The sequence below is a fragment of the Paenibacillus rhizosphaerae genome, from assembly GCF_014192015.1.
Lineage (GTDB): Bacteria > Bacillota > Bacilli > Paenibacillales > Paenibacillaceae > Paenibacillus_AQ > Paenibacillus_AQ rhizosphaerae.
The window spans coordinates 921209-1036551 of the sequence record NZ_JACHXJ010000001.1; the positions used below are offsets into that span (position 1 = coordinate 921209).

A 115343-nucleotide genomic window follows, 5' to 3' on the forward strand; every position below is an offset into this window, starting at 1 on the left:
AATTGAAAGATGCTATCGGAGGTGCTACAAACAATGAACCCAAGCGTATGGCTGAGCATACAACGTGATGCAACACCACGGATGCAGCATGGACTAGAGCAGCTGATCGGCGCACTGAAGGACAGCGGTTATGAGACGAATGTGGCGGATGAGGAATGGAATGCGCTTTCTTATACAAAATCCCCGGACTTGAAAATTTACATCGGTCACCGCGAAGAGTCGGAATTGATCCGGACTTTGGAACAGCAAGAGGTGTTAATCTACCATTCGCATGCACCGGGCAAGGAGGGCTTTTATTTAGCCACGCTGCCAGGGAATTTGATCGTCGTATCCGGAGGAAATGATACGGGCGCCTTATACGGAGCGATGGAGCTCGCCAGCAGGATCCGCTCGGCAGGGAAAGTGCCGAATCTCCTCGCGCATGGGGAAACCCCGGATTTTGTTTTGCGCGGCCCTGTGCTTGGACTGCAGAAGACGGAGATCGAGCCGCCCCGGCGTACATATGAGTATCCGATTACGCCCCAACGGTTCCCTTGGTTTTATGATCGATCGATGTGGATCGACTATTTAGATATGCTGTGCCGGCAGCGCAGCAATGTCGTGTATATCTGGACGGGACACCCTTTCGCTTCCTTGGTCAAAGTCGAAGATTATCCCGAAGCGCTGGAAGTGACGGAAGAAGAGTATCAGCTCAACTCCGAGACGTTCAGCTGGCTGACGCAAGAGGCGGATAGACGCGGCATTTGGGTTGTACTGAATTTCTACAATATACATATCCCGCTGCCGTTTGCCAAAAAACACGGGCTGGAACTTCACCAGCCGAAACCGCTGCCGATTACCGCAGACTATACCCGGAAATCGATCGCGGCATTTGTTCGAACCTATCCAAGCGTCGGGCTGATGCTGTGTCTCGGCGAAGCGCTTCAAGGGAGCGTCTATGGAGCGGAATGGTTTATTGACACCATTCTTGCCGGGGTGAACGAAGGGCTTCACGATCTGAACATGAAGGATTATCCGCCCATCATTCTGCGTGCCCACGCGCTGAAGGCGGAGCCGATCATCGAAAAGGCTGCCCCGCTGTATCCGAATTTGTATACCGAAGCCAAGTACAACGGCGAGTCGTTGACGACCTGGACGCCAAGGGGCGGTTGGGTACAGACTCATCGGAACTTAAGCAGCATGCAGTCGGTGCATATCGTAAATATTCACATCTTGGCGAATCTGGAGCCCTTCCGTTACGGAGCACCTGCTTTCATACAAAAGAGCATGCAGGCAGCGAAGCATCGGCAGAAGGCGAACGGCCTGCATGTGTATCCGTTATTTTACTGGGATTGGCCTTATAGCGGAGACAAGGCGGAGCCGAGGCTGAAGCAGGCGGATCGCGATTGGATATGGTATGCCGCCTGGGCACGCTATGCCTGGAATCCGGACAGGGACCCGGAAACGGAGGCATACTATTGGATCGAGGAATTTGCTGCAAGGTTCGGCTCACGTGAAGCGGGCGCTCTGCTGCTTGAAGCGTACGATGCCTTCGGGGAATGCGCACCGAGGATTCTGCGCCGGTTTGGGATAACGGAAGGAAACAGGCAGACCTTATCGCTCGGCATGAAAATGAGCCAGTTGACCAATCCGGACCGGTATTCCCCTTACAGAGCGCTTTGGGAGGATCACGCGCCGCAAGGCGAAAGGCTGGAAACATATGCTGCGAGAGAAGCAGCCGGAGAGCCGCACATCGGCGAGACGCCGATCGATGTCATCGAATCGGCCGAGATGTTTGCCGATCAGGCCTGGGCCGCCGTGCAGAGGGCCGATTCCCATGTCACGAGCAACAGGGAAGAATACGAACGGATTGTCACAGACGTGGAAGCGATTCGGTATTTGATGAAGTTTTATGGAGCCAAGGTGCGCGCAGCCGTCAAGGTGCTTCGATACAAGCATAAGGTGAACGGCAGCTATCTGGATCATACGGATGTCTTGGCGGAGGCGGTTTCCGATCTTCGCGAAAGCCTGGATTGGTACCGGAAGCTGACAGCGTTGACGGAACGTACCTACCTGTACGCCAACAGCATGCAAACCCCGCATCGCAAAATACCGATTCCTGACGGCAAGAAATTCAAGCATTGGAAAGACTGCCTTCCTGTTTATGAGGAGGAGCTACGATGCTTCGAATCCAACGTAAAACAGCTGCAGTCCGGCAAGCTTCCTGATCACGTTGGCCATGAGCAGAGGTTTGAGCCCTATCGGCAGGCGAAATTTCGTTTAATGACCCAAGGTGCAGAAGGTTATGAGGTAACGAAGGACAGCAGTCTGTTCACGGATGGTGAAGTGTATATCCAGAGCTGCGCGGAAGAGTTGGAAGGCTTGACCGGAATCCGGTTTAGCCGCAGGGATGCCGCGAACCGTGGCATGCCTTTAGAGTTCGAAACGGATATCCCGGTGCGCCTGCTTGTCGGCTATTTCAACTCATCCGATACGCAGTGGCTTCAGGTGCCGACTTTGGATGAAAATACGCATGCGGATGATCGGGGAGGGCTATCGCCTATTTTGCGGAAAGGGATCAAGACTTCGTTCTATCCGAGCGTTAACGTGCATGCGTTCTTGTATGAACCCGGGCGGCATGTGCTGAACCTCGGCAAGGGAGCTTATGCCGTGCTCGGCGTCATTGCCGCCGACCAGCAGATGAAGGAGCGGGACGTAGCACCGTTCAGTGAAAGCTCCCGCTCGTTGGATTGGCTGTATAGCTGAGCGTTAAGCCAGTAACAACGAAATGGAGTTGAATTGTACATGGAAAAGAGCACGTACCGGCTTGGCGTGATCGGCTTGGGGGAAGGAAGAAGTATTCTTTCGGCGGCACAGGCCAGCGGACGCTGGGAGATCGTCAATATGTGCGATATTAATGAAGACATCTGCAAGGAACGGGCGCTTGAATTCGGATTGACCCGTTACACGCTTCAATACGATGAGCTGCTCCATGATCCCGCCATTGACGTGATTGCGATATATACGCCGGATCAATGGCATGGGAGACATATCAAGCAGGCATTCGAGGCAGGCAAGCATGTCATCGTCACGAAGCCGATGCTGAATTCGCTGGAAGGCGTTCATGATGTGCTCGAAGCATCGAAGTCTTCCGGCAAGCATCTGTTTGTTGGACAGAGCAGCCGCTTCTTTGAGCCGATGATTCATCAGCGGAAAGATTATGTTGCCGGGCGGCACGGTGATCTGGAGGCCGTTGAAGCATATTACATTTCGGACGCCAGATGGTTTCTGGAACGCAGCTGGAGCAAGCAATCCGGCTTCAGCTGGATGTACAATTTCATGATTCATGCCGTTGATCTGGCCCTCTGGTATTTGCCGGGGATCGAGGAAGTGTTCGGATACGGGCGTTCAAGCAGCACCAACAGCGAGCATGGTCTCTCCGTACCGGATACGATGAGATTCCTGATGAGAGACCGTGAAGGGCGCATCGCTCAAGTGAGCGGCTCCTATACGACCCCGGCGCTCCGCGGCGTCGATCCGGGAATCAGCTGTACGCTTCGCGGAACAAACGGTACGAGCCGAGCAGTGTACTCCAGGCTGGAGTACTACACCCACTTCCATAAGGAGAAGACGGTAGTTCACTCCTTTGAGGAAAAACGGCCCTATTACTTCCGCTTCGAAGGGGAGAGCCACCATGCCGGCGAGTACCAGAACTACATCGAATATTTTGCCGAATGCCTTGATCAGGGAGAGATCCCGAAGCCGGACCTTCGTGAAGGCATTCGGACGCTGGCGGTCATGGCCGCGATGGAGCGCAGCATGGAGACGGGCCAGCCGGTTCGTGTAGAGGATATCCTGCGGGAGCACTCACTCGCTTGACCGATGCGGGGAACAAAACCCGGGAAGCGATCACTTGATTCCAAGTGGCTGCCTCCCGGTTTTTTTTATGAGGAATACCGGCATCGCAATCCCAAAGAAACTATTATATTCACTACATGTTATCATAAGCCTGTAACATAAATGATTGCAGACAGGTAAATATCAACTGCTAATTACAGTATCCAAGGTATAGAGAGGGGTAAGGCATGGCAAATATCGAGCACCTGCAAACCGTACATGTTCCAGCGTCGATGGTGTATGAAGCTTTGACCACCGCTGAGGGACTGTCGGAAATATGGACCAATGAACTCATTATTAATCATCAAATGGGCTCTATTAACGAATTTCGATTCGGTAGCCATGACATAACTAAGATGAGAATAGAGGAATTGATCCCTAATAAAAAAGTCATATGGAAGTGTATAGATTCAGATCCAGAGTGGATAGGTACGATGATTTCCTTTGATATTGAAGAAAAGAATGGGAAGTCTTTTATTACTTTGCGTCAAATGAACTGGAGAGAAGTAACCTTTTAATAATAATCACCTGGAGTTTTTCCTTTATCTCGGTGTTTTGTTGCGCACTTTGAGATTTGGGGAGGTACTCCTTTTTTCATGCTCTAAAAACATAAGCGCAGTAAGACCTTAGAATGATGAAATTAATTCTACCTTTTATGACTTCCTGCTATCCTTGAACCCATCAAAATACCAAGCCAGAGGCGGCGAAAATAAACAAAGACTCCGAATAAACGGAGTCCGAAGCATCCCTGTTTAGGGATATGGTTGAGAACCACTATGGTTCGGCGTGAATTCTGGCTTTTTTGTCCGCATCGATGATGGTGTGAACCGCGCTTTTCCAGCCCGCATATAAATGGTGTCTGTCAGCTTCATCCATTTGAGGCATAAAAATTTCGTATAAAAGGGAGTTTCCCGCCAAGTCATGAAGGCTGGACCAGAAGCCAACGCATAGTCCACCCAAGTATACCGAACCCATGGCCGACAATTCGGCGCATGCGGATCGGGTCAGCGGACGGTTCAGCAGATCGCTCTGGAATTGCATAAGCCAATCGTTCGCCGAAGCGCCCCCATCCGCCCGGAGTTCCCGGAGGGGTATGCCGGACTTCTCTTCCAGAATGGCCACGGAATCTTTGACCTGGTAGGCAATGCTCTCCAGCGCCGCACGAATAATATGACCGCGTCCCGATGAGCGGCTCATCCCAAGAATGGCCGCCCGTGCGTAAGGTTCCCAATAAGGGGCGCCCAATCCGACAAATGCAGGGACTAAATACACACCCTCCGTCGAGGGGACACTGTCCAGAAGCACCTGCAATTCCTCATACGTGGAGAACAATCCCAAATTGTCGCGAACCCACTTGATGCTGTCTCCTGTCGTACGCAGGACCGATTCCAGCGCATAGGTTACCTTGCCTCCGGCTCCCCAGGCGATGGTTGTGACAAGCCCCTCCTCACAAGGGAGTGCTCGTTCTCCCACATTCATCATCACCGATGTTCCTGTACCGTATGTCGCTTTCGCCATGCCGGGTTCATGGCAGAACTGTCCGAATAAAGCCCCCTGGGAGTCGCCGATCACGCCTGAAATCGGAATTTGTTCACGGAATAATAAAGGTTCCTTCGTAAACCCGAAGAGGGTGTCCGACGGTTTGACAGCCGGCAGCAGGGAAGCGGGGACGCGAAACAGGGAGCAGAGGTCTTCATCCCACTGCAGGGTATGAATGTTGAACAGCGAAGTCCGGCTTGCATTCGTATAGTCCGTTGCGTGGACGGAACCGCCCGTCAGCTTCCAGACCAGCCAGCTGTCGATCGTCCCGGCGAGCAGGCGGCCTTCGGCTGAAAGCTTACGCGCTCCGTCCACATGGTCCAGGATCCACTGCAGCTTCGTTGCCGAGAAATAGGGGTCCAACATCAGACCCGTTTTGTCCGCGACGGTCTGCCCGTTTCCGCCATCATGCAACTGCGTGCATACGTCGGCGGTTCGCTGGCACTGCCAGACGATGGCCGGATAGATGGGTAGGCCAGTGGTTTTGTCCCAGATCAACGCCGTCTCACGCTGATTGGTCAGGGTTAGCACCGCCAATTCAGCCGGATCAATGCCGGCTGCCTCTAAGCAGGAGCGGGCCACGGCAATGACATTGCCGTAGATTTCAAGCGGATCATGCTCGACCCAGCCGGGCTGCGGGTAGTACTGCTTGTGCTCCTTCGAGCTGCGGGCAACGGTGTTCCCTTGACGGTCCACGAGGAGCGCCTTTGTTCCCGAGGTGCTCTGATCGATGGCCAAAATGTATTGCTGCTCATGCATCATGTACTTGCCCTTTGCTTGTGCATGAGCTGATGAGCCAACTCCTGGAGGTGTGCGGCACTAATGCCGTAGTGACGGAATACCTCCGACGTTTTCCCGGCAATGGCGGGCTCGTCAGGGATGCCTACAATGTTCACCGGAACGGGGTGATGCTGCACGACAACCTCGGCGACGGCAGCGCCCAGGCCGCCGTAAATGCTGTGTTCTTCGACCGTGATGATACGTCCGGTTTCCCGGGCGGCTTTCACGATCACTTCTTTGTCCAGCGGCTTGATCGTGTGCATATTCAGGACCCGGGTGGAAATGCTGTCTCCGGCGAGGCGGTCTGCAGCGTCCAGGGCGACGCGAACGGTCTCGCCGGTCGCAATGATCGTCACATCCGTCCCCTCCCGCATCGTAACGGCTTTACCGATTTCAAAGGGATAATCATCGGATGGATAGACGTCTTCGACCGGGTTCCTGCCAATGCGGACATAAGCGCCGCCATCATATCGGACGAGCGCTTCGGTCATTTTCTTAGTCTCGTGCCGGTCGGCCGGCATCATGACGACGAGCCCCGGAATGGCCCGGGCAACGGCGATATCCTGCACGGAGTGATGCGACATGCCGAGCGCCCCATAGCTTACGCCGCCGCTAATCCCAATAAGCTTTACGTTCGTATTGGAGTAAGCGACGTCGACTTTGATCTGTTCGATGCTGCGCATGCTTAAAAAGCAGGCAGGGGAAGTGACGAAAGGCTTTTTCCCGCTGTGGGCAAGTCCTGCCGACATGCCTACGATATTCTGCTCCGCAATACCCACCTCAACGAATTGCTCGGGATAGGCGTTAGCGAAGGGGGCCATCGCCGCGGACCCGCGCGAATCGCTTGCCAGCACCATAATGTCCCGGTCTGTTTTGGCCAGTTCCAGCAGCGTTTCGCAAATGACCTGCCGGTTTGGAATCGAATTCATGCTAGATCACCTGTCCTTCACGTGAAAGTTCTGCGATCTGGGCTTCCAGCTCAGAGAACGCGAGCTTCAGCTGCTCATCATCGGGGACATGATGGTGCCAGGCAGCGACGTTTTCGGCAAAGGAAACCCCCTTGCCCTTAACGGTGTTCGCTATGACCAGGGTCGGCTTTCCAATGACGACTGGAGCGGAATGAAACGCTTCCACCAATGCGTCCATGTCGTTGCCGTCGATAGAGACGACATGCCAGCCGAAAGCCCGCCATTTCTCATCGAGCGGATCCAGCCCCATCACTTCCTCCGTGGTGCCGCTGATCTGGAGGCGATTGCGATCGACGATCCCGATCAAGTTATCCAGCTTATAATGAGCGCCGGCCATCGCGGCTTCCCAGTTGGAGCCTTCCGCTTGCTCGCCGTCACCCATCAGGCAGAAAACGCGGTACGGCAGACCGTCGCGCTTCGCGGCCAGCGCCATGCCTGCAGAGATCGGCAGGCCATGGCCGAGCGCGCCGGTGTTCATCTCCACTCCCGGCACCTTGTTGTTGGGATGCCCGATGAGACGCGTTCCGAACTGGCTGTACGTTTTCAGTTCTTCTTTCGGAAAAAAGCCTTTGTCCGCAAGGATGCACCACAGCGATTCAACGGAATGGCCTTTACTTGCGATAAACCGGTCCCGCAGCTCCCATTTCGGATTCGCCGCATCAACGTTCATGACGTCGTAATATAATGCCGTTAAAATGTCGGTATTGCTGAGCGATCCGCCGGTATGCCCGGTTTTGGCACGGTGAATGATGGTGAGAAGATCCATGCGGATATGGGCTGCCTTGATCTTTAACGCTCTCGTGTCCATAATGAATCCTCCTTAGGCATGGGTGCTTGCTGATGTCTTGCGGACTAAATCCGAGCCGCGCAGCCAGCTTTGAATTTCCTGCTCTGTAGGATCCACGGGATCGGCCGTAAGACCTGGAATATAATTGCAGGCTTCATAGATGGCAGGGATGACATTCGCATGTATGCCAACCGAATGATGCACGTAAGGGCCTTTCACGAGCTTTTCTTCCCAAAGCGGCCAGTCATTCACTTCGACCCAGACGTAGGAACCCCGTGTATATGGACCTTGAATTCCTTTGGCACGGCCTAAAAAAATCGAATAGTCTCCATGGTCCCCGTCAAATCGTGCGATGCTCATGCTGCCGCCGCGGATTTCGCCTTCATGGGTTCCGGGAGCATGGTCATCGAAGAGGAAGTGCTTGCGCAGCCGGGGCTTTTGCTCCACGCTTAACGACACCGGGAAATTGCCGCAATGGAACAGCAGCTCGCCGTTGTCGTTCTCGGGGTGCCTGACGGTAATGTCGGCGAAGAAGGTCGGATGCTCATTCATCGCGGCGGCCTGCACTATGATTGAGGTGATCGCCCCATGGATATCGGTCTCGCACGTAACCGGAATTTGTTCGTCCGTCAGAATCGCATTGGCGAGACACGGCATGATCGACATCGCTTCCTGCAATGAGGACCAGCATTGAATCGCGATGGCGCTGCTATGGGTTTCTTGGGCGTAAGATTTCATGGCGACCTTAAGTGCGGCGATCCTGCGGATATCCCCTTCGGTGACTTCGCTGACATCGAGCTTTTCCTTGATGTAATCGATCACTTCCAGCAGCTCACTGCTGCCGCTGGACTCGATCTTCTTCGACCGCGACTGGATGTCGACGAGCGTAATCGGGTGGATTTCGATGCCGAAGCGTTCCAGCAGTTCGCCTTCATTACAGATCATCGTCCAGAACGAAGCGGGGCGGGGACCGATTTGAAGAATGCGGAGGCTTTTAAACTGGCGTACCACATTCGCAGCTGCGATGAAATTGGTAAATCCGCGCTCGAAGACGGGATCGTTCACCCAGCTGTTTGTGACATAGGTAAAGGGAACGCCGAAACGGCGGAGCACCTTACCGGTGGCAAAAATGCCGCATTGCGTATCACGCAGGCGCATCCCGTCTTCCAGCGGCGCTTCGTCACGGGGACCCCAGAGAAGAACGGGCTTGCCGAGCGCCTTGCCGACGCGTGCCACGGTATCCTCCGTTCCGAAGTTGCAGTGGGGAAAGAAGACGGCATCGACCTCTTCCTCCTTGAAACGCTGCGTAATGAGATCGGCGTTCATATGATCGTCATACAGCAAGCCTTCAGGATTCAATCCCTCTAGGTCGACGATATCGATATCCATACCGAAGCTTTCAATTTGCTTCCGGATCTGCACCTTATACTTAAAGGCGTCTTCTGCGCTGAAAGTAAACCGCCGGGTAGGCGCATAACCGAGTTTTAACTTCTTCATTATTGATTCTCCTTTAGCAATATTATCTTGCGTAGTTTAGTTAAATCGAAAATAGTTTAGTTAGTTTAGTTAAGGAAATATGTAGAAATAAACCGCTTACAGCCATGATAGCACCGGTAATCAGGTCGGTCAATCCATAATATGACATTATTTAGTTATAAATCACTTAACATAAAATAAATTTAGTTAAAAATTTAGTTAACTATTGAAGTGAATCTAAAATCGTAGTACACTTCAGTTAACTAAACAGATATCCAAGAAATGGAGAGCAACCTTGTATGAAGATGGAGGACATTGCCAGAATGGCCAATGTTTCCAAGGCAGCCGTTTCATTAGCGTTTAACGGAAAGCCTGGCATTGGACAGGAGACGCGCGACCGTATTCTGCAAATCGCTGCGGAAGCGGGATATACGCCGAAGATTAGAGCAGCAGGCGCCAGGAAAGAGGAAGATGAGCAGGGAGATGGAACGAATTACGGATCCGGCGCAGCGGGGCCAAGCTCTTCTCTCGTTTTTCTCGTCGTGACGAATTCCGGAATCGTACTGGAGGAGTATTATCAGCAGCCCTTTTTCCAGGAGCTGATCCAATACATTGAAGAACGGTGCAGACAGAAGGGCTACCGGCTGTTCTTCTCCAAAGTGGATATGGAATCTTTTGAAGAAGAGATACATAGAGACGGAGGGGCCAGCCGTCATCAAGGCGTCATCGTGCTCGGCACGAATCTGTCCCGCAAGCAGATTCATTACATTCACCAGCATTTTACGAACGTTGTCGTGCTGGATACATGCTACGAAGAAATGCCGGTGCAATTCGTAGGCATTAACAATATGATGGGTGCCTATCAAGCGGGAACCTTTTTGTGCGAATCAGGGCATACGTCGATCGGCTATATTGCTTCGAGTGTGCGAATTCATAATTTCGAAGAACGGGAGCGCGGTTTTCTCAGTGCGCTTGCCGAATACGATTTTCAAGTTGCCCCTGAGCACCGGTTATCCGTCGCGCCGACGATTCTGACGTCGCAGGAAGCTTTGAAGCAGCAGCTGTCGAGTATTCTTGAAAGCGGAAAATCCTTGCCCACCGCCTGGTTTTGCGAATGCGATTATATCGCCATCAGTGCCATCAAGACGATGTCGGAGCTTGGTATCCGCGTCCCGGAAGATACGTCGATCATCGGCTTCGACAATATTAAGGAATCGGTCATCGTTTCGCCGGAATTAACGACGATTCACGTAGATAAGGAGCGTATGGCTTTCCTTGCCGTGGATATGCTGTCCGATTGGATGGAACAGGAATTAAGCGTCAAAACGAAGATCAAAGTGGATACGACATTTGTAGAACGTAAATCTTGTATTGGCAGAGCTAAACAACAGACTTAACAACGACCTCTAAGATGCCTTGGCTGAAATGATTGCAGGGCATCTTTCTCTTTATCAAGCACAAGCTAAAAAGAGGTGATTGGATGATCAGAGTGACGGAAAGCAGGAAACCCGCCAAATGGGAGGACTTATCCATCCTTGAGCAGAACCGCGAACGGCCACGAGCGGATATGGGATTGTTCGACACAATTGAGAGCGCTTACCAAGGGGATCGGGCGGGTTCTTCTTATGTGCAGGTGTTAAACGGCATATGGGATTTTCACTATGCGGAATCGCCTTCGGCCATACCGGAAGGCTATCAGCAGCCGGGTTATACCTTATCGGAGGATTGGCACTCCATTCCGGTTCCATCGAGTTGGCAGCTCCATGGCTTTGGCCGGCCGCAGTACAGCAGCTGTCCTTATCCTTTTCCTGTGGATCCGCCGCATGTGCCGAAGCTGAATCCGACGGGCTGCTACCGGACGGAGTTTCAGGTACGGGACGAGTGGAAGGAACGCGAAATTTACATTGTGTTTGAAGGAGTCGATTCGGCTTTTGAACTCTGGGTGAACGGACAGTCTGCCGGTTATAGTGAAGGAAGCCATTATACATCTGAATTCTGCATTACCCGTTTCCTTACCCCCGGCGGCAACTTGTTAGCGGTGCAGGTCTATCAATGGTCCAAGGGAAGTTATTTGGAAACGCAGGATAAATGGCGTCTAAGCGGTATTTTCCGTGACGTGTATCTGATCGCGGAGTCCGCGGCGGGCGTTAGGGACGTCAGGATTCGTACGAATTTATCGGAGGATTATGCGTCCGGAGAGCTGGAAATCGATATCGAAGTCGTCAACCGGAGACATCAGGCATGTGCTCCTTTTCAGCTGGACATCTCGCTTTTCAATGAACGCATGGAATGTATAGTGGAAAAGGCGAACCGTGCGACGCTCCAGCCCGGTCCGCTGGAAGATGTCAGGTTCAGCATGGTTGAAACCGTGCAGGCGCCGAGACTGTGGTCAGCGGAAGACCCGCAGCTGTATACGCTCTTGATCACTGTACGGGATCAGGAAACATCCGCTGTGCAGGAGGTTCGAAGGCTGGAGGTCGGCTTCCGCGATATTGTGATTGCCGACGGGCAAATGTTCGTGAACGGCAAACCGGTCGTCATCAAAGGCGTAAACCGTAACGAGTTCCATGCAGAACGCGGTGCTGTCATCACGATGGAGGACATGGAGGAGGATATCGTCCTCATGAAACGGCATAATCTGAACACGGTGCGGCTCTCCCATTATCCCAATGACCGGCGCTGGCTGGATTTGTGCGACCGCTACGGCATGTTCGTCATTGATGAAGCGGATTTGGAGACGCATGGATTTGCCTTAACCGGTGAGCGAGTGAACCAAGAGATTCCCGGGTTTGCGCGCGGTGCTGCAGAAAGTTATTTATCCGACCATCCGGATTGGACTCCTCTGTATATTGACCGCGCAAAACGCATGGTTGAACGGGACAAAAACCACCCCTGCATTATAGTCTGGTCACTCGGCAACGAATCGGGTTACGGACACAATCACGATGCTATGGCGGCCTGGATTCGTTCCGCGGACTCAACACGGCCGATCCATTATGAGCGGGCTTACGATGCGGAAACGGTGGATATCGTGAGCACGATGTACCCATCGGTCGATATGCTGAAGCAGGAAGGCAAGAAACAGGATGCCCGGCCGTATTTAATGATTGAATATGGTCATGCGATGGGAAATTCGGCCGGGAATCTTCGGGAGTACTGGAACACCATTGATAAATATCCCCGTTTGCTCGGCGGGCTGATCTGGGAATGGCGAGATCTGGCGATATTGCAGCGCAATGAACAAGGCGAAGCTTGGTATGCCTACGGCGGCGATTTCGGTGATGAGCCGCACAGCGGTTCATTCTGCATCGACGGGCTGCTGTTTCCCGACAACACGCCAAAAGCATCGCTCTTGGAATATAAAAAGGTGCTTGAACCCGTCAGGGTCAGCTATAGCGAAGCGGGTGAAGCGCTGATTATTGAAAATCGTTACAGTTTTTTATCGCTCTCGCATTTGCTGGGTACGTGGAAACTGTATCGCAATGGAGAAGCGATGCTGGCCGGAGAGCTGCCTGCACTGGATACGCTCCCGGGTGAGCGTTCCGAGCTGAAGCTTCCATTCAGCAGGAAGGTATGGGCTATAGAAGGCGAATACTGGCTTCATGTCAGCTTTACGCTGCGTCATTCGGCACCGTGGGCGGAAGCGGGCTATGAACTGGCTTGGGCAGACCTGCCGCTGCTGCTTGGCGTGACGCAAGAACCTCAATTCATGCATCCCGATGCGCTAGCGGCGGCAGTTTCCGTTATGGAGCCTGTCCATCAGCTTATGGTGGAGGAGACCCGCAGGGCCATTCATATAAAAGGAGACGATTGGAAGGCTGTTCTTGATAAGGATTCAGGAAAGCTGACGAGCTGGGATTATCAAGGCATGCCTCTGCTGGTGGAAGGACCGGCAATCAATCTGTGGCGGGCACCGCTCGATAATGATGTCCATTTGGCTAAGGCTTGGCGGGCGGCAGGCTATGACCGACTTCATACCGATGTCCGGGGATTGTCCGTCATGCCGGACGATGGGCGGGGGCGAACCGTGCAGATTGAGATGGTGATCGGCGCCAGGGGGGCCTTACCGGTACTCCGTTCAAATTTGACCTATCTTTTTACAAGCGGCGGCGCTCTGCAGCTGACTCTATCCATCGAACCGCTGCGCGAGCTGCCGCCCATGCCCAGATTGGGAATCCGGCTCGGCATTCCGCGCCGCATCCACAACGTATTCTGGTTTGGCCGCGGTCCGCATGAATGCTACCCAGACCGCAAAGAAAGCGGAAAGCTCGGCATTCATGGCGGGCTCGTCGAAGAGCAGTTCGTTCCTTATATCAAGCCGCAGGAGAACGGAAACAAGGCGGATGTGCGCTGGGGCAGGTACAGCGACGATCAGGGCAGCGGCATGATGATTACAGGATCCGGTCTGTTCCATATGAGCGCCCATTATTATTCGGTCGAGGAGCTGACGCGCAAGAAGCACGTTCATCAATTGTCACCGTTGGACCATATTGAGCTCAAGCTGGACGCAGCCCAGAGCGGAATCGGCAATCACAGCTGCGGCTATGCGCCAACGCTCAAGCAATACCTGCTGCCGGCAGAAAAACAGACTTTTTCGTTTCTATTGCAGCCTTTCAGAGCACGCTGAAAGACGCTCAGCAAAGGATGCCGAACAAAACTGTAATTGGGGGAGAACACCATGTCAGCCGGGTTTCAAACATGCGGTGATCCAGCCGCATCCGGAAGGCAGGGTCACATCAGTACAAGCAAGCTATGACAGTCTGTACGGCCGCCATGAAGTGCATTGGGAGGTAACGGAGTCCGGAGGATTCCAGCTGCAGGTGAAGGTTCCGGCGAATACGACCGCAACGGTGCATGTACCGGGACACCATGCCGTTTCCGATGCGTCGCTAACGGCGTCTTACACGTCTGACCGGCAGACGGTTTCTTTTCAGGTAGGATCGGGAACGTGGGTCTTTACTTCACAGCTGGCGCGCGTGCCCATGCTTCCGAAGTAAGTTTTGTTCGAAACAGATTCAGGAAGTAACGCTCACAAAACTAGGCCCATACTTCCGAAGTAAGTTTTGTTCGAAACAGATTCAGGAAGTAACGCTCACAAAACTAGGCCCATGCTTCCGAAGTAAGTTTTGTTTGAAACGGATTCAGGAAGTAACGCTCACAAAACTTTTAGGAGATGACGAAATGGAGAAGGGTGTAATTCCGGATACACTGTTGCTGGAGGAGAGGGCGGCGCACGCGATCAACGCCATCATCGGCATGGCTGATCATGACTTTGGCCATATTCCGTTCTTTGCCGCAGACCTGATGGCGGAGCCTGCCAAAATGACCCATGGCGACTGGGACTACGGCTCATCCCACGGGCGTATGGTGGATGCTTTGGTGCTGGCACGGCATATGAGCGGTTCAACGGAGGGCAAGGAGACCGAGGAGAAATACCGCAGCAATTTATTGTCTTTTTTTAAAGAGGACGGTCTGAGCTACCGTCAGTTGAATCCCGTTCATCGATGGGAGACGAACGCCAATTTGATCGATCAGCGCGCTGTTATTCTGGCGTTAACCTCTTGGTATATGGAGAGCGGCGATTTGAAAGTGAAGGAGCATGCGGATCGTCATGTCGCCGCCTTGAAGAGAATTGCTATTAAGGAGCGGGACATTTGGTACTATCCGGCTTCGGAATATAAGGAAAGCGGCTGGCCGTCAGCCAATGCCGCGCAGCTTCGGCTGGCCCCGGATCCCGCCTCCTTTAGCGGGCGACTTATTATGCCGCTGCTCAAATATCATGAGGTTACCGGCAATAAGGATGCGTTTGAGCTGTGCGAATTTTTCACAGCGCTGATTATGGAGCGCAGCGGCGTATTTAATGAGGACGGCAGCTTTAATACTTCCCTTGCTTATCGCAGCGGACATTTCCATACGCGCATCGGTACGCTGGACGCGATCGCCCGTTTCGGGGTGTATACGGGAAATGCGGCGATGATTGCCTGGGTGAAAAAAAGCTACGACTGGGCGCTGACGATCGGCACTTCTTTCGGCTGGACGCCGGGGGATATGCATGAGCAGGCGTACGAGCATGAAACCTGCTCGCTCGTAGACCTGATCTCGACGGGTATTACGCTCGCCCAGAGCGGATATGTCGAGTATTGGGGAGTGGTGGAACGCTTCATCCGAAACCATCTGGCCGAGTCGCAGCTGCTGGACCTGGGATGGGTGAAGCAGAGCGACGACCGCTCGAAGGATGTCCACGCGCGCGCAACGTATTACAAGGTAGCAGAGCGTACAAGAGGCTCTTTTGCGGGATACTCCGCACCAAATGATTTCGTGTGTGACGTCATCGAAGGCCGCGGGCACACAAATGATTTGCAACTTTGCTGCTTGGGCTCGGGGACCCGCGGCCTGTTTATGGGCTGGAGCAACACTGTCACGGAAAAAAACGGCACCGTCAGCGTCAATTTTCTGCTGAACCGGGGCTCCAAATGGCTGGACGTCCACAGTTATCTTCCGCATGAAGGGAAGCTTGTGCTGAAGGTGCACCAAGATATTTCCCGCTTGCGGGTCCGCATTCCCGAATGGGCTGGGTTCACGAAGATAAGGTACCGCCGTGACCGACCTGGCTCCGTCGTCGAAGGCCACGGCAAAGAACCCAGCCGCTGGGTAAACCGTTGCTTCCTGCAGTTGGATGAAGCTTTTACGGGCGAGACGATCACCATCACTTTTCCGCTAAGCTTCCGCACAACCGTTGAAACCGCGGTGGGACAACAATTCATCACGGAGTGGCGGGGTGATGATGTGATCCATATTACGCCTCAAGGGAAAAACAAGCCGTTATATTCGACACGCAGTGTATTTGATACGGCGCCGATGAGGGAAGGCAGTTTGCGGATACCGGAAAAAGACTTCATATGGTAAAAATGTTCGACAAGGCTGCCATGGCGGTGCTGCTTTCTGAATAAAGGGGTGATTTGAAGACTGAAGGATTCATGGCTGCCTCATTCTAAACGGCAAGGGAGAGTTGGCATAATGACCAAAACGGTAGTGGCCGTATACACGGGCCAGGGGCTTGCGGAACCGCTCAAGGCTGTATTCCAGGAAATGCTTCCGGATTGCCGCCTCGTTAACATTATTGACGACAGTCTGATCGGCGATGTCGTAAAGGCGGGTCAGGTACCGCCAGGCGTTGTGAAGCGTCTAGTGCAGTACTACCGCCACGGGGAGGAACTAGGTGCCGACGTTATTTTGAATACATGCTCTTCCGTTGGCGAGGTGGCGGATGACGCGCGCGGGATGATCGGCATTCCGATCGTGAAGATCGATGAAAGGATGGCCGAGAAGGCAGTGGAGGGCTTCCACCGCATTGCTGTGGTGGCGACGCTGCCGACAACGCTTTCGCCGACCATGCGCTTGATCGCCAAGAAAGCTGAGGAAGCGGGCAAAGCGATTGAAGTCGTAAACGGGCTGGCGGAAGGGGCTTTTGATGCGCTTGGATCCGGCCGGCCGGAAGAGCACGACGAAATCCTGCTGCGTACGGCGCTTCGCGTGGCCGGGCAAGCCGATGCCATCGTCCTGGCCCAAGGTTCTATGGCACGAATGGAGCAGAGATTGCGGGATGCGACGGGAAAAGAAGTATTTTCCTCTCCGCGCTTTGGTGTGCAGCAGGTGAAGGAGCTGCTTGAGAAGCGGTAAAATGCATGACATGCAAAAAATTCGAAAGGGACGCTGGATATGGACAGGTTAAAGCTAAGCGACGTCATTAAGGCATATGATTACGCGTTTGATCCTTCCGTAACATCACGGCTCAGGAAGGCCATTGTGAATCATCCCGGTACCATCATTGTGCTGGATGATGATCCAACCGGCGTGCAGACGATTCACGGTGTCACCGTCGTGACAGGCTGGGATCCGGAGCATATTTACCGCGGATTTCTTACGGAAGAGAAGCTGTTTTTCATCCTGACCAATTCCCGCGGCTTTACTGCGGAGGAGACGCGGGCCGTTCATCGCGAGGCGGTTCACAACATTATTCGTGTATCCCGGGAACTGAACCGACCTTTCATTCTTGTGAGCCGCAGCGATTCAACTCTGCGGGGCCACTACCCTTTGGAAACCGAAACGCTGCGTGAGGTCATCGAATCGGAGACGGGCACGAAGATCGACGGAGAAATTATTTTTCCTTTCTTTAAAGAAGGCGGGCGATATACCGTTCAAAATACGCACTATGTGGAGAATCATGGATTTCTGACCCCGAGCGGGGAGACGGAATTCGCGCAGGACAAAACGTTTGGCTATCATTCTTCCGATTTGTGCGCCTGGGTGGAAGAGAAGACTTCCGGTCAATTTTGTGCACGGGACGTCACCGCCATCTCGCTTCAAGAACTGCGAGCTTATGATATATCCGGCATTGCCGAGAAGCTCATTTCGGTCCGCGGCTTTCATAAAGTGATCGTTAATGCACTCGATTACGGTGACGCTGAGGTTTTCTGTTTGGCGCTATATGAAGCGTTGGAACAGGGCAAACATTTTTTGTTCCGGACCGCGGCCAGCTTCGTTCGCGTTTTCGGGGGGATTCAGGAGCGGCCGCTTCTAAAAGCGAAGGAATTGTTTCAAACCTCAAAGCTGAATGAAGCGCAATCCGCAGCTGCGGTTGCCGGCGGACTCATTGTTGCGGGCTCGCATACCTCCCTCACGACGGGACAGCTTCAGCAGCTGGAGCGCCGCCGGAATGTCGCCGTGGTTGAACTGAACCAGCATTTTGCCGCTGAGCCGGAAGAGGTGTGGCGGCGTGAAATATCGCGTGCCTCGGAACAGACCGTGGAGCGGCTGAAGGAAAGTTGCACCGTCGTGCTGCGCACGAGGCGCGAGCGGTTTGATATCGATAACGGCAGTAAGGAAGATGAGCTTCGCATTGCCGTACGCATCTCGGCTGCGCTGACGGAGGTCGTAAGTCAATTGACCGTTCGTCCACGTTATATCGTGGCCAAAGGGGGGATCACCTCGAGCGATATTGGCACGAAAGCATTAGGGGTGACCGTGGCGGTGGTCGCCGGCCAGATCAAACCGGGCATCCCCGTATGGATTTGCGGGGAAGAGAGCAAGTATCCACAGCTTCCCTATATTATTTTTCCGGGGAATGTGGGTGAAGAGACGACGCTGCTTGATATTGTGGAGGAGCTGACTGTATGAGAAAAGTGATCATCTCTGTAGCGCCTACTCCGGCGCTGTCCGCTTCGATTGATCCGGCGAGCCTGGCGGAAGAGGTTATTGCAGCCGGCCGTGCAGGCGCAGCAATGGTGCATATGCATGTGCGGGACCAGAACGGCAAATTAACCGACGAAATGGATGTATACAAGGATACCGTGGAGCGTATTACGAAAGAAAGCGACATTGTAATTCAGGCTTCGACCGGCGGCCTGTCTGACCTGACGATTCAGCAGCGCTGTGCGCCGCTGAGCTACGATAAGGTGGAAACGATCTCATTAAACGTAGGTTCGGTCAACCTGGGGGAAGCGGTATACAGGAATCCGATCGGCGACGTGCGTTATTGCGTCGAGCAAATGATGAAGTATAGGAAAGTACCGGAAATTGAAATTTTTGAGCTCGGCATGATTCATACCGTACTGGAGCTGGATCGGCACTATTCCCTGCCGAAGCCGCTCATGTTCGATCTGGTGCTGGGACATCCGGGCGGCGCGCCTGCGACGATAGACGCCTTAATTGCCGTGCGGAGCCTTGTGCCTCGTGATGCATTATGGGGCATCACGCATGCCAACCGGACAGATTACTGCATCATTTCCGCGGCGATTGCGATGGGCGCAAGTCTTGTGCGGATCGGTTTTGAAGACAGCGATTATCTGAACTGCGACCGTAGAGCAGCGAATAACGCGGAGCTGGTATCCAAGGTTGCGGATATCGTTCATGCCATGGAGCTGGAGGTAGCAAGTCCGAAGGATGCAAGGCAAATCCTTGGCGTCGTGGAGCGGAACATGGATTAAACGGACCTGGCCACTACAGTGTACGGCCAAGTGCTTGCATAGCCCGCATTCATCCCTGGTCTGTTTTTGAATGGCGATTCAGGGGGATATCTGAAAGCGGTTCATCCAGCGGCTGGAGAGGGACAAAGGAGGAGACAATGCACTCGTTCGTTCCTTAGCTGCAGTTCATTTGTTATGCACACGTGTGCGGAACTGCTGTCCATGATCTTTCGCATGCGATCGATGCTGGAGTTAATATTCGAAGGGAGTGGCGAGCTTGGACATCCGCAGCTACTTGACGCCTTACAAATGGAAAGAGCCGGTCCTTATAGGCTCAGGCGAGAAAGACGCATTTGATTATCATGCCGTAGACTGTCCTTTTGTGTTTGAGCATCAGAATCGCTTCTATATGATGTACGTCGGATTTGACGGGCGGGGCTACCAAACAGCACTTGCCGTTAGCAGCGACCTGCTTCGCTGGGAGCATCTGTCAACCATTTTGGGCCGGGAGGAAGGTTCCGGCTGGGACTCCAGAAATGTCGCCGGTACATGGATCATGCGGGAGAACGAAATGCAGGGGCCTGCCAAGCTGAAAAAATGGAACGGAAAGTATTGGCTTGCCTATCACTCGTACCCGGGGGAGGGATACGAGGAAGGCTCGGCCTGTATCGGCCTTGCCTGGACGGAGGATGAAAACCTGCTTCATTGGAACCGCTTTGAACGGCCCATTTTATCACCCGAAGATGGCGAAGCGTGGGAACGAGGCGGACTGTATAAGGAATGCCTGCTTGAGCATGAAGGAACGTTCTATCTTTTTTATAATGCAAAGAACAAGAACCATGGCCGCTGGATCGAACAGACCGGGCTCGCTACGTCCAAGGATTTAATGCATTGGGAGAGACATCCGCATAATCCGGTGATCCAGGTAACGCCCGGGGCATGGGACTGCGGTTTTGCCAGCGATCCTTGCGTGCTGCGTAACGGAAATGAGTGGGTCATGTTCTACTTCGGTTACAACTACAAGAAAGCGCAGGAAGGAATTGCGCTCTCCTCTGATCTGCGTCATTGGAACAAGCATCCAGAGCCGATTATTCCCGTCGGCGGAGAAGGCGAGCTGGATGAGACCTTTGCCCATAAGCCGTCCGTCATTTCGCATAACGGGATCCTGTACCATTTTTATACGGCAAGCCGAACACCGAAGGAAGGCGATCGTACCTGCAACGTCTTTCCGGAATTCCGAACCATCACGGTTGCCACATCAAGGCCGCTTCCGCGGTAACGCCAGTCGGATAGGGGGACTTAAGAGATGACACAAATCACAGTGGATGCCATGTGGACGGAAGGACGAACCTGTCCGCTGGGAATCGATTCCGATACACCTCGTCTTAGCTGGTCATACGGCGCATCGGAGCGGCGTTCGCTGAGGCAGAAAGCCTACAGGATCGTCGTTGCATCGTGCCAGCAGCGGTTGGCGGACGGCTGCTTTGACATGTGGGACAGCGGCGTGGTGACGAGCAGGAGGCATACCGACATTCCATATAACGGGAAAGCGCTGCTGCCCAGACAGCTGCTGTTTTGGCGTGTAACGGTGTGGGATGAACAAGGAAATGCTGCCGTCAGCGACATTGCATGGTGGGAGACAGGATTACGGTCGCCGGAAAATTGGTCGGGAACGTGGATCGGTGATCCCCAAGCTGCAGAAATAGGGCGGGCGCTGCCGCAGTTCCGCCGATCATTCATCGTTTGGGGCGCCGTGCGCCAAGCCAGAGCCTATATTTGCGGCTTGGGACATTATGAACTCCGGCTCAATGGCTACAAAGTCGGTGCTAGAGAGCTTGATCCGGGCTGGACGGACTACGACAGTACCATCCTTTATACGGTATACGATATTACGCATGAGCTGCAGCAGGGGGAGAATGCCGTTGGCGTCTTGCTGGGGAATGGATTTTATCACGTAACGGGCGGCAGGTATACCAAATTTAAAGACTCGTTCGGAACGCCGAAATGCCTTGTCAACCTGATCATCGATTATTCGAACGGCACTAGTGAAACGATCTGCACGGACGAATCGTGGAGCGTCTCCGGCAGTCCCCTGCTATTTTCTTGCATTTATGGGGGAGAGGATTACGATGCGAGACGAGAGCAGCCCGGTTGGGACCGCCCTTATTTTCAGCCTGGCGGGAATTGGACTGCCGCCGCAAGCGTCGAGGCTTCCGCGGGCATATTGACGGCGCAGACCGCCCAGGCGCTCACTGTGAAGAAACACTTTGAGGTTTCGAAAATGACCGAACCCAAGCCGGGAATCTTTGTCCTGGATCTCGGTCAGAATTTCTCGGGATGGCCGGAAATTTCGGTATCGGGTCGGGCGGGAGCGGTCATCACCTTGACGCCTTCCGAGCTGTTAACCGCAGATGGCTTGGCGGATCAGCGCTGGACGGGTTCACCCTACCAATGGCGCTACGTGTTGAAAGGGGAGGGGCTTGAAACGTGGCGGCCCAGATTTACATATTATGGCTTCCGCTATGTACAGGTCGAAGGAGCCGTACCTCAGGAAGACGCATCAAGCGGTGAAGGCATTCCCGTGCTGCACAGCTTGCAAGGACAAATGATATATCCCGACATTCCGGACGCCGGCGGGTTCCGCTGCTCCAATAAACTGCTAAACCGCATTCATGAGATTATAGGTTGGGCGATGCGGAGCAACACAAAAAGCGTGTTCACCGATTGCCCGCATCGCGAGAAGCTTGGCTGGCTGGAACAAATTCACCTGATGGGCCCGTCGCTGATGTTCAACTATGACGTCGAAGCGCTGCTGTGCAAGGTGATGGAGGATATGGCGGATGCGCAGCAGCCGAACGGCATGATCCCGACGACGGCTCCAGAGTATGTCGTTTTCGAGAAACCCTGGGAGATGTTTCGCGATGCGGCCGCATGGGGCGGCGCGTATATTTTGGCGGGATGGGAGCTGCTGCAGCGCTACGGAAATGATGGGGTGCTGAAGCGGCATTACGAAGGGATGAAGAGGTATGTCGATTACCTGGCAAGCCGAGCAGACGGCTGTATTCTTCGGCACGGGCTGGGAGATTGGTACGACATCGGGCCGAAGGGTCCCGGCTTCGCGCAAAATACGCCGGTGGCACTCGTCGAAACGGCGATTTACTACGAATTGAGTGTTGTGATGGGGAAAATAGCGGGAGTACTGGGAAGACCTGAAGATGCCTGCATGTATGATGAGCGGAGCCGTCAGATTCAGGCCGCCTTTAATGCAGAGTTTTTAAATGACGAGACCGGAACGTATGCAAATGGAAGCGATGCCGCTCTGGCCATGGCTCTGGCCATTGGACTTGCGCCGGAAGATAAGCGGGGTCAGGTGCTGGAACGGCTTATCGACGGTATCGCCGCCCGCGGATACCAAACCACCGCCGGTGATGTCGGGCACCGGTACGTGCTGCTGGCTTTGGCGCGGGCGGGTCGGTCGGATCTCATATTCCGCATGACGCAACATACGGAAACGCCAGGCTACGGATATCAGGTCGTGAGTGGAGCAACTTCGTTAACGGAAGCCTGGGACGGACCGGCCGTCGGCAAATCCCAGAACCATTTCATGCTGGGGCATGTAGAGGAATGGCTGTACAGCCACCTGGCCGGGCTGGATTACAGGTATGATCCGGAACGGCAGCATTATGTCTTAATGGTGCAGCCGAATGTGGTAGGCGGAGTGGATTGGGCGGAGGCATGGTGCGGCCTCCGATCCGGGCGGGCCGCTGTTCATTGGACGAGGAGCGAGGGCGGTTGTTTAACCGTTCAGGTTCATGTCCCGGTAAACACGGAAGCGTACATCTATATTCCGGCTGATGATTTAGAACAACTTACGGAACATAATCTCCCGATTTCCGGTATGCGGGATCCGGAATTGATGTGTTATGAGAACGGAATCGCTGTCTTTCATACAGGCTCTGGTACGTATGCATTCACAAGTAAGCATGAAAGTGATTCATTACCAAGAAATAGGCTTTAGCCCGGTCATTTCAAGTAAAGGTCGTGAACAATGTGAATGACAAATCTGTTATGAAATGGAATGCATCCGGCGAAAAGAAGAAGCGATCGAAAGGAATACTGCGCAGACTTGCCGGCCAATGGCAAGTGCAATCGATGATCCTGCCGGGAATTCTCTTTATTGTTGTATTCAGCTACATCCCGATGTATGGGATTACGATCGCATTTAAAGAGTTTGATATTTTCCAAGGGATCTCGGGCAGTCCTTGGGTGGGCTTCAAACAGTTTAGATTGTTTTTTGAATCTCCCGACTTCGTCATGATCATGAAAAATACGCTGGTGATTGCGGTGCTGAAGCTGATCTTCATCTTTCCGGCTCCGATTATTCTTGCGCTGATGCTCAATGAAGTCCGGCTTGCAGCATTCAAGAGAATCGTTCAGACGTTAACGTACCTGCCGCATTTCATTTCCTGGGTTATCGTATCCGGCCTCTTATTTTCGATCTTGGCGGTTGAAAGTGGGAGCCTCAATATCGCACTGCAGAAGCTGAACTTGATCGAGCAGCCGACGAATTGGCTGTCGGTGCCCAAATATTTCTATTCCATATTAATCTCCGCCGGGATATGGAAAGAGATTGGCTTCAGCTCCATTGTCTACCTGGCGGCCATCACAGGTATCAATCCGCACCTATATGAAGCGGCCGCGATGGATGGTGCAGGCAGATTCAAACAAATGGTTTTGGTTACGCTGCCAAGCATAGCGCCTGTAGTGACGATCTTCCTTATTCTGCATATCGGTAATCTACTGAATGCAGGATTCGAAGACATATTAGCCATCACGAACAGCGGAAAAAATACCATTCTGCGTGATGTGTCGGAAGTCATTGATACCTATGTCTACAATTTTGGCGTCAATCAGCAGCGGTATTCATTCGCTACGGCTGCGGGGTTGTTTAAATCTATCATTAATGTGCTGCTTCTGTGGGGTGCCAACTCTATCGCAAGAAGAATGTCAGGGTCTTCATTGTGGTGACCCAGTTATAGCGCGGGAGGTAGGAACATGAAGCTTAGCCTCGAAGATCGGTTTCTGCAGATCTTTGTCTATACCGTACTTATCATACTTGCACTGGTATCCCTGTATCCATTTTGGAATGCGCTGGTCATCTCACTGAATTCCGGAATAGATACATCATTGGGCGGTCTGACGCTGTGGCCCAGGCAATTGACGTTCGATAATTACAAGGTGATCCTGAGCGATCCGCGATTTTTTAAAGCTTTAGGGATCTCCGCGTTAAGAACCGTTAGCGGGACGGCTGCTTCTATTTTCTTCACGGCGATGCTCGCATATGGTTTATCCCGCAGAGATACCGTCGGGCGAAAATATTACATGGTCATCGCGATATTTACGATGTATTTCAGCGGTGGACTCATTCCAACCTATTTATGGCTCAGAGAGCTCGGGCTGTTCAACAACTTTTGGGTATTGTTCGTTCCATGGACCATTAGCGTATGGAATATGATCGTCTTCCGCACGTTTTTCCAGGAGCTGCCGAAAGAACTGGAGGAATCAGCCATGCTCGACGGGTGTAATCATTACGGTCTATTTTTTCGCATCATCGTTCGTCTATCCGGTCCCGTCATCGCTACACTGTCTTTGTTCCAAGCGGTGTTCTTCTGGAATGAATGGTTCTCGTCCGGTATCTACATCAACAATGCCAATCTGCTACCGGTACAGAACTATTTGATGAATATGATTAACTCCAATTCGGCTCAGGAAATGATCAGCCAACTTGGCGCAGCCGGCGGCGTGGGAGATATGATCTCAAGCACAATTACTCCGAAATCACTGCAAATGACAGCTCTGATGGTCGTAAGCCTGCCAATTATTCTGGTATATCCTTTTGTGCAGAAGTTTTTTGTGAAAGGTGTAATGGTCGGATCACTTAAAGAGTAGGCCGATCACAAACGATGAATGGGGGATTATCCATGAGGGGAAGAAGAAAGCATTTCACAGTGATTTCAGTCATGACAGCGTTAAGCCTGGCACTGTCTGCATGCGGCGGCGATTCATCGGCGACCAAGTCAAGCGGAGACAATCAAACCAGTGGAGAGACTGCCTTATTCGGAGAACAACCGCTTGAATTCAGCTTTTATTCCAACTATGATTTTGCCTCTCCTATCGGTTATGGAAATGATGTATCCACGAAGTGGCTGAAAGAGAACAAGAAACTAAACCTGGTTGAAATCGGTTCTAACGGCAATGCGAGTCAGAAATTCGGCACGATGGTTGCTTCTAACGACCTCCCGGATGTCATCATGTTGGATCGGGGTTCGACGGATTATACCACGATGCAGAAGAATGGGATGCTTGTACCGCTCGACGACTATTATAAGAAATATCCCGTCCTTCAGAAGCTCATTGATCCAGAGACGTTTAACATGCTGAAGGCGGAGGACGGTCACATATATGTCATTCCGAACTGGTTCGATAGCGCCCAAAATCAATATAAGAACGTGAACACGGGTTGGACCGTAAATCAGGAAATATATGCCGACCTTGGAAAACCGGAGCTAAAAACATTTGATGATTTGTACAGCTACCTGAAACAAGTGAAGGAGAAATTTCCGAACGTCGTGCCGCTTGAGCCGGGCATTGCCATGAATGGGGTTAATATGCTTTACAAACTGATTTATGCCGGAAACGGCGGTAATCGAACCATATGGAATATTGGGGACGTTCCGACGTTCCCGAATACCGAAACGCATACGCTAGAGTCGATTTTTAACGATCCTGCCTACTTGGATGCGTTTAAGTATATGAGCCAACTCACCCGAGAAGGCTTAGTGTCACCTGATATGTTTACGCAAAAGCAGGAGCAGGTGCAAGAAAAGCTGAACTCCGGCCGCATCGCGGTGACAGCGATCTCCAATATTACAGGACTAGGAAACACGGCGAATGATATACTTCGGGCCAAGGACCCTAATGCCGGCTATGATTTCATTCCGTTCCTGTACAAGAGTGGTATTGATCCAACAACGGTGAATCCGCACACCTATGGCACTTTAGGCTGGAACGTCGTCGTTATTACCAAAAAAGCGAAGCAGCCTGAGCAAATTTTCCAGTTCTACGATTGGTGGGCAAGTGAAGAAGGGCAGCGTATCAATGCGTTCGGCCCGCCAGGACTGCTGTACGATAAGGTGGATGAGAATGGAGCGCCCATCGACAATGAAAAGGCAAAGACGATCAAGCCGGAAGAAAAAGCGAATTTAAAAATAGGGTTGTTTAACCCGCTTGGCTCACCCTTATATTACAAAATCACCCACTTCAAGAATGCCCAAGATCCTGATCATCAAAATTGGGGGATGGCAGCCAGCGAGTATTTCGCCAAATTTGCCAAGCTCAATACGGATCAATTCAATAATATGAAACTTGATCCGAAATCAGATGCCGGGATCAAAGAACAGCAAATCAAGCAAATCTGGCAGGAGGCAAACGCCAAAATGATATTTGCCAAAAATGACGAGGAGCTTGAAGCGGTATATAAAAAATTGCAAGCTGACGTGATGAAGGCGGGTTATGAAGACATTTTGGCGGAGAAAACCAAACTTTGGCAGAGTAATCTTGCGCAAATGAAACCATAGAACAAAAACCTGAGGGATGGAGGAATGACGATGCCGCGAGCATGGCCCAAAATTTTGTACGGCGGGGACTATAATCCGGAGCAATGGCCGAGAGAAATATGGGAAGAGGATATGCGCTTATTCAAACTTGCGGGCATAGACATCGCCACGGTCAATGTGTTTTCATGGGCGCTGAATCAGCCCAACGAAACGACGTATTCCTTGGATTGGCTGGATGACGTCATGAATCTGCTTCATGCGAATGGGATATACGCTTGCCTCGCCACGGGGACCGCCGCCCATCCGGCATGGATGGCCCGCCAATACCCCGACGTACGGTCGGTGACTGCGGACGGACGGAAAATGAAATATGGGCGCAGGCATAATTCATGCCCGAATAGCCCTACGTATCGGAAATATTCTCAGGCCATGGCCGGAAAGCTGGCGGAACGGTATCAAGACCATCCAGCGCTGCTGCTGTGGCATGTGAACAATGAATATGGCTGGCGGTGTTACTGCGATAATTGCGAATCCGCCTTCCGGGAATGGCTCAAAGCGCGCTACGGCACCCTGGAGGAGTTGAACAAGGCTTGGTACACCTCCTTTTGGAGCCATACGTTCTACGACTGGGATGAGATCGTGCTGCCTAACCTGCTCAGTGAGCATTTGAATCGAAGTCAACCGGATCAAACGGCATTTCAAGGCATATCGCTGGATTACGACCGGTTTAACTCCGACAGCATATTAGAGTGCTATAAGCTTGAGCGGGATGCAATTAAGGCGGTTATTCCGGATGCCGTGGTGACGACCAATTTCCAGAGCAATGGCACGTATAAGCCGCTGGATTATTTCAAATGGGCCAAAGAGCTGGATGTCATCGCATTGGACAGCTATCCCGCCAATGATATGCCGATGAGCCAAATTGCGATGCGCCACGATCTGATGCGCGGGCTGAAGCAGGGGCAGCCGTATCTATTGATGGAACAGAGTCCAAGTCAGTTGAATTGGAAACCTGTCAATCCGTTGAAGCGGCCGGGTGTAATGCGCTTATGGAGCTATCAGGCTGTAGCCCGCGGGGCAGAAAGCGTGATGTTCTTCCAGCTGCGGCGCTCCCGCGGAGCGTTTGAGAAGTTTCATGGCGCGGTCATTGATCATGCAGGCCACGAGCATACGCGCGTTTTCCGTGAATGCACGGAACTGGGAAAGGAATTGCAGATGCTGGGGGACACGCTGATTGGGGCGGAGACGGTAGCGCGTGTCGCCATTTTGTTTGATTGGGATAACTGGTGGGCGCTGGAGCATTCCAGCGGGCCCAGCCAGCAATTGAAATACTTGCCGCAAATCCAAAAATACTATGACGCCTTCTATCATCGCAATGTCCCGGTGGATATGATCGGGATCGAGGAGGATCTTGGCAAATACGATATCGTCATCGCGCCTGTCTTCTATATGGTGAAAGAGGGGATCGCCGAGAAGCTGGAAAACTACGTGGCGGGCGGAGGAACGTTCGTCACTACATTTTTTAGCGGCATCGTCAATGAAAGCGATCTGGTCACCTTGGGCGGTTACCCGGGTGAGCTGCGGAAACTGCTCGGCATCTGGGTGGAGGAAATCGACGCACTATTCCCGGGGCAGTTCAACAGCATGCAGCTGCGGACAAACGCCGCCGGCTTCGAAGGAAGCTATGCCTGCGGCATGCTGTGCGATCTGCTTCACCCGGAAACGGCGGAGGTTGCGGCCACGTATGGAAGTGATTTCTATCGAGGCATGCCGGCATTGACGCGGAATGCATTCGGCAGGGGAGAAGCTTGGTATATCGCAGCGGATCCGGAGGATGATTTCCTGGCGGCATTTTTCGGGCAACTGTCCAAAAGAAAAAACATTCTACCTGTTATGGAGACGCCGCCAGGGGTTGAGGCTGCCGTTCGCATAAAGAATGGACAGCGGTATACATTTCTGTTAAATCATAACGAGGCATCGTCGACGATCCATTTGGGGCAGGAACAACGACTAGATTTGCTAACAGGAAGGCCTGTCACCGGCGATTGGATGCTGCCTGCCCATGGCGTGTCTATCTTGAAGCAAATACCATGATGCGTATAAGGAGTGAAGTGCCTTGTCGAAAGATCGCAGCATGACGATGTGGTACCGTAAGCCGGCCAAGGAGTGGGTAGAAGCCCTTCCCGTAGGTAACGGCCGTTTGGGCGGAATGGTGTTCGGAGGCACGGAGCAGGAGCGAATCCAATTGAATGAAGATACGCTCTGGTCAGGGCATCCTTACGACCCAGCGAATCATAAAGCTTTACCCCATCTGGAAAAAGTCCGTCAGCTCAACTTTGAAGGCCGTTATGCCGAGGCGCAGGAACAGATTGAAGAGCATATGCTTGGTCCTTGGTCGGAATCCTATCAAGCGATGGGAGACCTGTATCTTCGAATGGAGAACGCAGGTGACGTTACGGATTATCGGCGGGAGCTGAACCTGAAGCGGGCTGTGTGCCGCACCTCCTTTGTCATGAACGGCGTTCGTTATGTCCGTGAAGTGTTTGTCTCGGCGGCGGATCAGGTGATGGTCATCCATCTGTCGGCAGACCAGCCGGGTACAGTATCTGTAGAAGCATCACTGGACAGCCTGCTGGAGCATCAGGTCCAGCAGACTGCACCTGATTGTCTTGTTCTTCAAGGGCGCAGTCCAAGTCATGTCGAGCCGCTGCATGCGAAGTCGATTAATCCCGTGGTGTATGAAGAAGGAAAAGGCATGCGCTTTGAAATCCGGCTGCTTGCCATGGCGGACCAGGGCCATGTGAAACGGGGCGAACATGGTTTGCAAGTGGAGCGCGCGAACGCAGTGACGTTTCTGTTAACGGCAGCAACGAGCTACAACGGCGTTGAACGGGACCCGTTTCTGGACGGCAGCAATCCAACGGAGAAATGCAAGGAGTGGCTGAACAAGGCAACCGCCTATTCCTATCAGCAGCTGATCCAGCGTCATACATCCGATTACAGGGAACTGTTCGATCGGGTTGAACTGGTCCTCGGCGTGCCCGGATTATCGGACCTTCCCACCGATGAACGGATCGAGGCCCTTCGCGACGGACGTGAGGATGCGCAGTTAGCGGTGCTGTTTTTCCAATATGGGCGTTATCTGCTGATCTCCAGCTCAAGACCGGGAACGCAGCCTGCCAACCTCCAAGGAATATGGAATGACCGGATGAGGCCGCCGTGGGCAGGCAATTATACGGTGAACATTAACCTGCAAATGAATTACTGGCTTGCTGAGAGCTGTAATTTGGCGGAATGCCATGCGCCTCTTTTTGACTTGCTGGAGGATCTGCGCGTGGCGGGACGGGAAACGGCAAAAATCCATTACGGTGCGAGCGGCTGGGTGTGCCATCACGCCGTTGATCTGTGGAGGCTGTCGACGCCTTCGGGCGGCCCGTCCAAAGGTCCGGCAAGCTGGGCTTTCTGGCCGATGGCGGGACCGTGGCTGTGCCAGCACCTATGGGAGCATTACCGTTTTGGAGGCGATAGGGCATTTCTGGAGGAAAAGGCTTACCCCATCATGAAGGAAGCGGCGCTCTTCCTATTGGATTGGCTGGTGAAGGACCCGGAGGGATATCTGGTAACGAATCCATCCACATCGCCTGAGAACACGTTTATCGGATCCGATGGCAAAAAGTCGGCCGTCAGCATCGCTTCGACCCTGGACAATACGCTCATTTGGGAGCTGTTCACGAACTGCATAGAGGCGTCAGCCGATCTAAAGACCGATATGGAGTTCAGGCAAGAGCTTCTTGCCGCCAGAGACCGGCTGCGTCCGCTCCGGATTGGCCGGTATGGCCAGCTTCAAGAATGGTTTGAGGACTTCGAGGAGGCGGAACCCGGACACCGCCATACGGTGCATTTATACGCCTTGCACCCCGGAGACCAAATTGATCCGTATGTTACACCTGAATTGGCTGAAGCTTGCCGGGTCACGTTGGAGCGGCGGCGGCAGCATGAACAGGAGGATGCCATCGGTTGGTGCTTTGCATGGCGAATCAACCAATTTGCGAGGCTGGGTAACGCGGACATGGCACATCATTATTTAATCAAGCTCTTACAAAATCCGTTCCCCAACCTGTTCAATGCGCACCGCCATCCCAAGCTATTGTTCTACCCGCTGACGGTAGAAGCGAATTTCGGGGCAACGGCGGGAATCGCGGAGCTGCTGCTGCAGAGCCAGGCGGGAGAGCTGCGGCTTCTACCGGCGCTGCCGAAGGAATGGACGGAGGGAAGCATTCGAGGATTGCGCGCAAGGGGCGGTTTTACGGTAGATCTGGCATGGAAGGAAGGTAAGCTGTCCGAAGCCCGCATTCACTCATTGAACGGTCATTTCTGCCGGCTGCGCTCGGAGCAGCCTATCCAAATATCCGCTAGGGCCGAAAGGATCCAGGCAGAAATGATTGAACCTTACGTATATGGTTTCCGGACGGGCACGAATCAATCTTATACCGTTACGATGGCCGACTCCTAGAATCTAAGGCATGTTTTGCCTTTCGGCGGAATGGTTAGACTCTTTATAGATGGGCCGCGGCCGTTTCATTAGCATCAGCTGCACCCGGAGATGAAGGTAATGACTACTATGCAGAAAGAAGGGCTTTTCAATGAACGAATCTCTCAAATCCGTAACCGACTGGCTGAACGCACATAAACGGCAGACCGTTATGATCCGCAAACAGGAGCTAGAGGACACCGATCAGACACGAATCATGCTGGAGGATGTGGAGTACAAGCCGAGCACACCGACGATGGACGAATATATCGAAGGGGATTCGCTGATCCTGCACGGCAGCGGAGCCGTGGTGAACGAGCAGGGGGATATCCCGCTTCCTCGGAGTACGTATCAGATTTATGTTGACGGATTGAAGCATGCGGATGTGCAGGATCAGCAGCTTTCCATGGAAACCGAACGGGCAAAATATGAAATTTTCATACAATCGTGAAAAATTTCAATAAGTATCTTTGCATATTCCATTGAATGTGGTAAAGTAAAAACTGACCTTATGACTGAAATTGAAAATTAGTCAGTTTTTGCGGATACGCGTTTAGATGGGAGGAGAACATCATAGGATCGGTCGACCGGAAGAAACAGGTGCTGGGCGCGGCTGCCCAGTCCTTTTCCTTGTTCGGGTACAAGGCGACGACGATGGAGCAGGTAGCGAAGATCGCTAATGTGGGAAAAGGAACGATTTACACGTTTTTCGATACGAAGGAACAGCTGTTCGACGAAATTCTGCACGGCGTGATCTCCGAAATGAAAACGATCATTGAGCGGGAAGTAGATCACCGGAAGCCGTTTTTCGACAATCTGTTCCGGGTTCTGGATTCCCTTCTGGAATTCCGGGGGGAGCATGAGCTGCTGATCAAGCTCTCGCAGGAGGTCAGAGACTTCGGGACTCCACAGTCCCAAGAAGCGATGAGCCGGGTGGAGGGAGTTATCCTCGGCTATATGGAGAAGGAAGTCCGGTTCGCGGTGGAGCAGCACGAAATTCGCGAATGCGATCCGTCCGTCGTCGCTTTCCTCATGCTGAAAATGTACGTCGCCCTGACTTCCGAATGGAACAAACAGCATCAAGAAACGTTAACAAAGGCGGAAATCAGACAGCACTTCCGGCTGTTTCTGGAAGAAGGGTTGTCTGTAAAATAACCGGGCATGCGTTGCGTTATATCCCTTTATAAGAGCAGGGACCGCTGCGGCTCTTTTCAGGCGCCACGGCGAAGTACCCGAGTACGTCTCGGATCAATGGCCCCACATTGTGGGGTTCTTTTGTCCGAAGTATTTCCGTATGCGCAAAACTGACCAATTGAAGAAATCAGTCAATGATACTCGGGAGTGTCTGAGTCATACTAAATAACGTAAAGGGGGGAGCCCGGGAACATGAAATCGATAGCCGTGTTTTTTAAAGATTTGGCGGCAGCCGTAAAAAATCCGAAAGTGCTTATTCCGGTCATTGCCGTCATGTTTATTCCGATTTTGTACAGCGGCGTTTATTTGGCGGCCTTTTGGGACCCCTACGGTCATCTGGACCAACTGCCTGTAGCGGTGGTCAACAAGGATAAGGGCGCCGAATTCAAAGGCAAGCAGCTCCATATCGGAGACGACTTGGTGGACGAACTGAAGAAAGGCAAAGACTTCGACTGGGAATTCGTCAGTGAGAAGGAAGCCGAGCAGGGAATCAAGGATAACCGCTATTATATGAAAATTACGATTCCTGAGAATTTTTCCAGCAAAGCGACGACGCTGATGGATGAAAATCCGCAGCCGGCCAGCATCGAATACGAGCCGAACGGAGACTACAACTTCGTCGCCTCCCAGATCGGCAATACGGCTGTGAAGGATATCAAATCCAAGGTATCCGCCAAGGTAACGGAATCGTATACCGACAGCCTGCTGGACAATTTTACGGAGGTATCGGACGGTTTGGCCGAAGCCGGTGAAGGCGCGGGCAAGCTGCACAACGGCACCAACGATTTGGATGAAGGAGCCGTCAAGCTGAAGGAAAACCTCGGCAAGCTGGCCGCAGGTACGCTGGAAGCGAAGGACGGCATGGCTCCGCTGGCCAAAGGGGCCGGCGACCTGACCAAAGGCGTCGGCGACCTGGAAGGCGGCGCGAAGCAGCTTGCCGGCGGGCTCAGTCAGCTGAGCAGCGCACAGGGTCAGCTGACCGCAGGGGCTGTATCGGCCCAGAAGGGCGGCGAGCAGCTGTATCAAGGGCTGCAGTCCTCGCTCAAGGGCGCCCAAGACCTGAATGCCGGTCTGAAGAGCGCCAATGAGGGCGCAGCCGGCCTGGAATCCGGCCTGAAGGCGTCGGAGAAAGGAAGCGCCGACCTGGCAAGCGGCCTTGAATCTTCCGCCGGCGGCGCCCAGAAAGTAGCCGACGGCGCCAAAGGCGTGGCCGACGGCCTGCAGCAGCTGGCCAAAGCGAGCCCTGAGCTCGCGGCAAACCCTGAGCTGCAGAAGCTGCTCGCGGCCAGCCAGGCGGTGGCCGATGGCAGCGCCCAGCTCGTGCAGGGCCAGCAGCAGCTGCTCAGCGGGGCAAACTCGCTGCATGAGGGCCAGAAGAAGCTGGCCAGCGGCGCCGAACAGCTGCATGCGGGCACGCAGCAGCTCAGCGAGGGCAGCGGTCAGCTCGTTCAAGGCCAGCAGCAGCTCGTGGCCGGCGCATCCAAGCTGAATGCCGGCCAGCAGCAGCTTACGGCCGGCCTGCAAACGTTCGGCCAGAAGCTCTCCGAAGCGGCTGGCGGCAGCCAGAGCCTGGTGGGCGGAGCTCAGCAGCTCCTGACGGGATCCAGCCAGCTGCAGGGCGGCGTGAACAAGCTCGCCAGCGGGCTCGGAACGCTTGCCGACGGTTCGCAGCAGCTGAATAACGGCGCAGGCGATCTGAAGAGCGGCATCAGCAAGCTGGAGGACGGGTCGAAGGAGCTGCAGACGAAGCTGACGGACGCAGCGGACAAAACCTCCGAGCTTAAGAAGACCGATGCGCTTGTGGAAATGTTCGCTTCGCCGGTCGAAACGAAGGAAATCGACGACCGGAAGGTGCCGAACTACGGCACAGGCCTGACGCCATACTTCATGTCGCTCGGCCTGTTCGTCGGAGCGCTCATTTCGACGCTCGTCATTTCGCTCAAAGGAACGACGGTTCCCGGCGCGTCCGGCTTCAGCCGTTTTGTCAGCCGCTCGTTGTCCTTCGCGGGCATGAGCTTGTTCCAGTCCGTGGTCGCGGCAGCGATCATTTTGTACGGACTGGGGCTGGAGGTCAGAAGCGTACCGCTCTTCTTCCTCTTCTCCTTTATAACGAGCTTGACGTTTATGTTTATCGTCCAGGCGTTCGTCACCTGGCTGGATATGCCGGGACGCTTCCTGATCATCATCCTACTGATTCTGCAGCTGGCAACCAGCGCCGGAACGTTCCCGCTGGAGCTGATCCCGGATTGGCTGAAGCCGCTGAACCCTTGGCTTCCGATGTCCCACAGCGTGCTCGGATACAAGGCGATCATCGCCAGCGGCGATTTCGATCTCGTGTGGAAGCAGGCAGGCATATTGGGTATCGACGCCGTGATTTTCCTTGCTCTGACCCTTGTCTATTTCCTGATCAAGGGCCGCAAGGCGAAAGAAGTGCCTGCAGAGCCGCAAACGGCCTAAGGGCTCTCACGATAACAATCCATTCACAGGAGTTCCGGTTTTTCCCATCGAAGGGCCGGAACTCCTTTTCGCCTTATCACGCATAAGATGATACGGGCAGATTTCGGACATTGACGATATTGGGTATAATAAGAAGATACAGACAGGAATGAGGGTAGATAAAAAGATGATAATTCTGAAGACGAAAGACCAGATCAAGTACATGAAAGAAGCGGGCGAAATTTTGGCTGCCTGCCACCGTGAGATCCGCAAGATGATTGCTCCCGGCATCACCACTATAGAGATTGACCGTTTCGCAGAACAATTCATCCGCAAGCATGGGGCTACGCCTGAGCAGAAAGGGTACAATGGCTTTCCTTACGCGACCTGCACTTCGGTAAACGACGTGATCTGCCACGGCTTTCCGGGCAAAACGGTGCTGAAGGACGGGGATATCATTACCGTGGATATGGTGGTCAACCTGAAAGGCTGGCTGGCCGACTCCGCATGGTCCTATCCGGTCGGGAACGTTTCCGAGCAGGCTCAGCGCCTGCTGGATGTGACGCATGAATCTTTGTATAAAGGAATCGAGAAGGCGGTTATCGGCAACCGGATCGGCGACATCTCGCATGCGATCCAGGTCTATGCGGAAGGCGAAGACTTCTCGGTCGTACGCGATTTCATCGGCCACGGCATCGGGGAGGAAATGCACGAAGCGCCGCAGGTTCCCCACTACGGACCGGCGAATGTGGGGCCGCGGCTGAAGGAAGGCATGGTGATTACGATTGAACCGATGCTGAATACCGGCACCTACCGGAGCAAAATGGACAGTGACGGCTGGACCGCCAGAACGCTGGACGGCGGACTGTCGGCGCAGTACGAGCACACCCTCGCGATTACGGCGAACGGTCCGGAAATTTTGACGGCACAGTAACCGGATTCCCCGGGCTGCACTGTGAAATACAAAAAGAGAAGCATCATAAGGATGCTTCTCTTTTTTCATGTTGGAGCGCAAGCTACCTCAAATACACCGCAACGCAGATGATGATAGCCAAGACCACGGTCACCACGTACATGGAAGTCAGCTTGGATAAATTCTTCTTCGTCCGATGCTCGTATTCGGGGTTGCGTTTTTTATTTTCTGCGGAAAAACCGACCCAGAACGTCCCGACAGCAGCCAGCAGGGCGATGCCGATCACGACGATGTAAATCCACATATACAATCACCTTCCTTGATCCCTGGCTGTGCATGACAGGAACGCATTCTTTGCTTCATCATACCATGCGCCTGTGGATCAGTGAACCCTTTGCTTGTACTTTCCGGAGTTCACCATCGTAATGGTGACATCCACGTTTTTCAGCATATCCTCGGTCAAAATAAAATCGGACTGCTTGCTGAGCTCCCGCCATTTGCCGGGGTATTTCCGGTACAGCTTGTCCTCCAGCATCAGCACATCGGATTTCAGGGCAACGCCTTTTTTGTAGCTGTCGATGACTTCCTTCTTGACCAGTTCGGCGGCCATTTTCTCCAGCGTCGACTCCGGTGTATCCTTGATGAGCAGATCTATATAGGATTTAAGTCCGATCCGGATATTGAAGTGTATTTTATCGTTCTCCAATTTGGGTTCAACGACAAAATGCGGCTTCATCAGAATTAGACTGGCTACGGGGGATCCGCCGGCAGGGATGTTGATGGGGGACTGTTCAAGCTGCTGCTGAATCCAGCGGGTTCCCCTCAGATCATCCTCCGAGAGCCATCCGCGGAGCTCCCGGTTGTCAAAGAAATAAGCTCCGCTCACCCGGAGCATCGGGTGGTCCTTTTTATCTTCATACCAATCCTTAATGTCGATCGTCAACGATGGAAGAATCGCTGTCCCGCTTGGTTCTCTCAGCTGGGCCAAAATTTTGAACTCGTAAATGGGCAGGATGAACGAACGCTGCGTATAAATCTGCTGCGGAGATTCCAATACGCTTTCCAGCGGAGAAAAGTTCAGGATGGACTTCTCCGTCAAAATGTCTTGAATTGGATTTTTCGTCCCGTACAACAACACGTTGTAGCGGATCTCCCGGTACCGGTTCAGCATGTCAAACACCTGGTCCATGCCATGCTTGAGCAGCCGCTCGGAACAAACGACCGCCTTCATATGGCCCCAAAATACACGGCGCTGGGCCGTCGAGTAGACGGACGTCAGCGATTCGGTCACGGTATTCCCTTCCCCCGTACCGATCCAGATCGGCACGACTTTACCGACCTGGGCATTTTGGGATTGAGCAACATTCGAGAAGTTCAGCACCTGAATGTAGCTTTTATATTGTCCATCCTCATAATCCAGCCCGATCGCCGTTACATAGGCCATACTCTGAATATCCTTGGAGTTCCAGCAGCCCGGCAGGAGAAGCGTTAACGCACAGCATGCAAGAAATAGCGCCAATCGTTTCATGTCGGGGACTCCCCTTGATGATCCGGATCCTTTGGATTCAGGAAGGAGGTGCGGCTTTTGACTTTATCCCACGGCAGCCGAATGACCGAGTTGATAAAATCCTTGAACCGGAAAGGAGAAACCGGCGCAAGATAGGACTCTCCGAACGTCCGGAGCCGGGATACATAGATCAGCAGCAGAATCAGGCCGAGAATGAGGCCGTACATGCCCAGAAACGAGGCGATCAGGAACAAGGTGAACCGGATAACGCTAATGACCGAGGTTAAGCTTTGGTTCACCAGGGTCGCGCCGGTGACGGTCGTAATGGCGCCCACGACGACGGATGACGGCGAGACCAGCCCGGCACGGATGGCGGCATCGCCGATGATAAGACCGCCGATGACGGTCAAGGTCTGGCCGATTGTGGTGGGCAGCCGGATGCCGGCCTCGCGGAAGATCTCGAACAGCAAGAGCAGCAGAAACAGCTCCATCTGGGCGGAAAAGGGCAGGCCTAGACGGGTCACCGAAATTGTCGCCAACATCCGGTATGGGATCTGGTCCTGGTGAAACGCGGTCAAGGCCACCCAGAATCCCGGCAGAGCCACAGACAAGACGAGACTGAGCACGCGAATCAGCCGCACGAAGGAGACATAAATGTAGTTAAAGTGGATGTCTTCCGGCGACTTCATGAGCAGGGACAGCGAGCCGGGTCCCGTAAGAACCATCGGGTTGCCGTCTACGATGATGACAAATCTCCCGTTGATCAACGAGCTGACCGCGTAATCCGGCCGGCCCGTAAAATCGATCAGCGGAAGCAGGGAATACTTCGAGTCGGACAGCAATTCCTCAAGCTGGCTCGCCGTATACAATCCGTCCATGTCGATCTTGGACATCCGCTTTTTGACTTCTTCCAGCAGCTTCGGTGAGATGATGTCATCAATGTAAAGAAGCGATACGCGCGTCCGTGTACGTCTGCCCATAATAAACGTCTCATTGCAGAGCGTGGTGCTGCGGAGCCGCTTGCGGATGAGCGCGACGTTTGTGCTGATATCTTCGGTGAAACCGTCTTTCGGGCCTTTGACGGAAATTTCAGTTGTAGACTCTTCCGGCGTCCGCTTGGGCATGTTGCTGATGTCCATCGTATACAGCTCGTTGGTATGCGGGAGGAACAGGACGACACTCCCCTGAAAGACCGCTTCTTCCACGGCGCTGCTGGGGGCGTTATGCTTTAACATGCTCAGCGGCAGCTTTCCGGCAAGCAGTTCGCCTTTTTTGGATGGGAGGCCGTCTTTCTCATACATGTCGTAGAGCTCCGGCAGAATGACTTTGCCGATCAGCGACGACTCGCATAGACCATCGGCAAATACCAATACAATTTCCGAATAAGGATTGGATTTGCTGAGCCGATGCATCTGGACTTTAATATCGGCGCTTTTGGCAAATAAATCGTTCAGCTTACTGAAGTTCCAGAGCGTTGGTTCATCCGACGGGTTGTCATCAGGATGGTCTGCTTCGGATTGGTTATCACCCGACTTGCCGTTTCCAGATGTTTCGCCATTGGTATTTTCATCGCTGCGTTTATCTTTCCTATGCCCGGAACCCTCATGATCCTTCTCCTGGTTGTTTTCTTCGTCGTCGGCCAGCGGGGCGCTATTTTCCTGTCCCGATTCTTCTGAAGACGGATCATCCGATGAATTGTTGCGCCGTGTACTTTGATCCCCGCTTTTTTCGCGATCCTGGTCACGTTTATCGCCATGCGAATGACCTTCTGATTTCTGGTCATCCGCAGGTCCATTCCTCCCTTGAGGTAAGCTATGTCTATTGTCAGTATCCGTCATGTCGTACGCTCCCTCCTTTTCTCCGGAATGAAGGACATGCCAACGCACAGCAGGGAATACGCAATTCCCAAGATCAGCGATGCCGGAAAATAAATCCGGTACATCATGTTGTAAAAGTCCTGCTGGCTGTACGGAAACATGCAAAGCACGATGTAACTGAACGTAAGGGCGAGGATAAATCGGTTCCGTATCGTTTGACTGGAGAAAGGCATAATGTCCGCAAGCAAAAACAAGGATAGGCTAACCCGTACGGTTGACCCGGCAAGCCACTGATACACCGATAAAAAATCCACATGCTCCACATAATCGCCGATTTTGACAAGCCGCCACTGCTCATAAGGGGACGTGGCCTGCTTGGCCGCTTCAAACGGCCCAAACTCCGTGATGGCTCCTATAACGGGGCCGAGCGTAATCCACACCATCAGCACCGCAAATACGATCATATGCCAGGGTTTCACATTCGACCGGATCCGGTGCTGCATCGTGATGATGACGATCAGTTCGATGAACGCACCTCCCGCATACAGCATGCCATGAACAGGTGGCACCCACCCGTGCTCCATCAGGGGGAACAGCAATTTGTAATTTTTGTGCGCCGTATTGGCAACCGAGACGAAAATCCCCAGGAAGACGACAATAGGCAGCAGGACGCCTGCTCCGATGGCCATGGAGCGCATACCCGTCTTTGCCATGTACAGGCAAACAAGCGCCAGTACGGTGACGAGCACCAGCTTCGGCGTGGCCGGCAAATAATTGGTGATCGTCCAGGTGGAGGTATGAAGCAGCGTAAGGCCTCCTATTAAATATAAATACAGGCATATCGGGGCCATAAGGACCCAGGAAATCCATGGTTTGGTCCGATCAGCAAACCAGGGCTGCAGCTTGCGGTTTCCCGATCTCTTCATAAACAAGACGAGCAGCAGCGACCAGGGCACGTAAAAGACCGCCGCCATGATGACGGAAACCCAGGCATCTCTGCCGGAAGCGTCCAGGATCATAGGGTTGACGACGACGTGACTGGCCAGCCCGTTCATCAGCATAAGAATCATGCAGACTTGGGAAAAACTCATTCGATTGACAGAACCCATCGCGCTTATCACTCTATTCCGGTTAGGCTTTGGTTAAGATTAAGGGTAGTATGGTTAAGAACGGTGGATTTTATGTATTTACATCGATATTTTCAAAAGATGGTGTTGGGAGATGCAGACGAAAAAGGCCCGTGCCGACGCCGGCACGGGCCTATTCCAACATTTTATTCCTTTCGCAGCAGTGCTTCGCCTGCAATGCCCGGATTCGTCATTTGGTAAGGATCAAGGATGATGTTCAGTTCTTCTTCCGTCAGCACGTTATACAGCAGGCACAGCTCCCGAACCGACTTGCCGGTCGTGATCGCTTCGCGCGCAATGCGGGAGACAACTTCGTAACCAAGATGCGGATTGAGCGCCGTAATGATGCCGACGCTGTTCTCGACATATTCCCGGCATCGCTCCACATTGGCCTGAATGCCCTCGATACAGTGTTCCCGAAACACCCGGAAGCCCTGATTCATAATTTCCAGCGATTGCAGCAAATTGTAGACGAGGACCGGCTCCATGACGTTCAGCTCCAGCTGGCCGGCTTCGGATGCCAGACAGATCGTATGGTCGTTACCGATCACCTGGAACGCGATTTGGTTGATGACCTCGCACATGACCGGATTGACTTTCCCCGGCATAATGGAGGAACCCGGCTGGCGGGAAGGAAGGGACAGCTCCCCAAGCCCGGCGCGGGGACCCGAAGCCATCAGCCGGATATCGTTGGCGACTTTGGACATGTTCATCATGCAAATTTTCAAGGCGGCGGACACCTCGGTGTAGGCGTCGGTATTCTGGGTGGCATCGACAAGATGATCCGCTGCTTGGACCGGAAAACCGCTGAGCTCCGCCAGAATTTCGGCCACGCGCTTGATGTAGGTCAAATCGGCATTGAGCCCCGTACCGACCGCCGTGGCGCCCATGTTGATGTGGAGCAGATTGTTTTTGGTGGCCTTGACCCGCTCAATGTCACGGCCCAGCACGCGGGCATATGCCTGGAATTCCTGTCCGAGACGGATCGGGACAGCATCCTGCAGATGGGTTCTCCCCATCTTGATCACCGCGTCAAATTCATTGGCTTTGTCGATGAAGGCCTGTTGCAGATCGGTCATGGTGGCAACCAGCTTGTCAATCATGGTCAGCGTCGCCAGATGGACGGCAGTCGGAAACGAATCGTTGGTCGATTGGGCCATGTTGACATGGTTGTTCGGGCTGATGTCGGCGTAGCTTCCTTTTTCCTTGCCCATCAATTCCAAGGCTCGGTTTGCAATCACTTCGTTCGTATTCATATTTATCGATGTACCGGCGCCGCCCTGAATCGGATCCACGATAAATTGGTCGAGCCACTCACCGCCAATGATCTCATCTGCGGCTTGTACAATGGCCTCACCTTTGGCTGGAAGCAGCCGTTTGATTTCCATATTGGCCATCGCTGCCGCCTTTTTGACCATGGCCATGGACCGGATCAGCTCAGGATGCAGATGTTGACCGGTAATCGGAAAGTTCTCCTTTGCGCGCAGAGTTTGAATGCCGTAGTATGCGTGGTTAGGAACTTCTTTGGTGCCAAGAAAATCTTTTTCCAATCTCATGAAAATCAATCCTCCGGGTATCTGTACTGGATAAGTCATAGAGCCGCATGTAAACGCTGTGATATGTCTGACTCGCTACCATTATACGCTGGTTGTCTCGAAATTTGCTAGTTTATTGTCAACGAGGGGTGTAAAGATCATTCATTTGTCCACTGAAAACGGACGGTACGAACCTGGGTACCGTGAATGACTGACTTCTGAAGACATACGTTTGAACTTTGTACTGGCGGTAAGGCTTACATAGAGGGATCTTTAAATACTTCGCACTACATGTCATAAAAAAAGGAGGCATACTATGATCATCGTCTGGCAGTCGGCGGTCGTAGCGCTGGCAGGTATCCTGCTGCTGCGGATCAGCGGACGCAAGTCCATTTCCCAGATGACGGTTCCCCAGGTCACCATTTTGTTGATCGTCGGGACCGTGCTTGGCTCGCAGGTTTCCGGGAAAGGGCTGGGGTGGACGCTCCTGGCTTCAGCAGTCATGATTGTGGTGCTCATGCTGAACGAATGGCTCGCAGTCAAATGGAACCGTGCCGAGAAGGTACTCAAGGGCGGGGCAGTTCCGGTCATTGAAAATGGAAAGATGCTGACCTCCAATATGAAACGGCTGCGGCTGACCGTGGACGACCTTGAAAAGAGGCTGCGATTGCTTGGAATCTCCCGGATTGAAGACGTCCGAACAGGAACCGTTGAAAACAACGGGGAGTTAGGATATGAGCTGATGCCCTGGGCCAAACCCGTAACGATGGGGGAACTGGAAAAGATTCTGAAAGCCAATTTCCCGCAGATGCATGTTCCCGAGTCTCCGGAGGAACGGAACATTTTCAGAGAAGTCATTGACAATGCCGACCAACCGATGACACAGGATCGTCTTCATTAACATGCCCGGAGGATGGCCGTTTATATGAATCAGATTGAAGAAAAGGGAATACAAGCCAAGAAGCCTGGATATGCGAACAAGCATATCCAGGCTTTTTTAATTGACTCATGATCCGGTTAAACGGAATGAGGAACCTTTACGTCAGGATTTACGTCGGCTTCATAATCGACGCCATCTGTCTCAAAGCCGAACAGCTGGAAGAACTCGCGGCGGTACCCATGAAGATCGGTCAAATCATAAATGTTGTCCGATGTGATGTTGTTCCAGATGTCAGCGACTTCGGCCTGCACATCTTCACGAAGCTCCCAGTCGTCGATGCGGATTCTGCCGACTTCATCAACGGGCGTTTCGCCATCGGTATACAGCCGGTCGGTGAACAGACGGTAAGTCTGCTCGATGCATCCTTCGTGGATACCTTTTTCTTTCATGACCTTGTACAATGCGGAGATGTACAGCGGCACGACCGGGATCGCCGAACTGGATTGGGTCACAAGCCCCTTGCTGACAACGACATAAGCGTGTCCGTTTTTGGTAGACAGCTGGTCGTTCAGCTTCAGCGCCGTGGCTTCCAGGTGATCCTTAGCTTTGCCAATGGAGCCTTCCCGGTACACGGCCTGGGTGATGTCCGAACCGATATAGGAGAAGGAAATCGTGACGGCTCCTTCGGCGAGCACACCGCCCTGCTCGAGGGCATCGATCCACAGCTGCCAGTCGTCCCCGCCCATGACGGCAACCGTTCCGCGGACATCTTCTTCCGTAGCGGGTTCAATGGTTACTTCGCTGATTTCGCCGGTGTGGAAGTTGACGGTTTTATTCGTATAGGGCTTACCCAGCGGTTTAAGGGTGGAATTGTACACTTCGCCGGTAACCGGATCGGTTCTCCGGGCGGATGCCACACTGTAAACTACCAGGTCGACCTGACCGAGTTCGGAACGGATCAATTCCACCGTTTTCTCCTTCGTTTCTGTTGAGAAGGCATCTCCGGTCACACTGAAAGATTTAAGCCCGGCTTTTTCAGCCGCTTCTTCAAACGCAGCGGAATTGTACCAGCCAGCGGAAGCCGTCCGTTTCTCGGAACCGCTGCTTGGGCGGTATACGCCTACGGTATTCGCTCCGGCCCCGAATGCAGCCGTGATGCGTGCCGCCAATCCGTAGCCGGTCGATGCGCCGATCACAAGTGCGTTTTTCGGTCCCTGAACGGCCGGTTTGGATTTGACGTAATCGATTTGGGACTGGACCTGCGCCGCGCATCCGACAGGATGTGCCGTCGTGCAGATAAAGCCGCGGGTTCTTGGTTTGATGATCATGTGAATGATTATCCTCTCTTTTTAAAGTAAAGTATCGTTTGTTTTGTTTGGAGTCAGGTTTATGTATCCCATACAACAGCCATGAGGAAACTCCTTTAATGATATTATATCTAAAAACCGAAATACAAGAGTTTAAGTGGTGAAAGGCAGAAGCGGAGAAATTCCGGGACGTCCATTCATTTGACAATGAGAATCATTATCAAGTAAGATGAAGACAGTCCGGACATCACGGAGCCGACATGAGGCGATGATTCCACAGGAGTACAGCAATCATATTCACTGACGGGAGGAACCACCTATGTTTATTCAATTGAGAACGATGGCCGTGCAAAAAGGGTACAGCGAGCAGGTTGCCGCCAGATTCACCAAGGACGGCCCGATGGACGAGATGAACGGATTGATCGACAGAACGGTCATGATCAATACCAGAGGAAGAGAGCAGGACGAAGTGGTGGTCATGATCCGCTGGGAGTCGCAGGAAGACTGGAAAAATTGGGAGAAAAGCGACGCACATCTTCAAGGTCATCGCGACAAGAAGGGCCAGGAGCCGCCAGCCTATATGATCAGCACAACCGTCAAAATGTATGAAGTGCAGGCCGTGAAGCCGGGCAGGGCTTCTTCCGGCACGCATTAACATCGCGCACAAGAAAAACCGCCTCAAAGGGCGGTTTTTTGTGGCCTTCACGTATTTTATACGGCGTCCTCTCCGGCTGGCTCTGTAGAAGCTGCACGATCTCTGCGCCCATAAATCCGGTACAGAACGATCCCGAACAGGGTTCCCGCCAGCGACATGCCGGATATCGTCAGAAACAGCGTCCTCCCGCCGAATGCCTCATACAACGCACCGCCTGCAAAGGAAGCGATAATTCCGGAAACCCCGAAGAACAGCAGCGCGAGCACCGTCTGCCCGGTTGCCCGCCATTCGACCGGTACGATGCGGTACAGGTACTGAATCGCGGCGGAATAAAATACCGGAAAGGTGAGCAGCTGCAGAAGCTGCAGATAGGCGAGGATATGCGGGTTCTCGATCCACGCCGAAGCGAAAAAGCGCACGAAGTAAAACAATCCCGACAAGGCGATCAGCATCAGCTCGCTGCCTTTCCGAAGCCACCAGAAGCTCAAGGCGAACACGATGATCTCGCTTCCTGCTGCCAGAAACCAGGCTTGTCCCACCAGGCTGGCTGTCCCGCCCAGCTCCTTGATGTAAACCCCCAAATAAGTATCGTTCATCCTCGCGGGGATAGAACTGATAAAGATCAGAATGAGAAAGAGCAGGGTCTCTTTGCTGCTGAGAAAATGCTTCAGGCTGGAAAGGGTGACCGGTTTGCCCGACACCGGAGCGTCAGGCATGAACAGCGTAATGACAAAGCTGACCAGCCCGATTGCCGCAAACAAATACGCCAGGCTGTGCGCGCCGTACGAAGTCATGAAATAGCCTGCGAACAATGACATCACTGCATAACCAAGCGCCCCGTAGGTGCGAAGCGAGCCGTAGCTGATCCCCGCCGATTCGGCAACGCGAAAGTTCAGACTTTCCGTCAGCGGGTCGACAGGCATCAGAAAAAAGTAGGTGAGCATCGCAAACAGGATGATCAGGCTGTACACGCCGGTATGGTACAGGACAAAGCCTGTAATGATGGCGCAAACAAGAAGGAGCAGCAGCACTTTACGGATCGTTCTGGTCCGGTCGCTGATCATTCCCCAGAGAGGCTGGGCCACAATCGTAATAAAGCCGCCCGTCCCGACGATAAAACCGATCTGGGAAGGTGATAGTCCCTGTTCATCAAAATAAACGGGGAGAAACGGAATGAAGATGGCCAGCAGGGCAAAAAACAGGAAATTAAACGCTTTAACAGGAGCGGAAGTTCTCATCGGTACAATAGATCCCTCACGTCGTTTCGGAAATTGGTTGAATCGCGTTAGGACATTGTACCATGAATCTACCTTTTTCTAAATCACCGATTTGTCACGGAAAGGGCCTCCGTAATATGGTAGACTAGAGTTATAGACTTCAACTACAGCGGGGGAAATCATGATCAAATTGGTATCTTGGAACGTGAACGGGCTTAGAGCCTGTGTCAATAAAGGTTTTATCGAATACGTAAAGCAAGTGGACGCAGACATCTTCTGCGTGCAGGAGACGAAGCTTCAGGAAGGGCAGATCTGCCTGGACGGCATGGACGAGTATCATCAATACTGGAACTACGCCGAGAAGAAAGGTTATTCCGGCACGGCTGTCTTTACCAAGCAGAAGCCGTTGACCGTGTACTCCGGACTGGAAGAGGACGGGGAGCCGGAGGGGAGAATCCTTACGCTCGAGTACGAAGGGTTTTATTTGGTTAACGTTTATACTCCCAATGCGCGCCGTGATCTATCGAGACTCGATCTCCGGCTGGAATGGGAGGACCGGTTCAGAAGCTATATTCAGGAGCTGGATGCGCGGAAGCCTGTCGTCATTTGCGGGGATCTGAACGTTGCCCATCAGGAAATCGACCTGAAGAATCCGAAATCAAACCGTGAAAACTCCGGCTTTACCCCTCAGGAACGCGGCAAAATGACGGAGCTGCTGAATGCGGGTCTGATCGATACGTTCAGACATTTTTACCCCGGGCAGGAAGGCGCGTATACCTGGTGGTCCTACATGCCAAAAATCCGTGAGCGGAACGTGGGCTGGCGGATTGACTATTTTCTCGTATCGGAGCGGCTTGCCCCATCCCTGATCGATGCCCAGATCGATCATCTGGTCCTGGGGAGCGACCACTGCCCGGTCAAGCTGCTGATGGACGAAACGAAGCTGTAAATGTGGACCCTCTCCATGTCATCCGTCGTCCCTTTGCTCATAGCGGCAATCAGCTTATCACGCAATTGCACAGGTGAGTAAGGGCATGATCACATATTTGATTACCATCCACAAAGCATACGTTGTTGACAATCCGGTCAAACGTATGCTAATTTTATTTCTATAAATTTAGAAATACGAAATCAGGAAGGAGGAGCGGGATATGAACGAAGATGTGGAGTCCAAGCAAGCCGTTAAAATATACAAGGCGCTGGGCGAACCGACGCGTTTGAAAGTGGCGATGATCCTGTCCCGGGAAGGTGAAGCCTGCTGTTCCACGCTCGGGAGCAAGCTGGAAACCGTAGCCGACTCCACGCTGTCCCACCATCTGAAGCAGCTGGCAGAGAGCGGTCTGCTGGATTCGCGGAAAGAAGGCACCTTTATTTTCTACTGCCTGAACCGTGAGGTTGCGCAAAAATATGCACCGTTTTTGTTAAACTAATTTTTTTTGCCCATTATTTCTATGATTGTAGAAATATAAAAATATTATTCAAAGGAGTTTGATTGCATTTATGACCAGAACATGGAAGATTTACATTTTGGCTATCATCAGCTTTTTGGTGGGCACATCGGAATACATCGTTTCCGGTATTTTGGATAAAATTGCGGATACGATGGGCATTTCACTCGTTGCCGCGGGACAGCTGATTACCGTATTCTCGCTGACGTACGCGATCGCCACGCCAGTTCTCATGGCCTTGACGGCGAGATGGGACCGCCGCAGGCTGATGATCACGGCCCTTGGCGTTTTCGTTGCCGCCAACATCTTATCGTTTGTGCTGCCCGGATATGAACTGCTACTGGCGTCACGCGTGCTGATGGCGCTTGGAGCGGGAATGGTCGTCGTCACGGCGCTTAGCATCGCGGCCAAAATTGCGCCTGAAGGCAAGCAGGCAGGCTCTTTAGCGACCGTCATCATGGGCTTTACGGCTTCGCTCATCATCGGCGTGCCGCTCGGAAGAATGGTCGCGGCTGCTTTTGGCTGGAAAGCGGTATTTATCGGGATTGCTCTGCTCGGAATTGTCGCGATGCTTATCATTTCGGTGACTATCCCGCGGATTCAGGGAGACGCGCATGTGCCTCTTCGTCAGCAGTTTTCCCTTCTGAAGAACCCGAAGGTTGCGCTGGGCCTGTCCATCAGTTTCTTCTGGCTGGGCGGCTATTCGGTGGCTTACACGTATTTGTCCCCTTATCTGCTTCAAATTACCGGATTGCAGGAGAGCCTGCTGAGCACGGCATTGTTAGCTTTTGGCATCGCCAGCCTGGTTGGATCAAAGCTGGGAGGTTTCAGTGCCGATAAAAAAGGGGTGACCTTCACCCTGTTGAGCGGGATGACCCTTCACGTGATATCCCTGATACTGCTCAGTCTGGCTGGCCACTCGGTGTTTGCCGTGTTCGCCATCCTGATCCTGTGGTCATTTGCCGCATGGTCGACAGGTCCGGCACAGCAGTACAATCTGGTCACGATCAAGCCGGAATCCTCCGGCGTCATGCTGGGGCTCAACCAATCGATGATGCAGCTGTCCATGGCGGCCGGCGCCGGCATCGGCGGCGTGGTCGTCTCGGGCGTCTCGCTGTCGGCGGTCACATGGATCGGGGCCGTGGGCGTACTGATCGCGATGCTGGCGCTGCTCGGCTTGAATCAGCTGTCCGCACGGCGAAAGGTTGCGGCGGCGGAATAACGGAGCGGCTCGTCCACTCCCAAGGAGCAAGAAGCTGCGTATTATTCTAAAAAAGGAAAGCGGCCAGTCCTCTTTAGGGACTGACCGCTTTTGTTATGCTCAAACCCATTTGCCTCCGCGGAACACCGGCTCCACCGTGCCGTCCGGCAGTTCACCGTCGATGTTCAGCTGTTCTGAACCGATCATGAAATCGACGTGCGTCAGGCTGACGTTGCCGCCTTTGGCAAGCAGCTCCTCTTTGCTCATCTTGGTTCCGCCCTCAATATTGACCGGATAGCAGCTCCCGAGCGCGAAATGGCAGGAGGCATTTTCGTCCACGCCGGTATTGTAGAAGACACGGTTCATGAGCGAAATCGGCGAGTCATGCGGCACCAGCGCCATTTCGCCGAGATAGGACGCGCCTTCATCGGTTTCCAGCAGCGACGTCAGATGCTCGCGGCCTGAAACAGCGTCGTACTCCGTCACTTTTCCGTCTTTGAAGGTTAGCTTGATGCCTTCCACCAGCCGGCCGTTCAGGTTGAGTGGAAGCGTGCTGGACACCGTGCCGTTAACCCCAGTCCGCAGCGGCATCGTGTAGATTTCCTCCGTCGGCATGTTCGCCACAAAATACACGCCGTCCTCCTTCAAATCCCCGCCGCCGAGCCACAAATGCCCCTCAGGCATCTCGACCCGCAGGTCCGTGCCTGGTGCACGGTAGTGCAGGCTCTTATACCGTTTGTCGTTCATGTACTGCTGCCGTTTTTTCAGCTCACCGATATGATCCTGCCAAGCCGCGACGGGATCGCCGCTGTCGACGCGGTTCATGCGGAATACGGCTTCCCACATAGCCGGGACGCGTTCTTCTTCCGGCAGATCGGCATAAACCTTGTTCGCCCAGGCACGGGTCGGCGCTTTGATCAGCGACCAGCTGACCTTGTTGCTGCGTACGTAGGCCTGATACTTCTCGCGGGCCACCGCCGCCGCTTTTACGGCCGTCGATACTTTGGAAGAATCGATGCCGCGGAACAGCTCAGGGTCGGGCACTTTGATGTGCAGTACCGCACCGCCGCCTTCGGCGAGCTGCTCCATCATGTCGGCCTGCCACTTCGGATAATAAGCGAAAGAATCGTCAGGCGCTTGTTCATAGCGAATTCGGGTAATCTTTTCGTCATCCCAATCGACCTGAACGTATTTGGCGCCCGCCTCATAGGCCTTGGACACGATCTGCCGCGTGAATTCTACGGTTTCCAGCGGTGACTGCACAAGCAGCACCTGACCGGGCTGGATGTTCACCCCGACCTTGATTACCAGTTCGGCGTATTTCTCCAGCATTTGTTCAAAATGATCCATGATTCAGGTTCCTCCATCGTATGTGAAATGGCATCCTGCCGAGAAAAGAATGTCTGTCTACCAGTGTATCGCGATCCATTTCCATGATGCAAGCTTACCGCGACTTCCAACCGCTTTCGGAAAACTTTTTTGTATGCCTGCCGGAGTTTAGGTTTTTTTAAGTTTCGGCTGATATCGTGTTTGTCATATGAAGGAAGGGAGAATGGACATGAACAAAGCGGTAAAAAATGTGCTGATCATTTGCGGATGTGTCATCGTGATCGGCGCAGGGGGAACTTATTTTTATCAAAAAAACGCCAGCGCGACCAAAACGGAAACGGCGACCATTACATATGCCGTCGAGAGGGGCGACCTGTCCAAAACGGTAACATCCTCAGGCAATGTGGAGGCACCCGAATCGGTGAATTTAAGCTTCAGCGGAAACTCCAAAGTGACCAAGGTCGGCGTGAGCGTCGGGGAAGCGGTGAAAAAGGGGCAGCTGCTTGCGACGATGGATGCAACGGCACTGCAAAACGAGCTGCTGTCGGCCCAGGCCAAGTATGACAGCGCAGTCGCGAAGCTGGACAGCATCCAGGCTGGAACGGACTCCGCCACGTTGAGCGAACAACAAGCCCAGGTGTCCAAGGCGAAGTCCGACCTGGAGAACGCCAAGACGGCGCTTGCGAATGCCAAAAAGGCGGCCGATACAACGTACCTGCAGGCGCAGGTGGACAAGGCCAAGGCTGCGGTCATCAGCACGCAGGCCAAGCTGGACGAGGCGAAGAAGGGGACGGACCAGTCCCAGATTTTATTCGCCCAGGTCGCGGCGGATAATGCCCAGAATGCCTATAAACAAGCGGTATCGCAGCAGAACAATCTGGATCAGCTGAAAGAAGCGGTCAGCAGTGCCGAATCCCAGGTAGACAGCGCGTCCCATGCTTACGACCAGGCCACTTCACAGCTGGCCAAGCTGCAGGAGGGGCCGGCCGAAAGCGACGTGGCCAGTGCCAAGGCCGATGTGGCGATGGCACTCGCTGCCTTGAACGATGCCAAGGCCGACGCTGCCGGCGCCAAAATGTATGCACCGTACGACGGAATCATTTCCGCCGTGAACGCCAAAGTCGGGGAGACGGTTGCCGGCGACGCTGCTTCGGCCATCTCCATGTACTCTACCGGTGGAAGCTTCCGGATTTCGGCCTCCATCGACGATACCGATATCACTGATGTGAAGGTCGGCCAGGACGTATATATTACATTTGACGCGCTCACGGGCGTAACGCTGAAAGGCAAAGTCGTGTCCAAGGCGGTGCTCGGGGAAGCGCAGACCAGCGGTGTCGTGACGTTTCCGGTCGGCATTGAAATCACGGCGGGCCAAGATAACGCAGACAAGCTGATTCCAGGTATCAGCGCAACGATTGCCATTATTACCGACGGTAAAAAGAATGTCTTGAAAGTGCCTGATGCGGCGATCAAATCGTTTGGCGGGCGGAAAATCGTCATGGTTGACAAAGGCGGCAAAGAAGAGCAGGTGGAAATTACGACCGGGCTTGATGACGGGGCCAATTCCGAAGTGCTGACCGGATTGTCCGAGGGCGATAAGGTGACCATTACGATGACGACGACAAAGACGAGCACCGGAACGAGCCAGGGAACCATGGGCGGCTTTGGCGGCATGGGCGGCTTCGGAGGCATGAACGGAGGCGGCGAGATGCGGCAGTTCAACCGTGGCAGCGGAGCCGGGGGAACACGAGGCAACGGCGGAGGCGGTGCACGCAGCGGCGGAATGGGAGGTGGCGGACAGTGATCACTTTTGATCAAGTGAAGAAGGTCTATGCATTGGGTGAAAATGAGGTGCAGGCGCTGAAGGGGGTCACCCTTCAAATCGATGAGCGGGAGTTTGTCTCGATTATGGGACCGTCAGGCTCAGGAAAATCGACTATGATGAACGTGATCGGGTGCCTGGATAAACCGACTTCCGGCAAGTACGTGCTGGACGGCATCGACATTGGCTCAGCATCGGCCAAGCAGCTGTCGGAGGTGCGCAACCGGAAGATCGGCTTCGTTTTCCAAAACTTTAACCTGCTCAAACGAACCTCGGCGATCGAAAACGTCGAGCTTCCGATGCTGTATGCGGGTAAAAATAAAAAGGAGCGGCGTGAGAAGGCCGAGTACTGCCTGGAGCTGGTCGGCCTGGAAACGCGGATGCATCACAGGCCGAATGAGCTCTCCGGGGGACAGCAGCAGCGCGTGGCCATCGCCCGCGCCTTGAGTAACGACCCGGCCATTATATTGGCGGACGAGCCGACAGGCAACCTGGATACGGCGTCATCCGAGGAAATCATGGGCATATTCCGCAGATTGAACGAACAGGGGCATACGATCGTCATCGTCACCCACGAACCGGACATCGCCGCCCATACGAAACGGGTCATTTGGTTCCGCGATGGCCTCATCGAGACGGACCGGCTGAATACGGAGCGTGAGCGGGTATGAATGTGGGGGAACTGCTGCGTATTTCAATCCGAAGCCTACGGTCCAATATGCTGCGGTCCTTCCTGACGATGCTGGGAATCATCATCGGGGTGGCGACCGTGATTGCCATGATTTCCATCGGGCAGGGGACCAGCAAGCAGGTGACGAGCCAAATCCAGAGCCTGGGTTCCAATCTGATTACGGTTACTGCAGGCTCGGGGTCGTCAACCGGCGCAGCGGCAGGAGGCAGCCAAGGCGGAAGCACGGGGAGACTGAATATTTCGGACGTTGACCCGATATCCAAAATCGATACCGTAAAGTATGTTGCGCCGGTCACGCAGGTGAGTGCGCAGCTCCTGAACGGCTCGAACACAGCTTCCACCACGACTATTGGCTCGACGCCGAGCTATGCCGACATCAAGTCATGGGAGACGGACATCGGACGTTTCTTTACGGAGGATGAAGTCAATGACCGGGCGAAGGTCGTGGTCCTTGGTGCGACGACGGCGGAAACGCTATTTGGTGAAGCGGGCTTCGATGCGGTCGGCAGCATGATCAAAATCAACAATATCCCATTTCGGGTCATCGGTGTGCTCAAAGCCAAGGGATCTTCGGGAACGGTTGACCAGGACGACACGGTTATTGCGCCGATCACAACGGTTCAGTCCCGGTTTCAGACCGGGAGCTCCCGGAGCAGCGTCCGGCAAATTTTGGTCGAAGCCAAATCCACCGACGTGATCAACAGCACCATGGCGCTGATCCAGTATACGATGCGTCAAAGCCATAAACTCGGCGGGGCCGACGATGATTTCAGGGTTCAAAGCCAGGAGGATGTCATTCCTCCGCCGAAAGTGTCACCCAAACGCTGACCCTGTTTCTTGGCGGCGTGGCGGCGATATCTTTGCTGGTCGGCGGGATCGGCATCATGAACATTATGCTGGTGTCCGTTACGGAACGGACGCGGGAGATCGGTATCCGGAAGGCGATCGGGGCCAAGGAAGGGACGATTCTCTCGCAGTTTCTCTTTGAGTCGGTTACCTTGGCTATCCTGGGTGGCGTAATCGGCGTCATCCTTGGCTTCGGCGGCTCCAAGTTCGTCGGCAGGCTGATGGACGTGACCACTGCGGTGTCCATGAACTCCGTTCTGCTTGCGGTCGGGTTTTCAGCCTGCATCGGCATCGTATTCGGCGTATTCCCGGCCAGACAGGCCGCCAAGCTGGATCCGATCGAGGCGCTGCGGTACGAATAGGATTCCGTTTGCGATGGGCGTGTTTATCTATAACGGATATTGGCCGTTTGAAACATCGTGTAGCAAGAGAAAAAAAGGGCATTACACCGAATCATGTTCGGCGGAATGCCCTCTTTCCTTTTCTGCAGCCATTCACGGATCAATGATACCGAGAATGGCTTTATTTGAGTGTGCCTGGAATATCGGGTTCAACGGCTACCGGGTTTATCCCAGCTGTTTTTCCGCCGCATCCACCGTGTGCTTCAGCAGCATGGCGATGGTTACCGGGCCGACACCCGCAGGCACGGGAGTAATGGCGCTCGCTTTTTTCAGACACGCCTCATAATCGACGTCCCCGATATTTCCTTCATTGTAGCCCGCGTCCAGGATGACGGCTCCGTCCTGAACCCAATCCCCCTGAATGAATTTGGGTTTGCCTACTGCGGCAACGACGATCTCTGCCCGGGACACGATATCACCCAGGCCTTTCGTTCTGGAATGGCAGATCGTGACCGTGGCATTGCGGTTGAGGAGCATCAGTGAGACGGGCTTGCCGAGAATCGGGCTTCGGCCGACGACAACGGCGTGCTTGCCTTCTACAGGAATCCGGTAGTAATCCAGGATGGCGATGATGGCCGCCGGGGTGCAGGAAGGATAGGCCGCAAAGCCGAAAGCGTTCTGGGCGAATCCCAGCGTGGTGACGCCGTCGACGTCTTTTTCAATAGCGATCGCGTCGAAAGCAGCTCTTTCATCAATCTGATGGGGTACCGGATGCTGCAGCAGAATCCCATGAACGTTCGGGTCGGCGTTAAGCTTTTGGATTTCACGGATGAGCTCCTCGGTGGTCGTTCCCGCATCCAGCGTGATTTTGAGCGATTCCATCCCCAGCCGTCTGCAGGCATTGCCTTTCATGCGCACGTAAGTGGCCGAGGCCGGGTCGTCGCCTACCAAAATCGTCGCCAGGCAGGGGGTAATTCCTTGCTCGGACAGCCGTTTCACCCTGTTGGCCAGTTCGTCCTTAATATCCTGCGCCACGCGCGCCCCGTCCAAAATCAGCGTTTGTTCTGTCATGTCTGCATCTCCTTTAAATGATAATAAGGTTCAGAAAAACATAAAGAGGCAAGGGGAAATTCCCCTTACCTCTGCCCAGGCGTACGGCTGTTTATATCCATGTGCTCCCTCATGGTTCATCCCATGTTTCCGCCAGTTGCACACAGTCCATCTATGTAGAATGATACCTTATTGCGCTTACGGGCACAATGGGGAGTTTTAAAGAATGATGCGGATGCTTCTTATGTGCTGCCGTTTCTTTTAAACACGATGTAATCCATCTTAGCCTCGACGAGAACCATTAACTGCTGCGCCATATAGGACGCCGTGTATTTAAAATTAACCTCTGCCCAGTGCATAATTACGCCTACCGTGGCCGACATCCGGTAGCTCAGCATAATTTCGTAGTCGACCGGCGGATCGGTGGGTTCCATCTCGATATGCATATCCTTGCGCATCGACTCCCTGAGTCTGTCGTACATGTCCATCGCCAGCTTGCCGCGTTCGACCCGCGATAAGGCCAGGAACACATCTTTATGCTGTTCGATATGCTCAAACAAACGCAGCCCCGAGGGGTAAGTCATGGAGGCTTCAATTTGCTCCAGGCCCACATAAGGCTCGACGAGCAATTCAGCGATGCCTTGCAGAAACTCGTCGTGGATTTCCTTGAGCAGGTCTTCCTTGCTGACAAAATGTTTGTAAAAGGTACCCCGGTTGTAGTCTGCACGGGCCGCGATGTCCATAATAGTAACCGAATCGAAGCCTTTATCGAGAATTAAGGAAACGAGTGCGGATTTGAGCGCCTGCCGGGTTCTTCTGGCTCTGCGGTCAAGAACTTGTTCGTCTGTCAAATGCAATCTGCCTCCAGCTTGTCGTTTCTTCATATTATAGCGCAAGTGGGATCGCTGCCAAAATGCAGAAAGTCGTCAACAAAATGAAGGCCAGTGTTCAAGATCATCATCGTTCGGGGACAGATCTGGGCAATCTGTTGGATAGGTGACATTGTTTTAAACTTTGATTATTGTGTAAACAATTAGTTGGGGTGTAACCTGTAGATGTAGCAATTATGAGGGATTGAAGCCCGTACAGCATTTATAAACTATGTTGCAAAGGAAGCGATTTCAGTCATGAGTCAAACAGAAGTTAAAACTGCAGTCATTACCGGCGCTGCCGGCGGAATCGGAAAAGAGCTGGCACGGCGTTTGGCCGAGCGCAAGCTGAATCTCGTTCTGGTCGATTTGAAAGAAGATGCGGTCAAGAACGTCGTAGAGGAGCTTGGCCTGGACGATACCAATTCGCTGGCGATCGCTGCCGACGTATCCAAAGAGCAGGATGTGCAGAATTATGTGAACCGTGCTATTGAAAAATTCGGCACCATCGATTACTTTGCGAACAATGCGGGGATCGAGGGCCCTACCGGTCTGATCGAAGAGCAATCCGTAGAAGCGTTTGATATGGTGTATAATGTCAACGTCCGCGGAGTGTTCCTGGGACTGCACTACGTCATTCCTGTCATGAAAAAGCAGCAATCCGGCGCAATCTTGAACACGTCTTCGCTTGCAGGCCTTATGGGTGCGCCCGGCGTGGCTCCGTACATTATGTCCAAGCATGCCGTGATCGGCTTGACACGCGTTGCCGCCAACGAGTTGGCATCGCTGGGTATCCGGGTTAACGCGGTTCTGCCGGGAACGATCAATACCAGGATGATGCGGCAGATCGAGGCAAACTCCGGCAATGCGGAAGAATACAAAGCCGCCAATGAAGCGGCCACACCGATGGGCCGTTACGGCGAGCCGCAAGAAGTAGCGGCGGTCATGAACTTCCTCCTCTCCGATGAAGCCTCATTCGTTACAGGTTCCCTGTACACGGTGGACGGCGGTATGGTCGGTCAGTAATCACGACAACCGTATTCAGCAAAAAAAGAGGAACGAATGTTCTGAAACTTATTGACAACCGTGAGAATTAACGTTAAAGTGGGCTTAACATAGTTAATGGAAGCGGGAGAAGCACCCTGCAGGAAAGGCGTCACGCCTTACTTGCGGGGTGTTTTTTTTGTCCATTCATTATGAATTATGATGATTTTTGGGGGAGAGATGAGGATGTTGTGTGTAAAAGTGTTGTGGAAAAACAGCTTGTTGACGGTTTTATGCTGTACGGTCGCATTGTTCATGCTGGGTCCGGTTAAAGCGGATGCCGCATCGGACAGCGCTTGGGATGCCGCACTGCAGAGTATAGGTGTCCTTCATGACAGTTACAAGGCGCTGGAAGAGGCCAACAAGCTGAAGAAGCAGCAGATTCAGGCGCTCCGGAAGCAGAATGATGACCGGCTAAAGTCTGTCAATGCAAAGGTGCAGGGGATCGACAAGGCCAAGATCGACAAGCTGAAATCCGAAGCCGATCAGGCTCAGAAGAAATATCAGCCGCTGCTCAATGAGTATACAGACCTTGGGAAGAAGGCGGCGGATGCGAGAAAACGCAAGGACCAGAAGTCCGCCCTTCAGTATGATTTGAAGCGGAACCAGATCAAGGCTTCGGCCAGCGCAGCACGTGCGGAAATCAAGAGCCGAAAGGATGCGCTCGCTGCCGCCAAGAAGGAAGCCTCGGCCAAAGCCAAGGCGGTGAAGGATACTTTGGTACAGGTTCAGACGTTAAAGAAGCAGGTGACTGCCGAGAATAAGAAGATTACGGTTGCGAACAGCACCCGGGGTGCATCGGACAAGCGGTATAAAGCGGCAGTCAAGATCGGGAACGCGATCACGGCCACGGCTGAGCTGACTGTAATGTACAAGGAGCTTGGTAAAATCAGCACCTCTCTCAATCAAATTTACCAATGGGAGAAACAGATCGATTCCGTCATCCGGACAGCGGAAACGAAACTCCCCAAGTCTTGAAGGACAATCATGATGATGTCCTTGAGAAGTATGTTTTGTTCAGGATAACTACTCCTTTTTCTCTGGTTCGGGTACTGCGGCCGGCTGCCATAGGATCACATGCCGGGTTTTGCTCCATTTTTCATAGAACAGCTGCGGCTCCTTCTTAAACACACAGATGACGAAATGAATAAAGAAGGCGGTATTCATGGCGAACACGATGAGTCCTAGTATCAAGCGGAGGACCGGCGGAACGGTGTCCAGGGAGCCTGCCAACAGCCGGTTGGCTCCAAAAAACAGCCAGTAGAGTATTCCATACCGAACCACAAGTGATTTAATGGAGACCCGCTCTCCTCCATCGGCCAGGCGGATGCGGACGAGCCATTTGCCGGGAGTCAGACCTCCTGTCATCCGAGGTACCATCATGAAATAGAGTCCGGTTGCAACCCAGAAGGAAGCCGGTACATGCAGCACATGCAGAATGCCGAGCAGGATCGCCCAGGCAACTCCGTCCGCCATAAAGGCGATTCCCCGCCGTGTATAAGTCACCCGTTTGGCGGCCAGATCGATATTGGCATCCAAGTGCTCAATGCGGGGGAGAAGGCCGGATAACCATTCGGCTGCCAAGAAGCCAAGCAAACCGCCAAGCGTGTTGGTAATCAGGTCATCTACGTCGAATACCCGGTACGGGTGATCGTACAGCCCGAATATTCCGCTGAGCTGGGTCGTCTCAAACCACAGCGACAGCAAAAATGACAGCAGAATGGAAAGTTTCCATCCCGTCCGGAAATAATAACGAAGGATCATACCGAATGGAACGGTAAGAAATACGTTGAACACCACTTGAAGGAAGGCGCGTTCCGTAAGCAGCCGCAGGTACGTCGAAGGCTGCGAGGACACGACGGACGTCTCCTTAAGGATGTCGTGAATAAAATTCAGCGGTACCAGTTGAAGTGCCCCTCCGGCCATGGCCGGATTGTGCCGGGAAGACGGCAGCGGAAGGATGACCAGAAACAGCGCGTTGAGCAGGTACAGAAGGAACAGATACAGCACAAACGCCCTTATTTTATTGATATAACCGTGCCTGCGGTACTGGACGACCAAGAAGGGAAGGGTGAACAACAGCGCCGCAAAGGGAAAAGACAGAAATGCATATGAGATTGGAAATACATACGAATGAAACACGACTGAACTGCACCGCCTTAATTTCTTTGTGTTTTCTTTCGGCCTTGCCATCGGCTGAATGTACATCATAGCACAAGTATGATCGGTTTCCGGTTAAATTTTGTTTAAAAATCATAAAGAATCGTGAAGCAAATGCAGAAAATTCGGCTAAATTTCTATCAGGTTACGTAAGCAAAATGCTATACTTGAACTTATGGTTTCTGTTCTAATACAACAAGATTCAGCAGGAGGACATTTGATGGCACAACCAGATGAGGTTTCATTGCAGAAAAAATTAAAACCAAGGCATATCAGCTTGATGGCCATGGGCGGGGTCATCGGCACCGGCATCTTCAAGGGCAGTGCCGAAACGATCGGTCTGGCCGGACCGGGCGTCATTATCTCCTACGTCTTTGCCGGACTGCTGCTGCTCGTCGTCATGGGAGCCATGGCGGAAATGGCTACGGTCTACCCGGGTAAAAATATGAAAGACTTCGTACGTGAGGCCTTTGGCGAGAGAGTATCCTTCATTATGGGGTGGATGTACTGCTTCTTGTGGCTGTCCGTGTGCGTCATTGAAATTATAGCGGCCGGCAGCTTTTTGCAGTATTGGCTCCCAGGGGTGCCGTTATGGGTACTCAGTCTTGCCAGCGCGGCGTTTATTATTCTGATTAATCTTATGAGCGTGGGCACTTTCGGCGAGTTCGAATTTTGGCTGGCGGGGATCAAAATTGCCATGATCATCGTATTTATCGTTCTAGGGACATGCCTGATTTTCGGGATCATTCCGAGCGGCAACACGCCGTACCTGCATAACTACACGGCGGCCGGAGGATTTCTGCCCAACGGCTGGACGTCCATATTTTCCGCTTTGCTTGTAGTTATGTTTTCCTACGGGGGTTCGGAACTGATCGGTTTGACATTGACGGAAACGGAAAACAGTGAAAAGGTATTGCCCAGGGTGGTACGCAATTTTATTTTGCGGATCATATTATTTTTCACGCTGCCGATCCTCGTGATATGCGGGTTGATTCCCTGGAATCAGCTCGGCCCCGAGTCGAGTCCGTTTGTCCAGGTACTGACTTCCACCGGTTTGTCCGGAGCGGCGGATTTAATGAATTTTATCTTAGTTACGGCTGTACTGTCCGCAGCCAATTCAGGAATTTACGGGGCTTCACGCATGCTCCACTCCATGGCTGCTTCCGGTGAAGCATCGCCGGCGCTCGCCCGTACGAACCGGAGAGGTATCCCGGTAAATACGCTGCTGCTCTGCGCCGTGATCCTGATATTGGGATCTCTGCTGGGCATGTTTGCGCAGGATCAGTTGTTCCGCGTGTTAATGGCCGTTCCGGGATTTTGCGTGCTGCTGGTCTGGATTTGCATCTCCCTGGCACAAATCAAGCTCCGGAAGATGTATCCGGTGGAGCCATCCTTTAAGGTCTGGGGATATCCGTATGTTACATCAGCCGTCGTGGCTTGTCTGGCGGTGATCGCGGCCATGTTTTTATTCGATGAACAGAACCGGCTTAGTATCGGTGTATGCATCGCCGTGCTCATCGTGCTGATCATCTGGTCTATATTCCGGTTTTCCAGCACTGAAGAAAGAAACAAGTAACCGGATGAAATCGGATGAAGCGCTTTGTTTCAGCCTCGTAAGACCCATTTATTTAATATTTTTATCAAGACTATCAAATTTGTTGAAACCTGAGGCCGCCTCCGTCCGTCTAAGATGGTAATGGAGGTGCAGCATGAAGAATACGATTAAAATCAGTTCGATTCTGCTGGCGCTGGCTATAGCAGTTGCGGTAACCGCATGCAGTGACAAACAGGAAACGGCGCCGGTTACACCAGACCAGGCGGATGAGCAGAACAGTACGTCAACAAAGCCTGGGACCGCTGAGCAGGTGCCGTCCGTGAAGGAAGGAACCGGTACGTATACCGGCCAGGCGGACCCACATACGGTGGAAATTGTAGTTGATGGCAAGCCAACCGCTTTTCAGCTGGGAGACGGGATGGACCAAGCGGTAGCCGATTTGCAGGAGCAGGACCAAGTCCAATTCAAATACGAGGAAAAGGCTATTGAAGGCGAGGATACGTTAAAGCAGCTCGTCCTGACCGAAATTAAAAAAACGGATGGCAAGCAAGGAGAAGGCCAAAGCGGCGAAGGAGACACATCCGGCAAGGATTCATCTTCCAATGCTTCGCCAGGCGGCCAATCTGATTCAGGAGACTCTAAATCATCCGCAAACAGCGGCAGTGTAAGCAAGCGCCCTGCAGAGGGCAAGCTGGAGGTCACCTTGGAAGGCAATGACGAAGTGAGGCCCGCCAAGCTTGTTCAGGCAGAAGGGTACTCGCTGTATATTCCCGAACAGTTTTCTTTTGATGCGGGTAAGCATCTGCTGTATATGAACGTTGACCACGAGTATTCGGTCCGTATTGAGAAGCTGCCTGCAGACTTCAATGTGGACCAGCTGGAATTGCAAGGAAAGGAAGAGCTTAAGCCGCATGGCGAAATCAAGAAGCTTGGGGCGGCAGACCTAACCGGTCCGATGAAGGATGCGCTTATTTTTTTGACGGCATTCGATTCTTCGGGAACCCATGAATATATCGTGAAGGAGCTTGACGGCAGCGGATTTGTTTTTCATGTCACACAGCCGCAGAGGGAAGCTTCCGAAGGTTTTGGACCACTAGCGTTTGCGGCTTTGAATTCGATCGAGAACGAATAGCTTTAAGCTGAAATTACCGTTGTTTGCACGAAATTTGCAGGGATAAGAAGAAAAAAACCGCCAACTGGCGGTTTTTTTCGGTTACGGTTTATTGTTGCGGGCAGAACGCCGGGAACCTGCCGGCCCAGGCCACGCAGTGTGAATAACAAGCTCTGCGATGAGAAGCAGCAAAGGAATCGTGATAAACACGCTGATCCGGTAGCTGACCGGATAAGGACTTCCGGCAAGCGTGCGGATCGTCCACGTGAGGACGTGGACAACCAGGTTTGTAAAGCTGAATGCATAGCTACGTACCATCCACTTCCGGTGGCTGGCCATTTGCTTTTTCCGGATCTGAATTACGGCGATCACCGTGAATGCCGGCCACAGCATCGTTAACAGGTTAAAGGCAATGCTGACCGATCTTCCTCCCGTGGCGACCGGTGCCATATAACCTGAGGTGAGGCCAACCAGCATGACGCAAATGACATATAAATATCCGTTGAACCGGTGGAATTTGACGTGTCTGGTCCGGATCCGTGCTGCGAAGTTGACGGCTCCGCAAATCATGGCCAGGCAGGCCAATCCGGCATGGACCCTCATGACGATCAGCCAAAGCTTAGGGTTCAGGGGATGGTTCAGGTCGGTTTTGAAGCCGAGGAATGCCGAAGCCTGGGGATCCTGAATGATCTGCACATAAGCGACGTATAGAATAAAGGTGGTGACGACCAGCAGCATCAGGGCATAATAGCGCTTGCTTTTTGACATGGCAAAATACTCCGCTCCGTTTGGCGATAATGTTCGAATCACGGGCGTACCGTGGTGGTCGAAGTGCGTTTCGGAGATTTATGCTATAGGAAAACGCATCTGGTTGCAACGCATGTTTAGTGTCGTTTTTGTGACGGAATGGATTTTATTAGAAAAATAATATTTGACAGATTAGTACAGAATTGAGTAAGCTAAGAATCAATCCAAACAAACTACGAAAGGGATGCCTATACATGAGTAAAAGCGGTAGACCCCGTGAGTTCAAGGACACAACCGTCATCGATGCCGCTATGGAGGTGTTTTGGTCACAGGGGTACGAGGCCTGTTCTACAGACGATTTATGCAAGGAAACCGGACTCGGCCGGGGAAGCCTGTACAATGCGTTTGGAAGCAAGCATGAGCTGTACGAACAGGCGCTGATCCGATACCATCAGGTGGGGATCGAGGCCCAATTGGACATCCTGCACAATGACGCTCCGGTAAAGGAGCGGCTGCGGGAGCTGTTGGAATGGGAAATCTGGAAAAACTCGGCCGCCAAGGATCGGGGATGCTTGATTATTAACGCCTCGGCAGAGCGGGGGAAGTCTGACCCGGCAGTGGAAAAGATCTTCAAACAGCATTTGGCGCTGCTGGAGCAGGCGATCGAGGACGCGATACGGGAGGGCCAATCCGCCGGCGAAATTTCCCGGGAACGGGAGACCTCGGAGCTCGCAGCTATGTTCCTCAGCTGCTATTACGGCCTGCGGGTCATTTATCCGGGGACCATGAACCGTGCGCTAGCCCGGCGGATAATAGACGGCACGCTGGCGGCCATGCTGTAGCAAAATCCCTGGGTGATCCAATGTTGAAACTTTTGACTGAATCAAACTGAACCCTTGTTTGCTTCTGGTCTGGTGAGCGAACTGCGGGTTTGCGATGGATTTTTGTCCGCGTGATGGACGCGGCTGTGTTTTTTGAATAATTTTGTACTGTTTGTTACAAAATCGATCCATAAAATATGCCCTAATGTGATAACCGAGGAGATTCAGTAGAAATTCGGTTGAAGATACAGAGGAGAACCACTAGAGATACCTGGATGAGATGACAAAATGAAAAGTCTAATGAGATATCCGCGTCTAATTTTGTACTGAATGTTACAAAATCATAAATAAAGGAGCTGTTTGCATTGCCGCTTGCGATTTATGTATTGGGACTGATGATTTTCTCCATGACGACTTCCGAATTTATGGTGGCGGGAATCATGCCGTCGCTATCAGAGGAGTTTGGCGTATCTGTCGCCGCCATCGGATATCTGATATCCGCTTATGCTGCGGGGATGATTATCGGCGGGCCGCTGTTGACGGTCGGATTGTTAAAGGTGCCGCGAAAAAAAGCCTTTTTGGCATTGTCCGCCGTGTTTCTGATCGGTCAGACGCTGGGAGCACTGGCGCCGAACTATGAACTTATGATGGCTGCCCGGATTATTACCGGAGTTGCTTCATCGGCCTGCTTTGGCGTGTCCATCGCGATTGCGCTCACCTTGGTCCGCCCGGAAGCAAGCGGCCGTGCCGCCTCGATTGTCCTTGGCGGATTGATGGTTGCGACCGCTGTCGGACTGCCCGCCGCCATGCTGTTCGACCAGTATTTCGGCTGGCGGGCGAGCTTCTGGGCCGTCGTCGTCCTCGTGCTGGTTTCGGGAACGATGGGGCTCCTGCTGATTCCGAAATCGCCTAAAGAGGAGTCTGCATCGATCAGCCTCCGCACTGAACTCGCGGCTTTCAACAATCGGCATTTATGGGCAGCCTTCGCGACCAGCATGCTGATCATCGGGGCGACGTTTGCGGCATTCAGTTACTTCTCGCCGATATTAACCGATGTAGCGGGCTTCGGCGGATCCATGGTACCGCTCCTGCTGGGGGTGTATGGAGTAGCTACCGTCATCGGCAACACCATCACCGGCAGGCTGGCGGACCGGTACATGATGCCGATTCTGACCATCGGCTTGGCCGTGCTTACTGGCGCGCTGCTCATGTTCGGCATATTTGCCGCACACCAGGTGGTTGCCGTTATCGCCGTCATCGTCATCGGCCTGGTCGGAGTCTCCATGAATCCTGCCATGGTGACCCGTGTGGCCAGGACATCGAACAGCGGCTCGCTCGTAAGTACGTTCCACGTCTCGGTCGTCAATTTCGGCATTGTCGTCGGTTCTACCATTGGCGGGCTGACGATCGATCATGGCTACGGCCTGGCATCACCGTTGTGGGTTGGCGCAGTTCTGGCCGTGCTTGGCCTGCTGTCGCTGGTTCCTTATTTGAAAAAGACCCCGGCTCCGGCTGATTCCGCAGCTGTTCCGGGAAAAAACTGTGCGTAATCAGGAGCGACTGTTCCAGTTACGCTGCCTGTACCTGATGGTTCCTGCTTCCATCGCTCCTTGCCGCTTCCACCATTTCTATTTACACTATGAACGGCTACAATAAGGAGAGAGCGAGCACCCGTGATCGTATCTAATTCATATCCAAAGGAGAACCCGTAACTCATGGCAACGATTCGAGAGCTTCTGACCGAAGCGGATCTGCAGGAGGCCGAGCGCAGGAAGCTTCCCATACGCGTGTTTAAAGATGACCATATGATCGATTCGGATACGCGGATCATCCGGTTTACCGATTCCACGGTGATTACCCAGTCCGGTGTGAGCGATGTTACGTACCATTCGCGCAAGGAATGCCAATTTTATGAGATCCGCAAATAAATCCGATTACCCTGCCCGATAAACGTCTAAGCAGAGCCGCCGGTGCTCTGCTTAGGCGTTTGTTTTTTTTGGCATCAACCACCCATAGACCGAAATATATATAGCCATACCGGAATTGATATTATCTTTCGTTTTCCAGCCGATATAAGATAAAAGTACCGATCCGGGTTTACAGGCAGGTTGCAGGACCTGTGGAAATTTATGAATATGGGGAGAGATCAACAGATGGAACAAGCACTTTTGAATATTGGAGTCATCCTTGGCAGCACAAGGGAAGGGAGGGTCAGCCCGCAGGTGGGAACGTGGCTCAAGGAGCTGGCCGACCAGCGAGGGGATGCGGAGTACCACCTGATCGATTTGGCGGATTATCCGCTGCCGTTCCTCGGGCATCCCGGCGGAGAAGATGCCATCCAAAACTGGGCCGCGATCATCGGCCGCATGGACGGATTCGTGTTTGTCACCGCGGAGTATAATCACAGCATTTCCGGTGTGCTGAAAAATGCGATCGACCTGCTGCGGGATGAGTGGGGAAATAAAGCGGCAGGCATTGTGAGCTACGGATCCACAGGAGGTGCCCGGGCCGCTGAGCATCTGCGGGGCATTCTCGGGGAGCTGAACGTAGCGGACGTCCGCATTCATCCTACCCTTTCCCTTTTTACCGATTTCGAAGGCTTTAGAACTTTTAAGCCGGCGGAGCTGCATCATAAAAATGTTAACGGCATGCTGGATCAAGTGATTGCCTGGTCCACGGCTTTAAAGACGATTCGGGCATAACCCGTTTGATAAGGTGAAAAACGCACGGAGGAAGCGCTTGAACGCTGCCTGAGTGCGTTTTTTGCTGCTTTCCCGATAGTAAAAGGATTTCGCGGCGATGGGGGCATACTTTGGTGCAGGGAACACGTCGGATGACTTGTTCGCGGATGGTTTACAGCTGATTCTGGGGAATCGCGAACAGCCAAGATAGCCTCACGGCGACTGCTTGACTAAATCGATAAAATCGCCTAATGCCCGGGAGATCCACTTCTTCGGGTGAGTCATCAGCTGCAGGCTAAGCCGCAGATCGGGATGGCTGAACGGAAGGGGCGCGAGCAGCCCTCTGCGGATTTCATCGTCTGCCGCCATGCGGGGCAAGAGGGAGATTCCTGATCCCGCCATGACGCAGCGTTTGATCGCTTCAGGGTTTCCCAGCTCCAACCCGAGAACGCATGGGATGCCATTCTGCTTCAGAAGCTTCTCCAGCATGACCCGGTAATTACAGGTTTCTTCCGGCAGAATCCACTCGGCATCATACAGATCCTGAAGACGGATCATCTCACGATCTGCCAAGGGATGCCCCGGCCCAGCGATGAGAACGAGCGGTTCCTCCCGGACCGTCTGCCAGTGAAGCGCCGGATCCTCCGGTTCGTTATCGAGAATCAGGCCGATGTCCAAATCGCCCTCTTTGACCCTCTGGACGAGAAGGTCCTCCCGGTCCGTCCATAATCGAATGGACAATCCTTCGTACTGCTTGCGCAGCTGCTGAACTATTGGGGGGAGAAAGTAAGCGGCGAGGGAATCCATTGTTCCGACGGAAATCGTGCCGCCTCCCTCGGTCCGAAGCTTCTCCTTCGATTCATCGAACAAATCAAGCATTTGTACCGTAAGCTTAAGCAGCTCTTCCCCGGAGGAGGTCAGCCGAACCCCCTTGCCGTAACGCTCGAACAGCTGCGTATCGTATGCTTTCTCCAGCTTCTGTATTTGCGCCGTTACACTCGACTGCGCATATCCCAGCTCTTCGGCCGCCCGGGTAAAGCTTTTGCGGTGTGCGACCTCGCGAAAGGTATGAAAGTACGTTAGGTCCATGCTGATTCATCTCCATGGTATCATTATTATCGATGATGCTCATCAACTATTATAGATAACACTGATAATAATTCCTATGCTAAATTAGAGGCACAACTTATAGAGGAGGTTATCGAAATGATCGGAAGAGATGAACTGCATGGCGTTTTGGTTCCTGTGGTTACGCCATTTTTGCCTAACGGAGAGCTTGATTTGGCATCGTACATCCACTACGTGGGGAGGCTGGCCGAGCATGATATTCACGGCTTGATCCTAAACGGGACCACTGGAGAAGCCCCGACGGTACGCTGGGATGAAGTCGTTCAGCTCACCCGGGCCACGCAGCAGATTCTGAAAGACAAGCAGCGGAGCATCCCGGTGATCATCGGAACGGGAACCAACGATACGTTGACAACCGTGCAGCGGACGGAGCAGGCTGCCGCCTTGGGGGCGGATGCCGTCCTTGTTGTGGTTCCCTATTACAGTAAGCCGTCGCAGGAAGGAATCATGGAGCATTTTCGCCGGGTGACCGAAGTCGGGGTACCGGTTATTGCTTATGAGATCCCCGCCCGCACCGGGGTCCGCTTAACGATGCATGCGGCCAAAACCATCATGGAGATGGAAGGTGTAATCGGTATAAAAGACAGCTCCGACGGTCTGGAGCTGGTTACCGAACTGACGCGTCAAGATGCAGGGGCGGTGTTGTGCGGTGACGACCTGTACTACCATGCCAAGCTTAGCCAAGGGGCGAGCGGAGGGATTCTGGCTTCGGCCAACTGGTACACGGATATCTTCATTGAGGTCCATGATCTGGTGCGGAAGGGGATGGTTTTTGAAGGCAAACGATCTTTTGATCGTGTCGTCCCGCTCATCCGCAAACTGTTCCAGGAACCGAATCCTGCTCCGATAAAATGGGTGCTGGCCAATCAGGGCGTGATTGCTTCAGATCACCTTCGACTGCCGATGACACCTATATCACAGCCGCTCCAGAATGAATTGGCCCGGCTGCTGACGGGCATCGAAGCAGCACATAACTAATACAGCGGACATGAGCAAGAAGGCGGCCTCCATCTTTCTAAGGAAGGGCGATGGCCGCTTTCATGCCTGTCTGTCTCAGGCGTCCGATTCCAGATCCAAGCGCCAGTCATTGCAGCGCATAAAGCTGCCTTTCGGGTATTCAAAATCACATTCGCCCATGAAAGTGAAGCCCAGTTTCCGGCAGATCGCATTGGAACCCGGGTTATCCACGGACGGGAAAGCGTGCATATAACGGTGCTTCTTCTGCTGCTTCGCCTGCTCGATCACGGCTGCTGTCGCGGCCGATGCAATTCCCCGCTGCTGAAAGGAAGGAAGGACGCCCCAGCCGACCTCATAAATGGCAGATCCCTGCCACACACTTTCCCAATATCCCGCGCTGCCTATTGGCACTGTATGCTCCGCCAGCCATATGCTATACATGCAGCCGTTCCCAAGGGACTGAACCCCTGCATATCGCATAAGGCGCTTCTCGACCTGCTCGTCACTTTCCGGACCGCCCGGGTGTTCCAGCATCTCTGGAACATTCAAACGATAGAGCAGCTCCAAATGCAAATGGTCTTCCGACCAGGGCCTGATCTGTACTTGCGAACCCTCCGTATAATTTCCCATGGATTATTGTCCTCCTCAAAAATAGCCGCTGAAGAGATTACAGCCTTTTGAATGTACAGCCAGCGGCGCGGAACTTTGCCATGGGACATCGCTTTTACTTATCAGACGGGCGGATACGGTAGTTTCCCGCATATTGCCGCCTTTTGCGACAGCCCTTCGGAAGACACATATTCCGTTCTTAGAGAATGGCTGCGCCATATGGCAGAACAGTTTTCCTTTCCTTATGCAATCTTATACGGAGCGAAAAAAATGACGGATGCGATGAGCTACGCCGCAGGGGACAACGGAAAAACCGCGTGTCCTTATGAAAAAGCGTTTGCCTTCAACAAGGAGACCCCCGCCTTATACGGCGGACAAGCCCGCTATACCGGCAGCAAGCTGAGAATGGTTTACACTGCCAATATACTGAACGGCGAGCATCTCAACATCGGGATTGCGGGTACGAATCTGGAAAACTGGATACAGAGCAGCCATGCTCATGGTATACTTTACCGGGTGGGCGAAGAACGGTGGATGTGGGAAGTCGACCCCGCGAAACTTGAACAGGTGAATCAAATCTGTGGAGAGGCGGGTGCCTTTCCTTAATCGCCCGGCAGCCCCGGCAGTCGAAGAAACCGCGGCGCAAGCTGCCTTAATCGCATCGAACACACTTATTTACATTTCATCAGGACCCGGAGGATGGTATGTCACGACCTTTATTCCCGCGCTTAAAAGGTAACAGCAGGGGCTGTCTCGCCTTTGAGCCTTTTTTTCTCATTCCGTACAGCATGATGAGCACCTACGCAACGCTGTATATGTACGAGCTTGGCATCGCCGAGACCAGCATCGGCTGGATTACCACGATCGGTCTGGTCGTTCAGGTATTTTCATCGTTTATCAGCGGTTATTTGACCGACCGGATGGGCCGCAAATCGGCCATCCTCTATTTTGACCTGCTCAGCTGGAGCCTGGCCACCATCCTGTGGGCGGTTTCGGACAATGTGTGGTTCTTCCTCACGGCGGCGCTCGTCAACGGGTTTCAGCGCGTGCCTCATACCGCATTTTACTGCTTGATCGTCGAGGATACGAAGCCCGCCGACCGGACTTACGTTTTTACGCTGCTGCAGATCATCAGCGTGATCGGGGGCCTGTTTGCTCCACTCGGCGGGCTGCTGGTGGATCATTTCGGCCTGGTGTCCGGCACGCGCATCATGTACGTGCTTGCGTGCCTGATGATGACGTTTCAGTTCGTGGGGCGGCATCTATCAACGCGGGAAACCGAAATCGGCCAGAGAAAGATGCGGGAGACCCGTGATCTTGGGCTGAAGGATAGCCTGATCGATTACGGCGGGGCGATCCGCGACATTGTAACGAGCAAGTCGCTTATGCTGATCTTCAGCGTATACATTCTGTTCAACTTCCAGGCTACGATGAAAACGACGTATCTGTCGCTGTACATGGCGGATTACCTGCATGTGGGCAGCGGGCTGATTTCCCTGTTCCCGGCGGTGTCCTCCGTCATTATGCTGCTGACGTTGTGGCTGCTGATGCCGAAAATTCCGGAGCACGCGGCGAACCGCTCGATGATGGCCGGTTTTATCCTGTCGGTCGCTTCAAACGTCATGCTGGTGCTGTGGCCGACGTCCAACCTGGTCTGGATCGGGCTCAGCACGATTTTGGCCGCCGTAGGGCTGATGATCAGCTCGCCGTATTTGGAGGCCGCCGTGCAGAACGCGATCGACGACGATAAACGGGCGAAAGTGTTCTCCATGCTGTCCGTGCTGATCCTGCTGCTCACTTCTCCGGCGGGAATTATCGGCGGTTGGGCGTACAAGCTCGATCCGCGGATTCCCGTCTGGCTTGTGGCGGCTGCGTTCGCCGGTGCCGTTCTTCTGATGATGCTGCATCAGCGGCGGGAGAAGAGCCAAGAGACCCAGGCTGCTCTCCGGCAATAAGGCTAACATATTAAAGATCCCCTGCCGTATGTTGGCAAAGGGATCTTTTTTGATTCGTTATGAAAAGCACCTAGGGTGCGGTAATATTCGCAGTCGGTTATTTGGACGGTTGTGGCGATACTAAAATTTTGACTTGGCTTTTCTCTTTCAGCAGCGCCTCAAAGCCCTGTTCGACAATCTCGCTTAAAGCAATGCGCTTTGTAACGAGTTTATCGGCCGCGAAATAGCCCTGCTGCATCAGGCTGATTACAGCCGGGAACACGTCCCGGTAACCGATGATGCCGGCGATATTGCGTTCCTGCATGACGATCTGGTTCGGATGGATCGGGGCTTCCCGTTCGAAAATGCTGACGATCATGATTTGACCGCTGATTTTCGTCGATTGAATCGCTTGGTTTAAGACAGCCGGGACGCCCGTAACTTCATAAGCAACGTCCGCGCCGCCTTCGGTGAGGCGATGGATTTCTTGGACGACGTCCACGTCTGCAGGGTTGAGCGCGACGGCCCCCAGTTCCTGCGCCTTGCTCCGCCGCTCAGGCGATAATTCCACGGCGTAGATTTCCGCAGCCCCCGACGCTTTCAGCGCTTCGATGACAAGCAGGCCGATCGGCCCCGCCCCGAATACGACCGCGCGGTCGCCCACCTTGAAGCGGCTGGAACGGACGGCGTACAGCGCAACCGCCGACGGCTCGACCAAAGCGCCCTGCTCGTAAGAGACGCTGTCCGGAATAGGGTGAACCATATGCTCATCGGCCGCCACGTATTCGGAGAAGCCTCCCCCGCCGCCGGCGAGTCCCAGGAAGCCCATTTTTTCGCAAAGGTTATATTTTCCCTGCTTACAGGCGGTACATTGTCCGCAGGCGAACACGGGCTCCACGACGACCCGGTCTCCGGCTTGGAAGCGGGTCACGCCTTCGCCGATTTCCACAACCTGGCCGGAAAATTCATGTCCCATCACGACCGGGGCTTTCTCACTGGTTAATGGGTGAGGCGCCCCCTCCGGAATGAATATCGGTCCGGCGGCGTATTCATGCAGGTCGCTTCCGCAAATGCCGCACCATTCCACCTTGATTTTGACTTTACCTTGGAGGGCCGAAGGCTCCTCAATTGTTTCCACGCGCAAATCTTTCACGCCATGCCATCTCAATGCTTGCATGAATCCGTCATCTCCCTATCAGGCAGTAAATAATATGGTGAGTAATATATCGAAAAATAGGAAACGTTTCCGATCCATATGATGTCACATTCCATTCGGTGTGTCAAATCATTTTTTAGGGCTATGGCAGGCGTTTTTAACCTTGGTGCGAATGGAAGATTAATATGTCCATGTATAGGAGAGAGCTGAGTTTATGTCGTGATTGCAGCGTCTGGCGGCTAAGCTGAGGCGTGGGTACGGCGGGGTATGTTATAATATAGACTGAAAAAGAAAAAAATGTCTTCCGGATAGGAAACGATTCCGAAGTGAGAGGGATTAATTCGCATGTCCAACAAGAAAAAGGTGACCATCGAGGACGTCGCCAAGCAGGCGGGCGTCGGCATCGCCACCGTGTCCAGGGCGCTCAATAACAGCGGGGGAATCAGCGAAAAGACGAAGGCAAGAATTATGCAGGTGATCGATGAAATGGGCTTTGTCCCCAACACGTCGGCCCAAAGCCTGAAAATTCGCCAAACCCGCCAGATCGCGCTCGCCGTGCCGGATATCCGCAACGCGATCATTCCAGATATCGCCTGGTCGGTAGAGCAGGCCGCCAAGCAGCATGGATACCGGGTGGTGCAGATTAATACGCTTGGCAACGCCCGCCTGGAGCTGGAGACGCTGCGGGAGATCAAGAAGCTTCATGTGGACGGCCTCGTCCTGATGCCGCTGGCGTATCCCAAGCCGCTGGAAAGCCTGATCAACCAGGCCGGCATCCCGGTATCCGTCATCAATTACGGCAAGAAGCTCAGCCGAGAGCTGAAGGCGGATATCGTAGGGCTCGCCCGCCAGGAAGGAAGGCTGGTCATGGAGCATCTGCTTCAGATCGGACGGACTAGGATTGCCTATGCAGGCGCGCCCAAGGATAAAATTGAAGAACGGTACTTGGCATACGAACAGTCGCTTAGGCATGTCGATGCTTCGCTGGTTTATTTCGGGGAAGATTTTTCCTTTGAGACCGGACGCCAGGCGGCCGACTATTTTTACAGCCTGAAAAGTATGCCGGACGCGATCTACGCCGTCAACGACATGGTGGCGATCGGGATCGTCAACCGCTTCAAGGAGCTTGGTATCCGGGTACCGCAGGATGTGGCGGTGGTCGGTATCGACAACAACTTGTGGGCGACCGTAACCACTCCGCAAATCAGCTCGGTGTCCATCATGGGCAGCGAAGTCGGCCGGCTGGCGGCAGAGCTGCTGCTGAAGCGGATCCAGTCGAACAATCCGCCGGATTATGAGCGGGTGGAGTTTGAGCCGCGTCTCATCGTAAGGGAATCCAGCGTTTCAATGACGCAGTATTCGAATAAATAACATAAGGAAATGCTTCGGCATACATGGGAAGGGGACAGGATGATGAACGAAGAAATTGGCGCACCGGGTTGGGACGCCATCGACCAGGAGCTTGAGAGATTATACGGCAGACAGGAGCCGAAGCATTACGGAACACTTATTTCATATGCGCTCGGCGGCCAGGACCCGCTTGACGGGATCAGTGCCTACAAGGCAGAATCGCCGATCCCGCATTGGCATTTCATCACGTACGGTTTCTCGGAATTGTATGAAAAAGAGTCGGAGGACCAAGAGGTCAGCGGATTTGGCTTTGAGCTGACATTCCGGCTGCAGCGGGATGCCGACGAGGAGGAGCCGCCGGCGTGGGCATTGAACCTGCTGCAAAATATGGGCAGGTACGTGTTTGGCAGCGGAAATGTGTTCCGTCCGGGCGATTATCTGGATGCCAACGGGCCGATCTGCCTCGGAGCCGACACGCAGCTGACGGCGTTGGCTTTTGCCGAAGATCCGGAGCTGCCCGCGATCCAGACGCCGAATGGCCAGGTCGAGTTTTTGGAGATGACCGGCATTACGGGAGATGAGCTCGAAGCTATGCAAACCTGGAATACGCTCGGCGTTCTCGCGGCAGCCGAGGAGCATATTCCCCATTACATAACGGATTTAACCCGCGGCTCCCTGCTGCGCATTCCACCCGTGGCGGAGAAAATCAGGCAGGGCGCGGAAACGGAAGGATCCAGCACCGGATTTTTGTTCGTGGATCAGCTGGCCTGGGAACCGGGAAAAAGCGGCTGGTTCAGCAAATCGCCTTCCATCGTAAAAATGGGAGCCAAGCAGGCCGGAATTATTGCCAAGCTGCTGCTTGGCCGGATTTTAAAGGGCCGCTCGCTCACGCTCGTCGGACCTGACACCCGCGTCGTCTTTGAGCCCGGACAGAAGCCGGAGCTGAAAGCCAAAGAAGGTGAAGTGCGAATTACCCTGGACGATCAAGCCGCATCTGAGCTGAGCCGTTCGCTGGCTCCAAAAGAAAGTGTCGTTCCGCTGCCTTCTGTGAAGGGAGCCGCCATCCAGATCGTGAAGACGCAGATCAAGGACAGTGAAGGCAATGTGGTCAAAGTTATCGGTTAAGCAGGGCCCCGCCCGCGAGGGGCTTGTTTATAATATTAGAAAGTATAAACTCCAGAGCGATTGCTTCCTACACATTGAACCGCTGCTTGCGCGGCTGGAGGAGAAGCACCGTTCGAATCCGGACCGGCTGCTTGGATGGGTCTCTCAGTATACTTCATCCTTCCGGGAATGGGCGGAGGAGCATTTTTTGGTCCGTTATTTTGAGCGGGCCGGGACTTTCGGGCAAGACTGGAGGCGTAAAGATGCGGCGGACGGGGCTGTTGTGAATGAGGAAGAGCTGGACTTTTTCGTCTACGCCGCGCTGAAGGTCGGCCGCCGGGAGCCTGAGCTCCGGGCGCGCTACTTGGATCTAGCCGTCGAGCTGGGCTCGGAGAAGGCGGCTGGCTATATAAAGAACGGCAGCGGGCGCTTCCGGCACCGGTTCGAAGGCACGGCGATTAAAGCAGCCGCCAACGACGTTACGGAAACGATCGACATCCACCTGTATGCGGAGGAAGAGGCCGCCTACCGGGAAGGGCTGGCGTATATAACGGGGCTGCTCTCGGAGGGGTTTCCCAAAGAGTACCAACTAAACCTGAAGAGCCCAGGAAAAGACAAGCATTATCTGCCGCTGAATAAGCTGGCTAAATCGCAGCTGCACCGTTTTTTTGCCGGCGCGCTCCGCTATCCCGGGCTGCACCCGCTGATTGCCGAGTACGCCGGCGCAGCCATGGAGGAATTCGCTTGGTATCAAGATGTGGACCCGGGGGAGAAGTCGGTCATGCCGGGAACCTATGCCGTTCTGGGATTGGGTCTCCTGAGCACGGAATATTTTCCGCTGCTGCGACGGTACATGGAAATGGTTGATACGGAGCACCAATCCGCACAGGACGGATACGCCGAAGCTTTTATCGAAGCTCAAGGGCTGACTCCAGACCTAATGCCGTGCCTTGTTACGATTCTGCTCGGAGGAAGCGATTTGGCCAAGCCGGTGAAATCCTTCCTTATCGATACACCGGAACTGGCGGAGGCCCTGCTGATGGAGCTGGAGTCCAAAGAGGATTATCAGCGTGAAACGGTGCTGTACCGGATTTTTGGGACCCGTACCAAGCTGGCGCAGTCAGCCAAAAAAGAGCCTTCTCCGATGAAAGAAAAGCTGGAGCGGATGCTGGCATGGTATGCGTGAGCGCCGGCTCCGATAGACAAGAGGAGGAGAAGGAGAAGAATGCACAAGGTAACGGTTCAGGAGCTGGCCGGTTCTGAACGGGACGTTTGGGACGAAGTTCAGCAGCTGCGGGCTAACGGCAGCAAGGGATACGATTCTTAGGGATTTGGATCGGTTCTCCGTTCCAGCACGGCAGCCTGATCAAGAACAATCCATTGGTTCACATCGTCATATCCCTTCACAACGGCTTGAACGACGTGGACCGGATACATCCATGTCGGCTGCAAGTGCCCATGCCGGGTTCCGGGCAATCTTTGAAATATTCCTTTTGTCTCACCTTCTCGTATCTCTTCGGTCGGCAATCGCAGATCCATAGAGGCATGACGCTTCATCGGCCATCATTATTTAAGAGGAACCTGCCCAGCCAACCGCTCGAATTGCTCCAAATGCGGGTTCAGCTTTGGCTGTATACTTTGCAAATATTTGAGGCTGGCCTCGTTTAGGCGCTGCTCTGCCGCCGTATCCGCAGGGAAGACGGAGTAGCTCTTATGGATTTTGCCGCTGCGGTACTCCGCGCTAAACAGGCTGCCGCTTTTCAACGACGCTTTGAGATGGCCGGCGCTTCCCATAATGACGAGCTGTTCCTGCGGCGACTTGTACGCGAAGTAGAAATCCGGATCGGCCAGAGCATGAATGACATCATAACCGCTCGTCTGCACGCCGCTGCTGAAAGCACCCGTTTGGATTTCATTCGATCGGACCGCACCATCTTCCTGAATGACCTTGTGGATCAGGGTGCCGGTACCGTGCATCCGGTCCCGCTTCCACTCCCCGTTATATACGACTTTATGGCTTTCCCCGTCGGCAGTGTATTCGTTGACATACTTCCCTTTCCCTTCGCGTTCACCATTCACGAACTCTCCGGAGTACTGCTTGCTGTCGCTCCACTTCATGGTTCCCCGGCCGTTAGGCTTGCCTCCGCTGACTTCGCCGTAGTAGGAAATTGTATCCGAAATTTGCAGCCACTCTTTGGCAACCGCCGCATGTGCGGGAGAAAGGACAGGCAATATGGCCGCAGCTGACAATGCAGCGCTCAGGGCCAGGGATACGGATAGACTTTTGAGTTTGATCAATTCAATACATCCTTTCAACAAGTCATGTTATGATCGCTCACGGTTTATAGGCAATGCCTGGACAACATTACGTGAGAAACGTTTTATTGGATGAGAGGCCTTATAAGGTTCTTTATATGGTTTAGACCGATTAGACCGCATATTTAAACGTGCAAGCATCGCGAACATAAAATTCGCTGCCGATTTTCACGATGTAATCTGTGATTTGAACGATCTTTCCGCTGCCGATCATCTCCTGGCCTAAAAAAACGGCAACAGGCGTCTGCTCAATCATGGCGGTATGGAAGTGAATCGGGGAAGTCAGCGGCTGCATAAATCTTCTGCTTTTCATTGCATTTCACCTCTTCCTGTAATTTTACCAAATTTCAGCAAGGAATGGTGTATACAAAACCGTTCAAACAGCCTCAGATTGTCGATGTTCCGGATTGTGAAGAAACTAAACGACCGTTCCCGGTGTATACCGAAAAACGGTCGCAGCTTCGTATCCGGTTTTTCGAATCAGGTAAAAAGTCCGCCTAAACGGTCATCGGCTGGGGGCGGGCAGCCCAGTTGTCTTGCCATCGATACGATTTGACCTTTGTGGTGAAATTCATGAGTCTGCGTATGAGTTAACAGCAGCAGAGGAGTAGGAGCATTCGGGTAACCCTGCCAACTCTCGTCCTGCTGAATCGGTTCATACCAGCGATCGCGATACTCGTAAATGAACCGCTGGACGAGTTCATCCGCTTCCGTAAATCGTTCACGGACGTACTTCACATCGGCACGCTCAATGTCGTTTGCGGAAATATTCCTATGCTCGTTGATCCTCATAAACGCGAAAGACCCCAACCACCACTGATAGCAGTCAACGACATGAAGATGGGTTCGAATGATCGTTCCACGCCCAAATTCGGGAAGGGGTTGATGCAACATTGGAGGAGGCAGCTCTTCCAAAAACGCAAACATGTGTTGTCTAACGGATCTGACCCAATCGTATTGTTGCTTCAGCATTTCGAGCAAAGCAATCACCCCTCGGATTTCGATGGATACTTTTCATCTGGCCATTTCAGCTTCTCTGTGATTGTCAATACATTGCCGTCCGGGTCGATGATCGTAAAATAAAGCGTATTGCCGCGCAGCTCAATCCGGTCGACCACAGCGCCATCATCAATCATCGTCTGATACGAGCGGAATATCGCATAGGGGTCCGCACGGCGAAAACCTTCGACCATCGCTTCGAACACCTCGATGCTGAGACCGCCACGCGGAACTGAAAGCATGGAATCATCCCAATATTCGGGATGGCTTTCAACCGCCTTTTTCAGCCTCGTCCTCGCCCGCTTCAGAGCCGCCTTCACCGAACCCTCGGATTGTCCGAACAGCCTTCCCGTTTCCTTCGCGGTAAAGTGAAATACGTCGATCAGCAAAATCAGAACGACCTGTTTGGGTTCGAGCCGATCGGACAACAGTTCGAGCGCCTCGCGCACATCCCACTTACTCCATTCATCATAGGAACCAATGATGTGCTCTTCGAGCTGTCCGGCCTTCGGCTCCGATTTGCGGCTGCGGCACATGTCGATCCAAGCGTTGGCGGCAATTCGAAACAAAAATGGCTTCGTTATTTCTCTCTTCGGGAACCGGATATGCCAACGATAAGCTTTAATCAGCGACTCCTGCAGCAAATCGTCCGCATCCCACGCCGAACCGGCCTTAGCCAGACAATATCGTTTCAGATCGCTTTGCAGCGGAAGCGTCATCTCCGCAAATATCTCGAATCCTGCGTCTGTTAAGTGATTTCCCTGCGTCACTATTGCTGCTTCCTCATATTATTCTTGTGAGTAAAATACGGCGTTTGCCCCGTCTCTTCCACAATATCAACGGGATTTCCGTCCAGATCGAATGCTTTGAAAAACCTGTACCCATCCTCTTCGTGGATTTCGCTTAATTCCGCTCCCTTCGCCTTAAGCTGGCTATACGAATGGTCAATATCGTACGATGTGAAATTGAAGTAAGGCATCATATCTTTACCGGTATCAAATTGGACAGGCTGCGGTTTCTCCACTTTCCATAATAAAACTAAGGTTTGGCCGTTAGGGAACGCGAGCCCGACTCGCTCATCGGTCTTTTCAATCGTCTCCAGATCGAACATTCGAACGTACCATTCCTCCGAACGTGTAATGTCGGTCACCGGAATAAAAATGCCGGATACATATGCGATGATTTTTTCCATAGATGAGCCACTCTCCTTTAACCTGATTTTCAATCTATTAACGATAAAAATCTATAATAAGATACGGGCAGAAATGAAATTATTAAAAATTTTGCCCGGCTTATTCGTTTGGTTTGCAGCCTGCTCCACGGCGAACGCGAAAGAGGGCTGCAACAGGTCGCTCACCAGCAACTTGTCACAGCCCCTAAACCTAGGTGACGCGGTCTCTCCGCTATTATTCTTCCCCCGTAGCAATCGGATTTTCGCTGTACGAAATCCAGTCGCTCCAGCTGCCGGCGTACAGCCGGACATCCGGGTATCCCAGCTCGGTCAGGGCAAGGACGTTCGGGCAGGCCGAGACGCCAGAACCGCAATAGACGATAATTTCATGGTCCTTCGGCACGTCTTTATAGTACTCCTTGAGCTCATCGAGGGATTTCCATTCTCCATTGTCCTGTAGGACGCCCTTCCAAAACTTGTTCTTGGCGCCGGGAATATGGCCAGCAGTATGGTCGATCGTCTCATTCAGACCCAGGTACCGGGAGGATTCGCGCGAATCCAGAATGACGACCGAGGGATCCTTCATCGCCTGGCGGACGTCTTCCAGGTTGACGAGCATTTCAGGATGCACTTCAGCCGTAAAGGTCGATGGGACCCGGACCGGCTGTTCCTTGCTGATGGGGTAACCAGCATCCTTCCATACGCTGAAGCCTTCATTCATGACGAACACCGTTTCATGACCCATGTAGCTCAGCAGCCACCACAGACGTGAAGCGTACAGCCCGCCCTGATCGTCGTAAGCGATGACCCGGGTTTCCCGGTTGATGCCGACTTTCCCCAGCTTTGCTGCAAGCTGGCCGGTATCGGGCAGGGGATGCCGTCCGCCATGCTCGCTAACAGAGGAAGACAGATCTTTTTCCAGGTCAAGGAATACCGCTCCCGGGATATGGCTCTCCTCATAGGAAATCCTTCCGGCATCGGGTTGTCCCAACATGAACCGGCAGTCGACGATCGTCACGTCGGGCTCGTACATCCGGGCAAGCACCCAGGCTTTATTCACTAGTACGCTCAATAAAAACACCGCCTTAATTCAATGATAATTTCTTGAATGGAATATTGTTCTATTATATCAGCGGGCTGGAGGGTTGTCTCTCCAATCGGTTTCTTCAGCAAGGTCAAGTATGTTATGATAAACGCGCTGCGGACAAGCCGCCCCAAAATAAAAAAAGGCAGGAACGCCCCGCGAGGGGAGGGGTCCAGCCGTCACGATTCATGTCCCAAATGTGGGTAACCTCATTTATGGTAAACGATTCTTACATGGAGATGGGTGTAAATCTCTTCCTTATAATGGTCATTCGGACAGCTCTTGATGACGCGCAGGTGATCTTTGCTCGAAACTAAAGGCTCAGAGCATGAAGGGCAGCGGTCTACAAACAAGCTTTTTAATTTCGCAAACAAGCTTATTCACCATCCTATTCCCATTGATTTACTTGGGTTTATTATAAACGCTAATGTTTCATTCGTATAGTGTTAATTTTGAGTTTTTTGCGGCGAACTATTCAGTCATCCAGAGGTGTGTAGTAGATGGATTTAGCAGGACATATCGTTATGTTTATCATCGGACTGGCGGGCTCCTTTTGTTCAGGCCTGCTGGGCATCGGGGGAGCCATTATCAATTATCCGCTGCTGCTCTATGTGCCGGGACTCTTTGGCGTGGAGATGTTCAGCCCGCGGCAGGTTTCCTCAATCAGCATGATCCAGGTGTTTTTTTCTTCCCTGGCGGGCATGCTGGCTTTTCTCAGACAGAGCAAAAAAGAAAAGCCGCTGATGCACAAAGGGCTGATCATGAATATGGGGGCGAGTATTCTGATCGGCAGCTTGGCAGGCAGCCTGAGCTCGGCTTATCTGCCCAGCGCAAGCATCAATATCATTTACGGGGTGCTGGCCGTGGTTGCGGCTGTCTTGATGATGATCCCGGGCCGCGGCACCGAGGAGGAAGTGCAGCTGGGATCGGTGCGATATAACCCGTGGTTCTCCGCGGTTTCCGCCTTGCTGGTGGGCGTCGTCTCCGGGATTGTCGGTGCCGGTGGCTCCTTTATTCTGATTCCGATCATGCTGACCATGTTGCGGATTCCGGTGCGGGTGACGGTGGCATCCTCGTTGGCGATCGTATTTATCTCGGCTATCGGCGGCGTATCCGGTAAAATAGCCGGCGGTCATATCCCCCTGTGGCCCACCCTGTTTACCGTGCTCGGGAGCGTCCTCGGCGCACCGGTGGGGACGATGGTCAGCCGCCACCTCAAAGTCAAATCGTTGAGAATCGCCCTCGCCGTCCTGATCGCAGCCACCGCCGTAAAAATTTGGTGGGGCATTATCACCGCAGGCGTATAATTGAACCCTGGGCATGTATATTTCTGTGCCCCAGGTCAAAGATGAACAAACAGGATGAGCTTATCCGAGACAAGGAAGGATGTGAAGGCTTTGCATAAACTGCTTCGAATCGGCATGGCATGCGTGATGACGATTATGCTCGCATCAGGCTGTTCCTTAACTCACGGAGGAAAGAACGCATCTGGACAAACGGGTGCTAACGGACAACATGAGGCTGCCGGACAAGAGGGTACCGCCGGAGGGAACGGTGGGCCGAATTCCTCTGCAAATCAAGGCGGAGATTCGTCCATACCCCCGGAGGACACGGCAAATGGTGACGGAGGCAGCGGACAGGATACAGGTGCAGGCGGATCGAATCAAGGAGACACAGATACATCAGCGGACGATCCAGTCCTTAAGCAGCTGAACCAGCTGACGACCGAAGAGAAAATCGGCCAGCTCGTGCTGGTGGGGATGGACGGGACCACCAAAAGTGCAGAGACCCGCGAGCTCGTGCAGAAGTATTACGTCGGCGGTTTTATTTTCTACAAAAATAATATCGACAGCACGAAGCAGGCGCTGAGTCTGTTCAACGGCCTCAAAAAAGACAACCAGGACAATCCCGTACCGCTGTGGATGAGCGTGGACGAGGAAGGGGGACGGGTGTCCCGGATGCCGGATGAATTCGTCGACATGCCGACGAACCTCGCCATCGGGAGGAAGAATAGCACGGAGTTGTCCCATGGCATCGGGCAGATCCTCGGCCGGGAGCTGGCCGGATTCGGGCTGAACATGGATTTTGCGCCGGTGCTTGACGTCAACAGCAATCCGGACAATCCGGTGATCGGGGACCGGTCATTCGGCAATGACGCCGATCGGGTCGCCCGGCTTGGCAAGGCTACGATGGAGGGAATCCGTGAGGAGCATGTGGTACCGGTCGTGAAGCATTTTCCGGGACATGGGGATACGTCCGTGGACTCCCACATCGGTCTGCCTGTCGTGAACCACGACCTGGCGAGATTGCGGAAGCTCGAGCTCGTGCCGTTCCAGGCTGCGGTGAAAGACCAGGCGGATGTCGTCATGATCGCGCATCTTCTGATGCCGAAGCTGGATCCGGACCACCCGGCCTCCTTCTCCAAAGCCGTCATTACGGACCTTCTCCGCAATGAGCTCGGGTTCAAAGGCGTCGTCATCTCGGACGACATGACGATGGGAGCCATCGACAAAAATTACAGCATCGGCAAGGCTTCGGTCGGGGCCATCCTCGCCGGCGGAAACATTATTCTCATCGGGCATGATTACGCCAAGGAGAAGGAAGCCATCCAGGCGCTGACGGAGGCTGTAAAAGACGGGACGATTTCCGAAGAGGTGCTCAATGACCGGGTATACGCCGTTCTAAAGCTGAAGACTGCGTATGGAATTAGCGACGAACCGGCAAATGGGCCGGACGTGGACCGGATCAACAAGGACGCCCGCAGTCTGCTGGGCAAATACGGATTGAAATAGAGTCAACCCCCGGGCTTGTGCTCAAAGGCACGGACGGTAACAACTACGTGCTCTTCGTTAACGTTTCGAGCGGAACGCCTACGCTTGCGCTGATGCGTGCGTAAAACGGAGTGATAAGCTGACCGGAGTGGATATGGACCGGGTGCAAATGTATAAATGAATAAAAGGCGCTGCCTCTGATGGAGAGGAGCGCCTTTTTTTATATCAGAAAGGATAAACTCCAGAGCCATTGCTTCCTGATATTGCAAGAAAAATTATGCTGCTGTATGTACGGGGGAATCATCCGGCAGCCTCGTGCCGCGGCTGCTTCTTTCGGCCCAGCAGTCTGCTGACATTAAGCTCGGACAAGGCAACGCCGAATAGAACAAGACCTGCGCCAACATATCCTTGGACGGACATCGTTTCGTTCATGAACAGCAGTCCGAAGACGGCGGCCACGACTGGCTCCAGCGCAAAAATGAGGCCTGCTTGGGTCGCGGTCGTATACTGCTGAGCCATGGTCTGCAGGATAAATCCAAGCGCGCTGCACACGAGGCTGAGCGCCAGCACCGCAACCCAGCCGGAGATGCTTCCGGGCAGGCGCGGGGTTTCCCACAGCACCGTGAAGGCCAGCCCGAACGCGCCGGCAAAGCCGAGCTGCCAAATGCCGATGCAGAGCGGATCCGGCGATTTTTTGACTGCGCGGCCCGTCAGCATCATGTGGACGGCAAACAGCAGGGCGCCAAGGATGCACCACAAATCTCCGAGGCCGATGCCGGACTGGGGCCGCAGCGTGAGCAGACCGATCCCGGTCATCGCCAGCAGGACGCCCAGGACGAGCCGCCTGCTTGGCAGGGTTTTGCCGAACACGGCCGACAGGACCGGTACGAAGATGACCGTCAGGCTCATTAAAAAGCCCGCATTGGATGTGGACGTTCCTTGGAGCCCCAGCATGATGGAAGCAAACACGCCGAACAGGATGAAGCCTAGAAGCGCGGCATGTTTCAAGACGGAGACGTTCGTATTGCGGCGAAGCCGGCCTGCGAAGAGGACGCCGGCGGCGATGAACGCCAGCCCGAACCGGAGGGCGATCAGGTTGAAGGGTTGAACCGAATCCAGCCCCAATTTCATAAACAGATAGGAAGAGCCCCAAAAAAGGGTGACGATCATAATGATGACATTTGCTTTAAAAGGTTTCATGGAATGGGACGCCCTGCCTTTGGATGATCAAACTTGAACAACAGCTTTCGCCTGATCCAGTATACGTGGTATTTTTAAATAAGAAAATTGAATGTTTTGAATGTGAAATATGAATGAAATTAATGAAAAAGGGTGGCGAAAGGTGAGCCTGTTTAAGTATGAAGTGTTTCATAAAGTGGTAGAGCTCGGCAGCCTGACTAGAGCCGCCGAGGTGCTGGGTCTGACCCAGTCCGGCGTCAGCCATGCCGTTCACAGTCTGGAAACGGAGTTCGGCTTCACGATCCTAACGCGAAACCGTTCCGGTGTCCGTCTGACCGATAACGGGGAACGCGTGCTTGCGTTCGTCCGTGAGATGCTGCAGGTGCAGGAGCGGCTGAAGCAGGAAGTGGCGGCCATGAACGGGCTGGAAACCGGCACGATCCGGATCGGAACCTTTACCAGCATTTCGGTGCAGTGGCTCCCGGGGATTATCCGTGATTTCCTGGCCAGCCACCCCCGGATCGAAGTAAACCTGTATGAAGGGGACTACCATGAGATCGAAGAATGGCTGCTCAGCGGCGAAATCGACTTCGGGTTTGTGTCGATGCCCACGCTCGATTCCTTCGAGGTCATCCCGTTAAAGCTGGACCGGATGCTGTGCATCCTCCCCCCGGGCCATCGCCTGGAAAAAGAGCCCTGTATACGGTATGGCGACATTGCTAACGAGCCCTTCATCATGCCGAAGGAAGGCAGCGATTACGACGTCCGGCGGGTGCTGCGCAAAGGGAGGGTCAAACCGCCGGTTAAGTTCCGCGCGGCCGATGATTATGCGATCGTGGCCATGGTGGAGAACGGGCTTGGCATCAGCATTTTACCGGAAATGATCCTGCGGGGCAGACGGAACGAGGTGGTAGCGCTGGAGCTCGAAGACGGAAGCTGCCGGTCGCTGGGAATCGCCCTGAACGCCACGAAGAATGTCTCTCCGGCCACGCGGAAGATGATCGATTGCACCAGAAGCTGGCTTGCTGATGAAGCCCGGGCGGGGGAGCGAAACCCGCAAGGGGAGAGTAACGTATACACGGGTGGACGCGCCTGAATTTGACAAGAACGATTCGGTCGGTATAACTGTAGAAGATGGGTCTGGACCATATTATTTAAAGGAAGCGGTGTTACGATGTCGGAACATCAATCTGCAATCGGCGGGGCTTCGAAGGAAGCGGCCGCCCCCAAAGGAGACTGGAAGGCGTTCATCCGCCTCGTCATGCAGACGAGGCCGTCGAAATGGTTGCTCGCCGTAGCTTCGGTGCTGAGCGTCATTTCCACGCTGGTCAGCCTGATCGTCCCGTATTTTACGAAAAATCTGGTGGACAGCTTCTCCGTGGAGTCGATACGTCCGGAGCAGATCGTGCTGCTGGCCGTGACGTTTGTTGCGCAGGCCATTGCCGGCGGCGTCTCGATCTACCTGCTGAACCGGCTGGGTCAGGAGGTGGTGGCCAAGCTCCGGGACAGGCTGTGGAAGAAGCTGCTGACGCTCACCATCCCCTACTATGACAATAACCGGACCGGGGATACCGTGAGCCGGATGACCAATGATACCGCGGTGTTGAAATCGCTTGTGTCCGAGCATGTGACCGGTTTTTTTAACGGCATCATCTCCATGATCGGTTCGATCATCATCCTGCTGCTGATGGACTGGCAGATGACGCTGATCATGCTCGCAGCCATACCGGTGGCATCGGCGGTGCTCGTGCCGCTCGGCCGTACGATGCTAAACATTTCAAGAAAGATGCAGGATGAAACCGCCTCGTTCACGGCCGTGCTGAACCAGGTGCTGTCCGAGATCCGGCTGGTCAAAGCCTCGAACGCCGAAGACCGCGAAGAGCGTGTCGGACAGCGGTCCATAGAAAGCCTGCTGTCGCTCGGCATCCGGGAGGGCAAAGTACAGGCGTTCATCGGCCCGGTCATTTCGCTGGTCATGATGGGCCTGCTCGTTGTTATTATCGGATACGGCGGCATGCGTGTATCCAGCGGGGCGCTGACCGCCGGGGAGCTCGTGGCATTTATTCTGTACTTGTTCCAAATTGTCATGCCGGTGAACCAGATTACGGCTTTTTTCACGCAGCTGCAAAAATCCGTCGGCGCGACCGAACGCATCGTCGCCATTTTGGAGGACGAGCAGGAGGACGTCCTGCAGGGCCGCACGCTGACCGATGCGGCTCAAGCCATCGAAGCGGAAAACTTGACCTTTGCCTATAACGGCGATGGGGAGGGCGTGCTGCATGGACTTAACTTCACGCTCGAACCCGGCAAGGTGACGGCTGTGGTCGGACCGAGCGGGGGCGGGAAAACGACGCTGTTCTCCCTGATCGAGCGATTCTACAAGCCGACCGGCGGCACCATCCGTATCGGCGGGGAAGACATTGAATCCTTCTCGCTGCATTCTTGGCGCAGCCGGATCGGATATGTCCCGCAGGAGAGCCCGATTATTTCTGGCACGATCCGCGACAATATTTGTTACGGGCTGGACCGGAAAGTGACGAAAGAGGAAGTGGAACGGGCGGCGCATATGGCGTATGCCGATATTTTTATTCATGAGCTGCCGGACGGATATGACACGGAGGTCGGCGAACGCGGAGTGAAGCTGTCCGGCGGCCAGCGCCAGCGGATTTCGATCGCCCGGGCGCTGCTGCGTGATCCGCAAATTTTGATGATGGACGAGGCGACTTCGAGTCTCGACAGTAAGTCGGAGGTGTTCGTCCAGAAGGCGCTCGACAATTTGATGAAGGGCCGGACGACGCTGGTCATCGCCCACCGGCTGTCGACCGTCGTCGACGCGGATCAGATCTTGTTCATCGAGAAGGGCCGTATCACAGGAAGCGGGACGCACCAGGAGCTGTTCGAATCGCACGCCCTGTACCGTGAGTTTGCTATGCAGCAGCTGCGCATCGGCGAGGACTCGCAGGCAGGGGAACCAGGGGAACTGACTGAGCCGGCGTCCGAACACGCCCTGAATCATCCGCCGTCCGCGGTAAGGAAATGAGGGATAGTTTTGTTTCGTATATTCATCATTGAAGATGACGCCAAAATTTCATCCATGCTGAAGGCGCATGTGGAGAAATACGGGTATGAAGCGGCGGTGCTGGAGGATTTTGACCGGGTAATGGAACGGTTTGAATCGTTCCAGCCGCATCTGGTTCTGCTGGACGTCAATCTTCCGAAGTTTGACGGATTTTATTGGTGCCGGCAGATCCGCCATGTGTCCACATGCCCAGTGCTGTTCATTTCGGCACGCGACAGCGAAATGGATCAGGTGATGGCGCTGGAGAACGGGGCGGACGATTATATCACGAAGCCTTTTGCTTACGAAGTGGTGATGGCCAAAATCCGCAGCAGCCTTCGCCGTGCCTACGGCTCGTACTCCGGCAGGCAGGAGGAGCGCAAAGTAGAGGAGCCGGGCGGCCTGACGCTGTATCCGGAACGGTTTATTCTGTCATCGGCCGGCGCCAGTGTGGAGCTGACGCAGAAGGAATCGATGCTGATTGAGGCGCTGATGAACCGGGTCGGCCGCGTTGTGAGCCGCAACCGCCTGCTTGACCTGCTGTGGGAAGACCATCACTTTATCGATGACAACACGCTGAACGTCTATATGACCCGGCTGCGCAAGAAGCTGAAGGGGCTGGACATGGAAGAGCGGATCGAAACGGTGCGCGGAGCCGGCTATGTGCTCCGCACCACGGGAGAGGGGAACCCGTGAGGCTGTTTCTGAAAGAGCACATCCCGCTTCTGATCGTCTACCTCGTGCAAATTATCCTGGTCGGAACGCTGTTTTGGCTGGGATCCGATACCCATTCCATCTCCATCTCCCTGTACAGCGCTGTCCTGATCACGGTTCTATTCTTCGTTTATCTAACTTACAGGTATTTGAGCCACCGCCGGTTATACCGGCGGTTGTCGGAGCCGGCCGGGACGCTGGACCAGTCCCAGAACGAAATCGGGGAGACCCCGCTGGCCGATGCGCTGCATGAGCTGCTGAAGAATCAATTTCAGCTGTACCAGAATGAGCTTTATGACACGAGGCAGCGGCTTGCCCTTCATACCGCTTTTATCCACAGGTGGGTGCATCAAATGAAGACGCCGATCTCGGTCATCCAGCTGACGCTGCAGGATATGGACGTGGACGGCGAGGTGGAGGGCAGCCTTCAGGAGGAGCTCGACAGGCTGCGCAAGGGGCTGGAGATGGCGCTGTATACATCCCGGCTCGACCGGTTTGAGCATGACTTTCGGGTGGATGCCATTCCGCTCCGGTCCGCCGTTCAGGAGGCTGTGGCCGACAACCGGCGGTGGTTCATCCGTAACCGTCTCGTGCCGGACATCCGGATCGATGAGGAACTGGCCGTCTACTCGGACGCCAAGTGGCTTCATTTCATGCTGGGTCAGGTGATCACGAATGCCGTCACGTATTCGGCCGGCCGCGGTGAGCGCGTGGTATTTGCCGCCAGCCGCCGCGAAGCGGAAACCGTTCTGGAAATTATGGATCAAGGAGTAGGCATCCGCCCCGAGGATTTGGGTCGGGTGTTTGAACCTTACTACACGGGAAGTACGGGCCGGAACTATCACGAATCGACGGGAATGGGGCTGTACCTGGTCCGAGAGGTGTGCAACAGGCTGGGTCACCGCGTAGAAATCGATTCGGTGCCTCAACGGGGAACGACGGTAAGGTTCGTTTTTGATACGCGGCCATTAGAACCACCAGTCTAGCAGCGGCAATGGGAAAGAGGGCGCTTTGATGTAACGTCATGGCGTCCTTTTTTTGTGGGTGCTGCACACCCGAACATATCCTTACGAAGGTTTAAGATTGGCGTAAGACGAATCCATAGTTTCGGCTGCGGGTTATGCTTTACAGTAGAGGTATCACAGAAGACAGACGAGAAAGGAGCATTCCTGTGACGGATATATTGAAAGTGACCGGCTTGAGCAAAGTCTATCCGGGCAAAGTAACCACCCGTGCATTAACGAATATTCAGCTGACGATCAAGCAAGGCGAATTTGTCGGCATTATGGGACCCTCGGGAAGCGGCAAAACGACGCTGCTGAATATGGTCTCCACGATCGATGCGCCAAGCTCCGGTGAGGTGCTGATCAACGGACAGAATCCCCATAAGCTGAAGAAGAAGGAACTGGCGGGATTCCGCCGGCGCCAGCTGGGCTTTGTTTTTCAGGACTTCAACCTGCTGGATACCCTTACCGTGGCCGAAAATATCGTGCTTCCGCTGACGCTGGACCGGGTGAAGCTGCCGGATATTGAAGCGAGGCTAACGCGGATTGCAGACAAGCTTGGCATTACCGATATTTTAACCAAGCGCACGTATGAGATTTCCGGCGGACAGCGGCAGCGTGCCGCCATCGCCCGGGCCATTATACCGTCGCCGTCGCTGCTGCTAGCCGATGAGCCGACCGGTTCGCTGGATTCTGCTTCCTCCCGCAATGTGATGGAGACGCTGGAGAAGCTGAACGTAGCCGACCGTGTGACGATGATGCTGGTAACGCATGACCCCCAGGCCGCAAGTTACTGCCACCGGGTGGTTTTCATCAAGGACGGCGAGCTGTCGGGAGAAATTCACCGGGGAGAAAGCCGTCAGGCCTTTTTCCAAAAGATCATCGAAATGCTGTCTTTCCTGGGAGGTAACGCACATGAGCTTTCCTCAATTCGCGTTTAACAACGTCAAGCGTAACGCCAGGGCTTATTTCGCTTACTACCTCAGCAGCAGCTTTATGGTGATGGTCTTTTTCACGTATGCGCTGTTTATTTTCCATCCCGACATCAACAAGACCGAGCTTGGACACACGACGATGCTGGTTATGCTGATCATGGAGTACATCATTTACATTTTTTCATTTCTGTTTGTGCTGTACTCGATCGGGGCTTTTTTGAAGGCAAGAAACAAGGAGTTCGGTATCTTGACGATTCTGGGGGCGGAGCAGGGGCAGATCAGCCGGCTGGTTTTTATCGAAAATATGATCATCGGCGCATCGTCCATCGTAACCGGGATTCTCAGCGGCCTCATTCTGTCCAAGCTGTTTCTGCTGCTGAGCGCAAAGGTAGTGGGTATGGAGAAGCTGGGGCTGTACCTTCCGGTCAAAGCGTTGCTGCTTACAGTGGCCGCCTTCGCCCTGCTGTTCATCGCCATCTCGGCGTTTACGCTGATCCTGATCCGCCGCAATCATGTCCTGCATCTGCTGCAGGGGTCGAGTCGGCCGAAAACCGAGCCGAAGGCGTCCATCCTGATTTCCTTGTTCGGTATCGCTCTGCTGGCCGCCGGCTATATGTCACTTCGGGCGAATCTCGTTCTTGCGGCTGTGACCGGGATCGCGGGGACGTATTTCTTTTTCACGCAGATCACCGTGCTCGTTATGCGTCTCCTGAAGCGCAGCCGCAGATGGGTGTGGAAGGGTACGAACCTGATCTGGATTTCGGAGATGGCCTATAAAATGAAAGACAATGCGAGAGTGCTGTTTATGGTGACGGTCGTTACGGCCATTTCCTGCATGAGCGTCGCGTTCGTGATGTCCATCAACGAGACGAATAAAGATAATTACAGGGCGAATCCCTATGCTATCCGGCTTTCGGTGTATAACGACACAAGCGTGAAGGGTGATTTGGCGCTGATCGACCAATCCCTGAGCAGTCAAGGCATCACCTACCAGACGATTCACACGGAGCATTACTTTTCCGTATTGGAAGAAAGAACCTCCACGGTCTCCGTGATGCCGAGGTCCATGTACAATCGGCTGGCAGAAGCCGTCGGCGCACCGAAGGTCGGCGAACTGCATCTGCACCAGGCGGTGCATGTCATCCCTGCCACGGAGGTTACACGAGAGCGTCCGGACTGGTACGACCTCCGGAAGATTACGCTGCGGGATACGAAAGCCGAGCTGGACATCACCGGCACGATCAAGCCTGAAGTGAACGTGTCGCCCACCGTCTCGGATATGCTGATCATTTCGGATGAGGAATTTCAGGCGCACAAGAAGCTTCTGTCCTCTGAAAAGGAGTCATACCGGATCCAGGGCCGCGTCGTCTATTTGATTCCCGAATGGTCGACAGGCACCGTTCCTGCGGAGGGGGATCCCGAAATCAGCATTGGCATGAAGCTGAAGCAGGAGGGGATCGACAGGGAATTGAGCGGTGAATCCGATAACATCATCAGTGCCCGGGGCGGGGATTACTATTCGCTGAGACAGTCCTTCGCCATGATGAGTTTTGCCGGTATTTTCATTACGGCGGTTCTGTCCATTTCCTCTGCGAGCTTCCTGTATTTCAAGCTGCACCATGAGTTGACCCAGGATCAGCGGATGTACCAGTCGATGTCCAAAATCGGGCTGAAAATCCAGGAAATGAGCCGCGCCGCAACGCTGCAAATCGCCGCCCTGTTCTTCGTTCCGATCGTGGTGTCGGTCATACAGACGCTCGTCGTGCTGAATGCCGTCCGGAAGGACTTCGGGGTCGGGGAAGTAAACTCGTCCGTTCTGATCGCATCGATCGCTTTTGTCATCATTCAGATGGTGTACTTCCTGATCGTACGCTCGCGTTACGTTCACAAGCTCAAGCGTGTGATGGTGTAAGATAAAGAAAACCGTCTCCCTACCGGTACATCCGGTGTGGAGGCGGTTTTTTCTTGAACACAACATCCGGAAATTCACGGTTGAGCAGAGGTCCGTCCAAGCAAACGGACTCAGCGATCGGTCGCGGGATCGGCTTGCTTGTGGTTTGCCTTCAGCCTGCTTTCTTCGCCAAATTCATTTCCGCGCACATCAGAATAAAGGCGCCGGCGCCGTGGAGATCGTTCTCGCTCGTAGGACGGGCAATATAGTGGGCGTAGTCGCCAATCCCTGTGCCAATGCATATTTGGCCGATGATGACGCGGCCGTTCTCGTCAAATTTCAGCGTGTCGATGACACCTTGGTATCCCTTCCAGGCGTACTCAAGATAACTTTCGTCCAAGTAGCCGAACCGGACCGCTTTGGCGATGGCGTGTACATACAGGGCGGTACAGGAGCTTTCCAGCCAGTTGTCCGGACGGTCGCCCTTGTCGACAACCTGGTACCATAAGCCTGAGGCGGCATCCTGGTAATTCGGTAAGGCAACAAGCAGGTCCTGCAGGATTCCGGTTAACGCGGCTTTGTCTTTATGATCCTCAGGCAGGTGCTCGAACATTTCCAGCAGGGCGACGGGATACCAGCCGATGGCGCGTCCCCAGAATTCCGGGGCGAGTCCCGTCTCCGGATCGGCCCAGGCCGCTTCTTTGGTTTCATCCCATCCGTGGTACATGAGTCCGGTGTCCGGGTCCTTGGTATGCTTCGCCATCAGGATCGCCTGATAGGCCATCATGTCAAAATATTCGCTGTCGCCGAACGTCTTGCCGAACTGAACGGCGATCGGCCCAGCCATGTATAAGCCGTCCAGCCACATTTGATTCGGGCAGTGCCCCTTGTGCCAGAATCCGCCCGACGGGTTGGTTCTCCATGATTTCAGCAGCGGTACAAGCGTGTGCAGTGCTTGTTTGTAGCGTTCGTCCCCCGTTTGTTCAAACAAGTTGAAAAGAAGCACGCCCGGCTGAATATCATCCAGCTCATCGGGGTTGTACTTTTTGATACTGCCATCCGCAACAACCTGACTGTCCACCCAGCGTTTAATGTAGTTAAAATATTGATCTTTTCCGGTTTGTCTCCAGCATTTTTCCATGCCAGAGAGAAAGACCCCCTGGTGGTAGTGGAAACGGTCCGGCGGAAGCTCTTCGGGTTCGAATTTGGCCATCAATGCTTCGCAGGCTTGTTCGGCCCATTGAATAGGCGTTCTTTCCTCCTGCTGTTGCTGCTTGAATTGAAGTTCCGACGTGTTCACGGTCTCATTCCTCCTCTTTGTGCTTATGCCTAGATTAGCACAGGAAAATGTACGGTTTTTGCTCGGATACGCAAATTCTTCTTATATCTTGCGCCAATTCGGAAGGAGCGTATAATATAGGCAAACCGGTGGGGAGGTTGGTTTTAAAATGAGTGAGGTTAACTATGAAAACGCAGAGGGGACCTTCTCGGTGTCCTACCGGAAGGCGTTAAGCCATCATATGCCGTCCAGCCATTTTCACAGTACATACGAAGTTTATTATTTGATGTCGGGCAGCCGCGAATTTTTCATTAAGGACCGGACGCTGGTGGTCAGCGAAGGGGATGTCGTCATCATTCCTCCCAACATTTTGCATCGTACGACCAATGCGGCGATGCCCAAGCATGAACGTCTCGTCGTCAACATCCATGAATGCTTTATGGCGCTGAACGGAGCGTATAAAGACATATTGCAGCCGCTGTTCGATCACGAATACCTCATTATAAAATGTTCCCCCTATAGCCGTGCTTCCATCGAGGCGATTTCACGGGGCATGATCCAGGAAGTGCAGGATCAACGACCGGGCTTCGACATGTATGCGCAGGCCTTGGTGCTGCAGCTGCTTATCCTCTGCTGTAGGCATGCGGGCCAAGATCATCCGGAGAGACCGGAAGCTCCAAGCCCCATGCATGAACGGATCTCGGAAGTCGTCCATTATATTAACCAGCATTATATGCAGGAGCTGTCGCTTCAGGGGTTAGCTGAAAGGTTTTACACCAGCCCATATTATTTGAGCAGGTTTTTTAAGGTAGCAACAGGCTTTACCTTTGTGGAGTATGTAAACAGCGTCAGGATCAAGGAAGCCAAACATCTGCTCGAGCAGACGACTTTGAAAGTCCATTTCATCGCCAAGAAGGTGGGGTTCGGGAGCGTTACGCATTTTGGCCGGGTGTTTAAATCGGTTACGGGACGTGCCCCTTTATATTATAGAAAGGGAAAATAGCAGGCGCTTGTCGTCATGGCCAATTGATATTAATATATGTGAATCCAAAGATTTAAGGGTTGGAACTCATGGAAAGCAGGGGAGATCAAGCTATGACTATCCAGTGGACGGACCGGATCAAACAGAGGATGTATAGGGTCTCCTTCAAACAGAGGGTCCGTTTGGCCTTTATTGTGATGATAACGCTTGCAGTCGGAACGGTCGGTATCGCAGCCTATGGGATTGCAGCAAGAGAGCTGCAGAAGAATGCGTTTGCGTCCAGCCAGGAGACGGTAAATAAAACGGCCCAGATTCTGGACGATAAGCTCTACAGCATCTCGACTTCGGTGCGGTCGCTGATGCTCAGTGATGCCTTTAAACAGATGATGCTGGATGTCCAGAGCAATACGATCGCGAATTATTACGTGCACCTGTCGGAACTGCAGTATGTGCTGTCCCAGGTCACGTTTAACGAGCCGCTGATCGAAAGCATCCTGATCGCCACGCCGATCGGCGATTTTTACCCCGTATCGCAGCGGCGTTCCCAGACCCAGTCCTTTTACGAATCGAATTTTTATTACGATATCAAAGACAACGACGGCGGACTGTGGGTGAAGGGTCATACCGACAAGTTCTTTACGGGAAACAGCAGGGTCGTCTCCTTCATGACAAAGGGCACGCAAGGAAACATAACCAGCACGAATGTTTTTGTAGTGGTCAACGTCAATGAGAACGGCCTGATCAACACGGTGAACAAGCATACCGCAAATGACGATGACGATTACTTTATCGTGGACTCCGGAGGGGAGGAGGTCATCCAAACGGCCTGGTCCCTGCAGCATCCGCTGAACCAAGATGAGCCGTTTCTGCGCAGCATTTCCGAGAGCAGTCAAGGATTCTTTTTCCACAAATTCGGTCAGACCGATTACCTGGTCAATTACACGAAGTCCTCCATGGTACCGGACTGGCGTCTGTTCGGGATTCAGCAAAAGGACAGGCTGCTGGCACAAATGAACGGCGTCAAGCGGACGACCATGCTGATTATGGCGGTCTTCCTGCTCCTGTCTTGGCTCCTGTCGGGCAAGCTGACCTCGCTGCTTCTGCTCCCGCTGTTCAAGCTGCAAAGACTGATGCGGGAGGTGGAGGACAATCGCCTGAACGTCCGGTTCTCCAGCCGTTCTGATGATGAGGTCGCCCAAGTGGGATATCAATTTAACCGGATGCTCGACGAGATCAACCGGCTGATCGACGACGTAAGAGAAAGCGAGGCGGGAAAGCTCAAAGCGGAAATGCGGGCGCTAACGGCCCAAATGGAGCCGCATTTTCTATATAACACGTTAAATACGATTTATTGCAAATCGGTCTTGGGCGAGAATGACGACGTTAATGACATGATCATGGCTTTATCCCAAATGTTCCAGATCGGCTTAAGCGGGGGGAAGGATTGGAATTCGCTTGAGGAGGAATTGTCCCATGTTCAGCAGTACTGCGCCATTCAACAGAAATGTTATGAAGGGCTGTTTCGTTACGAAGCCACCGTAACCGATGAAGAACTTCTGAGCTGTCCTCTTCCTAAAATCCTGCTTCAACCCATCGTAGAGAACAGCATTCAGCACGGCTTCGAGGATTTCACCTTCGGTGGGGAAATTCGGATCATTGCGAGCAGGGAGGGGGACCGGCTTCACCTGACGATCGAAGATAACGGCAAAGGGATGGACGTAGACAAGGTGGAGCAGGCATTGCTGTCGCCGACTTCATCGAAGAAAGGTTATGCGCTGAAGAACATTAAACACCGGCTGAGCCTTTTTTACGGAGAAGAGGCAAGGATGGTCTTGACCAGCACGCCCGGCAAGGGCTCAAGAACCGACTTGTGGATACCGGTGACATCAGGGGAAGGTGGATTGAATGAGGGAGCAAACGATGACCAAGCTGTGCATAATTGACGATATCAAGAGCGTCGTTGACATGATTTCTAAAAAGCCGAGGTGGACGGATCATCAGATCGAAGTGGCAGGAACGGCCCTTGACGGAGAAGAAGGCGTAAGAATGGTAAAGGAGACGAAGCCCGACATCGTTCTGACGGATATCCGGATGCCGAAAATGGATGGGCTGGCCATGACCCGGACGATTTTGGAAAGCGCGCCATCCACGAAAATCGTCATTTTAAGCGCTTATACGGATTTTTCTTATACCCGCCAGGCGATTCACCTGGGCGCATTCGACTTCGTCAAGAAGCCGTTTTCTATCGATGAAATCGTCAGCGTGGTGCTGAAAGCCAAGGCGGCCTCGGACATGGAGCGGCTGGAGCAGTCGAAAAGGCTGGAGCTGGAGCGGGATATGCGGAAGGGCATTCCTATCCTGCAGCAGGAATACTTGTCTCTTCTGATTAAGCATCCTGTAAGCACGGAGGCGGCCTTGCGTCAATGGGACCGGCTGGGCATCCGTTTGGAGCCGGCACATTTTCAATTGTTCATCGTGGAGCTGGACCATTTCATAGATAAGTACCGTTCACAGCCGGCACGCGAGGTAGAGCTGATTCGGTTCAGCCTCCGGAATATTCTCGAGGAGACCATCCTTACTTTCACTAAAGGCGTGGTGTTCAGTGAGGCGGTAAACCGCTTTGTCTGTCTGATCAACGGTTCGGACCATTTGCTTGCGGAACAGGTTTCGGAGGCATGCCGTCATAATATTTTCCAATTCACCTGCTCCACGGTTTCCATCGGTCTTGGGCAGGGGGTGGCAACAATTGAAGAGCTGCCGATGGCGTACAATCAGGCAGCCAGCGCCCTTGCCTACCACTTTTATACCGAAGGAAACGGCATCAACAGCTACCATCGCATGTCCCTTCCTGAGCAGAGACAGGTTCTGCCGAACTATTCCGCAGCGACGGAACAGGAGTTTCTGTTCGCCCTGCAGTCGGGCAACGCGGATAAATGCCGCTTGATTCTGGAGCAGATTTTCAATGGATTGCTGCAGTGTGATCCGCTGCCGGAGCCCCGTTATGTGCAAAATTTATGTTTTGAGCTCGTATCGAAAATGTGCCGGACGATGCTGGAGCTGTTCCCGCAGGAGCGGGTAAGCCGGCTGGAAGAGATGTGGCGTGCGGTCTCGGACGCGGATCACTCCTCTTTCCAGATCATGAAGGAATCGGTAAAGGATATCTGCCTGGAGGCCTGCTCTTGGATCGAACGGGAACGCTCGGACGAGCCGACGAAGCTGATCTATCGGGCCAAGGATTATATCTGCGCCAACCTTCACCTGAATCTCTCGCTGGAACACTGCTCGAAACAGTTTAATATCAGCCCCGGATATTTTTCCAACCTGTTTAAAAAGGTGATCGGCATCTCCTTTCAGCAGTTCCTGATTCACCAGCGGATGGAAAAAGCCAAGGAAATGCTGATCGGCGGATATCAGGTTCAGGAAATCGCGCAGGCGCTGGGCTACGAGCACCGCCGGTATTTCAGCGAAATTTTTAAGAAGCATACGAACATGACCCCGTCCGAGTTTAAATTGTACAGCACGGGGAAGATCGAACCTCCGGTGGACATGACCTAGAGCACGATCCATCATACCTACTTAACAGATGAACAGCCCTGCTTTCTTGCCATAGATGAAAGCAGGGCTGTTGTGCTGCTAAGGGTGTGGGGAAAACCTGCCCTGAATGTGTGGTTACCCGCATTATGCAGGAACCCGCGTGATTTTATAATGAAGAAGAACAGTCCGGACAGAAGAAAAGGGAGGTCAAACCATGAAGAAAAAACTGTGGACCGCAGCTTTGTGTGTGGCCATCATCGGAGGTATATCGGCCTGCGGAAGCAAGGAATCGTCCAATCCGGAGTCCGGATCCTCCGGTGCGAAGACGAAAATTACATACTGGACCGGTGACCGCCATGACTCCGAGTATATCAAGGAGCTGGTCGACGAGTATAACCAAACGAATCCGGATCACATCGAAGTGGAGCTGGTCATCAAGGGCGATGACTTCGACCAGGCCCTCGATATGTCATTCCAGACTTCGGAAGCGCCTGATGTGATCCGCGTCAAGGAAAACACGATTCAGACGTTCTACAAGAAAGGCTTCTTGGCGCCGATCGACGAGTTCATGACGGATGAGCTGAAGGAAAAGTTTCCGCTTATGGATAACCTGAACAGCTTTGACGGCAAACGCTACAGCCTGCCGAACTACGGCACGACGATGCGGCTGATCTATAACAAGGAGCTCTTTGAAAAGGCGGGTATCGCCAGTCCGCCGACCACGCTGGATGAGCTCGTCGCGGACGCCAAGAAGATCACCGAGGTCGGCAAGGGCAGCGGAGCATACGGTTTCGCGCAGAACTTCAAGAGCCCGGCGAGTGCGCTGGGACGCTCCGCACGGGTTATCGCCGAAGTCAGCGGTTATGGCGGTTTCGGTTACGACTTCAAAACGGCGCGTTATGACTTCAGTCCATTTAAACCGATCATCGAGGCGTTCAAGCAAATCAAGGATGACGGCAGCATGCTGCCCGGCGTTGAATCCCTAGACATCGATCCGCTGCGGGCACAGTTTGCCGAAGGGAAAATCGGCATGTATCTGTCGTTCTCGGCGGAAGCCGGCGTGTACCAGTCCCAGTTCCCGGCGAAGATCGACTGGGCAGCTGCACCCGCTCCATCCATCGACGGCAGCTTCAAAGGAGCTTCCGGTTTCCTTGGCGGCCAGTGGCTAGCCATCAGTTCCAAGACCCAAGAAAAGGAAGCAGCTTGGAAATTCATGCAGTACATGTACAACGATTCAACGCTCAAGCAGTATCAGGAGAAGGGCTTTGGCATCGCCATGGTGCCGTCCGTAAGCGAGGCTGCAGCTACGCCAAGCGTTAAGGGCATTGAAGGTTTCCTGCCGAACAAATACGACGGCGTTTGGCCGGTCGCTCCCACTGTAGCGGTTCAAGGCACCAAGTCAGACGACGCCTTCTTTAAGTACATCGTCAGTGGAGGGGACCTGGACGCCATCACAGCGGATCTGAATCAACGGTATAATTCGGCGCTCGATGCCGCCAAAGCCAGCGGGGAAGTCAAGGCCGAACCGATGCCGGATTTCGACCCTGCGAAGTTAGCCGGACAATACACCAAATAAACAAACGTCCGGCGGGATGGGGGAAGCCCCATCCCTTTCCTATCCGGACGATAGAGATCACAAGGAGTGAGAGAAGATGAATAAAGCGAAGAACCTTGCCTTTTCTTACAGCTATATCCTGCCGAGCTTTATTCTCACGGTGGTTCTTGGCATCTATCCGATTGCTTGGGCCATGCGATATATGTTCTATGACTACAAAGGTTACGGAGCCGAAAAATTCATCGGCCTCGATAACTTTACCCGCGTGCTCAAGGATCATGAGTTCTGGAATTCCGTCGTGAATACGTTCGTGTATGCCGGCGGCAAGCTGGTGCTTTCGATTCCGCTTGCCCTCATTCTGGCCGTTCTGTTAAATCAGAGGATCCGGGGCAGAAACTTGCTTCGCGCCATTATTTTTATGCCGACGATCATCAGCACGGCCGTCATGGCCGTCGTATTCTTCACCATCTTCAATTCGTACAACGGCATCCTGAACCAATTTCTGATGAAATATAAACTGATTGGCAGCGCTGTGGACTGGCTGGGCGTCGACTACTCCATGCTGACGGTCATCCTGGTGGCGGTATGGGGAGCCGTTGGCAATTATATGCTGCTGTTTCTGGCCGGTCTGCAGAATATTCCCGAGGACGTGTATGAGAGCTCCGCCCTGGATGGAGCGAATAAACTCCAGCAGTTTCGTTATATTACCATTCCAATGCTGGGACCGGTCATGCAGATGATCATTATGCTGGCCATCATCAATGCGCTCAAAGGCTACGAGAGCATTATGGTCATGACGGACGGAGGTCCCGTGGGAAAAACCAACGTCATGTTTCTGTACGTTTATAAGCTGTTCTTCCCGACAGCCGGATCGGGTGCCGCGACCCAGATCCAGGAGATGGGATATGGCAGTGCGGTCGCTTTCGTCACGGCCGTCATCGTCGGCCTGATTACGATTCTTTATTTCTACGGCTCCAAGCGGATGAGCCAATACGAATAGGAGGGACGCGTTCATGAAAATCGCATCGAGAGCCGTGATGTGGGTGTTTTTGCTGCTGGTCGCGTTCCTGACGCTATTCCCGGTGCTCATCACGATATTGGGATCGTTCAAGACCAATGCCGAGCTGACCGCAGGCGCAACGGTCATGCCGACGATTTGGCAGTTCAGCAATTATGCCGAGGCGTGGAAGCAGGCCAACTTTTCGACCTACACGGTGAACAGCCTCTTCGTTGCCGTCACTTCGACCATCGGCATTTTGTTCGTTTCCTCGATGGCCGCCTACGTCGTCAACCGGATGGAGTTCCCAGGTAAAAAAGCTTATGTGGGCATGCAGGCGTTTACGATGTTCGTCGCCATCGGCGCGGTGGTGCTGCGTCCGCAGTTTGAGCTGATGATTAAGCTGCACTTACACAATACGCTGTGGGGAGTCGTCCTAATCCTGATCAGCGCGCACGCGTCGGCCTTTTTCATCCTGCAGAGCTTTATGACCGGCATCCCCAAGGAGCTGGACGAAGCGGCCCGGATCGACGGCTGCTCGCGGGGGCGGACGTTCTGGACGATCGTCCTGCCCCTGCTTACGCCAGGGCTGGGCGTTTGCGCGCTGTTCGCTTTCCGCGGGGCCTGGAATGAGTACCTCCTGCCGTTCGTGTTTACGCTGAGCAAGCCGGAGCTTCAAACGCTGACCGTTGGACTCGCGAACCTGAAATACGGCGTCTCGGCAGCATCGCAGACGCACTATATGATGGCGGGAGCCTGTTTGTCGATCCTGCCGATCCTCGTCGTCTATCTGTTTGCCAACAAGTCGTTTATGAAGATGACCGCCGGCTCCCTGAAGGGATAACGGCGCCAATTGAATCAAGGAGGTTGTATTCAATATGAGTTTACGTATGCCGATTATAGGAAAGCTCTCATCCAGTTTCGTCATCCGGCGCCACCCGCTGAATCCTGTTCTGGATGCAGCGCGCGTGCCCTACCCGACGGCGCTGGTCTTTAATGCCGGTGTCACCAAGTTTAATGGACGGTACGTCATGGTTTTCCGCAATGATTACGGATCGCCGGAGGAGCAGACGCTCGAGCCGCATCACACAACGGATCTCGGCGTCGCGTTCAGCAGCGACGGCATCCACTGGGACGTGCAGCCAAAGCCGTGCTTTAAACTTCACGACGAGGAAATCGTAAGAGCCTACGATCCGCGTCTGACGGTGATCGACGGGCGCTGTTACATGTGCTTTGCTGTCGATACCCATCACGGCATCCGCGGCGGGATTGCCGTCACGGACGATTTCATCGATTTTGAAATTCTGAGCCTGTCCACGCCGGATCTGCGCAACATGGTGCTGTTTCCGGAGAAAATCAGGGGCAACTATGTCCGGTTGGAGCGGCCGTTCACCGTGTACAGCCGGGGCGGGGTCGACCGGTTCGACATGTGGATTTCCGAATCGCCCGACCTCAAATATTGGGGCAATTCCGATCTGCTGCTGGCAGTCGAGCAGGTCCCTTTTGCCAACGACAAGATCGGCCCGGCTGCACCGCCGATCAAAACGGCGAAAGGGTGGCTTACGACGTTCCATGCGGTAGACATCGATCCGGCGCGAGGCAAAAATGGATGGGAGGACGCGTGGAAGAAGCGCTACACGGCGGGGCTCATGCTGCTTGATTTAGAGAATCCAAAGAAGATTGCCGGCATGTACCGTGAACCGCTGCTTGCCCCCGAATCCGAATATGAGACCGACGGGGGGTTCCGCAACAACGTGATTTTTCCGGGAGGCATGGTGCTGGAGGATGATGGCGAAGTGAAAATATATTACGGTGCGGCAGATACGGTGGAATGTCTGGCTTCCGCCCATATCGATGATCTGTTGAAATTATGCCTGGACAGCTAAGAGGAGGGATGGAATGTGACAGTATGGGAGCAGTTGGAGGACCCGCCGTCCCAGTACCGTCCGGTGCCGCTGTGGTCCTGGAATGACAAGCTGGATCAGGAGGAACTCATTCGGCAGATCGAGGAGATGCATCGCGCCGGCATCGGAGGTTTTTTTATGCACGCCCGGGGCGGCCTTCAGACGCCTTACATGGGGGATGAATGGATGGAAGCGGTCCGCGTCTGCATCGAGAAGGGCCGAGAGCTTGGCATGGAGCCTTGGCTCTACGATGAGAACGGCTGGCCAAGCGGATTTGGAGACGGCAAAATTCCCGCGCTGGGATTGGCGTACCAGCAAAAGAGACTGGCTGTTGAATACGCTCCGTTTGATCGCGGGACCGAGGGCACGATTGCGCTATACAAGCGGACGGATCAAGGATTCCGCCTTCTTGGCACGGATGAGCTCGACAAAGCGGACATCCGTGTGTATTACGAAGTCAACCCCTGTTATATTGATACGCTGAGCAAGCAGGCGGTCGGCGCTTTTATACGAGAGATTTATGACGCTTACTGGGAGCGGTTCGGGGAATCGTACAGGTCGGCGATCCGAGGCGTATTTACCGATGAACCGCAGTTCGCCCGCCGGCAGCTGCCGTGGTCGTTCGAGCTGGCTGTTGTTTTTGAGCAAAGGATCGGCTACTCCCTTCTTGCCCACCTGCCTGCCTTATTTATGGAAACGGAAGGCTGCCGTAAGGTCAGGTACGACTACTGGCATTGTGTTACGGACATGTTCACGGAAGCCTATGCCAAGCAAATCGGCGAGTGGTGCGGGAGCAAGGGCTGGTCCGCTACGGGACATGTCGTGGATGAGCAGACGCTGATGGATCAGGTGACCGCGGTCGGCGACCCGCTGTCCTTCTACGAATACCTGCAAATTCCCGGCTGTGACTGGCTGGGGCGATTCGTCGGCGAAGATCCGATCGTTCCGAAGCAGGTGAGCTCAGTCGCAAGGCAGCTGGGTAAAAGTCAAGCGATCACGGAAAGCTTCGGATGCTCGGGCTGGAACGTCAGCCTGCAGGAGCTTCGGCGGATCGGGGAATGGCAGTTCGTGCACGGAATCAATCTCATGTGTCCGCATTTGCAGAGCTATTCGCTGCAAGGCCTGCGCAAACGGGATTATCCGCCTTCGCTCTTCTATCAGCAGCCCTGGTGGCCGGATTACCGGCTGTTCAATGATTATTTCGCCAGGCTGTCCATGCTGCTGGCTGAGGGCAGCCGGCAGGCGGAGGTACTTCTGCTTCACCCGGCCCGGTCGGCCTGGGTTCTTCAGACGGGCACGGATGCTTCCGCGAGCAAGCCGTACCACGACACCTTTGCGCAGTTGTCGCGCTGGCTGTGCCAATCGCTGATCGGGCATGATTACGGAAGCGAATGTATCATTGAGCGTCACGGCTCCATTCAGGGAGGGCGATTCTGTATCGGGAGTGCCGCATACCGCGTCGTTATCGTTCCACCATCCGTCACCGTCGGAACAGCGATGTCAGAGCTTCTTCAGCGATTTGTTCAGGAAGGCGGCACCGTGCTGGCCTACGAACCTTTTCCGCGGCTGGTAGGCGGAGAACCCTTACCGGAAGCCGGCGGATGGATTGATCAGGCACTGAAGCCTGACTGGAATCGGGAATCGTTGGCGCAGCACGTATTCCGGAGGACACCTTCGAGCATCGGCCTGACAGATCCATCGGGTGCGCCTATTGTATCAGACGGGATTAACGTTCAGGAACTGGAGTTAGACGGTTCCACTCTGTTTTATTTGGTCAATTCGGATGAGAGAAGCTACGGCGAAGTACGTATACGCATTTATCGAACAGGTAAGGTATCCTTGGTCGACTTGGAAAGTGGGGGGGTCCGGCCTGTTAGCTATGAAGTCATCGATGGCGGCGTGCAGGTGACTTTGCCGCTGCATGCGGCAGGATCGCTGCTGATCAAGCTGGACCCGGCGAAGAAGCAGCAGCTTCGGGTGCCCTTGAAGACGTCGGGAGAAGTGGAGGAAGAGGGAATAATCCGGCTGAACGAGCCGTGGAAGATCACCGCAAAGAGCATGAACAGCCTGACACTGGATATCTGCCGTTTTAAAGTCGAAGACGGTGATTGGTCTGACCCGGTGCCGATGTTTCACGTTCAGGATCATGTACTTCAAATCGGGCGTTCCGTTCAAGTTGAACTGGAATACGTATTCTTTAGTCAGGTAAGCCCAACGGCAGACCAGGCCATGTATCTTGTTATGGAAAATCCCGAACAGTTTCAGATGACAATCAACGGTCAACCGCTTGAACCGGCAGCCGCAGGTTGGTGGATGGATACCTCCTTTAAAAAGGTGGATATCCGGGGCCTCACGGTACAGGGGATCAACCGGATCGGTCTGAGAACAACCTTCCTTCATTCCGCTGAGGTTAGCAGGGCGTTGGAGCGCGCTGAACAATTCGAAACCGAAGGCAACAAGCTCACGCTGGAGACGGAGCTGGAAAGCATCTACTTGCTGGGAGATTTTTCGGTTCACTCCGCATCACCGTGGACGTTTGGCGAACGCCGTGCCGTTTTTAACGAGGGGCCATTTTTCTTAGCCGAACAGCCCGTCCAGATTTATTCCGGTGACCTGGCCGGGCAGGGATTTCCTTTTTTTGCAGGCACCATCACGCTGGAGCAGACCATCGTTTTGCCGCCAAGCGATTGGCTTCGGGCCCTTTGGCAGTTCCGGGAACCGCCGGATGCCATTGTCAGCCGTCTGAGCATCAACGGGCAGGAGATCCGCGCTTTCGTGTGGGAGCCCTATGAGGCCGATATTACGCCGTATTTGCAGCCGGGGGCTAACCGGATCGAACTGCAACTTACGGGCAGCTGCCGGAATGTGCTGGGTCCTCATCATCATATCAAAGGCGAGGTATATAAGGTAGGACCGGACAGCTTTAAAAATACACCGGGATGGACAGACAAGGATCTCGATCCCGGCACCCCGATTTATGCGCAGCGATATGCTTTTGTCAGGTTTGGGCTACCGGATATTCCGCAGATCGTGCTGGTAACACGGGGGGCTTTATAAACAGGCGTATAGAAGCGCCTAAGAGGGCTTACGGATAAATGAAGGAGGCGAATTCGATGGCGAAGGTCAGGAAATGGTTTTGTGCTTTATTGATATTTATGGTGGTTGTTTCGTCATGGATGACGGGGACGAATGTCCGAGCGGAAAAAAATATGGAGGGGGTTATAACTGGCGTAACGGCGCCAGCGACGATCTATAAGTATACGCCCTCTGCGCGATATGCGGCATCGCTCAACTATACGCTCAAAGCGAACGGTGTGGAGATTCCCGTCGTCAAGGGATTTGGTGATTATGACTATGCCCATTTCTCCATGTCCAAAGGTCCGGTTACGTACGAGCTTACGATTCTAAATACGGACAAGGTACATGAATACTCGATCAGTCCGAAGAAGCTTGGCATTACTGCAGACAAAGTGGTCGGGACAACGCTGACCTTCACAACACAAACCGACGAGTATCTAATCGTTATGATAAACAATCGGGCTACCCGGATGGTCATCGCAGCCGATCCGGCGGAAACCGATGTTCCGAACAAGAAAGGGAAGGGGATTTTCAATATCTCAAAGGCTCCATACGGAGTGGTTACCGATGGACAGATCACAGAAGTTGCGGAAAGAACGGCTGCTATCCAGCAGGCCATCGACGATGCAAGCGCGTATGGGACCTGTCAAGGGGGCGGCGCTCAGGGTATTGTATACGTGCCGGCTGGGACGTACTATATCGGCAATCTTACGCTAAAGAGCAACACGGCACTGTACATGGAACCAGGCGCAACGTTCGTCGGGACGGGCAGGACGAGCGATTATACCGAGCATTGGTTTAAAGATTCAATGGGCAGGCCCGCAACCTGGTGGATTTCGACGGCCTTCCATTCCACCAACATCCGGATTTACGGAAGAGGTACGATCGACGGCAACGGGCAGGCTCTCCATGACGACAAGAGCACGAATGGAACCGGAATGATCAATAACCTGGTCGTTCCGATCGCGACGTCCCAATTTTCGATGGACGGGATCCTCATCCGGGAGTCGTCTGCCTGGGCAGTGGTCCCGGTTCGTTCGAATGATCTGACGTTTACCAATGTAAAGATGCTGAACAGTCTGAATATGGGAGAAAACGACGGCATTGATGTAACGGAATCACAAAACGTGATTGTGCGTCACTCGATCGGTATCTCGTTGGATGACCCGTATTCTACGAAAGCATGGGCAGAAGATACGGACATTGCCTCGGGCAAAGTGCCTTGGCCGGGTCAACCCGAGCCCGTTGAGCATGTCTTAATCGAGGATGCCGTGGCCTGGACGAAATGCTACGGATTCAAGATCGGCCAGGGCGTTCTTCAGGACCAGCGGAACATCACTTTCCGGGACGGCGTTGTCTACAAGGCGGCCGTCGGCTTTGCCATTCACCATAAATACGGCACAGGAACGGTCGAGAACGTCAAGTTCGAACGGATGGACGTCGAGGATATCAGCGGCAAAAACGAGGACAATAGTGCATGGATGACCATGTTCACTGTTAACGGAGGGAATCTTGGCGTGGGGCCGATCAACGGCGTCACTGTAAAGGACATAACGGTCCGCGACGCGGGGGAAAGCTTCGCCAAAATCAACGGGCAGGATGGAGCCATGATGACCGGCTTGCTGTTCGAGAACGTGTATATGCCAGGAAGCAGCACGCCCGCCGCCACGCTTCAAGAGATGAACTTTCTGAGCAAAGATTATTTCAGCGACGTGACGATTCTGCCGGTACAGCACGAGGAACCGGTTCCCCGGACCAATCTGGCCCTGGGCCGACCTGCTGTCGGATCGTCGAACGACGGAACGGTGGACACCGCTCCTTACGCTACCGACGGGAACATGTCCACTCGGTTTGGAACCAAACGCGGGGTGGACCCGGGTTGGATCTACGTGGATTTGGGGGAAAGCAAACCGATCCATGAAGTGAGGCTGTATTGGGAAGCCGCCTATGGAAAAAGCTATAAAATCCAAGTGGCTGACGATCCGTCCTCCGAAGAGAACTGGAGAGACGTATACAGCACGACCGAAGGTAAAGGAGGTCTTGAAACCATCAGTTTTGAGGAGACGAACTCCCGATACATCAGAATGTATGGCCTGGAAAGAGCGACGCAATATGGTTATTCCATTTGGGAGTTTGAAGTATACGGACCATAAATATACTGGGTTTAGCTCACATCCCGCATTGACAATTTCCTCCCCGGGGTTATAATCAAATTTGTTAATGGCTTATAGAAAATGTTAATGAATGCATGTCCGATTCGCATCATTTTGCTGTATGGCATCACTGTGCTGCTGTGAAGCGGCTAAGGACATGATCCCTCGCTACAATATAACCAGGGAGGAAAGCGGATGATTTGGTTGTTGCTGGCAGCCGTTATCGTCATTGGAATATGGCTGCTCCGGAATATCCTGCCTGTCCATGGTCTTACGCCCATCCGTCCCGACGATTTGAAGGTCATCGCCAGGGATCAGGAAGACATCAAAATGCTGGACGTGAGAGATCCGGTGGATTATTTGCGGGAGCATGAGAACGGCACGGTGAATATTTCTCTCGGCCGGCTGCCGTATCTTTGGAAAAAGGAACTGTCCACCTCCGAGCCGGTTGTGATTTTGGGCGGCAGCAACCGGCAGAGCAAACAGGCGGCCAGGTTCTTGAAACGGGTCGGCTTCCGTCAGCTGTACATCATCATGGATGAGCCGGGACGGAAAAACCGGCAGGGCCAGACGGGGACGGCGGTATGCTGCTCCGATTGCTGCCGCTGACCGGAATAAGCAATATGCACAGGCATACGGTTGAATTTTGGCCGGCAAGCCCTCAAGACAAGGCGTCTTGAGGGCTTTTTTGTTTTGAAATCACAGGTTAAATGACGATGCTGGCGAAAAGGGCTCAGGTTTCCGACCGGAAGGTCGCTCCGAGCTGCGTTCCCAGGCCGAAGTAGTGACGGAAATTGTAAATGAGCGGATTCCAGCGCCTGGGGTCGATATGATGCTCTCCAATAAGGATGTCGTCATGGGCATGGACCCGGACGGCACGGGTTTCAATGATCGCGAAGAAAGGATCGTATTCCGGCACCGTCATCCGCTGAACCTGTGCTTCAATCTGTATCGGGCATTCAGATATGCGCGTTGGCTGCACCACCTCGGAATCGGCGGCAGTGAAGCCGCCTGCGGCGAACTTATCCTTTTCGTGCGTGAACCCCATGGCTTCTTTGAACTCAGGAACAACGGTCCTCCCGGTATAGGGGGCGATTCGCTCCACGTTCTCCCACAGCGGGGCGGAAGGAAGATTGATGACGCACTCCGGGTGATGGGTCAAATTGTCATAAGCTTTGCTGCTCGTTGAGATGCCGAGGATGATGTTGTCCCCCAGCGCAAAGGAAGACGAGATCGGGCTGATATTGGAGGTATGGTCTTCGTTACGCGTGGTGATCAGAATGACAGGCATGCCATAATATAAAATCTTCGGTGTGATGGTTCGGGTTTGCGGTTCTGCTGCGGTCATTTGGCAAACGCCTCCTTGTTGAAATGTACTTGAACATTGTAACCGGTTCATATTACAATGTTCATCGAAATGTGGAATGCAAAGGAGGGGGCAGGATGAAAGCAGGACCGATTGCGGCTCATCCCGCGGCCATGATCAGCGATCCTTCACGTGCGGCGATGCTGACCGCCATGATGGACGGGAGGTTCCATCCGGCGAGCGAACTGGCCTATATGGCGGGGATCACCCCGCAGACGGCGAGTTACCACCTGGCCAAGCTGGAAGAAGCGGGGATGGTCGCCATGCACAAGCAGGGAAGGCACCGGTATTACGGTTTGAAAAGCCATGACGTGGCCGCCGTCGTAGAGACGCTGCTATTGCTTGCGCCGCCGGTTGAGATCAAGTCGCTGAGGCAGTCCGAGGAAAACCGCCACCTGCGGCAGGCAAGAACCTGTTATGATCATGTCGCCGGAGACCTGGGCATCCGCCTGAGGGACGCGATGATCGAGGCCGGCGTAATCCGTGAGGAAGCGGACGCCTTTGCGATTACCGGGGAAGGAGCCGCCTTCTTCGAACATCTGGGCATCGATGTGGGGGCCGTCCGGAAAAAGCGGCGCAGCTTCTGCAGCAAATGCTTGGATTGGAGCGAGCGGACGCCGCATTTGGCCGGCTCGCTGGGCAGTGCTTTGCTTGAACGGCTGCTCGAGCTTCGGTGGCTGCGGCGCATGGAAGGGACGCGCGCGCTGCGCATTACCGATGAGGGGATCCGCGGACTGCGGGAGACTTTTCATATCGAGATCCCTTGAACCTGAATTTCAAACGATCCGTGTAATGCGGCTCAGTAACGAGCCGCCGCTGCCGGGTCGTTTTTTCGTGTCGGCTCGATGCCGCTGCAGGTTTGTAGACATCGGTTTCGAACCCGGCTATCAGACCTTCCTGATGTTTTTTCCGGAGACCGACGAATTTTCAGATCCCGCCGCAACAAGAAAAAACGGCAGTGCGACCACGAATAACGGCGATTGTGAAGGGAACATGGGCTGGTTACAATTCAGTACATGACGAACGCCAATATCAACGATCATGGAGGGTGGCAGCGATGAAGCAGGTGAAGGACGAGGTCATCAAGAATTCAGGGAGGTATAAGGAGGACTCCGGGCTTACGCGGGAAAGGTGCCTGGAGGCTATGGAATTTATTCGGCGCCAGGTGGACCGGAATCTTCAGACCTTTCAAGACACGTTTCCATCGGAGGCCAGTACAAATCTGGTATACCGGCAGACGGGAAATACCGAGTGGACACCGGCATTCTGGACCGGGATGCTGTGGCTCGCTTACGAAACGACCGGCGATGCCAAATATCGCGCCGCCGCGGAAAGCCAGCTGGACAGCTACCGCAGGAGGGTGGAGGAACGGCGCTACACGGACACACATGATTTAGGATTCCTCTATACGCTCTCCTGCGTGGCATCCTACAAGCTGACCGGCAACGAAGAGGCCAAGACGCTCGCCGTGCAGGCAGCCGATCTGCTGATGGAGCGTTACTGGGACAAGGCGGGGATCATCCAGGCTTGGGGGAACCTGCAGGATCCGAGGCAGCAGGGGAGGATCATCATTGACTGCCTGATGAATCTGCCGCTGCTGTATTGGGCATCGGACGTGACCGGTAACCCCAAATATAAGGCTGCGGCCGAGTCTCACGCCCGGAAATCGGCGGAACACCTCATTCGGGAGGATGCGTCCAGTTATCATACCTTTTATATGGATATCGCAACGGGACAGCCGAAGTACGGCTCCACCGCGCAGGGTCATGCGGACGATTCGTGCTGGTCGCGCGGACAGGCGTGGGGGATCTACGGCTTTCCGCTCTCCTATCGCTATACCGGCGATCACAGGTATCTGCAGTTGACGGCCAGGCTGGCGAATTACTTCCTGAACCGGCTTCCGCAGGACGAGGTGTGCTACTGGGATCTCGTATTTACGGAAGGGGATGAGGAGCGGGACAGCTCCGCGGCGGCCATAGCGGTCTGCGGCCTGATCGAAACGGCGGCGCATCTGCCTCTGACCGATCCACTGAAACGGCTGTACGAAAATGCCGCACTGCGGATATTGAAATCCCTGGTCGATCATTATATGACCTGGCACGAGCCGGAGTCAAACGGCATTCTGCTGCATGCCGTATACAGCAAGCCGGGCGGAAACGGCGTCGACGAGTGCTGCATCTGGGGCGACTATTACATGTACGAGGCGCTGGTTCGCGTAACCCGGGACTGGAAGCCGTATTGGTAGAAGGGGGCCATACGTATGGGAGAGCAAGAAGTGCAAAAGAGAAGCGGTCCGGCCACGGCATGGTGGACGGATGCGAGGTTTGGCATGTTCATCCACTGGGGACTGTACGCAGCGCTGGCCAAAGGCGAGTGGGTCATGTACGCCGATAAGATCCCCGTCCGCGAGTACGAGAAGCTGGCCGGGGAGTTTAATCCGCAGCAGTTTGACGCGGCATCCTGGGTACAGCTGGCCAAAGACGCAGGGATGAAATATATCGTCATTACGGCCAAGCATCATGACGGGTTTGCGATGTTCCATTCTATGGCCGATCCCTTCAACATCGTGGACGCGACGCCGTTTGGGCGCGATCCGATGAAGGAGCTTGCCGAGGCGTGCCGCGAGGCGGGAATCGTTCTCTGCTTTTACTATTCGCATGTGATTGACTGGCACCATCCCCATTCGCTGCACAAAGAGCATAACAACACCTGGGATTACAAGCTGGAGGAGAAGCACTTTCCCGAATACTGGGAAGGCAAAGCGAAGCCGCAGCTGAAGGAACTGCTCACTTCTTACGGGCCGGTCGGCCTGCTCTGGTTTGATACGGCGGGCGGGTTATCGGAAGCGGACAGCTGCGATATCGTGGCCTTTGTGAAAGGACTGCAGCCGGACTGCCTCATTAATTCCAGGGTGTCGCACTTTATCGGCATGGGCGATTATGTCTCCAAGGGCGATAACGAAATCGGGATGAGCGGTGAAGATCAGCGGCCGTGGGAAACGCCGATGACCCTGAACCAGTCATGGGGGTATACGACCCGCGACCAGGTTTGGAAGACGGCGGAGGCGGTGATCAAGAAACTGGTAAACGTCATCGGCAAGGGCGGCAACCTGCTCTTGAACGTCGGCCCAACGCCGGAAGGGACGATACCGGAGCTGTCCGCGGAGCGTCTGCGGGAGGTTGGAGAATGGACACGGCGAAACAGCGATGCCATTTACGGCACCGAGGGCAGCCCGTTTCCGACCGAACTGGAATTTGGTGCGGTGACAACCCGTCCGGGACGGGTCTACGTGCACGTTCATAACGACAAATGGCCTGCGGACGGCTTGGTGATGAACGGCATTCGTGGCGAGGTATTGCGTATTTACTGCCTGGCCGACCCGCAGAAAAAAGAGCTGGCGTTCCGGCAAACGGTTGATGCGGCGCTCGATCTGCACGTGCTCAAGGTGGAGCTTCCATCCGAACCGGTTGACGAGCATGTGACGGTTATTGCCCTGGAAATGGCCGGAGAGCCTAATTTCGACCGGACGTTAACGCAGCTTGACGGCGGCCGGCTGCAGCTGGATGTCCCCCAAGCCAGCGTAACCCTTGTCAGGGAGGAGGAAGATGCAGAAGGGATACCGGCGCTGCGGCAGGCGGAGTGGACCTTCAAGCTCGTTCAGCCGGGTACCTATGAATTGATGCTGATCAGCTTCAAGCGGCACGATCAGGATTGGCCCGGGCTGTATCCGGAACCGGTCATCCTGGAAACGGATGGGGGCTGTCTGGTCACTGATCCGGCGGAAGACGGAGAAGATCCGGATTCGCCATCATGCCAGCATCCCTACATCCCGATTCGATCCCGGTTGGGGCAATGGACGTGGTTGGAGCCCGGAATCCATACGCTAACGCTCCGAACCTCCAAGCTGAAGGACCCGTCTCCCCAATTCACGGAAATCTGGCATGCCGACGCGGTAAAGCTGCGTGCCATAAGGCTTGTGCGGGTCCAGGATTAGCCTCCGGATGAAGAAAAGTTAAGGCATCATTAAAAAGATCAGTCCGTCATCTTACGAAAATACTGCGCTCCTTTCAAAGCGGCAGTATCGCGGGAACTGGCAGGTTCCCTATACTTTGGGTACCGGCAGCTTCACATTAAATCAGAGTCCGGTCAACTGGGCTTATTTCAAAAAGGAGGCGCTTACATGAGAAAAAAAGCAGCTAAACAATGGGGCACTGCATTGCTTGCAGCCGCTCTGGTTCTGTCGCTCGCAGCCTGCGGCGGCACCTCGGGGAACGATCAAGCAAAAGGGGAGGCGTCCACAAGCGGGAAAACGGCCGAACCGGAAAAATTAACCCACCTGACCTATTGGGTGAGCATGCACCCCGCTGCAGCCGCCCAAATGAAAACGTACGCGGAAATGGGCATGTATAAGGAACTGGAACGGATTACTGGCGTTAAAGTGGACTTCCAGCATCCGCCAACCGACTCCACCCAGGCTCAGGAGCAGTTCAACCTCATGATGGTCTCCGAGAAACTGCCGGACGTGATCGAAACGTCATGGATCGGATATCCGGGGGGACCGGAGAAGGCGATCCAGGACAACAAAATTATTAAGCTGAACGATTTGATCGAACAAAATGCGCCGAACTTGAAAAAACTGCTGGATGAGCATCCTGACTGGAAAAAGCAGGTGACCACCGACGACGGAAGCCTCTATATGTTCCCGTTCTTCCGCGGCGGCGATAAAGTCCGTGTCTTCTACGGCCCGTCGATCCGCAAGGATTGGCTCGACAAGCTCGGCCTTCAGATGCCGACGACGATCGACGAATGGCATGAAGTGCTCAAGGCGTTTAAGGAGAAGGATCCGAACGGCAACGGGAAGGCCGATGAAATTCCGCTGTACTTTACGAAGGACGATATCGGCACGGACGCGCCTTTCCTTGGTGCATGGGGCATCAACTACGGCTTCTACCAGATCGACAACAGCGTCAAGTACGGGCCGATCCAACCGGAGTATAAGGAATTCCTGGCCACGATGAACCAATGGTATAAGGAAGGGCTGCTCGACAAGGATTTCGCCGCTCCGAACGACAAGCTGTTCGATGCGAAGATGACCGGCAATCAGCTGGGCGCCGCTCCAACGTATAACGGCGGAGGTATCGGCAAGTACGCCAACCTGATGAAGGATAAGGATCCGAAATTCAACCTCGTGGCCGCTCCATATCCGGTACTGAATAAAGGCGATAAGCCGATTTGGGGACAAAAGGATTTCGCCACGAACGGCATCGGTGCCGCCATCTCGACCAGCAATACGAACCCGACCGAAACAGTCAAGTGGCTGGACTATGCCTACGGAGAACAGGGCAATCTCTTGTTCAACTACGGCAAAGAGGGAGAAGCGTATACGATGAAGGACGGCAAGGCGGTCTTCCTGCCTGAGGTGCTGAACCCGCCGAGCGGCGTCAGCCTGCAGCAGTCCTTCGCGAAGCATAACCGTTCGACGTGGAGCGCGCCGTTCGTGCTTAGCGATGAATTCCAAATGCAGTATTTGGCCCTCCCGAACCAGAAGGATGCCTTGACCGTATGGTCCCAGCCGACCGGGGAACGCAAAATGCCGCTCGTGACGCCGACCAAGGACGAGAGCTCCCAGTTCGCTTCGATCATGACGGACATCAACACTTATAAGGACGAGATGTTCCTCAAGTTCATCATGGGCGCGGAGCCGATCGACAACTTCGATAAGTACGTGAAGAAAATCGAGGCGATGGGCATTAACGACGCGATCAAAATCCAGCAGTCGGCTCTGGACCGGTTCAATAAGCGTTAATAGCAAATACAGAAGGCGGCGAAGATGCCGGGCAGGGGATGTCCGCTTCCCGGCTCGCCCCTTGTTTTAACACCACAATCCGCAGGAAAGGCAGGGGGTTACATGTGGCAGGTAACCGATAAGAAACTGATGAAGAAGCGCCCGCTGCGCAGCCGGACCGATCTAACCACGGGGCAAACCATCCGTAAGGATCTCCGCCGAAACTGGATCATTTATATCATGGCGCTCCCCGTCATCGCGTATTATTTGATCTTTCATTACGGACCGATGTACGGTCTCCTGATCGCCTTTAAGGATTATTCGCCGGCACAAGGGATCTGGGGAAGCCCGTGGGTCGGCTTCAAGCATTTTGACAGCTTTTTTAACGGCATTTATTTCTGGAGGCTTATCCGTAATACGGTCCTGATTAATTTCTATGATCTGCTGTTTGGTTTTCCGGCGGCGATCCTGCTGGCGCTGCTCCTGAACGAGATCCGCAAAATGGCGTTCAAGCGATTCGTGCAGACGATCTCCTATTTGCCGCATTTCATTTCGATCGTCGTGGTTGCGGGGATGATGTTTGACTTTCTAAGCCGTGACGGATTGATCAATCAGCTGCTGGGCTTCATCGGCGTCGATCCGATCGATTTTCTGAAGGAGGCCGGCTGGTTCCGTTTCATCTTCGTATCTTCCGGCATTTGGCAGGGCATCGGCTGGGGCTCCATCATCTATTTGGCGTCGATCGCCAATATCGACCCGACGCTGTATGAGGCGGCCAAAATCGACGGCGCTAGCCGCTGGAGACAAACGTTCCATATCACCATTCCGGGCATCATGCCCACGATTGTCATCATGCTCATTCTGAACATGGGGCACATGCTGTCGGTGGGCAGCGAGAAGGTGCTTCTGCTGTACAATCCGCTGACTTACGAAACGGCCGATGTCATTTCCACTTATGTATACCGAAAAGGGATTTTGGAGGCGAGCTACAGCTTTACCGCGGCGGTCGGCCTGTTCAATTCCGTCATCAGCCTGATTCTGATCGTGTCGGCGAATGCCATCAGCAAGCGCGTATCCGAAAACAAACTGTGGTAGGAGGAATCATCCGATGATTGCACAAACGAATGGCGAAAAGGTATTCGGCGTGATCAATACGCTGCTGATGCTGCTGCTCTGCTTCGTTACACTGTATCCGTTTCTATATGTATTATTCGCTTCATTGAGCGACGCGGCGAGCTTTATCCAGCACCGGGGCATCCTCCTGCGCCCGCTCGGATTTAACTTCGATGCTTATAAGGCCGTCTTCAAGAACCCGATGATTACAAGCGGGTACCGGAATACGCTGTTTTACGTAGCCGCAGGAACGGCCATTAACCTGTTTATGACGGCTCTGGGGGCTTATGTGCTGTCGCGCCGAAACCTGTATTTTAAAAACCTGATGATGTTTGCGATCGTCCTGACGATGGTATTCAGCGGCGGACTGATCCCGACGTACATCCTCGTCGGCA

97 protein-coding genes and 1 riboswitch (1 of these 98 cut by a window edge) are annotated in these 115343 nt (G+C 53.7%); of the genes, 68 read left to right on the top strand and 29 right to left on the bottom strand.

Features of this window, described 5'->3' with window-relative positions; translation table 11 throughout:
- Positions 1-33 precede the first annotated feature (33 nt).
- The 3 genes from FHS19_RS04015 to FHS19_RS04025 all read left to right on the top strand — a co-directional run bounded on the left by FHS19_RS04015 (position 34) and on the right by FHS19_RS04025 (position 4394).
- Positions 34-2745, top strand: coding sequence for a beta-N-acetylhexosaminidase family protein (locus tag FHS19_RS04015; protein WP_183578920.1), 2712 nt, complete (start codon positions 34-36; stop codon positions 2743-2745).
- A gap of 39 nt (positions 2746-2784) precedes the next feature.
- A complete protein-coding gene (locus tag FHS19_RS04020; protein ID WP_183578923.1) occupies positions 2785-3858 on the top strand; it encodes a Gfo/Idh/MocA family protein in 1074 nt (357 codons plus the stop codon).
- 206 nt (positions 3859-4064) lie between these two features.
- Positions 4065-4394, top strand: a complete 330-nt coding sequence (locus FHS19_RS04025; protein ID WP_183578926.1) for an SRPBCC domain-containing protein — start codon at positions 4065-4067, stop codon at positions 4392-4394.
- Between the two features lie 256 nt (positions 4395-4650).
- Here the strand turns inward: FHS19_RS04025 and glpK are convergent, their stop codons facing one another.
- Genes glpK through FHS19_RS04045 form a run of 4 tightly spaced genes read right to left on the bottom strand, consistent with a single transcriptional unit; the run spans position 4651 to position 9447 of the window.
- Entirely contained in the window at positions 4651-6174 is a 1524-nt protein-coding gene (gene glpK, locus FHS19_RS04030; protein ID WP_183581414.1) for a glycerol kinase GlpK, read from the bottom strand.
- Positions 6174-7124 carry a transketolase family protein gene (locus tag FHS19_RS04035; protein WP_183578929.1) on the bottom strand — a complete coding sequence of 317 codons (951 nt, stop codon included), beginning with the start codon at positions 7122-7124 and terminating at the stop codon, positions 6174-6176. The genes glpK and FHS19_RS04035 overlap by 1 nt, the downstream gene beginning before the upstream one ends.
- Position 7125: 1 nt before the next feature.
- Positions 7126-7971, bottom strand: coding sequence for a transketolase (locus FHS19_RS04040; RefSeq protein WP_183578932.1), 846 nt, complete (start codon positions 7969-7971; stop codon positions 7126-7128).
- Positions 7972-7983: 12 nt separating this feature from the next.
- On the bottom strand, positions 7984-9447 hold the full coding sequence (locus FHS19_RS04045) for an L-fucose/L-arabinose isomerase family protein (RefSeq protein WP_183578935.1): 1464 nt from the start codon (positions 9445-9447) through the stop codon (positions 7984-7986).
- A 278-nt stretch (positions 9448-9725) separates the two neighbouring features.
- On the opposite strand from FHS19_RS04045, the gene FHS19_RS04050 reads away from it, so the two are divergent.
- From FHS19_RS04050 to map, 18 genes are all read left to right on the top strand, one after another.
- Positions 9726-10823, top strand: coding sequence for a LacI family DNA-binding transcriptional regulator (locus tag FHS19_RS04050; protein ID WP_183578938.1), 1098 nt, complete (start codon positions 9726-9728; stop codon positions 10821-10823).
- A gap of 83 nt (positions 10824-10906) precedes the next feature.
- Entirely contained in the window at positions 10907-14053 is a 3147-nt protein-coding gene (locus FHS19_RS04055; protein WP_183578941.1) for a glycoside hydrolase family 2 TIM barrel-domain containing protein, read from the top strand.
- Complete coding sequence (locus FHS19_RS34755) at positions 13971-14423, top strand: alpha-L-rhamnosidase C-terminal domain-containing protein (protein ID WP_246426413.1); 453 nt, start codon at positions 13971-13973, stop codon at positions 14421-14423. The genes FHS19_RS04055 and FHS19_RS34755 overlap by 83 nt, the downstream gene beginning before the upstream one ends.
- Positions 14424-14607: 184 nt before the next feature.
- Complete coding sequence (locus FHS19_RS04065) at positions 14608-16332, top strand: glycoside hydrolase family protein (protein WP_183578949.1); 1725 nt, start codon at positions 14608-14610, stop codon at positions 16330-16332.
- Between the two features lie 111 nt (positions 16333-16443).
- Positions 16444-17106, top strand: a complete 663-nt coding sequence (locus tag FHS19_RS04070) for an aspartate/glutamate racemase family protein (protein WP_183578951.1) — start codon at positions 16444-16446, stop codon at positions 17104-17106.
- A 39-nt stretch (positions 17107-17145) separates the two neighbouring features.
- Positions 17146-18603 carry a four-carbon acid sugar kinase family protein gene (locus FHS19_RS04075; RefSeq protein ID WP_183578955.1) on the top strand — a complete coding sequence of 486 codons (1458 nt, stop codon included), beginning with the start codon at positions 17146-17148 and terminating at the stop codon, positions 18601-18603.
- Positions 18600-19412: a beta-keto acid cleavage family enzyme gene (locus tag FHS19_RS04080; RefSeq protein WP_183578957.1), complete on the top strand. Its 813-nt coding sequence runs from the start codon at positions 18600-18602 to the stop codon at positions 19410-19412. The genes FHS19_RS04075 and FHS19_RS04080 overlap by 4 nt, the downstream gene beginning before the upstream one ends.
- A 256-nt stretch (positions 19413-19668) precedes the next feature.
- Positions 19669-20670, top strand: a complete 1002-nt coding sequence (locus tag FHS19_RS04085) for a glycoside hydrolase family protein (RefSeq protein WP_183578962.1) — start codon at positions 19669-19671, stop codon at positions 20668-20670.
- Positions 20671-20697: 27 nt separating this feature from the next.
- Entirely contained in the window at positions 20698-23409 is a 2712-nt protein-coding gene (locus tag FHS19_RS04090; protein ID WP_183578965.1) for an alpha-L-rhamnosidase, read from the top strand.
- A gap of 50 nt (positions 23410-23459) precedes the next feature.
- Positions 23460-24419, top strand: a complete 960-nt coding sequence (locus FHS19_RS04095) for an ABC transporter permease (RefSeq protein WP_183581416.1) — start codon at positions 23460-23462, stop codon at positions 24417-24419.
- A gap of 27 nt (positions 24420-24446) precedes the next feature.
- Positions 24447-25340 (top strand): carbohydrate ABC transporter permease, encoded by an 894-nt coding sequence (locus tag FHS19_RS04100; RefSeq protein WP_183578968.1) that lies wholly within the window; start codon positions 24447-24449, stop codon positions 25338-25340.
- Positions 25341-25411: 71 nt separating this feature from the next.
- Positions 25412-27028, top strand: a complete 1617-nt coding sequence (locus FHS19_RS04105; protein ID WP_246426487.1) for an extracellular solute-binding protein — start codon at positions 25412-25414, stop codon at positions 27026-27028.
- A gap of 30 nt (positions 27029-27058) precedes the next feature.
- A complete protein-coding gene (locus tag FHS19_RS04110; RefSeq protein ID WP_183578974.1) occupies positions 27059-29101 on the top strand; it encodes a beta-galactosidase in 2043 nt (680 codons plus the stop codon).
- Between the two features lie 22 nt (positions 29102-29123).
- Positions 29124-31520 (top strand): glycoside hydrolase family 95 protein, encoded by a 2397-nt coding sequence (locus tag FHS19_RS04115; RefSeq protein WP_246426414.1) that lies wholly within the window; start codon positions 29124-29126, stop codon positions 31518-31520.
- Positions 31521-31650: 130 nt separating this feature from the next.
- Positions 31651-31989 carry a protein YmzB gene (ymzB, locus tag FHS19_RS04120; RefSeq protein WP_183578977.1) on the top strand — a complete coding sequence of 113 codons (339 nt, stop codon included), beginning with the start codon at positions 31651-31653 and terminating at the stop codon, positions 31987-31989.
- 122 nt (positions 31990-32111) lie between these two features.
- Positions 32112-32693, top strand: a complete 582-nt coding sequence (locus FHS19_RS04125) for a TetR/AcrR family transcriptional regulator (protein WP_105443472.1) — start codon at positions 32112-32114, stop codon at positions 32691-32693.
- Between the two features lie 231 nt (positions 32694-32924).
- Positions 32925-35189, top strand: coding sequence for a YhgE/Pip family protein (locus FHS19_RS04130; RefSeq protein ID WP_183578980.1), 2265 nt, complete (start codon positions 32925-32927; stop codon positions 35187-35189).
- A gap of 166 nt (positions 35190-35355) precedes the next feature.
- Positions 35356-36102, top strand: a complete 747-nt coding sequence (map, locus tag FHS19_RS04135; protein WP_183578983.1) for a type I methionyl aminopeptidase — start codon at positions 35356-35358, stop codon at positions 36100-36102.
- Positions 36103-36184: 82 nt separating this feature from the next.
- Here the strand turns inward: map and FHS19_RS04140 are convergent, their stop codons facing one another.
- The 5 genes from FHS19_RS04140 to aspA form a co-directional block, all read right to left on the bottom strand.
- Positions 36185-36385 (bottom strand): hypothetical protein, encoded by a 201-nt coding sequence (locus FHS19_RS04140; protein WP_089546697.1) that lies wholly within the window; start codon positions 36383-36385, stop codon positions 36185-36187.
- 78 nt (positions 36386-36463) lie between these two features.
- A complete protein-coding gene (locus tag FHS19_RS04145; protein WP_183578985.1) occupies positions 36464-37609 on the bottom strand; it encodes a Ger(x)C family spore germination protein in 1146 nt (381 codons plus the stop codon).
- Positions 37606-39426: a spore germination protein gene (locus tag FHS19_RS04150; protein ID WP_183578988.1), complete on the bottom strand. Its 1821-nt coding sequence runs from the start codon at positions 39424-39426 to the stop codon at positions 37606-37608. Before FHS19_RS04150 ends, FHS19_RS04145 begins: the two co-directional genes overlap by 4 nt.
- A complete protein-coding gene (locus tag FHS19_RS04155; protein ID WP_246426415.1) occupies positions 39423-40496 on the bottom strand; it encodes an endospore germination permease in 1074 nt (357 codons plus the stop codon). The genes FHS19_RS04150 and FHS19_RS04155 overlap by 4 nt, the downstream gene beginning before the upstream one ends.
- Before the next feature lie 182 nt (positions 40497-40678).
- The gene (gene aspA, locus FHS19_RS04160) at positions 40679-42088 is read right to left on the bottom strand and encodes an aspartate ammonia-lyase (protein WP_183578994.1); all 1410 of its coding nucleotides are present in this window, start codon (positions 42086-42088) and stop codon (positions 40679-40681) included.
- A 295-nt stretch (positions 42089-42383) separates the two neighbouring features.
- Between aspA and FHS19_RS04165 the strand changes: the two genes are divergently transcribed.
- Complete coding sequence (locus tag FHS19_RS04165) at positions 42384-42968, top strand: DUF421 domain-containing protein (RefSeq protein WP_183578997.1); 585 nt, start codon at positions 42384-42386, stop codon at positions 42966-42968.
- Positions 42969-43084: 116 nt separating this feature from the next.
- On the opposite strand, the gene fabV is transcribed toward FHS19_RS04165, so the two are convergent.
- Positions 43085-44275, bottom strand: a complete 1191-nt coding sequence (fabV, locus tag FHS19_RS04170) for an enoyl-ACP reductase FabV (protein WP_183579000.1) — start codon at positions 44273-44275, stop codon at positions 43085-43087.
- A gap of 298 nt (positions 44276-44573) precedes the next feature.
- Between fabV and FHS19_RS04175 the strand changes: the two genes are divergently transcribed.
- Positions 44574-44909 carry an antibiotic biosynthesis monooxygenase gene (locus FHS19_RS04175; RefSeq protein WP_183579002.1) on the top strand — a complete coding sequence of 112 codons (336 nt, stop codon included), beginning with the start codon at positions 44574-44576 and terminating at the stop codon, positions 44907-44909.
- 56 nt (positions 44910-44965) lie between these two features.
- Here FHS19_RS04175 and FHS19_RS04180 read toward each other — a convergent pair whose 3' ends face one another.
- Positions 44966-46147 (bottom strand): MFS transporter, encoded by a 1182-nt coding sequence (locus FHS19_RS04180; protein ID WP_183579006.1) that lies wholly within the window; start codon positions 46145-46147, stop codon positions 44966-44968.
- Between the two features lie 163 nt (positions 46148-46310).
- On the opposite strand from FHS19_RS04180, the gene FHS19_RS04185 reads away from it, so the two are divergent.
- The 3 genes from FHS19_RS04185 (at position 46311) to FHS19_RS04195 (ending at position 48796) form a co-directional block, all read left to right on the top strand.
- Positions 46311-47075: an exodeoxyribonuclease III gene (locus FHS19_RS04185; protein ID WP_183581420.1), complete on the top strand. Its 765-nt coding sequence runs from the start codon at positions 46311-46313 to the stop codon at positions 47073-47075.
- A gap of 202 nt (positions 47076-47277) precedes the next feature.
- Complete coding sequence (locus FHS19_RS04190; protein WP_183579009.1) at positions 47278-47556, top strand: ArsR/SmtB family transcription factor; 279 nt, start codon at positions 47278-47280, stop codon at positions 47554-47556.
- A gap of 70 nt (positions 47557-47626) precedes the next feature.
- Complete coding sequence (locus tag FHS19_RS04195) at positions 47627-48796, top strand: MFS transporter (protein ID WP_183579013.1); 1170 nt, start codon at positions 47627-47629, stop codon at positions 48794-48796.
- A 99-nt stretch (positions 48797-48895) separates the two neighbouring features.
- On the opposite strand, the gene FHS19_RS04200 is transcribed toward FHS19_RS04195, so the two are convergent.
- Positions 48896-50125, bottom strand: coding sequence for an aminopeptidase (locus tag FHS19_RS04200; RefSeq protein ID WP_183579016.1), 1230 nt, complete (start codon positions 50123-50125; stop codon positions 48896-48898).
- Positions 50126-50333: 208 nt separating this feature from the next.
- Between FHS19_RS04200 and FHS19_RS04205 the strand changes: the two genes are divergently transcribed.
- From FHS19_RS04205 to FHS19_RS34550, 4 genes are read left to right on the top strand one after another with little or no spacing between them, the layout of a single operon-like run.
- Positions 50334-51908, top strand: a complete 1575-nt coding sequence (locus FHS19_RS04205) for an efflux RND transporter periplasmic adaptor subunit (protein WP_183579019.1) — start codon at positions 50334-50336, stop codon at positions 51906-51908.
- Positions 51905-52597, top strand: a complete 693-nt coding sequence (locus FHS19_RS04210) for an ABC transporter ATP-binding protein (RefSeq protein WP_183579022.1) — start codon at positions 51905-51907, stop codon at positions 52595-52597. The genes FHS19_RS04205 and FHS19_RS04210 overlap by 4 nt, the downstream gene beginning before the upstream one ends.
- Entirely contained in the window at positions 52594-53445 is an 852-nt protein-coding gene (locus tag FHS19_RS04215) for an ABC transporter permease (protein WP_204797508.1), read from the top strand. Before FHS19_RS04210 ends, FHS19_RS04215 begins: the two co-directional genes overlap by 4 nt.
- A gap of 17 nt (positions 53446-53462) precedes the next feature.
- Complete coding sequence (locus FHS19_RS34550) at positions 53463-53825, top strand: ABC transporter permease (protein WP_204797507.1); 363 nt, start codon at positions 53463-53465, stop codon at positions 53823-53825.
- A gap of 204 nt (positions 53826-54029) precedes the next feature.
- Here FHS19_RS34550 and FHS19_RS04220 read toward each other — a convergent pair whose 3' ends face one another.
- Both FHS19_RS04220 and FHS19_RS04225 read right to left on the bottom strand, forming a co-directional pair.
- Positions 54030-54875 (bottom strand): bifunctional 5,10-methylenetetrahydrofolate dehydrogenase/5,10-methenyltetrahydrofolate cyclohydrolase, encoded by an 846-nt coding sequence (locus FHS19_RS04220; RefSeq protein ID WP_183579026.1) that lies wholly within the window; start codon positions 54873-54875, stop codon positions 54030-54032.
- 66 nt (positions 54876-54941) lie between these two features.
- Positions 54942-55025, bottom strand: a riboswitch (ZMP/ZTP riboswitch).
- A gap of 71 nt (positions 55026-55096) precedes the next feature.
- Positions 55097-55705, bottom strand: a complete 609-nt coding sequence (locus FHS19_RS04225; RefSeq protein WP_183579029.1) for a TetR/AcrR family transcriptional regulator — start codon at positions 55703-55705, stop codon at positions 55097-55099.
- Between the two features lie 276 nt (positions 55706-55981).
- On the opposite strand from FHS19_RS04225, the gene FHS19_RS04230 reads away from it, so the two are divergent.
- Together FHS19_RS04230 and FHS19_RS04235 are read left to right on the top strand one after the other, a co-directional pair.
- Entirely contained in the window at positions 55982-56749 is a 768-nt protein-coding gene (locus FHS19_RS04230; protein ID WP_183579032.1) for an SDR family NAD(P)-dependent oxidoreductase, read from the top strand.
- Between the two features lie 204 nt (positions 56750-56953).
- A complete protein-coding gene (locus FHS19_RS04235; protein ID WP_183579035.1) occupies positions 56954-57745 on the top strand; it encodes a hypothetical protein in 792 nt (263 codons plus the stop codon).
- Positions 57746-57793: 48 nt separating this feature from the next.
- Here FHS19_RS04235 and FHS19_RS04240 read toward each other — a convergent pair whose 3' ends face one another.
- A complete protein-coding gene (locus FHS19_RS04240; protein WP_183579038.1) occupies positions 57794-58909 on the bottom strand; it encodes a VanZ family protein in 1116 nt (371 codons plus the stop codon).
- Positions 58910-59147: 238 nt separating this feature from the next.
- Here FHS19_RS04240 and FHS19_RS04245 point away from each other — a divergent pair, with 238 nt between their 5' ends.
- Together FHS19_RS04245 and FHS19_RS04250 are read left to right on the top strand one after the other, a co-directional pair.
- The gene (locus FHS19_RS04245; RefSeq protein WP_183579041.1) at positions 59148-60503 is read left to right on the top strand and encodes an amino acid permease; all 1356 of its coding nucleotides are present in this window, start codon (positions 59148-59150) and stop codon (positions 60501-60503) included.
- Between the two features lie 133 nt (positions 60504-60636).
- A complete protein-coding gene (locus FHS19_RS04250; protein WP_183579044.1) occupies positions 60637-61614 on the top strand; it encodes a DUF8580 domain-containing lipoprotein in 978 nt (325 codons plus the stop codon).
- 81 nt (positions 61615-61695) lie between these two features.
- Here the strand turns inward: FHS19_RS04250 and FHS19_RS04255 are convergent, their stop codons facing one another.
- The gene (locus FHS19_RS04255; protein WP_183579047.1) at positions 61696-62361 is read right to left on the bottom strand and encodes a DUF2306 domain-containing protein; all 666 of its coding nucleotides are present in this window, start codon (positions 62359-62361) and stop codon (positions 61696-61698) included.
- Positions 62362-62594: 233 nt separating this feature from the next.
- Here FHS19_RS04255 and FHS19_RS04260 point away from each other — a divergent pair, with 233 nt between their 5' ends.
- The 4 genes from FHS19_RS04260 (at position 62595) to FHS19_RS04275 (ending at position 65863) form a co-directional block, all read left to right on the top strand.
- Positions 62595-63182 carry a TetR/AcrR family transcriptional regulator gene (locus tag FHS19_RS04260; protein WP_183579050.1) on the top strand — a complete coding sequence of 196 codons (588 nt, stop codon included), beginning with the start codon at positions 62595-62597 and terminating at the stop codon, positions 63180-63182.
- Between the two features lie 344 nt (positions 63183-63526).
- Positions 63527-64711, top strand: a complete 1185-nt coding sequence (locus tag FHS19_RS04265) for an MFS transporter (RefSeq protein WP_183579053.1) — start codon at positions 63527-63529, stop codon at positions 64709-64711.
- Positions 64712-64876: 165 nt separating this feature from the next.
- Positions 64877-65089 (top strand): hypothetical protein, encoded by a 213-nt coding sequence (locus tag FHS19_RS04270; protein WP_183579056.1) that lies wholly within the window; start codon positions 64877-64879, stop codon positions 65087-65089.
- A gap of 225 nt (positions 65090-65314) precedes the next feature.
- Positions 65315-65863: an NADPH-dependent FMN reductase gene (locus FHS19_RS04275; protein ID WP_183579059.1), complete on the top strand. Its 549-nt coding sequence runs from the start codon at positions 65315-65317 to the stop codon at positions 65861-65863.
- Between the two features lie 192 nt (positions 65864-66055).
- On the opposite strand, the gene FHS19_RS04280 is transcribed toward FHS19_RS04275, so the two are convergent.
- Positions 66056-66931 carry a LysR family transcriptional regulator gene (locus FHS19_RS04280; RefSeq protein WP_183579062.1) on the bottom strand — a complete coding sequence of 292 codons (876 nt, stop codon included), beginning with the start codon at positions 66929-66931 and terminating at the stop codon, positions 66056-66058.
- 117 nt (positions 66932-67048) lie between these two features.
- Here FHS19_RS04280 and dapA point away from each other — a divergent pair, with 117 nt between their 5' ends.
- Positions 67049-67948, top strand: coding sequence for a 4-hydroxy-tetrahydrodipicolinate synthase (gene dapA, locus FHS19_RS04285; RefSeq protein ID WP_183579065.1), 900 nt, complete (start codon positions 67049-67051; stop codon positions 67946-67948).
- A 75-nt stretch (positions 67949-68023) separates the two neighbouring features.
- Here dapA and FHS19_RS04290 read toward each other — a convergent pair whose 3' ends face one another.
- Positions 68024-68557, bottom strand: a complete 534-nt coding sequence (locus FHS19_RS04290) for a GNAT family N-acetyltransferase (RefSeq protein WP_183579068.1) — start codon at positions 68555-68557, stop codon at positions 68024-68026.
- 249 nt (positions 68558-68806) lie between these two features.
- Here FHS19_RS04290 and FHS19_RS04295 point away from each other — a divergent pair, with 249 nt between their 5' ends.
- Positions 68807-69142 carry a hypothetical protein gene (locus tag FHS19_RS04295; RefSeq protein ID WP_183579071.1) on the top strand — a complete coding sequence of 112 codons (336 nt, stop codon included), beginning with the start codon at positions 68807-68809 and terminating at the stop codon, positions 69140-69142.
- Positions 69143-69240: 98 nt separating this feature from the next.
- Complete coding sequence (locus FHS19_RS04300; protein ID WP_183579074.1) at positions 69241-70491, top strand: MFS transporter; 1251 nt, start codon at positions 69241-69243, stop codon at positions 70489-70491.
- 97 nt (positions 70492-70588) lie between these two features.
- On the opposite strand, the gene FHS19_RS04305 is transcribed toward FHS19_RS04300, so the two are convergent.
- Positions 70589-71647, bottom strand: coding sequence for a 2,3-butanediol dehydrogenase (locus tag FHS19_RS04305; protein WP_183579077.1), 1059 nt, complete (start codon positions 71645-71647; stop codon positions 70589-70591).
- A 324-nt stretch (positions 71648-71971) separates the two neighbouring features.
- Here FHS19_RS04305 and FHS19_RS04310 point away from each other — a divergent pair, with 324 nt between their 5' ends.
- Genes FHS19_RS04310 through FHS19_RS04320 form a run of 3 tightly spaced genes read left to right on the top strand, consistent with a single transcriptional unit; the run spans position 71972 to position 75266 of the window.
- Entirely contained in the window at positions 71972-72997 is a 1026-nt protein-coding gene (locus FHS19_RS04310) for a LacI family DNA-binding transcriptional regulator (RefSeq protein ID WP_183579080.1), read from the top strand.
- A gap of 42 nt (positions 72998-73039) precedes the next feature.
- On the top strand, positions 73040-74101 hold the full coding sequence (locus FHS19_RS04315; RefSeq protein WP_183581422.1) for a suppressor of fused domain protein: 1062 nt from the start codon (positions 73040-73042) through the stop codon (positions 74099-74101).
- On the top strand, positions 74079-75266 hold the full coding sequence (locus FHS19_RS04320) for a DUF6138 family protein (protein ID WP_183579083.1): 1188 nt from the start codon (positions 74079-74081) through the stop codon (positions 75264-75266). The genes FHS19_RS04315 and FHS19_RS04320 overlap by 23 nt, the downstream gene beginning before the upstream one ends.
- A gap of 137 nt (positions 75267-75403) precedes the next feature.
- Here FHS19_RS04320 and FHS19_RS04325 read toward each other — a convergent pair whose 3' ends face one another.
- The 7 genes from FHS19_RS04325 to FHS19_RS04355 all read right to left on the bottom strand — a co-directional run bounded on the left by FHS19_RS04325 (position 75404) and on the right by FHS19_RS04355 (position 79638).
- Positions 75404-75556, bottom strand: a complete 153-nt coding sequence (locus tag FHS19_RS04325) for a hypothetical protein (RefSeq protein WP_183579087.1) — start codon at positions 75554-75556, stop codon at positions 75404-75406.
- A 90-nt stretch (positions 75557-75646) separates the two neighbouring features.
- Positions 75647-76378 carry an MORN repeat-containing protein gene (locus FHS19_RS04330; RefSeq protein WP_183579090.1) on the bottom strand — a complete coding sequence of 244 codons (732 nt, stop codon included), beginning with the start codon at positions 76376-76378 and terminating at the stop codon, positions 75647-75649.
- A gap of 130 nt (positions 76379-76508) precedes the next feature.
- Positions 76509-76709 carry a hypothetical protein gene (locus tag FHS19_RS04335; protein WP_246426416.1) on the bottom strand — a complete coding sequence of 67 codons (201 nt, stop codon included), beginning with the start codon at positions 76707-76709 and terminating at the stop codon, positions 76509-76511.
- 167 nt (positions 76710-76876) lie between these two features.
- Positions 76877-77377, bottom strand: coding sequence for a DinB family protein (locus FHS19_RS04340; protein ID WP_183579093.1), 501 nt, complete (start codon positions 77375-77377; stop codon positions 76877-76879).
- 5 nt (positions 77378-77382) lie between these two features.
- Positions 77383-78165: an RNA polymerase sigma factor gene (locus FHS19_RS04345; RefSeq protein WP_183579096.1), complete on the bottom strand. Its 783-nt coding sequence runs from the start codon at positions 78163-78165 to the stop codon at positions 77383-77385.
- Positions 78165-78587: a VOC family protein gene (locus FHS19_RS04350; RefSeq protein WP_183579099.1), complete on the bottom strand. Its 423-nt coding sequence runs from the start codon at positions 78585-78587 to the stop codon at positions 78165-78167. Before FHS19_RS04350 ends, FHS19_RS04345 begins: the two co-directional genes overlap by 1 nt.
- Positions 78588-78801: 214 nt before the next feature.
- A complete protein-coding gene (locus FHS19_RS04355; RefSeq protein WP_183579102.1) occupies positions 78802-79638 on the bottom strand; it encodes a sulfurtransferase in 837 nt (278 codons plus the stop codon).
- 512 nt (positions 79639-80150) lie between these two features.
- Here FHS19_RS04355 and FHS19_RS04360 point away from each other — a divergent pair.
- The gene (locus FHS19_RS04360; protein WP_183579105.1) at positions 80151-80957 is read left to right on the top strand and encodes a sulfite exporter TauE/SafE family protein; all 807 of its coding nucleotides are present in this window, start codon (positions 80151-80153) and stop codon (positions 80955-80957) included.
- An 81-nt stretch (positions 80958-81038) separates the two neighbouring features.
- Positions 81039-82442 (top strand): beta-N-acetylhexosaminidase, encoded by a 1404-nt coding sequence (gene nagZ, locus FHS19_RS04365; RefSeq protein WP_376771835.1) that lies wholly within the window; start codon positions 81039-81041, stop codon positions 82440-82442.
- A 279-nt stretch (positions 82443-82721) separates the two neighbouring features.
- Here nagZ and FHS19_RS04370 read toward each other — a convergent pair whose 3' ends face one another.
- On the bottom strand, positions 82722-83621 hold the full coding sequence (locus FHS19_RS04370) for a DMT family transporter (protein WP_183579108.1): 900 nt from the start codon (positions 83619-83621) through the stop codon (positions 82722-82724).
- A 142-nt stretch (positions 83622-83763) separates the two neighbouring features.
- Between FHS19_RS04370 and FHS19_RS04375 the strand changes: the two genes are divergently transcribed.
- From FHS19_RS04375 to FHS19_RS04400, 6 genes are all read left to right on the top strand, one after another.
- Positions 83764-84696: a LysR family transcriptional regulator gene (locus tag FHS19_RS04375; protein ID WP_183579111.1), complete on the top strand. Its 933-nt coding sequence runs from the start codon at positions 83764-83766 to the stop codon at positions 84694-84696.
- 78 nt (positions 84697-84774) lie between these two features.
- Entirely contained in the window at positions 84775-86640 is a 1866-nt protein-coding gene (locus FHS19_RS04380; protein WP_183579114.1) for an ABC transporter ATP-binding protein, read from the top strand.
- 9 nt (positions 86641-86649) lie between these two features.
- Positions 86650-87354, top strand: coding sequence for a response regulator transcription factor (locus FHS19_RS04385; RefSeq protein ID WP_183579117.1), 705 nt, complete (start codon positions 86650-86652; stop codon positions 87352-87354).
- The gene (locus FHS19_RS04390; RefSeq protein ID WP_183579120.1) at positions 87351-88358 is read left to right on the top strand and encodes a sensor histidine kinase; all 1008 of its coding nucleotides are present in this window, start codon (positions 87351-87353) and stop codon (positions 88356-88358) included. The genes FHS19_RS04385 and FHS19_RS04390 overlap by 4 nt, the downstream gene beginning before the upstream one ends.
- A 185-nt stretch (positions 88359-88543) precedes the next feature.
- The gene (locus FHS19_RS04395) at positions 88544-89317 is read left to right on the top strand and encodes an ABC transporter ATP-binding protein (RefSeq protein ID WP_376771815.1); all 774 of its coding nucleotides are present in this window, start codon (positions 88544-88546) and stop codon (positions 89315-89317) included.
- On the top strand, positions 89292-91223 hold the full coding sequence (locus FHS19_RS04400) for an FtsX-like permease family protein (RefSeq protein ID WP_183579127.1): 1932 nt from the start codon (positions 89292-89294) through the stop codon (positions 91221-91223). The genes FHS19_RS04395 and FHS19_RS04400 overlap by 26 nt, the downstream gene beginning before the upstream one ends.
- 151 nt (positions 91224-91374) lie before the next feature.
- Here FHS19_RS04400 and FHS19_RS04405 read toward each other — a convergent pair whose 3' ends face one another.
- Positions 91375-92502, bottom strand: coding sequence for a glycoside hydrolase family 88/105 protein (locus tag FHS19_RS04405; protein WP_312887144.1), 1128 nt, complete (start codon positions 92500-92502; stop codon positions 91375-91377).
- A 148-nt stretch (positions 92503-92650) separates the two neighbouring features.
- Between FHS19_RS04405 and FHS19_RS04410 the strand changes: the two genes are divergently transcribed.
- The 10 genes from FHS19_RS04410 (at position 92651) to FHS19_RS04455 (ending at position 107293) form a co-directional block, all read left to right on the top strand.
- Positions 92651-93484: an AraC family transcriptional regulator gene (locus tag FHS19_RS04410; protein WP_183579130.1), complete on the top strand. Its 834-nt coding sequence runs from the start codon at positions 92651-92653 to the stop codon at positions 93482-93484.
- A 92-nt stretch (positions 93485-93576) separates the two neighbouring features.
- Complete coding sequence (locus FHS19_RS04415) at positions 93577-95406, top strand: sensor histidine kinase (protein WP_183579133.1); 1830 nt, start codon at positions 93577-93579, stop codon at positions 95404-95406.
- Complete coding sequence (locus FHS19_RS04420) at positions 95369-97018, top strand: response regulator (RefSeq protein ID WP_183579136.1); 1650 nt, start codon at positions 95369-95371, stop codon at positions 97016-97018. The genes FHS19_RS04415 and FHS19_RS04420 overlap by 38 nt, the downstream gene beginning before the upstream one ends.
- 193 nt (positions 97019-97211) lie before the next feature.
- On the top strand, positions 97212-98573 hold the full coding sequence (locus FHS19_RS04425; RefSeq protein WP_183579139.1) for an ABC transporter substrate-binding protein: 1362 nt from the start codon (positions 97212-97214) through the stop codon (positions 98571-98573).
- A gap of 76 nt (positions 98574-98649) precedes the next feature.
- Positions 98650-99552, top strand: a complete 903-nt coding sequence (locus FHS19_RS04430) for a carbohydrate ABC transporter permease (RefSeq protein ID WP_183579142.1) — start codon at positions 98650-98652, stop codon at positions 99550-99552.
- A gap of 13 nt (positions 99553-99565) precedes the next feature.
- A complete protein-coding gene (locus tag FHS19_RS04435; protein WP_183579146.1) occupies positions 99566-100393 on the top strand; it encodes a carbohydrate ABC transporter permease in 828 nt (275 codons plus the stop codon).
- Positions 100394-100427: 34 nt separating this feature from the next.
- Positions 100428-101435, top strand: coding sequence for a glycoside hydrolase family 130 protein (locus FHS19_RS04440; protein ID WP_183579149.1), 1008 nt, complete (start codon positions 100428-100430; stop codon positions 101433-101435).
- 15 nt (positions 101436-101450) lie between these two features.
- Positions 101451-104510, top strand: coding sequence for a glycosyl hydrolase (locus FHS19_RS04445; RefSeq protein ID WP_183579152.1), 3060 nt, complete (start codon positions 101451-101453; stop codon positions 104508-104510).
- A 56-nt stretch (positions 104511-104566) separates the two neighbouring features.
- Positions 104567-106684 carry a galactose-binding domain-containing protein gene (locus FHS19_RS04450; RefSeq protein ID WP_183579156.1) on the top strand — a complete coding sequence of 706 codons (2118 nt, stop codon included), beginning with the start codon at positions 104567-104569 and terminating at the stop codon, positions 106682-106684.
- A gap of 195 nt (positions 106685-106879) precedes the next feature.
- Positions 106880-107293, top strand: coding sequence for a rhodanese-like domain-containing protein (locus FHS19_RS04455; protein WP_183579159.1), 414 nt, complete (start codon positions 106880-106882; stop codon positions 107291-107293).
- Positions 107294-107417: 124 nt separating this feature from the next.
- On the opposite strand, the gene FHS19_RS04460 is transcribed toward FHS19_RS04455, so the two are convergent.
- The gene (locus FHS19_RS04460; RefSeq protein ID WP_183579162.1) at positions 107418-108032 is read right to left on the bottom strand and encodes a flavin reductase family protein; all 615 of its coding nucleotides are present in this window, start codon (positions 108030-108032) and stop codon (positions 107418-107420) included.
- A 95-nt stretch (positions 108033-108127) separates the two neighbouring features.
- Here FHS19_RS04460 and FHS19_RS04465 point away from each other — a divergent pair, with 95 nt between their 5' ends.
- The 6 genes from FHS19_RS04465 to FHS19_RS04490 form a co-directional block, all read left to right on the top strand.
- Positions 108128-108817 (top strand): ArsR/SmtB family transcription factor, encoded by a 690-nt coding sequence (locus FHS19_RS04465; protein ID WP_183579165.1) that lies wholly within the window; start codon positions 108128-108130, stop codon positions 108815-108817.
- A 290-nt stretch (positions 108818-109107) separates the two neighbouring features.
- Positions 109108-110295: a glycoside hydrolase family 88 protein gene (locus FHS19_RS04470; protein WP_183579168.1), complete on the top strand. Its 1188-nt coding sequence runs from the start codon at positions 109108-109110 to the stop codon at positions 110293-110295.
- A gap of 15 nt (positions 110296-110310) precedes the next feature.
- Positions 110311-112044 carry an alpha-L-fucosidase gene (locus tag FHS19_RS04475; RefSeq protein WP_183579171.1) on the top strand — a complete coding sequence of 578 codons (1734 nt, stop codon included), beginning with the start codon at positions 110311-110313 and terminating at the stop codon, positions 112042-112044.
- A gap of 186 nt (positions 112045-112230) precedes the next feature.
- Positions 112231-113856 carry a type 2 periplasmic-binding domain-containing protein gene (locus tag FHS19_RS04480; protein ID WP_183579174.1) on the top strand — a complete coding sequence of 542 codons (1626 nt, stop codon included), beginning with the start codon at positions 112231-112233 and terminating at the stop codon, positions 113854-113856.
- A 129-nt stretch (positions 113857-113985) separates the two neighbouring features.
- Positions 113986-114930, top strand: coding sequence for an ABC transporter permease (locus FHS19_RS04485; RefSeq protein WP_183581430.1), 945 nt, complete (start codon positions 113986-113988; stop codon positions 114928-114930).
- Positions 114931-114943: 13 nt separating this feature from the next.
- A protein-coding gene (locus tag FHS19_RS04490) for a carbohydrate ABC transporter permease (RefSeq protein ID WP_183579177.1) crosses the window boundary here: on the top strand, positions 114944-115343 show its beginning. The gene runs 479 nt beyond the window's last position; 400 of the gene's 879 nt are visible here — the first part of the coding sequence; the start codon lies at positions 114944-114946; its stop codon lies beyond the right edge, outside the window.

Excerpts from the sequence above, each read along its gene's own strand:
- FHS19_RS04470 (WP_183579168.1), top strand. The coding sequence starts at position 109,108 with ATGAAGCAGGTGAAGGACGAGGTCATCAAGAATTCAGGGAGGTATAAG.
- FHS19_RS04415 (WP_183579133.1), top strand. The coding sequence starts at position 93,577 with ATGACTATCCAGTGGACGGACCGGATCAAACAGAGGATGTATAGGGTC.
- FHS19_RS04455 (WP_183579159.1), top strand. The coding sequence starts at position 106,880 with ATGATTTGGTTGTTGCTGGCAGCCGTTATCGTCATTGGAATATGGCTG.
- FHS19_RS04190 (WP_183579009.1), top strand. The coding sequence starts at position 47,278 with ATGAACGAAGATGTGGAGTCCAAGCAAGCCGTTAAAATATACAAGGCG.
- FHS19_RS04255 (WP_183579047.1), bottom strand. The coding sequence starts at position 62,361 with ATGTCAAAAAGCAAGCGCTATTATGCCCTGATGCTGCTGGTCGTCACC.
- FHS19_RS04095 (WP_183581416.1), top strand. The coding sequence starts at position 23,460 with ATGAAATGGAATGCATCCGGCGAAAAGAAGAAGCGATCGAAAGGAATA.
- FHS19_RS04080 (WP_183578957.1), top strand. The coding sequence starts at position 18,600 with ATGAGAAAAGTGATCATCTCTGTAGCGCCTACTCCGGCGCTGTCCGCT.
- FHS19_RS04150 (WP_183578988.1), bottom strand. The coding sequence starts at position 39,426 with ATGACGGATACTGACAATAGACATAGCTTACCTCAAGGGAGGAATGGA.
- FHS19_RS04280 (WP_183579062.1), bottom strand. The coding sequence starts at position 66,931 with ATGGACCTAACGTACTTTCATACCTTTCGCGAGGTCGCACACCGCAAA.
- FHS19_RS04200 (WP_183579016.1), bottom strand. The coding sequence starts at position 50,125 with ATGGATCATTTTGAACAAATGCTGGAGAAATACGCCGAACTGGTAATC.
- FHS19_RS04090 (WP_183578965.1), top strand. The coding sequence starts at position 20,698 with ATGACACAAATCACAGTGGATGCCATGTGGACGGAAGGACGAACCTGT.
- FHS19_RS04475 (WP_183579171.1), top strand. The coding sequence starts at position 110,311 with ATGGGAGAGCAAGAAGTGCAAAAGAGAAGCGGTCCGGCCACGGCATGG.
- FHS19_RS04465 (WP_183579165.1), top strand. The coding sequence starts at position 108,128 with ATGAAAGCAGGACCGATTGCGGCTCATCCCGCGGCCATGATCAGCGAT.
- FHS19_RS04100 (WP_183578968.1), top strand. The coding sequence starts at position 24,447 with ATGAAGCTTAGCCTCGAAGATCGGTTTCTGCAGATCTTTGTCTATACC.
- aspA (WP_183578994.1), bottom strand. The coding sequence starts at position 42,088 with ATGAGATTGGAAAAAGATTTTCTTGGCACCAAAGAAGTTCCTAACCAC.
- FHS19_RS04270 (WP_183579056.1), top strand. The coding sequence starts at position 64,877 with ATGGCAACGATTCGAGAGCTTCTGACCGAAGCGGATCTGCAGGAGGCC.
- FHS19_RS04215 (WP_204797508.1), top strand. The coding sequence starts at position 52,594 with ATGAATGTGGGGGAACTGCTGCGTATTTCAATCCGAAGCCTACGGTCC.
- FHS19_RS04300 (WP_183579074.1), top strand. The coding sequence starts at position 69,241 with ATGTCACGACCTTTATTCCCGCGCTTAAAAGGTAACAGCAGGGGCTGT.
- FHS19_RS04020 (WP_183578923.1), top strand. The coding sequence starts at position 2,785 with ATGGAAAAGAGCACGTACCGGCTTGGCGTGATCGGCTTGGGGGAAGGA.
- FHS19_RS04110 (WP_183578974.1), top strand. The coding sequence starts at position 27,059 with ATGCCGCGAGCATGGCCCAAAATTTTGTACGGCGGGGACTATAATCCG.
- FHS19_RS04430 (WP_183579142.1), top strand. The coding sequence starts at position 98,650 with ATGAATAAAGCGAAGAACCTTGCCTTTTCTTACAGCTATATCCTGCCG.
- FHS19_RS04315 (WP_183581422.1), top strand. The coding sequence starts at position 73,040 with ATGAACGAAGAAATTGGCGCACCGGGTTGGGACGCCATCGACCAGGAG.
- FHS19_RS04035 (WP_183578929.1), bottom strand. The coding sequence starts at position 7,124 with ATGAATTCGATTCCAAACCGGCAGGTCATTTGCGAAACGCTGCTGGAA.
- FHS19_RS04250 (WP_183579044.1), top strand. The coding sequence starts at position 60,637 with ATGAAGAATACGATTAAAATCAGTTCGATTCTGCTGGCGCTGGCTATA.
- FHS19_RS04360 (WP_183579105.1), top strand. The coding sequence starts at position 80,151 with ATGGATTTAGCAGGACATATCGTTATGTTTATCATCGGACTGGCGGGC.
- FHS19_RS04015 (WP_183578920.1), top strand. The coding sequence starts at position 34 with ATGAACCCAAGCGTATGGCTGAGCATACAACGTGATGCAACACCACGG.
- FHS19_RS04410 (WP_183579130.1), top strand. The coding sequence starts at position 92,651 with ATGAGTGAGGTTAACTATGAAAACGCAGAGGGGACCTTCTCGGTGTCC.
- FHS19_RS04175 (WP_183579002.1), top strand. The coding sequence starts at position 44,574 with ATGTTTATTCAATTGAGAACGATGGCCGTGCAAAAAGGGTACAGCGAG.
- FHS19_RS04130 (WP_183578980.1), top strand. The coding sequence starts at position 32,925 with ATGAAATCGATAGCCGTGTTTTTTAAAGATTTGGCGGCAGCCGTAAAA.
- FHS19_RS04370 (WP_183579108.1), bottom strand. The coding sequence starts at position 83,621 with ATGAAACCTTTTAAAGCAAATGTCATCATTATGATCGTCACCCTTTTT.
- FHS19_RS04045 (WP_183578935.1), bottom strand. The coding sequence starts at position 9,447 with ATGAAGAAGTTAAAACTCGGTTATGCGCCTACCCGGCGGTTTACTTTC.
- FHS19_RS34755 (WP_246426413.1), top strand. The coding sequence starts at position 13,971 with ATGCGCCAACGCTCAAGCAATACCTGCTGCCGGCAGAAAAACAGACTT.
- FHS19_RS04310 (WP_183579080.1), top strand. The coding sequence starts at position 71,972 with ATGTCCAACAAGAAAAAGGTGACCATCGAGGACGTCGCCAAGCAGGCG.
- FHS19_RS04140 (WP_089546697.1), bottom strand. The coding sequence starts at position 36,385 with ATGTGGATTTACATCGTCGTGATCGGCATCGCCCTGCTGGCTGCTGTC.
- FHS19_RS04275 (WP_183579059.1), top strand. The coding sequence starts at position 65,315 with ATGGAACAAGCACTTTTGAATATTGGAGTCATCCTTGGCAGCACAAGG.
- FHS19_RS04145 (WP_183578985.1), bottom strand. The coding sequence starts at position 37,609 with ATGAAACGATTGGCGCTATTTCTTGCATGCTGTGCGTTAACGCTTCTC.
- FHS19_RS04305 (WP_183579077.1), bottom strand. The coding sequence starts at position 71,647 with ATGCAAGCATTGAGATGGCATGGCGTGAAAGATTTGCGCGTGGAAACA.
- FHS19_RS04335 (WP_246426416.1), bottom strand. The coding sequence starts at position 76,709 with ATGAAAAGCAGAAGATTTATGCAGCCGCTGACTTCCCCGATTCACTTC.
- FHS19_RS04460 (WP_183579162.1), bottom strand. The coding sequence starts at position 108,032 with ATGACCGCAGCAGAACCGCAAACCCGAACCATCACACCGAAGATTTTA.
- FHS19_RS04420 (WP_183579136.1), top strand. The coding sequence starts at position 95,369 with ATGAGGGAGCAAACGATGACCAAGCTGTGCATAATTGACGATATCAAG.
- FHS19_RS04050 (WP_183578938.1), top strand. The coding sequence starts at position 9,726 with ATGAAGATGGAGGACATTGCCAGAATGGCCAATGTTTCCAAGGCAGCC.
- FHS19_RS04440 (WP_183579149.1), top strand. The coding sequence starts at position 100,428 with ATGAGTTTACGTATGCCGATTATAGGAAAGCTCTCATCCAGTTTCGTC.
- FHS19_RS04040 (WP_183578932.1), bottom strand. The coding sequence starts at position 7,971 with ATGGACACGAGAGCGTTAAAGATCAAGGCAGCCCATATCCGCATGGAT.
- FHS19_RS04320 (WP_183579083.1), top strand. The coding sequence starts at position 74,079 with ATGTGGTCAAAGTTATCGGTTAAGCAGGGCCCCGCCCGCGAGGGGCTT.
- FHS19_RS04260 (WP_183579050.1), top strand. The coding sequence starts at position 62,595 with ATGAGTAAAAGCGGTAGACCCCGTGAGTTCAAGGACACAACCGTCATC.
- map (WP_183578983.1), top strand. The coding sequence starts at position 35,356 with ATGATAATTCTGAAGACGAAAGACCAGATCAAGTACATGAAAGAAGCG.
- FHS19_RS04065 (WP_183578949.1), top strand. The coding sequence starts at position 14,608 with ATGGAGAAGGGTGTAATTCCGGATACACTGTTGCTGGAGGAGAGGGCG.
- ymzB (WP_183578977.1), top strand. The coding sequence starts at position 31,651 with ATGAACGAATCTCTCAAATCCGTAACCGACTGGCTGAACGCACATAAA.
- FHS19_RS04165 (WP_183578997.1), top strand. The coding sequence starts at position 42,384 with ATGATCATCGTCTGGCAGTCGGCGGTCGTAGCGCTGGCAGGTATCCTG.
- FHS19_RS04295 (WP_183579071.1), top strand. The coding sequence starts at position 68,807 with ATGACGGATGCGATGAGCTACGCCGCAGGGGACAACGGAAAAACCGCG.
- FHS19_RS04235 (WP_183579035.1), top strand. The coding sequence starts at position 56,954 with ATGTTGTGTGTAAAAGTGTTGTGGAAAAACAGCTTGTTGACGGTTTTA.
- FHS19_RS04350 (WP_183579099.1), bottom strand. The coding sequence starts at position 78,587 with ATGGAAAAAATCATCGCATATGTATCCGGCATTTTTATTCCGGTGACC.
- dapA (WP_183579065.1), top strand. The coding sequence starts at position 67,049 with ATGATCGGAAGAGATGAACTGCATGGCGTTTTGGTTCCTGTGGTTACG.
- FHS19_RS04155 (WP_246426415.1), bottom strand. The coding sequence starts at position 40,496 with ATGAGTTTTTCCCAAGTCTGCATGATTCTTATGCTGATGAACGGGCTG.
- FHS19_RS04380 (WP_183579114.1), top strand. The coding sequence starts at position 84,775 with ATGTCGGAACATCAATCTGCAATCGGCGGGGCTTCGAAGGAAGCGGCC.
- glpK (WP_183581414.1), bottom strand. The coding sequence starts at position 6,174 with ATGCATGAGCAGCAATACATTTTGGCCATCGATCAGAGCACCTCGGGA.
- FHS19_RS04450 (WP_183579156.1), top strand. The coding sequence starts at position 104,567 with ATGGCGAAGGTCAGGAAATGGTTTTGTGCTTTATTGATATTTATGGTG.
- FHS19_RS04205 (WP_183579019.1), top strand. The coding sequence starts at position 50,334 with ATGAACAAAGCGGTAAAAAATGTGCTGATCATTTGCGGATGTGTCATC.
- fabV (WP_183579000.1), bottom strand. The coding sequence starts at position 44,275 with ATGATCATCAAACCAAGAACCCGCGGCTTTATCTGCACGACGGCACAT.
- FHS19_RS04070 (WP_183578951.1), top strand. The coding sequence starts at position 16,444 with ATGACCAAAACGGTAGTGGCCGTATACACGGGCCAGGGGCTTGCGGAA.
- FHS19_RS04195 (WP_183579013.1), top strand. The coding sequence starts at position 47,627 with ATGACCAGAACATGGAAGATTTACATTTTGGCTATCATCAGCTTTTTG.
- FHS19_RS04290 (WP_183579068.1), bottom strand. The coding sequence starts at position 68,557 with ATGGGAAATTATACGGAGGGTTCGCAAGTACAGATCAGGCCCTGGTCG.
- FHS19_RS04105 (WP_246426487.1), top strand. The coding sequence starts at position 25,412 with ATGACAGCGTTAAGCCTGGCACTGTCTGCATGCGGCGGCGATTCATCG.
- FHS19_RS04180 (WP_183579006.1), bottom strand. The coding sequence starts at position 46,147 with ATGAGAACTTCCGCTCCTGTTAAAGCGTTTAATTTCCTGTTTTTTGCC.
- FHS19_RS04230 (WP_183579032.1), top strand. The coding sequence starts at position 55,982 with ATGAGTCAAACAGAAGTTAAAACTGCAGTCATTACCGGCGCTGCCGGC.
- FHS19_RS04055 (WP_183578941.1), top strand. The coding sequence starts at position 10,907 with ATGATCAGAGTGACGGAAAGCAGGAAACCCGCCAAATGGGAGGACTTA.
- FHS19_RS04025 (WP_183578926.1), top strand. The coding sequence starts at position 4,065 with ATGGCAAATATCGAGCACCTGCAAACCGTACATGTTCCAGCGTCGATG.
- FHS19_RS04400 (WP_183579127.1), top strand. The coding sequence starts at position 89,292 with ATGAGCTTTCCTCAATTCGCGTTTAACAACGTCAAGCGTAACGCCAGG.
- FHS19_RS04425 (WP_183579139.1), top strand. The coding sequence starts at position 97,212 with ATGAAGAAAAAACTGTGGACCGCAGCTTTGTGTGTGGCCATCATCGGA.
- FHS19_RS04075 (WP_183578955.1), top strand. The coding sequence starts at position 17,146 with ATGGACAGGTTAAAGCTAAGCGACGTCATTAAGGCATATGATTACGCG.
- FHS19_RS04485 (WP_183581430.1), top strand. The coding sequence starts at position 113,986 with ATGAAGAAGCGCCCGCTGCGCAGCCGGACCGATCTAACCACGGGGCAA.
- FHS19_RS04245 (WP_183579041.1), top strand. The coding sequence starts at position 59,148 with ATGGCACAACCAGATGAGGTTTCATTGCAGAAAAAATTAAAACCAAGG.
- FHS19_RS04480 (WP_183579174.1), top strand. The coding sequence starts at position 112,231 with ATGAGAAAAAAAGCAGCTAAACAATGGGGCACTGCATTGCTTGCAGCC.
- FHS19_RS04220 (WP_183579026.1), bottom strand. The coding sequence starts at position 54,875 with ATGACAGAACAAACGCTGATTTTGGACGGGGCGCGCGTGGCGCAGGAT.
- FHS19_RS04435 (WP_183579146.1), top strand. The coding sequence starts at position 99,566 with ATGAAAATCGCATCGAGAGCCGTGATGTGGGTGTTTTTGCTGCTGGTC.